The organism is Bacillus sp. REN3, from assembly GCF_017912555.1.
In the GTDB taxonomy this organism is placed as follows: domain Bacteria; phylum Bacillota; class Bacilli; order Bacillales; family Cytobacillaceae; genus Mesobacillus.
This window is the reverse complement of record NZ_JAERSD010000008.1, coordinates 57,672-151,845: the sequence shown is the minus strand read 5'-3', so window position 1 is coordinate 151,845 and position 94,174 is coordinate 57,672. Positions and strand designations below refer to the sequence as shown.

Annotated in this window: 96 protein-coding genes and 1 riboswitch; of the genes, 77 read left to right on the top strand and 19 right to left on the bottom strand. The window is 45.6% G+C overall.

The genetic code is table 11. From position 1 onward, the window contains the following. The 4 genes from JJQ88_RS09670 to JJQ88_RS09655 all read left to right on the top strand — a co-directional run. On the top strand, positions 1–334 hold a 334-nt coding region (locus JJQ88_RS09670), incomplete at its 5' end, for a hypothetical protein (protein ID WP_210365670.1). Further along, entirely contained in the window at positions 288–1,577 is a 1,290-nt protein-coding gene (locus JJQ88_RS09665; protein ID WP_210365669.1) for a DNA polymerase IV, read from the top strand. The genes JJQ88_RS09670 and JJQ88_RS09665, both read left to right, overlap by 47 nt. 142 nt (positions 1,578–1,719) lie before the next feature. Then, on the top strand, positions 1,720–3,129 hold the full coding sequence (gene gndA, locus JJQ88_RS09660) for an NADP-dependent phosphogluconate dehydrogenase (RefSeq protein ID WP_210365668.1): 1,410 nt from the start codon (positions 1,720–1,722) through the stop codon (positions 3,127–3,129). A 195-nt stretch (positions 3,130–3,324) separates the two neighbouring features. Further along, on the top strand, positions 3,325–12,438 hold the full coding sequence (locus JJQ88_RS09655; RefSeq protein WP_210365667.1) for a carboxypeptidase regulatory-like domain-containing protein: 9,114 nt from the start codon (positions 3,325–3,327) through the stop codon (positions 12,436–12,438). 119 nt (positions 12,439–12,557) lie between these two features. Here the strand turns inward: JJQ88_RS09655 and zwf are convergent, their stop codons facing one another. Continuing rightward, positions 12,558–14,057, bottom strand: a complete 1,500-nt coding sequence (gene zwf, locus JJQ88_RS09650) for a glucose-6-phosphate dehydrogenase (protein ID WP_210365666.1) — start codon at positions 14,055–14,057, stop codon at positions 12,558–12,560. A 237-nt stretch (positions 14,058–14,294) separates the two neighbouring features. Here zwf and rnz point away from each other — a divergent pair, with 237 nt between their 5' ends. The 3 genes from rnz to JJQ88_RS09635 all read left to right on the top strand — a co-directional run bounded on the left by rnz (position 14,295) and on the right by JJQ88_RS09635 (position 17,876). Next, entirely contained in the window at positions 14,295–15,218 is a 924-nt protein-coding gene (rnz, locus tag JJQ88_RS09645) for a ribonuclease Z (RefSeq protein WP_210365665.1), read from the top strand. A 155-nt stretch (positions 15,219–15,373) separates the two neighbouring features. Continuing rightward, the gene (locus JJQ88_RS09640) at positions 15,374–15,742 is read left to right on the top strand and encodes an ArsR/SmtB family transcription factor (RefSeq protein WP_210365664.1); all 369 of its coding nucleotides are present in this window, start codon (positions 15,374–15,376) and stop codon (positions 15,740–15,742) included. Continuing rightward, positions 15,735–17,876: a heavy metal translocating P-type ATPase gene (locus tag JJQ88_RS09635; protein WP_210365663.1), complete on the top strand. Its 2,142-nt coding sequence runs from the start codon at positions 15,735–15,737 to the stop codon at positions 17,874–17,876. The genes JJQ88_RS09640 and JJQ88_RS09635 overlap by 8 nt, the downstream gene beginning before the upstream one ends. Positions 17,877–18,979: 1,103 nt before the next feature. On the opposite strand, the gene namA is transcribed toward JJQ88_RS09635, so the two are convergent. Together namA and proC are read right to left on the bottom strand one after the other, a co-directional pair. Continuing rightward, positions 18,980–20,002, bottom strand: coding sequence for an NADPH dehydrogenase NamA (gene namA, locus JJQ88_RS09630; protein ID WP_210365662.1), 1,023 nt, complete (start codon positions 20,000–20,002; stop codon positions 18,980–18,982). Between the two features lie 131 nt (positions 20,003–20,133). After that, a complete protein-coding gene (gene proC / locus JJQ88_RS09625) occupies positions 20,134–20,979 on the bottom strand; it encodes a pyrroline-5-carboxylate reductase (protein WP_210365661.1) in 846 nt (281 codons plus the stop codon). A 598-nt stretch (positions 20,980–21,577) separates the two neighbouring features. Here proC and JJQ88_RS09620 point away from each other — a divergent pair. The 3 genes from JJQ88_RS09620 to JJQ88_RS09610 all read left to right on the top strand — a co-directional run bounded on the left by JJQ88_RS09620 (position 21,578) and on the right by JJQ88_RS09610 (position 23,936). Beyond that, positions 21,578–22,543: an MBL fold metallo-hydrolase gene (locus JJQ88_RS09620; RefSeq protein ID WP_210365660.1), complete on the top strand. Its 966-nt coding sequence runs from the start codon at positions 21,578–21,580 to the stop codon at positions 22,541–22,543. Between the two features lie 12 nt (positions 22,544–22,555). Beyond that, entirely contained in the window at positions 22,556–23,347 is a 792-nt protein-coding gene (locus tag JJQ88_RS09615; RefSeq protein WP_210365659.1) for an SDR family NAD(P)-dependent oxidoreductase, read from the top strand. A 379-nt stretch (positions 23,348–23,726) separates the two neighbouring features. After that, positions 23,727–23,936, top strand: a complete 210-nt coding sequence (locus tag JJQ88_RS09610) for a hypothetical protein (RefSeq protein ID WP_210365658.1) — start codon at positions 23,727–23,729, stop codon at positions 23,934–23,936. A 42-nt stretch (positions 23,937–23,978) separates the two neighbouring features. Here the strand turns inward: JJQ88_RS09610 and JJQ88_RS09605 are convergent, their stop codons facing one another. Next, on the bottom strand, positions 23,979–24,173 hold the full coding sequence (locus tag JJQ88_RS09605) for a YqzH family protein (RefSeq protein WP_210365657.1): 195 nt from the start codon (positions 24,171–24,173) through the stop codon (positions 23,979–23,981). Positions 24,174–24,514: 341 nt separating this feature from the next. Between JJQ88_RS09605 and JJQ88_RS09600 the strand changes: the two genes are divergently transcribed. Then, complete coding sequence (locus JJQ88_RS09600) at positions 24,515–25,774, top strand: Y-family DNA polymerase (RefSeq protein ID WP_210365656.1); 1,260 nt, start codon at positions 24,515–24,517, stop codon at positions 25,772–25,774. A 24-nt stretch (positions 25,775–25,798) separates the two neighbouring features. Next, the gene (locus JJQ88_RS09595) at positions 25,799–26,137 is read left to right on the top strand and encodes a YolD-like family protein (protein ID WP_210365655.1); all 339 of its coding nucleotides are present in this window, start codon (positions 25,799–25,801) and stop codon (positions 26,135–26,137) included. Positions 26,138–26,181: 44 nt separating this feature from the next. Here JJQ88_RS09595 and JJQ88_RS09590 read toward each other — a convergent pair whose 3' ends face one another. Next, entirely contained in the window at positions 26,182–26,397 is a 216-nt protein-coding gene (locus JJQ88_RS09590) for a CDGSH iron-sulfur domain-containing protein (RefSeq protein ID WP_210365653.1), read from the bottom strand. Positions 26,398–26,547: 150 nt separating this feature from the next. Here JJQ88_RS09590 and JJQ88_RS09585 point away from each other — a divergent pair, with 150 nt between their 5' ends. Together JJQ88_RS09585 and JJQ88_RS09580 are read left to right on the top strand one after the other, a co-directional pair. After that, positions 26,548–26,880: an iron-sulfur cluster biosynthesis family protein gene (locus tag JJQ88_RS09585; RefSeq protein ID WP_210365651.1), complete on the top strand. Its 333-nt coding sequence runs from the start codon at positions 26,548–26,550 to the stop codon at positions 26,878–26,880. An 84-nt stretch (positions 26,881–26,964) separates the two neighbouring features. Then, positions 26,965–27,510 carry a hypothetical protein gene (locus JJQ88_RS09580; protein ID WP_210365649.1) on the top strand — a complete coding sequence of 182 codons (546 nt, stop codon included), beginning with the start codon at positions 26,965–26,967 and terminating at the stop codon, positions 27,508–27,510. A 41-nt stretch (positions 27,511–27,551) separates the two neighbouring features. On the opposite strand, the gene JJQ88_RS09575 is transcribed toward JJQ88_RS09580, so the two are convergent. The 3 genes from JJQ88_RS09575 to JJQ88_RS09570 all read right to left on the bottom strand — a co-directional run bounded on the left by JJQ88_RS09575 (position 27,552) and on the right by JJQ88_RS09570 (position 29,673). Beyond that, a complete protein-coding gene (locus JJQ88_RS09575) occupies positions 27,552–28,487 on the bottom strand; it encodes an alpha/beta hydrolase (protein WP_210365647.1) in 936 nt (311 codons plus the stop codon). A 78-nt stretch (positions 28,488–28,565) separates the two neighbouring features. After that, on the bottom strand, positions 28,566–28,697 hold the full coding sequence (locus JJQ88_RS21500) for a hypothetical protein (protein ID WP_282597679.1): 132 nt from the start codon (positions 28,695–28,697) through the stop codon (positions 28,566–28,568). A 76-nt stretch (positions 28,698–28,773) separates the two neighbouring features. Further along, positions 28,774–29,673 (bottom strand): hydroxymethylglutaryl-CoA lyase, encoded by a 900-nt coding sequence (locus JJQ88_RS09570; protein WP_210365646.1) that lies wholly within the window; start codon positions 29,671–29,673, stop codon positions 28,774–28,776. Positions 29,674–29,823: 150 nt separating this feature from the next. Between JJQ88_RS09570 and JJQ88_RS09565 the strand changes: the two genes are divergently transcribed. From JJQ88_RS09565 to JJQ88_RS09540, 6 genes are all read left to right on the top strand, one after another. Next, positions 29,824–31,011: an acetyl-CoA C-acetyltransferase gene (locus JJQ88_RS09565; protein ID WP_210365684.1), complete on the top strand. Its 1,188-nt coding sequence runs from the start codon at positions 29,824–29,826 to the stop codon at positions 31,009–31,011. 33 nt (positions 31,012–31,044) lie between these two features. Then, positions 31,045–31,734: a CoA transferase subunit A gene (locus JJQ88_RS09560; RefSeq protein WP_210365645.1), complete on the top strand. Its 690-nt coding sequence runs from the start codon at positions 31,045–31,047 to the stop codon at positions 31,732–31,734. 29 nt (positions 31,735–31,763) lie between these two features. Next, on the top strand, positions 31,764–32,432 hold the full coding sequence (locus JJQ88_RS09555) for a CoA transferase subunit B (protein WP_210365644.1): 669 nt from the start codon (positions 31,764–31,766) through the stop codon (positions 32,430–32,432). Between the two features lie 509 nt (positions 32,433–32,941). Continuing rightward, on the top strand, positions 32,942–33,190 hold the full coding sequence (locus tag JJQ88_RS09550; protein ID WP_210365642.1) for a YqkE family protein: 249 nt from the start codon (positions 32,942–32,944) through the stop codon (positions 33,188–33,190). Continuing rightward, complete coding sequence (locus tag JJQ88_RS09545; protein WP_210365640.1) at positions 33,187–33,711, top strand: GrpB family protein; 525 nt, start codon at positions 33,187–33,189, stop codon at positions 33,709–33,711. The genes JJQ88_RS09550 and JJQ88_RS09545 overlap by 4 nt, the downstream gene beginning before the upstream one ends. Positions 33,712–33,774: 63 nt before the next feature. Continuing rightward, positions 33,775–34,509 (top strand): hypothetical protein, encoded by a 735-nt coding sequence (locus JJQ88_RS09540; protein WP_210365638.1) that lies wholly within the window; start codon positions 33,775–33,777, stop codon positions 34,507–34,509. Between the two features lie 211 nt (positions 34,510–34,720). Here the strand turns inward: JJQ88_RS09540 and JJQ88_RS09535 are convergent, their stop codons facing one another. Then, entirely contained in the window at positions 34,721–35,644 is a 924-nt protein-coding gene (locus tag JJQ88_RS09535; RefSeq protein ID WP_210365636.1) for an aldo/keto reductase, read from the bottom strand. A 60-nt stretch (positions 35,645–35,704) separates the two neighbouring features. Next, positions 35,705–35,851, bottom strand: a complete 147-nt coding sequence (gene mciZ / locus JJQ88_RS09530) for a Z-ring formation inhibitor MciZ (protein WP_210365634.1) — start codon at positions 35,849–35,851, stop codon at positions 35,705–35,707. Between the two features lie 75 nt (positions 35,852–35,926). Between mciZ and JJQ88_RS09525 the strand changes: the two genes are divergently transcribed. The 10 genes from JJQ88_RS09525 (at position 35,927) to JJQ88_RS09480 (ending at position 45,497) form a co-directional block, all read left to right on the top strand. After that, positions 35,927–36,478: an NUDIX domain-containing protein gene (locus JJQ88_RS09525; RefSeq protein ID WP_210365632.1), complete on the top strand. Its 552-nt coding sequence runs from the start codon at positions 35,927–35,929 to the stop codon at positions 36,476–36,478. Between the two features lies 1 nt (position 36,479). Beyond that, on the top strand, positions 36,480–37,646 hold the full coding sequence (locus tag JJQ88_RS09520) for an endonuclease Q family protein (RefSeq protein WP_210365630.1): 1,167 nt from the start codon (positions 36,480–36,482) through the stop codon (positions 37,644–37,646). Positions 37,647–37,755: 109 nt separating this feature from the next. Beyond that, a complete protein-coding gene (gene spoIIM, locus JJQ88_RS09515) occupies positions 37,756–38,397 on the top strand; it encodes a stage II sporulation protein M (RefSeq protein ID WP_210365628.1) in 642 nt (213 codons plus the stop codon). 116 nt (positions 38,398–38,513) lie between these two features. Next, positions 38,514–38,972: a ferric iron uptake transcriptional regulator gene (fur, locus tag JJQ88_RS09510; protein WP_210365626.1), complete on the top strand. Its 459-nt coding sequence runs from the start codon at positions 38,514–38,516 to the stop codon at positions 38,970–38,972. Between the two features lie 170 nt (positions 38,973–39,142). Next, on the top strand, positions 39,143–39,370 hold the full coding sequence (locus JJQ88_RS09505; RefSeq protein WP_210365623.1) for a YqzK family protein: 228 nt from the start codon (positions 39,143–39,145) through the stop codon (positions 39,368–39,370). A gap of 5 nt (positions 39,371–39,375) precedes the next feature. Then, positions 39,376–40,269 carry a site-specific tyrosine recombinase XerD gene (xerD, locus tag JJQ88_RS09500; protein WP_210365621.1) on the top strand — a complete coding sequence of 298 codons (894 nt, stop codon included), beginning with the start codon at positions 39,376–39,378 and terminating at the stop codon, positions 40,267–40,269. 198 nt (positions 40,270–40,467) lie between these two features. After that, positions 40,468–41,649, top strand: coding sequence for a phosphopentomutase (gene deoB / locus JJQ88_RS09495; protein ID WP_210365619.1), 1,182 nt, complete (start codon positions 40,468–40,470; stop codon positions 41,647–41,649). 12 nt (positions 41,650–41,661) lie between these two features. Beyond that, a complete protein-coding gene (locus JJQ88_RS09490; protein ID WP_210365617.1) occupies positions 41,662–42,486 on the top strand; it encodes a purine-nucleoside phosphorylase in 825 nt (274 codons plus the stop codon). A 41-nt stretch (positions 42,487–42,527) separates the two neighbouring features. Next, positions 42,528–43,832 (top strand): pyrimidine-nucleoside phosphorylase, encoded by a 1,305-nt coding sequence (locus tag JJQ88_RS09485; RefSeq protein ID WP_210365683.1) that lies wholly within the window; start codon positions 42,528–42,530, stop codon positions 43,830–43,832. A 486-nt stretch (positions 43,833–44,318) separates the two neighbouring features. Further along, positions 44,319–45,497 carry a D-alanyl-D-alanine carboxypeptidase family protein gene (locus JJQ88_RS09480; protein WP_210365615.1) on the top strand — a complete coding sequence of 393 codons (1,179 nt, stop codon included), beginning with the start codon at positions 44,319–44,321 and terminating at the stop codon, positions 45,495–45,497. A gap of 5 nt (positions 45,498–45,502) precedes the next feature. Here JJQ88_RS09480 and JJQ88_RS21495 read toward each other — a convergent pair whose 3' ends face one another. Then, a complete protein-coding gene (locus tag JJQ88_RS21495) occupies positions 45,503–45,628 on the bottom strand; it encodes a hypothetical protein (RefSeq protein ID WP_282597678.1) in 126 nt (41 codons plus the stop codon). A gap of 217 nt (positions 45,629–45,845) precedes the next feature. Between JJQ88_RS21495 and spoIIAA the strand changes: the two genes are divergently transcribed. From spoIIAA to JJQ88_RS09440, 8 genes are all read left to right on the top strand, one after another. Further along, the gene (gene spoIIAA, locus JJQ88_RS09475; RefSeq protein WP_210365613.1) at positions 45,846–46,196 is read left to right on the top strand and encodes an anti-sigma F factor antagonist; all 351 of its coding nucleotides are present in this window, start codon (positions 45,846–45,848) and stop codon (positions 46,194–46,196) included. Positions 46,197–46,199: 3 nt separating this feature from the next. Continuing rightward, complete coding sequence (gene spoIIAB, locus JJQ88_RS09470; RefSeq protein ID WP_210365611.1) at positions 46,200–46,640, top strand: anti-sigma F factor; 441 nt, start codon at positions 46,200–46,202, stop codon at positions 46,638–46,640. A 13-nt stretch (positions 46,641–46,653) separates the two neighbouring features. Continuing rightward, positions 46,654–47,412: an RNA polymerase sporulation sigma factor SigF gene (gene sigF, locus JJQ88_RS09465; protein ID WP_210365609.1), complete on the top strand. Its 759-nt coding sequence runs from the start codon at positions 46,654–46,656 to the stop codon at positions 47,410–47,412. Between the two features lie 251 nt (positions 47,413–47,663). Further along, on the top strand, positions 47,664–48,281 hold the full coding sequence (locus tag JJQ88_RS09460) for a stage V sporulation protein AA (RefSeq protein WP_210365607.1): 618 nt from the start codon (positions 47,664–47,666) through the stop codon (positions 48,279–48,281). Next, positions 48,271–48,693, top strand: a complete 423-nt coding sequence (locus JJQ88_RS09455; protein WP_210365682.1) for a stage V sporulation protein AB — start codon at positions 48,271–48,273, stop codon at positions 48,691–48,693. The genes JJQ88_RS09460 and JJQ88_RS09455 overlap by 11 nt, the downstream gene beginning before the upstream one ends. Positions 48,694–48,749: 56 nt before the next feature. Then, on the top strand, positions 48,750–50,228 hold the full coding sequence (locus JJQ88_RS09450) for a spore germination protein (protein ID WP_210365605.1): 1,479 nt from the start codon (positions 48,750–48,752) through the stop codon (positions 50,226–50,228). Positions 50,229–50,719: 491 nt separating this feature from the next. Next, positions 50,720–52,039 carry a diaminopimelate decarboxylase gene (lysA, locus tag JJQ88_RS09445; RefSeq protein WP_210365603.1) on the top strand — a complete coding sequence of 440 codons (1,320 nt, stop codon included), beginning with the start codon at positions 50,720–50,722 and terminating at the stop codon, positions 52,037–52,039. A 695-nt stretch (positions 52,040–52,734) separates the two neighbouring features. Then, positions 52,735–53,112 carry a GNAT family N-acetyltransferase gene (locus JJQ88_RS09440; protein WP_210365600.1) on the top strand — a complete coding sequence of 126 codons (378 nt, stop codon included), beginning with the start codon at positions 52,735–52,737 and terminating at the stop codon, positions 53,110–53,112. On the opposite strand, the gene JJQ88_RS09435 is transcribed toward JJQ88_RS09440, so the two are convergent. Both JJQ88_RS09435 and JJQ88_RS09430 read right to left on the bottom strand, forming a co-directional pair. After that, the gene (locus JJQ88_RS09435; protein ID WP_210365598.1) at positions 53,109–53,651 is read right to left on the bottom strand and encodes a DUF309 domain-containing protein; all 543 of its coding nucleotides are present in this window, start codon (positions 53,649–53,651) and stop codon (positions 53,109–53,111) included. The two genes, JJQ88_RS09440 and JJQ88_RS09435, sit on opposite strands and share 4 nt — an antisense overlap. Before the next feature lie 107 nt (positions 53,652–53,758). After that, on the bottom strand, positions 53,759–53,854 hold the full coding sequence (locus JJQ88_RS09430) for a YjcZ family sporulation protein (protein ID WP_210365596.1): 96 nt from the start codon (positions 53,852–53,854) through the stop codon (positions 53,759–53,761). Positions 53,855–54,050: 196 nt separating this feature from the next. On the opposite strand from JJQ88_RS09430, the gene JJQ88_RS09425 reads away from it, so the two are divergent. The 19 genes from JJQ88_RS09425 (at position 54,051) to JJQ88_RS09335 (ending at position 71,446) form a co-directional block, all read left to right on the top strand. Then, positions 54,051–54,794: a segregation/condensation protein A gene (locus tag JJQ88_RS09425; RefSeq protein ID WP_210365594.1), complete on the top strand. Its 744-nt coding sequence runs from the start codon at positions 54,051–54,053 to the stop codon at positions 54,792–54,794. A gap of 6 nt (positions 54,795–54,800) precedes the next feature. Continuing rightward, a complete protein-coding gene (gene scpB / locus JJQ88_RS09420) occupies positions 54,801–55,388 on the top strand; it encodes an SMC-Scp complex subunit ScpB (protein ID WP_210365592.1) in 588 nt (195 codons plus the stop codon). 124 nt (positions 55,389–55,512) lie between these two features. After that, the gene (locus JJQ88_RS09415; protein ID WP_210365590.1) at positions 55,513–55,932 is read left to right on the top strand and encodes a hypothetical protein; all 420 of its coding nucleotides are present in this window, start codon (positions 55,513–55,515) and stop codon (positions 55,930–55,932) included. A gap of 33 nt (positions 55,933–55,965) precedes the next feature. Further along, on the top strand, positions 55,966–56,454 hold the full coding sequence (locus JJQ88_RS09410) for a YpuI family protein (protein ID WP_210365589.1): 489 nt from the start codon (positions 55,966–55,968) through the stop codon (positions 56,452–56,454). A gap of 182 nt (positions 56,455–56,636) precedes the next feature. Further along, entirely contained in the window at positions 56,637–56,825 is a 189-nt protein-coding gene (locus tag JJQ88_RS09405) for a hypothetical protein (protein ID WP_210365588.1), read from the top strand. 261 nt (positions 56,826–57,086) lie between these two features. Then, positions 57,087–58,229 carry a D-alanyl-D-alanine carboxypeptidase family protein gene (locus tag JJQ88_RS09400; protein ID WP_246861024.1) on the top strand — a complete coding sequence of 381 codons (1,143 nt, stop codon included), beginning with the start codon at positions 57,087–57,089 and terminating at the stop codon, positions 58,227–58,229. Beyond that, on the top strand, positions 58,222–58,809 hold the full coding sequence (locus JJQ88_RS09395; RefSeq protein ID WP_210365586.1) for a nucleoside recognition domain-containing protein: 588 nt from the start codon (positions 58,222–58,224) through the stop codon (positions 58,807–58,809). Before JJQ88_RS09400 ends, JJQ88_RS09395 begins: the two co-directional genes overlap by 8 nt. A gap of 6 nt (positions 58,810–58,815) precedes the next feature. Next, complete coding sequence (locus JJQ88_RS09390; RefSeq protein ID WP_210365585.1) at positions 58,816–59,346, top strand: spore maturation protein; 531 nt, start codon at positions 58,816–58,818, stop codon at positions 59,344–59,346. Positions 59,347–59,496: 150 nt separating this feature from the next. Continuing rightward, the gene (gene rluB, locus JJQ88_RS09385; RefSeq protein ID WP_210365584.1) at positions 59,497–60,228 is read left to right on the top strand and encodes a 23S rRNA pseudouridine(2605) synthase RluB; all 732 of its coding nucleotides are present in this window, start codon (positions 59,497–59,499) and stop codon (positions 60,226–60,228) included. A gap of 60 nt (positions 60,229–60,288) precedes the next feature. Then, positions 60,289–60,813 (top strand): thiol-disulfide oxidoreductase ResA, encoded by a 525-nt coding sequence (gene resA, locus JJQ88_RS09380; RefSeq protein WP_210365583.1) that lies wholly within the window; start codon positions 60,289–60,291, stop codon positions 60,811–60,813. Between the two features lie 27 nt (positions 60,814–60,840). Then, entirely contained in the window at positions 60,841–62,478 is a 1,638-nt protein-coding gene (resB, locus tag JJQ88_RS09375) for a cytochrome c biogenesis protein ResB (RefSeq protein ID WP_210365582.1), read from the top strand. Continuing rightward, positions 62,479–63,663, top strand: coding sequence for a c-type cytochrome biogenesis protein CcsB (gene ccsB, locus JJQ88_RS09370; RefSeq protein WP_210365580.1), 1,185 nt, complete (start codon positions 62,479–62,481; stop codon positions 63,661–63,663). It abuts the gene before it with no gap. Positions 63,664–63,773: 110 nt separating this feature from the next. Continuing rightward, on the top strand, positions 63,774–64,490 hold the full coding sequence (locus tag JJQ88_RS09365) for a response regulator transcription factor (RefSeq protein ID WP_210365577.1): 717 nt from the start codon (positions 63,774–63,776) through the stop codon (positions 64,488–64,490). Continuing rightward, positions 64,487–66,274, top strand: coding sequence for an ATP-binding protein (locus JJQ88_RS09360; protein ID WP_210365575.1), 1,788 nt, complete (start codon positions 64,487–64,489; stop codon positions 66,272–66,274). Before JJQ88_RS09365 ends, JJQ88_RS09360 begins: the two co-directional genes overlap by 4 nt. Before the next feature lie 290 nt (positions 66,275–66,564). After that, the gene (gene sigX, locus JJQ88_RS09355) at positions 66,565–67,116 is read left to right on the top strand and encodes an RNA polymerase sigma factor SigX (RefSeq protein ID WP_210365573.1); all 552 of its coding nucleotides are present in this window, start codon (positions 66,565–66,567) and stop codon (positions 67,114–67,116) included. Beyond that, positions 67,091–68,335, top strand: coding sequence for a hypothetical protein (locus JJQ88_RS09350; RefSeq protein WP_210365572.1), 1,245 nt, complete (start codon positions 67,091–67,093; stop codon positions 68,333–68,335). Before sigX ends, JJQ88_RS09350 begins: the two co-directional genes overlap by 26 nt. Positions 68,336–68,510: 175 nt before the next feature. Continuing rightward, positions 68,511–69,419: a peptidoglycan DD-metalloendopeptidase family protein gene (locus JJQ88_RS09345; protein WP_210365571.1), complete on the top strand. Its 909-nt coding sequence runs from the start codon at positions 68,511–68,513 to the stop codon at positions 69,417–69,419. Between the two features lie 70 nt (positions 69,420–69,489). Beyond that, the gene (locus JJQ88_RS09340; protein ID WP_210365570.1) at positions 69,490–70,302 is read left to right on the top strand and encodes a histidinol-phosphatase; all 813 of its coding nucleotides are present in this window, start codon (positions 69,490–69,492) and stop codon (positions 70,300–70,302) included. Between the two features lie 266 nt (positions 70,303–70,568). After that, positions 70,569–70,701: riboswitch (FMN riboswitch) on the top strand. Between the two features lie 163 nt (positions 70,702–70,864). Then, entirely contained in the window at positions 70,865–71,446 is a 582-nt protein-coding gene (locus tag JJQ88_RS09335; RefSeq protein WP_210365569.1) for an ECF transporter S component, read from the top strand. Between the two features lie 295 nt (positions 71,447–71,741). Here the strand turns inward: JJQ88_RS09335 and JJQ88_RS09330 are convergent, their stop codons facing one another. Continuing rightward, the gene (locus JJQ88_RS09330; RefSeq protein ID WP_023627496.1) at positions 71,742–71,990 is read right to left on the bottom strand and encodes a ferredoxin; all 249 of its coding nucleotides are present in this window, start codon (positions 71,988–71,990) and stop codon (positions 71,742–71,744) included. A gap of 288 nt (positions 71,991–72,278) precedes the next feature. On the opposite strand from JJQ88_RS09330, the gene JJQ88_RS09325 reads away from it, so the two are divergent. The 5 genes from JJQ88_RS09325 (at position 72,279) to JJQ88_RS09305 (ending at position 77,024) form a co-directional block, all read left to right on the top strand. Then, positions 72,279–73,316, top strand: coding sequence for a YpbB family protein (locus tag JJQ88_RS09325; protein WP_349237118.1), 1,038 nt, complete (start codon positions 72,279–72,281; stop codon positions 73,314–73,316). Then, positions 73,307–74,797: a RecQ family ATP-dependent DNA helicase gene (locus JJQ88_RS09320; RefSeq protein WP_210365567.1), complete on the top strand. Its 1,491-nt coding sequence runs from the start codon at positions 73,307–73,309 to the stop codon at positions 74,795–74,797. Before JJQ88_RS09325 ends, JJQ88_RS09320 begins: the two co-directional genes overlap by 10 nt. A gap of 9 nt (positions 74,798–74,806) precedes the next feature. Continuing rightward, on the top strand, positions 74,807–75,409 hold the full coding sequence (locus tag JJQ88_RS09315; protein ID WP_210365681.1) for a CPBP family intramembrane glutamic endopeptidase: 603 nt from the start codon (positions 74,807–74,809) through the stop codon (positions 75,407–75,409). Further along, positions 75,402–76,139: a LysM peptidoglycan-binding domain-containing protein gene (locus JJQ88_RS21670; protein ID WP_210365565.1), complete on the top strand. Its 738-nt coding sequence runs from the start codon at positions 75,402–75,404 to the stop codon at positions 76,137–76,139. Before JJQ88_RS09315 ends, JJQ88_RS21670 begins: the two co-directional genes overlap by 8 nt. Positions 76,140–76,565: 426 nt before the next feature. Further along, entirely contained in the window at positions 76,566–77,024 is a 459-nt protein-coding gene (locus JJQ88_RS09305) for a YpbF family protein (protein WP_210365562.1), read from the top strand. A 32-nt stretch (positions 77,025–77,056) separates the two neighbouring features. Here the strand turns inward: JJQ88_RS09305 and JJQ88_RS09300 are convergent, their stop codons facing one another. Genes JJQ88_RS09300 through JJQ88_RS09290 form a run of 3 tightly spaced genes read right to left on the bottom strand, consistent with a single transcriptional unit; the run spans position 77,057 to position 78,138 of the window. Beyond that, the gene (locus JJQ88_RS09300; protein WP_210365560.1) at positions 77,057–77,626 is read right to left on the bottom strand and encodes a manganese catalase family protein; all 570 of its coding nucleotides are present in this window, start codon (positions 77,624–77,626) and stop codon (positions 77,057–77,059) included. A gap of 24 nt (positions 77,627–77,650) precedes the next feature. Beyond that, positions 77,651–77,911: a spore coat protein CotJB gene (locus tag JJQ88_RS09295; RefSeq protein WP_210365558.1), complete on the bottom strand. Its 261-nt coding sequence runs from the start codon at positions 77,909–77,911 to the stop codon at positions 77,651–77,653. Then, on the bottom strand, positions 77,908–78,138 hold the full coding sequence (locus JJQ88_RS09290) for a spore coat associated protein CotJA (protein ID WP_246861022.1): 231 nt from the start codon (positions 78,136–78,138) through the stop codon (positions 77,908–77,910). Before JJQ88_RS09290 ends, JJQ88_RS09295 begins: the two co-directional genes overlap by 4 nt. Before the next feature lie 148 nt (positions 78,139–78,286). On the opposite strand from JJQ88_RS09290, the gene JJQ88_RS09285 reads away from it, so the two are divergent. The 6 genes from JJQ88_RS09285 to JJQ88_RS09260 all read left to right on the top strand — a co-directional run bounded on the left by JJQ88_RS09285 (position 78,287) and on the right by JJQ88_RS09260 (position 84,400). Next, positions 78,287–78,919 carry a CBS domain-containing protein gene (locus JJQ88_RS09285; RefSeq protein ID WP_210365556.1) on the top strand — a complete coding sequence of 211 codons (633 nt, stop codon included), beginning with the start codon at positions 78,287–78,289 and terminating at the stop codon, positions 78,917–78,919. A gap of 473 nt (positions 78,920–79,392) precedes the next feature. Continuing rightward, positions 79,393–80,178, top strand: a complete 786-nt coding sequence (locus tag JJQ88_RS09280) for a metallophosphoesterase (RefSeq protein ID WP_210365554.1) — start codon at positions 79,393–79,395, stop codon at positions 80,176–80,178. Between the two features lie 366 nt (positions 80,179–80,544). Continuing rightward, entirely contained in the window at positions 80,545–80,700 is a 156-nt protein-coding gene (locus JJQ88_RS09275) for a hypothetical protein (RefSeq protein ID WP_210365552.1), read from the top strand. 505 nt (positions 80,701–81,205) lie between these two features. Further along, positions 81,206–81,784: a genetic competence negative regulator gene (locus JJQ88_RS09270; protein ID WP_210365550.1), complete on the top strand. Its 579-nt coding sequence runs from the start codon at positions 81,206–81,208 to the stop codon at positions 81,782–81,784. Between the two features lie 225 nt (positions 81,785–82,009). Continuing rightward, positions 82,010–83,287, top strand: a complete 1,278-nt coding sequence (locus tag JJQ88_RS09265; RefSeq protein WP_210365679.1) for a Glu/Leu/Phe/Val family dehydrogenase — start codon at positions 82,010–82,012, stop codon at positions 83,285–83,287. Positions 83,288–83,434: 147 nt separating this feature from the next. After that, entirely contained in the window at positions 83,435–84,400 is a 966-nt protein-coding gene (locus JJQ88_RS09260; protein WP_210365678.1) for a YpdA family putative bacillithiol disulfide reductase, read from the top strand. A 444-nt stretch (positions 84,401–84,844) separates the two neighbouring features. On the opposite strand, the gene JJQ88_RS09255 is transcribed toward JJQ88_RS09260, so the two are convergent. Further along, the gene (locus tag JJQ88_RS09255) at positions 84,845–85,816 is read right to left on the bottom strand and encodes an asparaginase (protein WP_210365548.1); all 972 of its coding nucleotides are present in this window, start codon (positions 85,814–85,816) and stop codon (positions 84,845–84,847) included. 101 nt (positions 85,817–85,917) lie between these two features. On the opposite strand from JJQ88_RS09255, the gene prsW reads away from it, so the two are divergent. From prsW to fni, 9 genes are all read left to right on the top strand, one after another. Next, positions 85,918–86,589 carry a glutamic-type intramembrane protease PrsW gene (prsW, locus tag JJQ88_RS09250; protein ID WP_210365547.1) on the top strand — a complete coding sequence of 224 codons (672 nt, stop codon included), beginning with the start codon at positions 85,918–85,920 and terminating at the stop codon, positions 86,587–86,589. A 160-nt stretch (positions 86,590–86,749) separates the two neighbouring features. Then, a complete protein-coding gene (gene sleB / locus JJQ88_RS09245; RefSeq protein WP_246861028.1) occupies positions 86,750–87,463 on the top strand; it encodes a spore cortex-lytic enzyme in 714 nt (237 codons plus the stop codon). A 12-nt stretch (positions 87,464–87,475) separates the two neighbouring features. Next, a complete protein-coding gene (gene ypeB / locus JJQ88_RS09240) occupies positions 87,476–88,825 on the top strand; it encodes a germination protein YpeB (protein ID WP_210365543.1) in 1,350 nt (449 codons plus the stop codon). Between the two features lie 392 nt (positions 88,826–89,217). After that, on the top strand, positions 89,218–89,877 hold the full coding sequence (locus JJQ88_RS09235; RefSeq protein WP_210365541.1) for a flagellar brake protein: 660 nt from the start codon (positions 89,218–89,220) through the stop codon (positions 89,875–89,877). A gap of 68 nt (positions 89,878–89,945) precedes the next feature. Beyond that, positions 89,946–90,128 (top strand): YpfB family protein, encoded by a 183-nt coding sequence (locus JJQ88_RS09230; RefSeq protein WP_210365539.1) that lies wholly within the window; start codon positions 89,946–89,948, stop codon positions 90,126–90,128. A gap of 125 nt (positions 90,129–90,253) precedes the next feature. Further along, on the top strand, positions 90,254–90,934 hold the full coding sequence (gene cmk / locus JJQ88_RS09225; RefSeq protein WP_210365537.1) for a (d)CMP kinase: 681 nt from the start codon (positions 90,254–90,256) through the stop codon (positions 90,932–90,934). Next, positions 90,931–91,512, top strand: coding sequence for a lysophospholipid acyltransferase family protein (locus JJQ88_RS09220; RefSeq protein ID WP_210365535.1), 582 nt, complete (start codon positions 90,931–90,933; stop codon positions 91,510–91,512). The genes cmk and JJQ88_RS09220 overlap by 4 nt, the downstream gene beginning before the upstream one ends. Positions 91,513–91,666: 154 nt before the next feature. Next, positions 91,667–92,806, top strand: a complete 1,140-nt coding sequence (rpsA, locus tag JJQ88_RS09215; RefSeq protein ID WP_210365533.1) for a 30S ribosomal protein S1 — start codon at positions 91,667–91,669, stop codon at positions 92,804–92,806. Between the two features lie 11 nt (positions 92,807–92,817). Beyond that, positions 92,818–93,879, top strand: a complete 1,062-nt coding sequence (fni, locus tag JJQ88_RS09210) for a type 2 isopentenyl-diphosphate Delta-isomerase (RefSeq protein ID WP_210365531.1) — start codon at positions 92,818–92,820, stop codon at positions 93,877–93,879. Between the two features lie 54 nt (positions 93,880–93,933). Here fni and JJQ88_RS09205 read toward each other — a convergent pair whose 3' ends face one another. Then, positions 93,934–94,077 carry a YpzI family protein gene (locus JJQ88_RS09205; protein ID WP_210365529.1) on the bottom strand — a complete coding sequence of 48 codons (144 nt, stop codon included), beginning with the start codon at positions 94,075–94,077 and terminating at the stop codon, positions 93,934–93,936. Positions 94,078–94,174 lie beyond the last annotated feature (97 nt).

The window sequence follows — 94,174 nt, the reverse complement described above, 5'->3', positions numbered from 1 at the left end:
AATCAACAGCCCTATTCCAGCACAAACCAAAAAAACTGTAGACAAGCTCGATTTCCATCGAGTTTGTCTACAGTCTGCAGGTCCCTTTAGGGGACCTTTATTTTTGCAGTTGACCTGTCTCTTGTTATCGATTCCAAACCTTCGCTTTCCGCTGAGGGAGCCGGGTGCTGCGGCAATCATCTGGTTAACAATAAATTGGATATTACTATTTTGGAACCCTTCTGTATGGGTATCCGCAGGATTTTTTGTTAAACTAAAGGAGAACGTATATTTGGGAAGTGTACAAGATGAATACAATGTATCCAAAAAAAGGCAGGGTCATCCTCCACGTTGATATGAATAGTTTTTATGCATCGGTTGAAATGGCGTATGATTCCGAATTAAAGGGCAAGCCGCTGGCAATTGCCGGGAATCCTGAAGAACGGAGGGGCATTATCGTCACTTGCAGCTATGAAGCGAGGAAATATGGCGTCAGGACAACGATGCCATTGTGGGAAGCGAAGAAGCTTTGCCCGGAGTTAATTGTCAAACGGCCAAACTTTGACCGCTACCGGACCGCTTCCGCCGCGATGTTCGATATCCTTCGTACGTTTACATCGCTTGTTGAGCCTGTCTCAATCGATGAAGGCTATATGGATATTACGGAATGCTATGCTATCGGTTCACCGCTTGAGATTGCCGAAAGCATCCAAAAACGGATTCTTGCGCAGCTTGATTTGCCTTGCAGCATTGGGGTCGCGCCTAACAAGTTTTTGGCAAAAACAGCATCCGATATGAAAAAGCCATTAGGGATTACAGTTTTGCGTAAAAGGGATATCCCCAATGTACTCTGGCCGCTTGAAGTTGGGGAAATGCATGGGATTGGAAACAAAACAGCTGGGAAATTAAAGAGTATTGGCATTGATACGATCGGCAGCCTCGCAAAAGCTAACGATATCCAGCTCAAGGGCCTCCTTGGAATCAATGGCCAAAGGCTTAAGCAAAGGTCCAACGGGATCGACAACCGCCCAGTGGATCCCGATTCGGTCTATGATTTTAAAAGCATCGGCAATTCCACCACTTTGCCGCGTGATATTTCGAACCAGCATGAACTTCTTAAGGTTCTCGATAAGCTTTCGGAACAGGTAGCCGCCAGGATGAAACGGAAAGAAGCTGTTGCGGCGAATATCGGTGTGACGATTCGCTTCAAGGACAGGAAGACAATCAGCCGAAGCCAGAAGCTGCCCAACCCGGTGTCAAGGAAGGAGGACATCGCTGCAGCAGCCAAAGCTCTTTTCCTGAAACATTGGAATGGGAATCCAGTCAGGCTCCTCGGCATCACAGGCACAGACTTGCTTGATGCCGGCGAGGCGGTGAAACAGCTTGACCTTTTTACTTTTGAGCAGGATGCGAGGAAGGAGCCGCTCTTGAATACGATGTCCTTCTTAAGGGAGAAGTATGGGAAGGCAATCATAGACCTGGCCGGATCCCAGGTTAAGAAACAACAGCCGGATGGAAGGCAAGGTCAAGATACTAGCTTTAATAAGGACTTCCTTCAGGAACGCAAGGAGGAAAAGGATAACGGGAATAATAATTAAAATGTGTTTAGAGTGATGGGGTTGAGCCAAAATAAATAGTGGCTGGACCCGATTATTTGCAAACAGCGATGCAACATTGCTAAATTAGTATGTATGGTTTTGTTTTATATCATAGCTTCACAAAGAAGGGAAGTTTGAAAATATGTCAAAACAGCAGATTGGCGTCATCGGCCTTGCAGTCATGGGGAAGAACCTTGCCCTGAATATTGAAAGCAGGGGATATTCTGTTTCGGTTTATAATCGTTCACGTGAAAAGACCGATGAAATGCTGGCTGAAACGAAAGGCAAGAAGATCGTAGGCACCTTTTCAATCGAAGAGTTCGTGCAATCCCTGGAAAAGCCCCGGAAAATCTTGCTGATGGTGAAAGCTGGAGCGGCAACGGATGCAATGATAGAACAGCTGAAGCCTTTCCTTGAAGAAGGGGACATCCTGATTGACGGCGGAAATACATATTTCGCTGATACGCAGCGCAGGAATAAAGAACTGAGTGAGCTCGGCCTCCATTTTATCGGCACCGGTGTCTCGGGCGGGGAGGAAGGGGCACTGAACGGTCCTTCCATCATGCCTGGCGGGCAAAAGGAAGCTTACGAGCTTGTAGCACCGATTTTCAAAGACATCGCCGCCAAAGTTAATGAAGAGGCTTGCACTACTTATATTGGTCCAGATGGAGCAGGCCACTATGTGAAAATGGTCCATAATGGAATCGAATATGGGGATATGCAGCTGATTTCCGAGTCGTATTTTATGCTAAAGCATTTACTCGGCCTTAACGCGGATGAACTTCATGAAGTATTTGCGGACTGGAACAGAGGTGAGCTTGACAGCTACTTGATTGAGATCACAGCAGATATTTTCACGAAGAGAGATGAAGAAACCGGTAAGCCGCTGGTCGATGTCATTTTAGATACGGCTGGCCAAAAAGGAACAGGAAAATGGACGAGCCAGAGTGCGCTCGATCTCGGGGTGCCGCTTCCAATCATTACCGAGTCCGTATTTGCACGGTTCATTTCCGCCATGAAACAGGAGAGGGTCGAAGCAAGCAAAATCCTAAGCGGCCCTGAAGTGAAACCATTCGAGGGGGATCGTGAAGGATTCATCGAATCGATCCGCAAAGCATTGTATTTAAGCAAAATCTGTTCTTATGCACAAGGGTTCGCGCAAATGAGGGCAGCATCGGACGAATATGATTGGGAGCTAAACTACGGGGAAATTGCGATGATTTTCCGCGGTGGCTGTATCATCAGAGCTCAATTCCTTCAGAAAATCAAGGAAGCATATGACCGTGACCCAGGCTTGAAAAACCTGCTTCTCGATCCATATTTCAAGCAAGTGGCCCAGGATTACCAGCAATCGCTGCGTGAAATCATTTCGGCAGCTGTCATGAACGGTGTCCCTATCCCAGGGTTTTCAGCTGCTCTTGCCTATTTTGACAGCTACAGGACCGAGACGCTTCCGGCAAACCTACTACAGGCACAGCGCGATTACTTTGGCGCACATACTTATCAGCGCATCGATAAAGAAGGCGCCTTCCACACAGAGTGGATGGATTAGAATCAAAAAACAGCGGACCAGGGGTTCGCTGTTTTTATTTCAGACACCCGTCTCTTTATTCCTATTAGCTGGCGAAAAAGTCGTACTTTGGATTCATTCTTGTCAGAAAAGTGAAAAAATTCAATAAAAAAGAAGGTTTTAACAAAATTTTGCAGTAATTCTTCGTTATGAAATGAATCAGGAGGTGCAAGGGAAATGAAATGGAAGACGAAGAAAACTGCGAGAAAGATTTCAGCTTTCATGCTGGCTTTGCTGCTTGTTTTTTCTTCCTTTATCACTCAACAGGCAGTTGCTGCAGGAGAAAAGCCAAAAAGCTTTTCTGAAGAAGAATTGAAACTGGAGAAACAGCGTGAGCAAGCATATGATTCAGGAAAAACAGAAGAAGCAGAAAAGACCTCAGCTGAAAGCGGAACGCTGACAAATTTGCTCGAGGGACTCGGCATTCAGCCCCCGCCTTTGAAGGGTGATTCAGAATCAGCAGCTGAAAAGGCGAAAAATGAAGAAGGGATCCTCCTTAAGGCATTTGAAAAGAAACAGGAAATTGATGTTATCATCAGGATGAAAGATACACCTGACCTCAACAATATTTATCCTCAAGTAAAAGCAACGAAAAACCGCACAGAAAAAATCATAACCATCCAGGACCACCTCAAAGAAAAAGCAAAAAACTCTCAAAAAGGAATCCATCAAGCATTGGATGCTCTTGAAAACAAAGGAAAAGCCAAAAAGAAAGATTCACTGTGGATCATTAACGGAATCACAGCTTCTGTCACCAGGGAAGCATTTGAAGAATTGAAAAAACGGGAAGATATTGCCGGGATCTCACTCGATGAGACACTAAGCCTGCCGGATGTAACAGTGGAAGAAAGTCCTCCGCGGCTCCCTCAGTGGGGTCTTGAAAAAATATATGCTCCAAAGGTATGGGGGCAATATGGTTTAAAGGGTGAAGGAATCATTGTCGGAATCATGGATTCCGGAGTTGATGGAAACCACGAAGCCCTTAAGCAAACCTATCGCGGCCGTAATGGCAGCCATCAATATTCATGGATTGATTTATCAGGTCAAAACTATGAAACCCCAAATGACGGGAATGGACACGGAACTCACGTGGCGGGAACAGCTGTTGGAGGGGGTCCGGGTGAACCAATCGGGGTGGCGCCGGAAGCAGAATGGATTGCTGCTAAAATTTTCAATGATGGGGGATCTACTACATTATCTGCGATCCACAAGGCGTTCCAATGGTTCATGGCGCCAGGAGATGATCCATCTAAAGCTCCGCATGTAGTCAACAACTCATGGGGAAATTCCAATACTTATAACCTCGAATTCTATGAAGATGTGAAAGCATGGGTCGCGGCGGGGATTTTCCCGTCTTTTGCGGCCGGGAACGATGGCCCCGGCTCACAGACAATCGGGTCCCCGGGGAGTTTTCCAGAGACATTTGCCGTGGGCGCAACCGATGCTTATGATCAAACAGCTTATTTCTCAAGCCGCGGACCTGTATTCTGGAAGGATGGAAATGGCCAGGAACAGAGAATCATCAAGCCGGATCTTTCGGCACCAGGCCATAAAATTTATTCAGCATGGCCAGCGAAACGGAAAGAAGGGAAATACAACACCATCAGCGGGACTTCCATGGCGACCCCGCATGTCACAGGTGCAGTGGCACTTTTGCTGCAGGCCAAACCGAACCTAACGATAGATCAAATAAAGGAAACACTTAAAAAGACTGCCAGAGTGGAATCGCATATGGGGACATTGCCAAATGACTCCTATGGAAGCGGAATCATCAATATTTACCAGGCAGTTACCGAAACCGCATTTGCCGGGGAACTCACCGGAAAACTTATAAATAAAGATGGCAAGGCTCTTTCAGGAAAGCTTGAAATAAAGGAAGAAGGGATTTCCTTCGACATTGGAAAAGGGGGAGAGTTCAGCTTTAAAATCAGGGAAGGAACCCATAAGGTCACTGTTTCCTCTTTTGGCTACAAGGATTTGGAAGCAGCCATAGAGCTGAAAAAAGGTGAAGCACTGACAGTGAATTGGGTATTGGACGATGCCCAGACCTTTTCTGTAAAAGGCAAAGTAGCAGACGGCTCAGGGAAGCCTGCAGCTTATGCATATGTAAGGGTAAAAGGAACTCCACTGCCGGTATACCGCACAGATGCAGCGGGTGCATTTGAAATCAAGAAACTGCCTGCGGGTAAATATATCTTCCAATTTTCAGGTGAAGGGATTAACGGGCTGGCAAAGGAAGTGGAAGTGGGAGAAGAAGTTTCGCTCGAGGTGAAAGTGAACAATAAGACTTCGCCATCGAATCGTCAATGGGAAATGGCAAACGGGAACATACACCGGAATGCTGTTTCAGCGAATGGGATTGACCTTGATGCGCTGGAAAAAGGGTGGAAATATGATGTTTCAGGCAAGGGGAAAATCTTATTTTCCACTCCAGCTGCCACTAAGGAAAAAGTAGTACTGGTCACTGACAGAGGATACGTCATCGCGCTTGATTCCCAAACTGGAAAAGAGCAATGGGCCGTGAAGGTCGGAAGCACAAACAGATCGTCACCTGCGATTGAAGGGAATACTGTCTATCTTTCAGGCGGAGAAGACGGAAAGATCTATGCCCTTGACTTAAAATCCGGCAGCATCATTTGGACAACGAATATCGGGGCAAAAGCGATTTACGAATCACCATTATTCATTGATGGTACTCTCTTTGTCTCATCAGACCTGACAAATGACGCAAAACTTATAGCATTGGACTCAGGAACTGGCGAAAAGAAATGGAGTGTCTCTCTCGGTGCGCCTACCTATTTTGGCCCAAGTGCCGGAGACGGGATGCTATTTATCGGCAGCTATGACAATCAAAAAATCAGAGCGCTGAGAATCGAAGATGGTTCCGAGGTATGGAGCAAAACACTTGTGAATGAAGGTGCTGCGTCCAGGCCGGTATACGATAATGGAACACTTTATCTTTCAGGAGTCAACTTTAATACTGAAGGAGGTACGCTTTACGCCCTGGATGCCAGGACAGGTAAAGAGAAGTGGAAGGCACCCGGTATTGGCGATACACAGGCTGCTTCTCCTATCGTCCATGAAAATATTGTTATCATCGGTTCTGCAGTACAGCCAGTCCTCCGGGCTTTCGACGCTGCCAATGGACAGGAGCTCTGGAATAACCGCTCTGTCGGGACCACTCTGAACAATGGTTCTGTTTCCGCTAACGGACTGTTATTCTTCGCAGGCACAAGCGGAAGCCTCTCTGTCATTGATGTGTATTCTGGTGAAAGGCTGAAGGATTTCAGCCTCCCTGTCTACAGTACGTCCGGGATCCCAATCCTGAATGGCCAGGTGATCGTCCCCTTCCAATCTGGAGTGCAAAGCTATGAATCACCGGGAAGCGTAAAAGGATCTTTAAAGGATGCTGGCGGAAATTCCGTTAAGGGTTCTGTCACCGTTATCGAAACGGGTGAAGATGCCAAAACAGATGAAAATGGGAGCTTTCTGCTTAAGCACACACCTGGTGATTATACAATCAGGATTTACTCCTATGGAAAAAAGCAAATCACTGAGAAACTAAAGCTTTCTTCAGGTTACCAATTTACAAAAAAATACAATCTTGAAGATGCTGACAAGGGTTCATTCTCCATCCTGGTAAAAGATAAACGGACAGGAAAGCCGGTGGAAGGAGCGGGAATCAAATTAAGGGATTCAACAGTGGATGGAAAGACAGACAGCAATGGATTGTTCGCTGCAGAAGAGGTGTATGAGGGGACGTATGTGGCAACGGTTTCCTTGAAGGGGTATAAGGAAGGCAGCGTTGAAATCATTGTCCATGGTGGCGGGGAATCAAAAATGACCTACGAATTGCAGCCAATCGATATTGCTGTCCTTGACGATTACAAGAGTGAAATAACCAGCCTATTGAACGCGAATGGCTATATCGCCGAAGAACGGGGTTGGGATGTGATAGAGGATGTTGGGCGTTATAAAGTAATCTACCTGAATGGCGGATATGGCTCGGATGGAATCAAACCGACTGAGGCGCAGTTTAAAGAATTGATTGAAAAGGCAAGGGAAAATGGCGTCAGCGTCATTTTTACCGACCAGTGGGGATCTAATTATGGATCCATCCACCATCTGAAAGATTTCTTCCAAAATCCCAATGAGCTAGGACACGATTATGATGGAGGGGAAGTAAGAATTCAGGTAGAGGCGGAGCATCCGATCTTCAAAGGGTATAAACCTGGGGACCGGATCAGCATTTTAGGAAATAACGCTGATTTTGCATGGTTTAACCAATATTCCGGGAGGACAATAGGGAAAATCGGGAACACGGAGCTGGGATTTGTAGGATCAGGTGTCGCTTATCAGGCAGTTTCAGAAGACAGTGCCCATCTATTATTGTCCAGCCATTCGACAGTACCTTGGGAATCATCGAAGGCCTGGCTGCGGGGGCAGCAGCAGATTCTCTTTAACAGCATGGATTACCTTTACAAAGCGGAATTTGGGAAAGTATCAGGCACAGTGACAAATGCAGCAGGGGAACCAGTAAAAGCAAGCATTGAAGTGGTGGATACAGGCGTGAAAGCGCAAACAGATGCCAATGGCAGCTTTACATTTTACCATGATGAGGGCACCTTTAAACTCGAAGTCCGTTCCAAGGGAGCAGGATCGATAACGGAAACCGTTACATTCGATAAAGATGCTCCTTCTACTGTGAAAATTAAGCTTGGGGAATCCGAAAAAGGTTTGCTGACAGGCATTGTCACCGATTCCATTTCAGGTATGGAACTTCAGGATGTCGATCTTGAAGTGAAAAATGAAGCTGGGGAAACAGTTGCCGGATCGCGGACGGCAGCGAATGGACGCTATGAAGTTCCTGGGTTAGGAGAAGAAGTATACACGCTTACATTCAGCAAGGAAGGATACATCGCCCATTCGCAAAACGTCGATGTCGCGCATCACCCGGGAGAGCTTGATATCAAGCTTCACCCTATGCCATCGGTAGGGGTTGTGGGAGACTATTATTCCTCTGATAAAAACTTCAAAGCTCTTTTTAAGGAGATTGGGGTGGATGTTTCAGATGTGCAGCCTGCCGATTTGGTTGGAAAAATGGCTGATTTTGACGTCGTTTTCTTTAATGATCCAAGCTCTCAAGTAATATCCGATAAAGTCATGGAAGCAGCAGACAAAGCCCAGACAAGCTTGATATTCGGTGACGCTGTCTGGGGTGGAGGCATCACGCAGCTCATGAAGTACAGGAACGATCCAAAGGAATGGGATACGGTAAGGAAAACAACTGAATCTGCGCAGTACAAGGTACTCGAGGAGCACCCCATCTTCAACGGAGCGAAAGCAGGAGATCTCATTGAAATCCTCACGCCGGCTGCCAGCTATGTCGGGTACTTTAAGGATTACAGCGGCTACTCGCTTGCTGAAATCAAACATGAAGGCTCAGAAAACACGCATGGTCTTGGTATCGCATATAAACCAAGATCAGCCGGCAGTGTTGAAATGCTTATGAGCGGGCATGGGTTTGCTTATTACCACGGAGCTAAAGATTATACAGAGGAAGGAAAACAACTGCTGATCAACTCCGTTCTCTGGGCAGCAAATGTCCGGTTCCCGGTTATCAGCGGCACAATCCTCGATGAACTTGGCAACCCATTGAAGGCGGATATCAAGGTCAAGGGTCAGCCAATCGAAACTCGCTCGAGCGATCAAGATGGAAGCTTTTCAATCCCGTTGCTTCCAGGGGAATACGAAATTGAAATCACTGCCTTTGGGTATGCCGACAAAACTGTGAAAGTAACGGCCGGAAAGGATGTTGAGCCACAGACAATTTCAATGGAAGTGGCTGAAAATGCAGGTTCCATATCTGGTACGGTCGAGAATCTAAAGGATGGTAATGCAATTGAGGGGGCAAAACTCACCATTTTAGGCCAGGCAAGAGAAGCTGTTACCAACCTCCAAGGACAATATAACCTTTCAAAAATAGACCCTGGAGACTACACGGTCAGGATTGAAAAGGAAGGCTATGTCCGCCAGGATGTTGCTGTGAGAATTGTTGACAATCAAAAAGCGTCACTGAACATAAAATTACGGCCATCGCCAACTGTGGGGATCATCGTGGACTTGACTGCTTCAGGCACTTCTTATAAGCAATACCTCGAGGAAAGAGGCTACAAGGTCATTCACATGGATTATAAGGATATAGATAAATTGGATGAAGTGGATGTTGTGTTTGCAAACTCTGATTATAAACCCGATGCGGTCCCATCGAAGGAAGTATTTTTGGCATTTGAGAAAGCACTGGATGAGAAAAGGAAATCTGTCATCTGGACTGGACAGGCTGGAGGGCGTGGTTCGATCCGCTACATGCAAGAATACTCGGACAATCCGAAGACGATTTTTGAACACCACAACAGGCCTGGGGCACAAGGAACAGTTTTGGGCAAACACCCTCTGACATCGGGTTTCAGTACTGGGGAAACCATTGAGATTCCAGTGAAATCGGGGTATTACTACGGGTTTGATGGCTACTCCGGAAAAACAATCATCGATTTTTCCCATTCTGAAACTGGCGAGAAGGGAAGCATGGTGGCATACAAAGGCCGGACAACTGACTCGATTGAAATCCTCTTGGCCAATATGACGATCAGCCATGTTTTCAAGCCCAATGATTCGTTTGATCCTGCCAGGGAACGGATTTTATCCAACGCGCTGAACTGGGCTATCGATGAGAAGGAGGCGCTTGTTGGCGAACTCCACGGTACGGTCCAAAATGAGAGCGGCCCGTTAAAGGCTGAAATCAAAGTAAAGGAAACAGGAAAAAGCTATCAAACGGATGACAAAGGCAAGTTCTTTGCCGCCTTCGAGGAAGGGACTTATTCCCTGACTGTGGAAGCATTCGGACACACAGCAAAAGAATTTACTGTCACAATAAAAAATGGTGAGGCAGTCTCCGAAAACTTCACAATCAAGTCCGTCGATTCCGGTGTCGCAGCTGGAAAAATTTTCGATGCAGCCACGAAGGATCCTGTTCCGGGGGCAAAAGTAGAGGTAATCGGCACTCCTGTCAAAGTCAAGACCAATGAAGAAGGAAAATATAAGGTGACCCTTCCGCAGGGCAGCTATGAATTGAAGATCATTGCATCAGGCTATAAGCCGGTTTACGAAAACGTGGAGATAGTTGCAGGACAACAGACAGAGCTAAACGTCTCTCTTGCTGTTTCGGAAAAAATAGCGGTCCTTGCAAATCCATATCATAAAGAAAAAATCATGCCGTTCCTGGAAAGCAACGGATATGACATTGACTTCCATCCTTATGCGGAATTTGAATCATTGATTGAGAATATATCAAACTACAAATTGATTATAGTGAATGACACTTCCTATTACATGAAGGAAGACCGCTTCAAGGAGATGGTCGAAAACGCAAATGAAAATGGTGTAAGCATGATATTTACTGCTTCGTATGGCGGAACAGTAGGGGATATGAAGGATGCCTACGGGGATCCGCAGAAATTTTCCTACAGTTTTGTCGACAAGGAAATCAATCTAAGGGTTGATGAGCATCATCCAATCTTAAAGGGATTCAATAAAGGCGATGAACTTCCATTGCTCATGAACCCGAAAGGCAGTGTACAGTATTCTGTTTATGATCACTATAGCGGCACAACCCTTGCGAGTCTATCAAATCCAGCGAAAGGAGAACTTGGCAGCTCAATCGGCTATAAGTTCAGTTCATCGAACAGCGTCCATGTCCTTTTATCCGCGCTGCAAATTAGTTCTTATGGAAGCCCGAATGATAGATGGACGGAAAACGCGAAGCAGATTTATCTCAATGCCATCGACTTCGCCTTGTCAGCAAGCCAGGGAGAGATAAAGGGAAAAGTGTTGGATAGCCAGGGAAAACCGATTGGAGGGGCCCTTGTCTCCATAAAAGGAACCGGCCACAAGACAACAACAAACGAAGCTGGCCAATATAAATTTGGCATCGGCGTTGGCGATTATGAATTGACTGTACAGGCAAGAGGCTACAGGGAGCAAACAAAACAGGCAAAGGTCGCTGAACTTGGAAGCAGTGTAGAGCTGGACTTTTCGCTCGAAGCCATTGATGGTTCTGGTTTAACCGGAGTGGTCACTGGCAAAAAAAGCAAAGAACCTGTGGCAGGAGCTTCCCTGACCCTGATTCCTAAGGATGAACCATCCTTTAAGCTGGAAGGGACCAGCAAGGAAGATGGTACTTTCCAATTCGAGAATTTGCTGTCTGGCGACTATACATTGAACGTTCTTGCAGAAGGTTATCTTCAGGAAACATTCGATGTTTCAATCGGGACAGAAGATAAAAAATTCAATCTTGAGTTACATGCATTCGAAGCAGCTGTGCTTGGGGATGTCAACGGCTCATTGACAGCCTTGCTTAATGAGCAGAAGCTTTATGCTGAACAAAAAGGCTGGGAGATCCTTGAAAAAGTCGGGAAATACGACGTCATTCTGATCAATTCGGGCAAAGGAACGAAAGAACAGTTCGAGCAGTTGATCAAAGAGAGTGATAAACACAGAACAAGCCTGGTCTTCACCGGAACATGGGGTGTCGGTGAAGGTTCCATCCAAAGGTTGAAAGAGGTCCAGGGCAGCCTGGAAATCGACCAGCAAGGATACAATGAAGGAGCAGTATATGTGGATGCTGCGGATGGACATCCGCTGTTCGCCGGCATCAATCCTGATGAAAACGGTAAAGTTAAAGTCCATGCCGCGAAGAGTCCATATTCGACCTTCAGGAATTACTCCGGAATCCCGATCTCCAGCCTATCTGTAGACGAGGATAGCAAAGGTGATTCCATTGCATACGAATTCAGGAGCAAGGAGCATATGCACCTGTTGATGTCTTCCTTTGCGGTAACGAATATCATTGGACCTGATTACGGGTGGACCAAAGATGGCCGACAATTGTTCGTCAATGCGCTTCGCTGGTCTAAGGATGCCCAGCAGGAAATTCCGGCAGCACCAACATGGAACAAAGAAGAATTAATGGTAAAAGGTGAACCGGCATTGATTGAAGGCAAAGCGGACCTTGGAACGACCGTCAATATTTATGAACAGCACGGCAATGAAGTATCTCTGGTCAAGTCAATTAAAACTAGTTTGGATGGAACATTTTCAATCGAATTAGACTTTGACAATGGGCACCATACATTTGTCGCCGAAGCGGAAAACTTCGCAGGCAAGACAAAAGCCTTGAAAGAAATGAAGTTGATTGTCACGGGCAAACCGGAGAAAAAGGATAAAGCAAGCTGAAAAATCTTTTACGATCATGGATGTTGGCTTTCCATTTTGGGAAGAAGAAGCATTTTCACCCCGGCAAATCGAAAAAAGAGAACCCGCATGGCATCCAGCCGGGCGGGTTCTCTTTTTTCTTAACAATTTTCAACATCGATTTCAGTGACCGGCCACCAGAAGAAGCCGTCTTTTTCAAGTAATCTGTCAGCTGCATCAGGTCCCATCGTTCCAGAAGGATAGTTCGGGAACAAATCCTCTTTTGTATGTTCCCAGGCATCGGAAATATTATCGACGAAGCTCCAGGACAGCGCCACTTCATCCCAGTGGGTGAAGTTAGTCGCATCGCCGCGCAATGAATCATAAAGAAGCTTCTCATAAGCTTCAGGGGTATTGAGTCCATCGATTCCTTTATTTGCGTAGTTGAGCTTCACAGGGGTTGCTTTCGTTCCCTGTCCGGATTTCTTGGCATTCAGGTGGAGCGTGATGCCTTCTTCCGGCTGGATATGGATGACGAGGAGGTTTGGATTCACAGTCTTTTCTGGCTGATAATACAAGTCCATTGGTATATCCTTGAACTGGATGACAATTTTTGTCGATTTTGCCTTCATCCTTTTTCCAGTACGGATGAAAAACGGAACGCCTGCCCAGCGGAAGTTGTCGATCATCAGCTTCCCTGCCACGAATGTTTCCGTCATGGATTCCGGATCGACCATGTCTTCCTGGCGGTATGCCGGGACTTTTTCGGCATTGATCAATCCCGTATCATACTGACCGCGGACAAAGTATTCATTGACCTTCTCGCCTTTTATCGGCCGGAGAGCACGGAATACCCTGACTTTTTCGGAACGGATTTCGTCTGTTGTCAGCTTGATAGGCGGTTCCATCGCCAGCAAGGAAACCATTTGGAGCATATGGTTTTGAACCATGTCACGCAATGCCCCGCTCTTTTCATAATAGCGTCCGCGTTCTTCCACTCCAAGCGTCTCGCTCGAGGTCACCTGGATATTGGAAATGTAGCGATTGTTCCACAAGGGTTCGAACATCGCGTTGGCAAAACGGATGACTTCGATGTTCTGGACCATTTCCTTGCCAAGATAATGGTCGATCCGGTAGATTTCATCTTCCGCGAATGCCTTCCGTATTTGTTTGTTGAGGATTTTCGCAGATTCCAGATCGTGTCCGAATGGCTTCTCAATGACAAGGCGTTTGAAGCCAGCGACATCTGTCAGCTTGTCCTTTTTCAAATGCTCAGCGATTGTTCCAAAGAATTCAGGCGCCATGGCTAAGTAGAAGATCCTATTTCCATTGAGGCCATAGTGGCTATCCATTTCCTCTGCAAGCTTTCCAAGTGCGATGTAGGAGCTTGAATCAGTCACATCATGGGAATGGTAGTAGAATTTCGAAACGAATTCATCGATTTCCACTGCTGAATCGTGGTGTTCCAGTACAGACTCCTTCACTCGCTGCTGGAATTCTTCATTTGCAAGTGAACGTCTGGCCACGCCTATCACAGCGAACTTGTCCAGTTTTCCTTTTATGAACAAATTGTAAAGGGAAGGGAACAGTTTGCGGTTCGCCAAGTCTCCAGTCGCTCCGAAAATCATGATCAATGCCGTTGGTTTTTCGGTTTGTGCCACAATGCAGAACCTCTCTTTATGTGAATTTGATCCTTATGTACTAAGAATGCTTTACAAGTATAAAATTTTATCGGTTTCGCAGAGAATAAGCAAACTTTTAGTCCAGGCTTCTTTGTCACCCTGCAGTTGGTCTTTGCAACAGTTGAAACTGGAGGGTGCCCGTGTGGTATATTGGAAAGAACAAAGAATTGTCTGCCCGTATAGTGCAGGGCTTTTTGCACGAAAGGATGTATGGATATGGATGTGTTTTTTCTTGGGACGGGTGCTGGCGTTCCGGCTAAACTGAGAAATGTGACTTCAATCGCCCTCAAGCTGCTCGAGGAGCGGGGCGCGGTATGGCTTTTTGATTGTGGTGAAGCCACACAGCACCAGATTTTGCATACAAGCATAAAACCGCGAAGGATTGAAAAGATTTTTATCACGCATTTGCATGGAGACCATATATACGGCCTTCCAGGGCTGTTGTCGAGCAGGTCATTCCAGGGGGGGGAATCCCTCGTTACGCTGTATGGCCCTCCAGGAATCAAAGATTTCATCGAAGTATCATTCAAAATTAGCAAAACCTACTTGAAGTATCCGCTTGAAGTCATCGAAATCGAAGAAGGAACGATTTTCGAGGATGGCCAGTTCCTAGTCGAAGCCAGGCTCCTTGAACATGGAATCCCTTCATTCGGCTATCGGGTCAGCGAAAAAGACAGACCTGGGATCCTTCTGGCCGACAAGCTGGCAGCAGCAGGAGTGAAACCAGGCCCTGCCTATAAAAAAATCAAGAACGGAGAACCGGTCACTCTTGAGGATGGCAGGATCATTGAGCCGGATGATTTCGTCGGGCCAGCCCAAAAAGGGCGGACCGTGACGATCCTGGGAGATACTAGAGCTTGCGAGAATGCGATTTTGCTTGGCAAGGATGCAGATTTGCTTATCCATGAAGCGACCTTTTCCGCAGGAGAAGAAGCGCTTGCCCGTGAATATTATCATTCAACAACCGTACAGGCGGCCCAAGCGGCTATTAGATCAGGGGCGAAGAAACTTTGCCTGACCCATATAAGCTCACGCTATGACCGGAATGATTGGAGACAGCTTCAAGAGGAGGCGGCCTCCCTGTTTCCAGAAGCGATAGTCGCCGAAGATTTCATGGAAATCCCTATTCCGCTAAAATAAGGGATCTGGCCAGGATACATCCTGGCCTTTTTGTGCGGGAAGGAAACGACATATGAATAACATTCAAATAGTCATTTGAATGAAAATATTGACATTCAAGCAGACTTTTGAATAAACTATATTCAAAAGCTCGTTTGAATGATGAGGTGTTTTTCTTGAAGGAACAGGATGTTTGCCAGGTGAACTGTATCGATAGTGAAAAAGTCGGCAGGGTAGCCGGAAAGCTAAAAGAGAATGACCCACTTTCGGTAGCAAAAATTTTTAAGGCACTATCAGATGAAACAAGAGTCAAAATCGCCTTCGCGCTCTATCTTGAAAAGGAGCTATGCGTCTGTGATGTCGCTTCGATCGTCAACTCTTCGACTGCGACAGCTTCCCATCATCTGCGGCTGTTAAGGAATCTCGGGCTTGCAAAGTACCGCAAAGAAGGCAAGCTTGTTTTTTATTCTTTGGTCGATGACCATGTGAAGCAATTGATCCATATTGCGTTTGAACATCAGAAGGAGGCGGGCAGCCATGAATGAAGCAGCAGGAGCATCAGCAGAGAAAAATGTCTACAGAGTACAGGGTTTTACCTGAGCAAGCTGTGCCGGAAAGTTCGAACAGAACGTAAAACACCTGGATGGTGTTTTTGATGCAAAAGTTAATTTCGGTGCGTCGAAACTGACAGTTTATGGCCATGCCTCCATTGAAGAACTGGAGCAGGCCGGCGCTTTCGAGAACCTGAAAATCTATCCTGACAAGGCAGAGGTCGTCCCAGAACCGAAAAAGCCTTTCTGGAAGGAGAACTTCAGGTTATTGATCAGCCTTATGTTTGTCATCATCGGTTACTTTTTTCAGTGGAACAATGGAGAAGAGAGCCTTCCGGCTATTGTGTCTTTTTTAGGTGCCATCGCAATCGGCGGTTACTCCCTGTTCAAGAATGGCATCCAGAACCTTCTGCGCCTGGACTTCGACATGAGGGCATTGATGACAATCGCTATTATCGGCGCTGCGATCATCGGGGAATGGAGTGAGGGGGCGGTCGTTGTCATCCTCTTTGCCATCAGTGAAGTATTGGAAAGATATTCGATGGATAAGGCGAGAGCATCGATCCGCTCCTTGATGGACATCGCCCCGAAGGAAGCGCTCATCCGCCGCGGCGGCAGAGAGTATACACTCAATGTCAATGAAATTCAGGTCGGAGATATCATGATTGTGAAACCCGGGCAAAAAATTGCTATGGACGGGAAAGTGATCGCGGGAGCTTCAGCTGTTAATCAGGCAGCCATCACTGGCGAATCCGTACCTGCAGAAAAGAATGCCGGCGATGAGGTTTTTGCCGGTACTTTGAATGGTGAGGGCCATCTTGAGGTGAAAATCACCAAGCTCGTGGATGACACTACGATAGCGAAAATCATCCATCTTGTCGAAGAAGCACAGGAAGAAAAAGCGCCGTCCCAGGCATTTGTCGATCGTTTTGCCAAGTATTATACCCCGATCATTATCCTGGTTGCTGCTCTCGTTGCCATCCTTCCGCCAGTCATCTTTGGGGCGGATTGGGGCGAATGGATCTATCAGGGGCTAGCCGTGCTTGTTGTCGGCTGCCCTTGTGCGCTTGTCATTTCGACTCCTGTTTCGATTGTCACTGCCATCGGAAATGCTGCCCGAAATGGCGTCCTCGTCAAGGGCGGTGTCCATCTTGAGGAAATGGGCGCGCTTAAGGCGGTTGCTTTTGATAAAACTGGTACACTGACAAAAGGGATACCGGTCGTTACCGACTATGAAGCATTGCAAGAAAACTACGATCCGACAGAATTATTTGCGGTGATTGCAGCTCTTGAGGACAAATCGCAGCACCCACTGGCTGCCGCGATCGTGCGTAAGGCCGAGCAGGATGGGGTTCCGTTTGCCGAATTGGCAGTCGAGGACTTTGCGTCGGTTACCGGAAAAGGAATCAGAGGGCTGGCAGGAGGCACAACTTATTATATCGGCAGTCCCAAGTATGTGGGCGGGATTGTTGCAGGCGGCATTTCGCCTTCAGCCAGGGACCGCGTGTCCTCGCTTCAGGCTGAAGGCAAAACAGTCATGGCGGTTGGGACCGAAGCAGCCATTCTTGCGCTTATCGCTGTTGCGGATGAGGTTAGGGAAACAAGCAAGGATGTCATTTCACACCTCCATGAACTTGGCATCGAAAAGACAATTATGCTTACGGGCGATAATAATGGCACTGCAAAGGCAATTGGTCGCCTTGCCGGTGTCTCCGAAATTGAATCTGACCTTTTGCCTGAGGATAAGCTTGCCTTCATCAGGAACCTGCAGAATGTCCATGGGAATGTCGCGATGGTTGGTGACGGCATCAATGATGCACCAGCGCTTGCTGCTGCTACGGTAGGAGTCGCCATGGGAGGTGCGGGAACGGATACCGCGCTCGAAACGGCAGACATTGCCCTCATGGCCGACGATTTGAATAAGCTGCCGTTCATCATCAGGCTCAGCCGCAAAACCCTGGCGATCATCAAGCAGAATATCGCTTTTTCCATTGGCGTCAAATTGCTGGCGCTGCTGCTTGTCATCCCTGGCTGGCTGACGCTTTGGATCGCGATTTTCGCTGATATGGGAGCGACCCTGATCGTGACACTTAACGGGTTGAGGCTGTTGAAGGTGAAGGATGATTAAGTCTGTAATGGCTGGGTGGCCTGCATGAATAATACATGGAACAGGTTAATTTATAAATGCGCTTCTCCGATTTATGACCATTTTTTATACAGGTCTCTTCGCGAAGGCACGGATTGCATTATTCGAGGGCAAGAGTTTGCCGCAAAGGTGGCAAACCCTTGATCTTTGACAAGTTTGCCGATCGAAAAAGGGCTTGCTTTTTCAAAGAAGCTGTGCGGCCTGTCATCCAGGTAATGGGATTGCGTTCGAGGCAATTTATATGCCAAACTCATCAGGTCTGTCTGTTGTCAAAGATGAGGGAGTCATGTTTGGAAAGATGCACCGGAAAATAGAGATTGACAAGGTAAATGAATAAAGAACCCGGCTGAAAGTGAATCAGCCGGGTTTTTTATGATTGGATTTAAAGGAAGATGGCTGCAATTTTCCATCCAAACCGATAATCTCCCGATCTATTGCCGTATTCTCCCGATCAGGGCTCATAATCTCCCAATGGCAGCCCTTAATCTCCCATTTGGGCACCATAATCTCCTAATCAGCATGCATAATCTCCCGTTTCCCCAATATTTTACAATAATCCCCGTTCGAAAGTGAATCAGCCGGGGTTTTTAATGATTGAATCTAAAGGAGATGGCTGCAATTTTCCATCCAAACCGATAATCTCCTGATCTATTGCCGTATTCTCCCGATCAGGGCTCATAATCTCCCAATGGCAGCCCTTAATCTCCCGTTTGGGGACGATAATCTCCTAATCAGCATGCATAATCTCCGTTTCCCCAATATTTTACAATACTCCCCGTTCGAAAGTGAATCAGCCGGGGTTTTTAATGATTGAATCTAAAGGAGATGGCTGCAATTTTCCATCCAAACCGATAATCTCCTGATCTATTGCCGTATTCTCCCGATCAGGGCTCATAATCTCCCAATGGCAGCCCTTAATCTCCCGATTGGGGACGATAATCTCCTAATCAGCATGCATAATCTCCCGTTTCCCCAATATTTTACAATAACCCCCCGTTTGAAAGTGAATCAGCCGGGTTCTTTTATGATTGGATCCAAACTACAAAAAAGGAGCCGGCATAAAGAATGCCGACCCCACACATTTATTAAAATACCCAGCCGCGGCTGTATTGCTTCGGGGGTTCGATGCTTGTGCCGAGTTCTTTGGCGGCAGTCCGCGGCCAATATGGGTCACGGAGCAGTTCGCGGGCAATGAAGATCAGATCGGCGCGGCCGTTCTGGAGAATCTCTTCAGCCTGGATGCCGGATGTGATCAAACCGACGGCTCCAGTTGCTATTTCCGCACCATGCTTGATCTTTTCGGCGAATTTCACCTGATAGCCAGGATACACTGGAATCCTCGCAGGGACGACAGCCCCGGAACTGACATCGATCAAGTCAACGCCAAGCTCCTTAAGCCAGGCTGCCATAGTTGCATAATCATCCACAGTCAGGCCTTCTTCATTGTAATCACAGGCTGATACCCTGACGAACAGCGGTCCGTCCCAGACAGATTTAACTGCTTCTGTGACTTCGCGGAGAAAGCGGAACCTATTCTCTGCTGTACCGCCGTATTCATCCTTACGCTTGTTCGTCAGCGGAGAAAGGAACTGGTTGATCAGGTAGCCATGGGCCGCATGGATTTCGATGACATCAAATCCGGCCTTTTTTGCTCTTTCTGCCGCCTGCCTGAAGGCTTCGACCGTTTCTTTGATTTCCTCTCCAGTCATTGCTTTAGGCTCTTTGTAACGCTCATTGAATGCCAGGGCGGAAGGGGCGACGATTTCTTCTCTTATCTCCGCTTTCCTTCCGGCATGGGCGATCTGGATGCCGGCCGCAGCGCCATTCAACTTGATTTGTTCAACCAATCTTGCAAGTCCCGGGATATGGTCATCACTCCAAATACCCAGGTCCTGTGGAGAGATCCGCCCCTGCGGCGTCACGGCAGTCGCTTCCAGGATGATCAAGCCTACCTGTCCGACTGCCCTGCTCGTATAGTGGGCAATATGCCAATCGGTTGCGATCCCATCTTCTTTTTCACAGGAATACATGCACATCGGCGCCATGACAACGCGGTTCTTAAGTGTCAGCCCTTTGATTTCAAATGGTGAAAATAACTTTGTTTCCAATGCAGAAGCCTCCTTCTTTCGTAGACCAAAATATATTTTTAGTATAACAGGGCTTCCGGCTTAAAGAAAAAATTTGGTCTTTACCTCAAATTGAAACCTTGAGTATACATAACATTTCTCCAGTAAACGACCTAAAAGCGCCGGCTAGCACCAGCCAGCTCGCTGCCAAGCAAACGTCCGAGCTTCCTTGATTGCGCAGTCGCTTCCTTGATACAGGAAATGAAGGCATCCTGGACGCCATGCTGTTCAAGGATACTGATTCCGGCTTCTGTTGTCCCGCCAGGACTTGTGACCTCGAAACGAAGCTGGCCAGGCTCTTTTTCCGATTTTGCCAGCATTTCGGCGGCGCCGAGTATGGTCTGGATGATCAGCTGTTTGGCTGTGTGTTTTTCGAGCCCGATTTCCGTGGCGCTTTTTTCCATAGCCTCGACAAGATAATAGATATAGGCTGGACCGCTCCCGGACAGTCCGGTGACCGCATCCAGCTGGTATTCTTCGACAATCGCTGTCGAGCCGATTGTGTTGAAAAGCTCCTTGACAAGCATTTTTTGCAACAAGCTGACATGTCCATTCACAGCAAATGCAGTGGCCGATTTTCCGATTGCAGCTGAAGTGTTCGGCATCGCCCGAACCACTGCGAGCGATTTTCCGGCAGCAGCCTCGATGGCGGCGATCGATACACCAGCGAGGACTGATATGACAAGCATGCCTTCCTCAAGATAAGGCTGGATTTCTCCAAGTGCCGCGGCAGCATCCTTCGGTTTCATCGCCAGTACAACGGCATCGGCGTCGAAGAACAATTGAGCATGGTCATATGTCGCTTTTATGCCATACTTTTGTTCAAGTTTCCTAAGCCTCCCGTTATCCTGCTTATTTGTGATCCATATTCGCTCTCCCGGAAGAAGCCCGCTTGCCTCTATACCGGAAATCATCGCTTCTGCCATCGAACCTGCGCCAACAAAAACAAGCTTCTTCATCCAGATCGCCTCCATGTGTTTTTAAAAATAAGTATGTGTTACGGGAACTTTCTTTGGAACAAGAACCTTCGCCTAAAAAAACTGAATCCCTTTCATTCAGGCATTAGCAAAAATTAAAATAAAAAGGCCTTTCATCCTTAAAAGGACGAAAGGCCATGCTTCCGTGGTACCACCTTCATTCACCTCCGGCCGAAGCCAGGAAAGTGCAGCTCAAGATCCGTTAACGCCGGTGTACGCCCAGGTTTGCCTGGAAGCTTGCAAGGTAGGGTTCAACATGAAGAGGGTGGCGGTGCCTTCCAGCCGCTGGGCTCCGCTCTCTTGCACCATTCCTGTCTACTCGTCTTGCTCAAGTGCTTTTTTATTTCATTAAGTTTTAATAGTGATTATGCAAGATGGACAAGCGGTTTGTCAAGGGAAATTATTAGTTTTTTCTGAAAATATTTCGGCAAATGAATGACATTTATCGCCTTTAAAGGTAAACTTATTTTTATATATTGGAAAAATGGTTGCAGGCATGCCTGATGCAGGAAAAATTGGGGAGCAGGAAAATAAGCGCTGTTTTTATCTATGTAAATATAATGTTTGAGGTGCAGAAAAAATGACAGAATGGAAAGATGGAATTGCTAAGCTTACCTTGCCGACGCCTTTTCCGGTCGGCGATGTGAATGCTTATTTGATAAAAGGGGACCGGCTCACGCTTGTGGATGCGGGTACGAAGACAGACGAGGCGTGGGAGTCCTTTAAGGATCAGCTGGCTGAGTTGAAGCTGAAACCTGAAGATATCGAGCAGGTCATCCTGACTCATCACCATCCAGATCACGTGGGGCTCTTGGATTATCTGCGGCCGGACCTTGAAGTGTATGGCCATCCGCTTAATGAAAGGTACATCAAAAAGAATGCCGGGTTTGAAAGCGAGCATCAAGCATTCTTTGAAAAGATTTTTCCGCAATTCGGCATTCCCGAGCATTATTTCAGCCCGTCAGTTAAAATAATGAAGAAAACAATGGTATTTTCGTGTGACCGTTCATTGTCCGGGACGATTTTGGAAACGGATGAGCCGCCTGCCCTTCCTGGATGGAGGGTCATTGAGACGCCGGGCCATGCCCAAAGCCACATTGTCCTTTCCAGGGAAAAAGATGGAGCGATGATTGCGGGGGATACGATCTTGGCTGGGATCTCACCGAATCCATTGCTCGAACCGCCACTTCCAGGAAAAGTGGAGCGTCCGCGTCCGCTCGTCCAGTACAATGCCTCGCTGGAGAAATTACTAGGTATTCCGGCCGGCCAGGTATACACGGGGCACGGCACGGAAATCTCCGGGCTTCACAGTTTGATCGAAAAGCGCTTGTCACGCCAGCATGACAGGGCAATGCAGGTCAGGAAAATGCTTGAAGGCAAATCGCTTACGGTTTTTGAAATCTGCCGTCTATTATTCCCGGCTGTCTTTGAACGGGAACTGAACCTGACGATTTCCGAAACCGTCGGGCAGCTGGATTATTTGCAGGCGATGGACGCGGTTGAAGTCCGGGAAGAAGGGCCAACCTTCATGTATACAGCAAAATGAGGTGAAATCGAATTGCAGTCATTAACAGGGAAAAACATCATCATTACCGGGGCATCAGGAGGGATCGGAGCCGAGATCGCCAGGCTGTGCGCCGAAAGGGGTGCGAACCTTGTCCTCCTGGCCAGGGGGATTGATAAGTTGCAGGCGCTCAAGGGAGAACTTGAGTCCATGCATAGTGTAAAAGTGGATGTCCATCAGCTGGACGTTTCCGATACGGACGCAATCAAAGCCATGTTTGGCATGGTCCTTTCAGAAATCGGCCATGCGGACATTCTCGTTAATAACGCGGGCTTCGGAATCTTCGATCTGGCCCACGAGGCAAAAATCGAAGAAATCAAGTCGATGTTTGCTGTGAATGTCATTGGCCTGATGGCGTGCACCTCGATGGTGCTGCCGGGCATGAAACAGCGGAGAAGCGGGCATATCATCAATATTGCTTCACAGGCTGGAAAGATCGCCACACCGAAGTCGAGCGTGTACTCGGCAACGAAACATGCGGTGCTTGGCTATACGAACAGCCTGCGGATGGAGCTCGCAGAAGACAATGTATTTGTCACCTCCGTCAATCCCGGCCCAATCGCCACGAATTTCTTCAATATAGCCGATAAGCAGGGTACATACGTCAAGAATGTCGAACGGTTCATGCTCCAGCCTGAATATGTTGCAAGGCAGGTTGTCGACAGGATGATGACAAAGACGAGAGAAATCAACCTCCCGCGCTGGATGAACGCCGGCAGCATTTTTTACAGCCTATTCCCCCGGGCATTCGAACGGCTTGGCAAGAAAGCATTCAATCAAAAATAACCAGGATTTGAACCGCCAAACTTTTTTGGCGGTTTTTTTAAAACAGAAAACTTTTTTGCGTCTTCGATGTCTAGTATATAGATACAGAGTCAAGGGGAAGGAACGTTGGAGCTTGAAGAGCTGGCCTTCAAGGCCAAAAGGGTGACGATGCTGCGTTCTATGAACTTATGCAGCTTCACAAAACCCGTCTGTACCGGATTGCTTTGAGTTATTTAAGGAATGCAGACGATGACTCGCTGCGTGCGCTTGACAAAGACCAGCTTGAAGTAGCGGTAGACCCTGAAAAGCTCAAAATCCTGAAGGCTCCGCATGACGGGCGTCTTGATAGAGTCAGCCGCGAAGGGAACGATCTAAATTCACCTTCAAGCAGGACGCCGAAATGGAAGGGATCACCCCTTTTTATGATGCGGTGGATGCCAAGGGGAAGATCGTCAATAGCGGGCATTCCACAACGTGGAGAAGCGACATCGGCATAAAGGAAATATTCATTCCATATTTTAATGAAGGAGCCGCTCCCGGCCCAATCACCCTGAAAATCACCGATTATCCAACGAGGATTAAAGGTGAAGCAAATATCAGGCTGAAGTGATTTTTGGATAAAAAGCGTGAATCCCGGTTCACGCTTTTATTTTTATGTAACCAAGAACTCATAAACGACATCATTGATGATCTCATGCAGTTCTGCTTCAGGCTCCCGCTCTTTCAAATCGATAATCTTCCCGTGAATTTCCTCGAAGTCCCGCTCGCTGAATGGAAGCGCATCATCATCATGCCTGTATTGCACGAGGCATTTCTGGACCATTTTCCGAATCAGTTTCTTATCCATTTTATCAGCACCTCATCCCCGATTATACTTGTTTTTTCGGCTTTTAACAGCCTTCTGCAAAATCGTCCATTTCTGGAACGGCCCCCCATCTAAACCGTAATTAAGGAATCCCGCCGTAAAATTTCCATTGAAACCGAACGCATATTCGCTTAATATTATGGGTATAATGGAATAGAACAAATGTTCCTGTTGAGGCTATTTTGAAAAAACAGCACTTTTCCGGAACAAATTGATAGTCTCCGGAAAATCAGGCAATTACCAGAAAGACACCGGTTCCGCTAAAAAATTTCAGATGATGCAATACAGTTTGATAAAAGCAGTTTTTGAAAGGAGAAAGGTGCATGGTCGATTACAGTGAAATGCCGCACAATAAAATCCTATGTGTGGATATGAAAAGCTTCTATGCCAGCTGTTCTGCGGTCATGCGAGGCCTTGACCCCCTTGATTGCCATCTGGCTGTCGTAGGCAACCTCGACCGCCCGGGAAGCGTCGTCCTCGCAGCTTCACCCCGACTTAAAAAAGATTTCGGGATTAAAACCGGTTCAAGGATGTTTGAGATTCCGAAGGACCCGCGGATTATCATCGTTGATCCGCAAATGTCAACGTATCTGCGAATTTCCACTGAAATTTCCCGTGTGTTCAATCGTTATGTCCCGAAGGAAGCGATTCACACCTACAGTGTCGATGAAAGCTTCATCAAGGTTGATGGCGCATCGAAGCTGTGGGGTGATGCTATCTCGATCGCCAGGAAAATCAAGGATGATATCGAGCGTGAATTCCAGCTGCCGTGCGCGATCGGAATCGGTCCGAATATGTTGATGTCGAAGCTGTGCCTTGACCTCGAGGCGAAGAAAGAAGGAATAGCCGAATGGACGTATGATGATGTACAGACAAAGCTATGGAACGTCTCGCCGCTCAGGGAAATGTGGGGGATTGGCCGGCGCGTCGAGAAAACGCTGAACAGCATGGGGATTTTCACTGTAGGCCAGCTTGCCCGCTATGATCTTGAAAAACTCGAGAAAAAGTTTGGCATCATGGGCAACCAGCTTTACTGGCATGCGTGGGGAATCGATTTATCGGAAATCGGCGCTCCAATCATGGAAGGACAGATCAGCTTCGGGAAGAGCCAGATTTTGCTTCGTGATTATAAGGAGGAAGAGGAAATCAAGCATGTCATTCTCGAAATGTGCGAGGAGGTGGCAAGAAGGGCGAGGAGCCATGGGAAGGCGGGCCGGACAATCAGCTTTGGAGTCGGCTATAGCCAGGACGAATTTGGCGGAGGTTTCCATCGTTCCAGGACGGTTGAAGAACCGACGAACATCACGATGGATTTGTATCGGGTCTGTCTTGAGCTTTTTGCTGAAAACTACACCGGAAAAACGGTCCGCAGTATTTCGATTTCCCTTGGCAACCTTGTCGGGGACAGCCAATTCCAGTTGGATCTGTTCAATGTGAATGGCTGGAAAAAGAAGGAGCTTGGCTATGTCATGGACCGCATTCGCGGCCGCTATGGCCCCGGAGCGCTGCTGCGGGCCGTATCGTATACAGCAGCAGGGACAGCAAGGCAGCGCGCGCGCCTTGTCGGCGGGCATAAAGGCTGAGGCCTGGCAGAAGGAGGAGATTGAATGATTCGTGACCGCGGAAGAATCAAATGGACTTCCATGATGCTTCCTGAACATGTGAAGCTGCTGCGTGACTGGGCGCAGGAAGACCAATACGAAAAAGAGAAGCAGCTTGATGAACAGCAACTTGAGCAGCTGAATGACACCATCCTTGAAGCGATGGAGTTCAATCGCCCTGTCAGCATCGCTTACTATCGGCGGCGGAAATATGAGCTTGTGATCGGGAAAATTCATTATTGGGACGAACTCGGGCAGAAATTGCATGTCGTCGACCGGTTTGAAGAAGTCCATCGCATCGAAATAGCAGCGATTGCCGATGTCAGGCATGCAGAAGAATGGTGAACAGACAAAAAAGCGATGGGAAAACCCAGCGCCAGGAAATGATTTTATTCTGTTTCTTCCGATTGTGGAGCGCGTACAGCCGATTCGAATTTCCCTTTGTGGGAAGCATCGCAGAATGGCATGTTCTTGCTCATTCCACAGCGGCAAAGCGAGAAGACAGGCTTTGTTACGAATTTGTTCCCGGCACCGTCCAATAATTCCACATCTCCTGAAACCTTGAATGAACCGTTATCGTTTACTTTGATTTGCACTTTTGACATAAAAAACACTCCTTCACAACTTTGTCACAATTTATCTTTGATAGTAAAAGCTGAAGCGGAAAATTGCAAGTCAATTTTGAGACTGTTTTGCATCCAATCTTACCAGAAAGGTATGGTAAAATAAGAAAATCAGGGAAGGAGTGCAGGAAAATGAAAATAAAAGTAACAGCAGCCGCGGAGAAAAAGCTGAAGGAGAAAATGGCAGGGAAGCCAGGATTCCTGAAGCTGAAATACGATATAGACGGCTGCGGCTGCGCGGTCAATGGTGTGGCTGCCCTCTGGCTTGAGGACGAACGGGAGAGGAATGAAACGGAAATCAGGACTGACAGCTTCCCGATCTATATCGAGGCATCAAGGGAAGTTTTTTTCGACGATGAAATGACCATTGATTATAGTGCGGCAACAGGCTGTTATCAGTTGAAAAGCCCTAACGAATACTTGAATCCGCGTATGAGCTACTTAGATAAAACAAAAGGAAAATAGTTTACAATAATTTAAAAAATGGATTAAATAAAAATAGGAATCGATATCCATAGAATTGGTTTGCAAATGGGCAGGAGGAGAGTTATGGGGAAGATGCGGAGGGCAGCCATGTTCATCATGTGCATGCTTCTGCTCGCTGGCTGCAAGTATGAGACAGTAGAGGAAGCAATCCGGAAAGACATACCGTTCAATATCAAACAGATCATACACAAGGAAAAAACGAAGGACGGCTGGGTCGTCTTTTACACAACTGAGCAAAAGGATGGCAGAAAGCAATTCGAAGCGCTGGCCGTTGCCTATATCAAAGGCGGGAAAAAGGATGGCTGGGAAAACGCGGGGCACAACCACTGGACTTATTATGAAAATGATTTCATGATTTTATATGCCGATGCTTTCCATATTTATCGCAAGAACGGCAAACTGGAAGAGAGGATTCCCGTGATTTTTGGGAAAATTGCCAACCCTGGCGTCAAAACAATTGAAGCAGCAGGCACTGACGGGAAATTCAAGAAAATTGAAATCATCCAGAAAGGAAAAGACCGCTATTATTATGCAATAGGGGATTATAAACAAGTCAGGGCTCTTGGCGCGGATGGAAAGGAACTTAACCGCCAGGGTAAAAAGCAATGACAGGGACAGGGGCGGCCCGACTGGGCTTGCCCCTGTTTGCGTCATGAAACAGGCTCAGCCACGCCATTCCTCGTGAAAACATATTCCTTAAGGAACTCATCCAGCACCTTTTCATATTCCTCGCGATTTTCACTGTAAGATTGGGCGTGAAGGCCGTTTTCGGCCATGAACAGTTTCTTTGGTCCTTTCTTTTGCTCGAACAATGCTTCTGTCATCGAGGGCAAAATGAAATCGTCCTTGCGGCTGTGAATGAACAGGACAGGATTCTTGATGTTTTCTATAACAGTGATTGGCGACACATCGCGGAGCGAATATTTATCCCGGATGCGCAGGAACAAGCTGGCGACCGGCAGCAGGAGCCGGGGAGGCACTTTGACCTCTTCCTTGATCCGGTAGGCTAGCTGCTCGCTGAAGTCGGAAAACGGGCAATCGGCAACATAGAAATCCGCTCCGTCCTCAAGCATCCCTGCATACAGGAGCAAGGTCGCCGCCCCCATTGACTCCCCATGGATCCCAAGGAAAATATCACGTCCTTTTTCTGCTTTCAGCCAGTCGACGACCGATTTCAGGTCGAATTTTTCATAAAAACCATAGCTGGTCGTCTTCCCGCCTGATTCTCCGTGGCGGCGGTGATCATAAATGACTGCATTGAAACCCCTATTAAGGAACAGGTTCATATATTTGACTGAATTTGTTTTGTTTTGGGTCACTCCATGGGCAATGATAATGTACCTGTTGGAATCATGCGGTTCAACGAGCACTGCCTTCAGCGGATAACCAAAGGAAGACTGGATTGTGACTTCCCGCTTTGGCAGAGCATCGTAATCATCGGGATGGAGATGGCCAGCCTCTTTTTCACGGATGAAGATTTCCTCATCATCCTTCTTTTTCAAAAACATCACCCTGTTCGAAAGATAAACCCCGAGAGAGGCCAATACGAACAAAAACGAAAGCAGGAAGCGGAACACCTTTCTCAATCTAAACCCTCCGAATGCATTTTTCTTTATTTTACCATAAAACATAGAAAGGCCGCGAAATTGCGGCCTTTTGGGTTGCTATTGCGGTGTATTCTGCCGTTTTGTCGGCCGGACCGCTTTTTCCAGGTCTTCAGCGGCGATTGTTTGTTTGATATTGTCAGCATCCGGCTTGCCCTGCTGGCTGTTTCCTTTGTCACGCTTTTGGCTCATAGTGTCTGTTCCGCTCCCTTCCTGAAGATGTCTTCACCTATAAGATGTATGGAAGAGCGGTCGTTTATGCATCGAACTAGGCTAGCGAATTCAACCGGAAATAAGTGCTATCGATGGGCCCTGATACATGCGGCTTGATGATTTCTATTGCCTGGACAAGCTTATCCAGGTCGATTCCTGTTTCGATGCCCATCCTGTGCAGCATATAGACAACCTCTTCAGTAGCGGCATTCCCGGAAGCGCCTGGCGCGAACGGGCAGCCGCCCAGCCCGCCGGCAGATGTATCAAAACGAGAGATGCCCGCCTGGAGAGCGGCAAGGATATTGGCAAGCGCCAGCTTTCTCGTATCATGGAAATGGGCGGTCAGCAGAAGATTCGGGAATGCTGTTTTAAATTTGGAGAACAGCGAATAAGACTCATTCGGAGCAGCCATCCCAATCGTATCGGCGACACTCAGTTCATCGACACCGGCATCGGCAAATTGCTTGCAGAGGGAAAGCACGGCATCCTCTTCGATTTTACCTTCATACGGACAATAGAAAGCAGTCGAGATGCAGGCGCGGACAAAGTAGTCTTTTTCCTTGAGCTCAGTGACCAGTGGCAGCACTTCGGCAAGGCTTTCGGCTGTCGTTTTATTGATGTTTTTTTTGTTGAATGTGTCACTGACGCCCACAAACACGGCCACTGCTTTGCAATCGGTCGAATAAACCCGTTCTATTCCTTTTCTGTTCGGAACAAGAACGATATTCCTTGTCACGCTGTCAAGGCATTCAGCGACGATTTCCGGCGCGTCGCCCATTTGCGGCACCCATTTCGGAGATACGAATGAAGTGAGTTCCATCTCCTTCAGGCCAGCCTTTTTCAAAGCATTGATGAATGCTATTTTTACATCAGTAGGGACAAAGCTTTTATCATTTTGCAGCCCGTCGCGCGGGCCAACCTCGATAATTTCAACCTTTCCAGGAAGCTGCAGCATGAAAGATCCTCCTCTCGTCACATATTTCCATTGTAAATAGAATATTTTTAAAAATGCAAGAATAATAAAAATTTTGATAAAATAAAAGGGATTTGATTGAAAGCAATCGAAGTAAATATCAGTGCAAGACCAAGAGAAAGGGTGAGTGATTTGGGGAAAAGCGAAGCGGTAATCGTTGCGGCTGTAAGGACAGCCATTGGAAGCTTCAATGGAAGCCTGAAAGATATTCCCGCGCAAGAGCTGGGAGCAACGGTCATCAAGGAAGCTATTAAACAGGCTGGAGTGAAGCCTGAACAAGTGGATGAAGTGATCATGGGAAATGTCCTGCAGGCGGGGCTTGGACAAAATCCCGCACGTCAGGCAGCGATCAAGGCGGGGCTCCCTGAAAGCGCTTCCTCGATGACGATCAACAAAGTATGCGGATCAGGACTGAAGGCGGTCCACTTGGCTGCCCAGGCCATCATTGCAGGGGATGCAGAAATTGTCGTCGCAGGCGGCATGGAAAACATGAGCCAGGCGCCTTATTTATTGAAAAATGCGCGCAATGGCTTCAAGATGGGGGACCAGAAGCTGCTGGACAGCATGATTTCGGATGGTCTTTGGTGCGCATTCAATGATTACCATATGGGAGTAACAGCGGAGAATCTCTGCTCAAAGTATGAAATTAGCCGGACGGAACAGGACGAATTTGCGGCTGCAAGCCAGGAAAAGGCAGCGAAAGCAATCAAGGAAGGCAGATTCAAGGATGAAATTGTTCCAATTGAGATTCCGCAGCGCAAAGGGGATCCAATCATCTTTGATTCAGATGAATATCCGAAGAAAGGGACAACAGCGGAAAAACTTGGAGGCCTGCGTCCCGCATTCAAGAGGGACGGAAGCGTCACAGCCGGGAATGCTTCCGGAATCAATGATGGAGCAGCCGCTCTTGTCGTCATGAGCAAGGATAAGGCCGAGGAGCTGGGATTGAATCCGCTTGTCGTCATCAAGGCAAACGCAAGCGCGGGTGTCGATCCGAGCATCATGGGAATCGGTCCGGTCCCAGCAGTCAAAAAAGCACTAGAAAAGTCTGGGATGACCCTCGAAGACATGGAGCTGATCGAGGCGAACGAGGCATTTGCCGCCCAGTCACTGGCAGTCGACCGGGAGCTTCATTTCAATAAAGAGATATTGAACGTCAATGGCGGGGCGATTGCTCTCGGCCATCCAATTGGAGCCAGCGGGGCAAGGATCCTTGTGACCCTCATCCATGAAATGAAACGGAGAAACGCCAAAAAAGGGCTTGCCACTCTTTGTATCGGCGGCGGCCAGGGCGTAGCGACTGTGGTAGAACTTGCTTAAGAAGCTGACAATTTAAAAACTGGAGGAGCAGCGATGAAAAAAGTATGTACTTCTTTTCAAGAAGCAGTAGCGGATATCCATGATGGCGCGACCTTGATGGTTGGCGGATTCGGTCTGTGCGGGATTCCCGAAAATACAATCCTAGCGCTCGTGGAAAAAGGGGTGAAGGATCTTACCGTCATTTCGAATAACTGCGGTGTCGATGACTGGGGCCTTGGACTGTTGCTAAAGAACAAACAGATAAAAAAAATGGTTGGCTCCTATGTTGGAGAAAACAAGGAGTTTGAAAGACAAGTATTGTCAGGGGAAATTGAAGTCGAGCTCTTGCCCCAGGGTACACTTGCAGAAAAAATCAGGGCAGGCGGAGCGGGGATTCCTGCCTTTTATACACCGGCAGGAGTAGGGACTCCGATTGCCGAAGGAAAGGAAACAAGGATGTTCAACGGCAAGGAATACCTCCTGGAAGAAGCGCTGACCGCAGACTTCAGCCTTGTAAGAGCATGGAAAGGTGACAGGATGGGAAATCTTGTCTACCGCAAAACCGCGAGGAATTTCAACCCGATGATTGCGGCAGCTGGAAGGGTGACGATTGCGGAGATTGAAACTATCTATGAGATTGGTGAACTGGACCCAAACACAATCCATACTCCGAGCATTTATGTCCAGTCAATTATCCAGGGCACCCAGGAAAAGAGGATTGAAAGGCTGACTGTGAGCAGTTAACTTTAGCTGACTATGAAAGGAGAAGGCAGATGATAAAGAACAAAGCAAATGTCAGGGAGAAAATCGCGCGCCGGGCTGAGAAAGAAATCGAGGACGGCTTTTATGTGAATTTGGGGATCGGGATGCCGACACTTGTTGCCAACTTCATTTCCAATGACAAGCAGGTCGTCCTCCAATCAGAGAATGGCCTTTTAGGAATTGGCCCATACCCGGCCGAAGACCGTGTCGATCCCGATTTGATCAATGCAGGAAAAGAAACTGTCACGGCGATTCCTGGCGCTGCCTATTTCGATTCAGCGGAGTCATTCGCGATGATCCGCGGCGGACATGTTAACATCGCTATCCTCGGCGGCATGGAAGTATCGGAAACAGGAGACCTGGCAAACTGGATGATCCCTGGAAAAATGATCAAAGGGATGGGCGGGGCGATGGACCTGGTGCATGGTGCCAGGAAAATCATTGTCATCATGGAGCATGTCAACAAGAATGGGGAGCCGAAGATTTTGAAAAATTGCAGCCTGCCGCTGACAGGAAAAGAAGTAGTCAACAGGATCATCACTGATATGGCAGTAATCGATGTGACCCCTGCAGGACTGAAGCTTGTCGAAGTGGCATCCGGCTATACCGCTGAGGATGTCATCAAGTCAACAGAGCCGGAGCTCCTGGTTGATGATTCGGTCAAAATGGACGCCTATTGATTGAAACAGGAATCCCTCTTCCACTAGGGGGTTCCTGTTTTCATTTTTGGCGATGCTGCAACTGTTGAGGAAGGGATGCCGCATAGGATGAGACAGCCTTTAGGAATCCCGCTGACCCTGGTTCACTCTTGCTTTTGAGCATAAATGATTTCTTTAATTCAATAAGCAGTACAGATTTGCTGATTGCAGCGGAACTCTTTGAAATGCTGCCCCATTTCCTTCGTGCAGGCCGGACGCAAAGAAGCTAATCCCCAATGTACAGCGGGAGAGGGGATGCCTAGCAGGCGCGAGCCCGACACCCGCCAAGCGGAATGCGTATCCTGCGAGGCAATCTGAGAATTTTTCGAGTCAATGAATGATAACTGCATTTTTGGAAAAGACAGAGTATAATCTTTTATACAAACAAGGCTATGTTAAAGAGCAGTACGGTTTTTGATTAGCTATTGGTTTGAGCGGAAATGAACAGTCAAATTTAATATGGCCAATAACAAAAAGCAGAGGGATCGATAATGAAGAAAAAGCATCACCGCAAGGAGCCTGCAAAAAAGCAGGAAAAGCCAGCGACACTTGGAGACCTCCTGAATCAGGATGTCATGGAGAAGCTTAAGGCGCAAAAGCAGCAGCTAGAGGAGGAGGAAGAGAAGAAACAGCAGGAGGAAGCGCTGCGGAAAAAGGAAGCGGCCCGTCTGAGGGAGAAGAACAAATCATTCGAAGAATTGCTTTCAGAAAGCGACATGGATTGGAAAAATTTCAAATGAATCGGCGACGGGTCGATGTAGTGAAATACAGGGCAGAATGGGCAGACCTGTTCATCAAGGAAAAGTTGCTGCTAGAGTCAATCTTCAAACCGGTTGAAGTGGAGATCCACCATATTGGCAGCACAGCCGTTCCAGGTCTCAGCGCGAAGCCGATCATCGATATCCTTCTTGCCGCTGACAGGCTTGAACAAGTAGAAAAGGCGTCTCCGGAATTAGAGGCTGCCGGTTATAAGGCGAAGGGAGAGAATGGTCTTCAAGGACGCCGCTATTTTCAAAAAAATGATGGTGCCGGGGTCAGGAAGGTACATTTGCATTCGTATGAAAAGGGGAATAAGGAAGTGTACCGGCATCTCGTTTTCCGCGATTACCTGAGAAATCACCCCAATGATGCGGAGCGGTATACGAAGTTGAAAGAAATGGCAGCGGTAAAGTTTGTATACGATATCGAGTCCTATATGGATGAAAAGTCTCCGCTTGTAAAGGAAATCGAACAAAAAGCGTTACAATGGCGGCCAGAGTAAGCTTTATGTTTTACTCCGTTTCTTAATGGGCATATGTTAAGAAACAAAAAAGGAGTTAAGGCAATGTTCCAGTTGTTTACATTTATATTGGCCATAGGCTTTGTCGCCATCCATTTATACTCGAGGCACCTTCCATTTTTGGACAGGACCCCGAGGAGCTGGCTGCTTTCTGCAGCAGGAGGGATTTCCGTTGCTTATGTATTCATCCATCTGCTTCCCGAATTGAATCGGCATAATAAGGTGCTGGATAAGAGTATTCATTCAGAAGCACTGGTGTTTTTCGAGAATCATACTTATATAGTGGCCATGCTTGGCTTGGCCATTTTTTATGGTTTGGATCGAATGGTCAAGGCTTCAAAGAAGAAGCAGGAAGAAACGCAAAACAATCGGCCATCAATAGGTGTATTCTGGATTCATCTATCTGTGTTCTTCCTTTATAATAGTCTGATTGGTTATCTGCTCCTTCACGGTGGAAAGAAGGATATGACCGAACTGCTATTTTATTTTTTCGGGCTGGCTTTTCATTTCCTCACAAGCGACCACAGTTTGCGTAGTGCCCATAAGGAGGTCTATGACAGATTGGGCAGATGGGCCCTGGCAGCAGCCATTTTGATTGGATGGGGTGTGGGCATGTCAGTCGATGTTGACGAAAGAGTGATCGCTGTTTTATTCGCCGTGCTGGCAGGCGGCGTCATTTTGAATGTGATGAAAGAAGAACTTCCGGAAGAAAAGGAGAGCAACTTTTGGGCATTTGCCTCGGGGATGGCATCCTATACGGTATTGCTCTTGCTCCTTTGAGCAATTGAGGAGGGAACGAATTCGCCCTGCAATTGGCTAAAACATCGCGCATTTTGGCAAGGCCGGCTGCAGCCCTAATAGGTAGGCCCTTGATGAAAAGCTGTCCTGATGCCTTTTAAAGAAAAGGGTAGGGTTTGTGATGGTGATTTCTAAATACCTGATATAAATTAAAACAAGAAGACCGCCTGGACAAGTTCACCAGGCGGCTTTTTTATCTATGCTGATCATACTGGCTTGATTTTGTCAGCGATCGGATCAAGGCAATTTCTTCTGCAGACAACGGATGGCCGCTAGCAGCCAATGCATTTTCCCGGATTTGGGCAGGGGAGCTTGCGCCCGCTACCACGGAAGCTACAGCAGGGCTCGCCAGGTTGTACTGGATTGCGACTTCTGCCAAAGACCGATCAGACGCCAGTTTCTCCTTCAATGCTGGCAAAATTTCCTGGAGTTCCTTGAAGGTGTAGTCAAGATAGCCGTTTTTCCTTACAGTTTCAGAGGCTTTATCCAGCATGTGGTCACTGAGCAATCCTTTGGCGACTGTCCCTCTTGTTACAACACTGATACGATTATCGCGTAACAAAGGCAAGGCTTCTTCTTCTGGTCGGCGGTCGAGGATGCTGTATTGCATCATCACGGAAACAATATCCGATTTTTGGGCATATTCTCTGATGACATTCGGGCGGATTGAGGAAATTCCATAGTGCTTGATCAATCCTTCTGCTTTCAGCTCTTCGAAAGCTTCAATCGTTTCATCAATCGGGTCATCGATGGTGCCGCCGTGGAGCTGATAAAGGTCGATATAGTCTGTGCCAAGTCTTTTGAGGCTCTTTTTTACAGCTTCCTTGATATGGGACTTGGAAGGATCCCAGGTCCAGCTGTCTTTCGCATCCGTCCAGCGATTCCCAGCCTTTGTCGCAAGCACGACTTGATCACGGACATTTTTGAGCGCGCGCCCGACAATTTCTTCATTCGTGCCGAAATCATACAAGTCTGCGGTATCGAAATAGTTGATGCCTTCTTCCAGCGCAGCGGCAATAATGGCTTCGGCCTTTGCTCCATTCGTGCCAAGTGACATGCAGCCAAGCCCAATTTCGCTTACGAACAAATCGGAACTGCCAAGTTGCCTTTTTTGCATTCCATCACTCCGTTCTTTCGTGATGATTACATTCTAACGAAGAACACGGAGTGCATTCAACTAATCCGAACGGCTTCCGGCCTTTGCAGGATGCTTGATCCAATCCTTCACATAGCAATGCTGTTTCCCATACTCTTTTAATTTTTGCTTTATTTCCCATGCTTTCCCGGCCAGTACCACGCCTTTTTCATGAATGTATATCTTCATCCACCTGCTCCCTTCAAGTAAGTATGGTAAAATGTATGAGCATTGGATATCGGATTAGAACAGGAGTGAGAAGCAATGGGACCGCTGGAAGAAAGAACATTAAAAACGGAGCAAGTTTTTTCCGGGAAAGTGATCAGTCTGCAAATTGATGAAGTGGAACTCCCGAATGGGAATACGTCGAAAAGGGAGATAGTGAAACATCCAGGGGCTGTCGCTGTTATCCCTGTCACGGAAGATAATAAGATTGTAATGGTTGAACAATACAGGAAAGCGCTGGAAAAGACCATCATTGAAATTCCGGCAGGCAAGCTGGAGCCAGGCGAGCAGCCGGAAATTTGCGCTGCGCGGGAACTGGAAGAGGAAACCGGATATGGCTGTACAGAGATGGAATATCTTATCTCATTTTACACATCCCCAGGTTTTGCTGATGAAATCATCCATATTTATAAGGCGGCTGGATTGGAGAAAAAAGAAAATGCCGCTGCTGCGGATGAAGACGAATTTGTCAATCTTATGGAAGTATCACTTGAAGAAGCGGTACAGCTCACAAAGGATCAAAAAATCCATGATGCGAAAACAATCTATGCAGTTCAATATCTACAGCTGCAAAAGGCGCTGGGAAAGTAAAATGGGTGCATATTTCGCAGATCTCCATATCCATATCGGCAGGACCAAATCCGGAAGGGCCGTCAAGATTACCGGAGCCAAGACACTGACATTCAGCCGAATCATCGATCATGCCAGGGACCATAAAGGACTTGACATGATTGGCATCATTGACAGCCATTCACCGGAAGTGCTCGAAGAAATGGAAATGCTGATGGAGGCTGGAGAGCTTCAAGAGCATCGGGAAGGCGGGTTGATGTATGGCGGAATGAATATCATCCTTGGTTCAGAATTGGAAATCAATGATGAAAATACCAATGGCCCTATACATGTTCTCTGTTTTTTTTCATATTTTCAAACGATGAAGGAATTTTCGCGATGGCTTTCCCGCCATTTGAAGAATATTCATTTAAGTTCACAAAGAATTTATGTATCTGGAAAGGAATTGCAGCAGAAGGTCAAGTCACTTGGTGGGTTGTTCATACCAGCCCATGTATTCACTCCTTTCAAAAGTTTATACGGAAAAGGAGTCAGGCAAAGTTTGACGGAGGTTTTTGATCCAAACCTGATTGATGGCATCGAACTTGGATTGAGTGCGGATACGGTGATGGCTGACCAGTTGTCAGAACTGCACGGTTATTCCTTCCTTTCAAACTCGGATGCGCACTCCTTGGGTAAAATCGCTAGAGAATACCAGAAAATAGAGATGGAAGAGGCGTCTTTTCGCGAGCTTGAGCTGGCGCTAAAGCAAGAAGGGGGCAGGCGGATCCTGGCGAATTATGGTCTCGATCCCAAGCTTGGAAAGTATCACCAGACTGTGTGCGCTGAATGTTTCATCTACAGCGGCCCGGAGTCAGGAATTTGCCTGCATTGCGGGTCTTCTAAAAAGATAAAGGGAGTTGCAGACCGGATTTCGGAACTTAAAACTGCAGCGGCAGGAACAGGCAGCAGGCCACCTTATGTCCATCAGGTACCTTTGGAATTCATACCTGGCTTAGGGCCGAAAATGCTGGAGAAGCTGCTCGACAATTTTGGGACGGAAATGGCTGTTCTCCACTCTGTTCCGTTTGAATCAATCAAAAAAGTTATCCCTGAGAGGATTGCCATAATCATTGATAAAGCACGGCAGGGCAGTCTTGACTTCCATGCCGGAGGAGGAGGGAAATACGGAAAAGTCGCTGATAGCTAAATCCGGCCGTAAATGGCTGGATTTTTTTCCTGGTCAAATAATGCACCAAGTCATAGAATTCTTGTCCTGGCATATAAATGTAGTAACCAATATGCAGGAGGAAGAATAAATGAAGAAAAGAAAGTACCAGGACATCGCAGCAATCCATTTTCGAGAGTATTCCTCAATCTACTTATTTGTCATTGTCTTATTTTTGATGGGTGTCATTTTTGGCGCTGTGATTGTTAATAGCCTCAGCTTCACCCAGAAGGAAGATTTGTTCTATTACCTGTCACAATTTTTTGGACAGGCAGCTACGGGAAAAGTGGCAGCGGGCCGTGACCTTTTCCTGCAAAGTTTTATGCATAATGGGAAATTCATCGGATTGATCTGGATATTGGGCGTGTCAATCATCGGCCTTCCGGTCATCCTGGTTCTATTGTTCCTGAAAGGGATGGTTGTCGGCTTTACAGTCGGCTTCCTGGTAAACCAGATGGGATGGGATGGATTTTTGCTTTCTTTCGTATCCATCTTGCCGCAGAACTTCCTTATTATTCCTGTCTTTATTATTACAGCTGCAATGGCGGTCACTTTCTCGCTGAAGATGATCCGCAATCAATTCGTGAAAAAGATCAGCCAGCCAATCATGCCGCAATTTCTCAGATACATGGCCACTTTTGCCTCTGCGATTATGATTCTTGCAGTCGCTGCAGCAGTTGAAGCCTACCTTTCCCCTGTATTGCTGAAGGCAGTTATCAATTCGGTTAAGTGAAAAATGATTATTATTTAAGAACAAGTATCGTTTCTAGTTTGTAATAATTTTATTTTGATTCTCAATCCCTACCCTGTTATAATATAAGAACAGTGGCAGGGGAGTGAGATATCGAAATGGAAACAAGGATCGAGAGAATCAAGAAACAGCTGCATTCGTCCAGCTATAAGTTGACACCGCAGCGCGAGGCTACTGTTCGTGTGTTGCTTGAACATGAAGAAGATCACTTAAGTGCAGAGGACGTATATTTGCTTGTAAAAGAAAAATCTCCTGAAATAGGATTGGCGACCGTTTATCGGACACTGGAATTGCTGACGGAATTGAAAATCGTCGATAAAATTAATTTTGGGGACGGTGTGTCCCGCTATGATCTCCGCCAGGAAGGGGCAGCCCATTTCCATCACCATCTTGTTTGCATTGAATGCGGGGCTGTTGATGAAATTCAGGATGACCTGCTTGAAGATGTCGAGGAGATCGTTGAAAGAGACTGGAAGTTTAAAATAAAAGACCATCGCCTCACTTTCCATGGTATCTGCCATCGATGCCAGGAAAAAGAAGCGGTTGTATCCGAATGATAACAAAACCTTTTCCCGCCGGGAAAAGGTTTTTCTTTTGGCTGCGATTCTTTGATTCAAACAAAAGTCAAGATAGTCTTGCCATCGGAAAAAGCCCGGTGAAGCAGGTATATTTATTGTCCAAGCTGGCATACCCTGTTAGTAACAGATTAGGGACGGAGGCAGGGAATATGAGGACATGGCTTGGACTTGTTTTACATACTTTGAAGGTTTTTATCTTATTCACCGGATGCACAATCTTATTTTATTATGGTATCATGTGGATTAATGAAGAATATGAGAGTTATCATAAATATGACCCACCAGAAGGGGCGGCCATCAAGGTTTCAGGCGATGCTGCCGGTGAAGAAGGGAGTATGCTTGACAGGCTGCTGCTGTTTTATTTGAATGGAGAGTAATGAATATGGAATACAGGCTTGAAGACTTTATTCACTTTTTAATTGTTGAAAAAGGACTTTCCAAAAATACGATTGTTTCATACAGACGAGATTTGAATAGCTATATTTCCTATTTGAAAACGGTTGAAAAGCTCGATAGCCTGAATATGGTTCAGCGCCCTCACATTATCCATTTTTTGGGTCAATTGAAGGATGGAGGGAAATCATCCAAAACAATCGCAAGGCATATTGCTTCGATTCGTGCCTTCCACCATTTCCTGCTCAGGGAAAAGGCGGTTGACCATGACCCGACTGTCCATATTGAAAGTCCGCAGCATGAACGGTCCCTGCCAAAAGTGCTGAGCATGGAAGAGGTGGAGACGCTGCTCGAGACCCCAAAGCTGACTGACCATTTCGGATATCGGGATAAAGCGATGCTCGAGATGCTTTACGCAACAGGAATCAGGGTAAGCGAATTAATCAGCCTGAAGCTATCAGATGTCCATTTGACGATGGGATTTATCCGCTGCATGGGAAAAGGAAGCAAGGAACGAATCATCCCGATAGGGAAAACAGCCTCCGATGCGATTGAGAAGTATCTTGAGAAGGGCAGGCCGAAGCTCGTTTCGAAAAAGCATCGCGATGAGTCCTTGTTTTTGAACCACCATGGAAAAGGTTTGACAAGGCAGGGATTCTGGAAGATTTTAAAGAGGCTGGCAATGGAGGCGGGGATCCATAAGGAATTGACACCTCACACACTCAGGCACTCCTTTGCGACCCATTTGCTGGAAAACGGGGCCGATTTACGGGCAGTCCAGGAAATGCTGGGTCATGCCGACATCTCCACCACGCAAATATATACACATGTAACAAAGACTCGTTTAAAGGATGTCTATACAAAATTTCATCCACGAGCGTGATTGTTTCATAGAATTGTCAAAAAGCTGGTCCAAATGTCCAGCTTTTTTTCTTGTGTTTTTATTTTAATTTAGTAAAATAAAGATGTCAGACTTCTGACATATAAGAAGTTTAGAGATTAGCGTAGAACAAAAAGGGTAACATACAATTGATATTGCAGTTGCAAACGCATTCATTTAATTGGTGAGGAGGAAAATCGTATGTCAACTACATACAACAGGGTATTTTTGGTCGTAATGGATTCGGTAGGGATTGGGGAAGCACCGGATGCAGAACGATTTGGCGATAAAGGTGCAAATACACTTGGGCATATTGCCGAGAAAATGAATGGCCTGAAGATGCCGAACATGGGCAAGCTTGGGCTGAGCAACATCGAAGGAATCAAAGGAATCGATCCTGTCAAGAAACCGCTGGCGTACTATACGAAAATGGAAGAAGCCTCAAACGGGAAGGATACGATGACAGGACATTGGGAAATCATGGGTTTGAATATCCAGACGCCATTTCAGGTCTTTCCAGAAGGATTCCCTGCGGAATTGATTTCCGAACTTGAACAGCGCACAGGAAGGAAAGTAATCGGGAACAAGCCGGCAAGCGGAACAGAAATTCTTGTGGAACTTGGCGAAGAACATATGAAAACGGGTGCTTTGATTGTTTATACTTCTGCAGATTCCGTTTTGCAGATTGCTGCACATGAAGAAATCATCCCTATCGATGAATTATATAATATCTGCAAGATTGCCCGTGAACTGACTCTTGATGAAAAGTATATGGTTGGAAGAGTCATCGCGAGACCATTCATCGGTCAGCCAGGGAACTTCAAACGTACATCCAACCGTCATGATTACGCACTTAAGCCTTTTGGCAGGACAGTCATGAACGAAATGAAGGATGCAGGGCTGGATGTATTGGCGATTGGGAAAATTTCCGATATATATGATGGAGAAGGTGTGACAGACTCACTGCGAACCATTTCCAATATGGACGGCATGGATAAATTGATCCAGACGCTCGACCAGGATTTCAAAGGATTGAGCTTTTTGAATCTTGTTGATTTCGATGCATTGTTCGGACACCGCCGGGATCCCGAAGGCTATGGAAAAGCGCTTGAAGAATATGATGCGCGCCTGCCTGAAGTCTTCTCGAAGATGCGTGAGGATGACCTTTTAATCATCACCGCTGACCATGGGAACGATCCAGTCCATCACGGAACTGACCATACCCGTGAATATGTGCCGCTTCTTGTATATTCCAAGCGGATGGCAGAAGGCAAAGAACTGCCGGTTAGAAAGACATTTGCTGATATTGGCGCTACCATTGCAGAGAACTTCAGCGTGAAAATGCCTGATTATGGCACCAGCTTCCTGAAGGAATTGAAATAAGGGGTGAAATTCATGGATTACAATCAAATTGAAACAGCGGCATCTTTCATAAAAAATAAAATCAAGGGGCAGCCGGCAATAGGCTTGATCCTTGGCTCCGGCCTCGGCGTGCTTGCCGATGACATCGAAAATCCAGTCAAGATTCCTTACAACGAAATCCCTGGTTTTCCTGTTTCGACGGTGGAAGGCCACGCAGGACAGCTTGTCAGTGGCCGCCTGAGCGGAGTCGAAGTTATCGCGATGCAAGGCAGGTTCCACTTTTATGAAGGCTACAGCATGGAAAAGGTTACATTCCCAGTCCGGGTAATGAAGGAGCTTGGCATCGGAAAGCTGATAGTGACAAATGCTGCAGGCGGAGTGAACGAAAGCTTTGAGCCGGGAGATTTAATGATCATTACTGACCATATCAATAATATGGGAACAAACCCTCTGATTGGTCCGAATGATTCACGTTTTGGCGTACGCTTCCCTGATATGAGCGAAGCATATTCAAAGAAGCTGAGGGAAATGGCTAAAACCGTTGCCGTGAAACAGAACATCACCGTACGTGAAGGAGTTTACTTCGGAAATCCCGGACCGGTTTATGAAACTCCGGCAGAAGTGAGGATGATCCGGACAATGGGCGGCGATGCAGTCGGAATGTCGACGGTGCCGGAAGTCATTGTTGCAAAACACTCTGGCATCGAGGTTCTTGGCATCTCCTGCATTTCGAACATGGCAGCCGGGATTCTTGATCAGCCGTTGAGCCATGACGAAGTGATTGAAACGACTGAAAAAGTGAAATCCAGCTTCTTGCTGCTGGTGAATGAAATTGTGAAGTCCATTGGGGAAGAGTAAAAGATAGCTGCCCCGCCAAATATGAAAAAGTGGTGATAATGATGCGAATGGTTGACATTATTGAAAAAAAACGTGATGGACATGAATTGACAACAGAAGAGATCAAATTTTTCATCGATGGCTATACTGCAGGGACAATTCCGGATTATCAGGTCAGCGCCTTGACAATGGCGATCTTTTTCCAGGGGATGTCCGAAAACGAACGGGCAGACTTGACGATGGCGATGGTCGAATCCGGTGATCAAATCGACCTTTCAAAAATCGAAGGCGTCAAAGTCGATAAGCACTCAACTGGCGGCGTAGGCGATACAACGACATTAGTACTTGGGCCGCTTGTCGCTGCTGTAGGTGTCCCGGTCGCAAAGATGTCTGGCCGCGGCCTTGGACACACAGGCGGAACAATCGACAAGCTGGAATCGGTAGAAGGCTTCCATGTTGAAATAGACAATGAAGAGTTCATAAACCTTGTCAATAAAAATAAAATCGCTGTCATTGGACAAAGCGGAAACCTTACCCCGGCAGATAAAAAACTTTATTCACTTCGGGATGTCACTGCGACAGTTGATAGCATTCCTTTGATCGCGAGTTCAATCATGAGCAAGAAAATCGCTGCAGGTGCTGATGCAATCGTTCTCGATGTGAAGACTGGCGCTGGCGCTTTCATGAAGACGCTTGAAGATTCCCGTGAACTTGCAAAGGCGATGGTACGCATCGGAAATAACGTCGGACGAAGGACAATGGCAGTCATTTCAGACATGAGCCAGCCGCTGGGATACGCAATTGGCAACGCGCTTGAAGTCAAGGAAGCAATCGATACCTTGAAAGGGGAAGGTCCAGAGGATTTGACAGAACTGTGCCTGACACTAGGCAGCCATATGGTTTTCCTTGCCGGAAAAGCTGGCTCCCTAGATGAAGCACGCAAAATGCTTGAAGAAGTCATCAAGAATGGCACTGCCCTTGAGACTTTCAAAGTGTTTCTAAGTTCACAAGGCGGCGATGCTTCCGTGGTAGATGACCCAACAAGACTGCCACAGGCAAAATACACTTTCGAGCTTGAAGCGAAGGAAGCTGGATACGTATCGGAAATCATTGCTGATGAAGTCGGTACTGCGGCCATGCTGCTTGGTGCCGGAAGAGCGACAAAGGAATCGGAAATCGACCTTGCTGTCGGTCTAATGCTTCGGAAGAAGATTGGTGACAAAGTTGAAAAGGGAGAATCCCTGCTGACGATTTACAGTAATTTTGAAGATGTGAACGAAGTGAAAGAGAAGCTTTACGAGAATATCAAAGTTACTGGTGAGCACGTCGAAGCACCAATCCTCGTACACGGAGAAATAACAGAATAACTTTTCGGATTGAAGGAGCGAGCACAGTCTCGCTCCTTTTTTGATATTTGTAATAAGGAAAGCTTGAAAGTTCCTAAATAACTCCAAAAAAGGAACCGGAGAAAGGAGAATAGGAACTTACATGATGAGTAGAGTCCGAAGGATTCCTGGACACGAACGAGGTCGGATAGAGCCCAAAAGGTATCCCGGAAAGACAAATAAGGGTCGTCTCGCTCCCAAAGGGCTTCTAGGAAGAGAGAAAAGGTACCGCAAAGGGTCGTCTCGCTCCCAAAAGGGGTCCCAGGAGGAGCAAAAGGGTACGAAAAAAAGTCTGTTTGCTGGCATCTATCCCTTAGAGTGAATGCAATAAATTTATTGAAGCAATGGGAAGGGAGTGACTGCATTTTCTGCCCCCTGGAGGAATCCAGTGGGCTTTTTGTTATTAGCCTGTATAAAAATGGATTTGTTGGAAAAAATGATCCCTATAAAGATAGGAGGGTTATGTCCATGAATCTCAAAAAAATCGGATCACTCATGCTTGTTTTTTTCATATGCTTCACATTCGGGATTCCTGCAGGCTATGCAAAAGAAGGCAAACCAAACCTTGCGGACGAATCCAGGTCTGCCATCCTGATTGAACGCGATACAGGCAAGGTTTTATTCGAAAAAAACAGCAATGAAAAATTGCCGCCAGCAAGCATGACAAAAATCATGACCATGCTACTTATTATGGAAGCACTCGATGAAGGCAGGCTGAAAATGGACGAAAAGGTCCGGACGAGTGAATATGCCGCCTCAATGGGAGGATCACAGATTTTCCTTGCGGCAGGAGAAGAAATGACTGTCGAACAAATGCTGAAGGGCATTGCAATTGGATCGGGCAATGATGCGTCCGTAGCGATGGCTGAGCAGATTGGCGGATCGGAAGAAGCATTTGTCAAGATGATGAATGACAAAGCGAAAGAATTGGGCTTGAGAAACACTGTTTTTAAAAATACAACAGGACTTCCAGTCAAAGGTCATTACAGTACTGCCTACGATATGGCAATAATGGCGAAAGAACTGCTGAAATATGAAAAAATAACGAAGTTCACTGGGACATATGAGGATTATCTCCGGGAAGATTCAGACAAGAAGTTCTGGCTAGTGAATACAAATAAGCTGGTCCGTTTCTATCCAGGGGTCGATGGATTAAAAACAGGATTCACGACTGAGGCAAAATATTGTTTGACAGCCACCGCCCAGAAAGATGGAATGCGGGCAATCGCGGTTGTTTTCGGTGCGCCTACTTCGAAAGCAAGAAACGCGCAAGTAACAAAAATGCTTGATTTCGCATTCAGCCAATACCAATCCCACCCTATGTTCAAGAAAGGGCATCCTCTTGGAAAGGCCGTGATCAGCAAGGGTGAAAAGCGTACCATCAATGCTGTGACATCTGAAAGCGTATCTCTTCTGACAAGGAAAGGAGAGAATGTCCAGGATGTGAAGCAGAAGATCATTTTGAGCAAAAGCTTAAAGGCACCAGTTGAGAAAGGGGACAAAGTTGGGACCCTGAAGCTCGTGAAGGACGGAAAAACACTTGCTGAAACACAGCTAGTCGCTGACCAATCCATCAAGAAAGCGGGCTGGTGGACCCTTTACAAACGCTCATTTGGAATGTTTACCCGCGCGGGAAGCAAAAATTAAAGGCTCTATTTAAGCTTGGAGTACTTGTCTATACCGGCGCCGACAGGCTGGTTTAAAGACTCTGCATGTCCTTTTTCGCGTGTCACGATTAAGGCAGCTTGGTCCGCGAACAGTGTTAAGATGTAGATCAATTGAAGGGACCGCTCCCTGCTCATGTAGTCGTCGTTGAAAGCATCATGATGTATATTCTCTCAACTGTCTGCCAATAAACAGAGCCATTTCCAGAATGTCGAATGTTCGAATTTCACTGCTAGTTTTAGCGAATATTCACTAGTTTTGCTTGCGAGAAGGATTTGCATCCAATAATGGAGAATTGACTCACTATACCAGATAAGGAGGCTTTGGATAGTGAGTCTTAACATTGATATGGAAGTGAAGCATGATGTCCTTTGCATTCGGCTTGACGGTGAATTGGACCATCATACAGCAGACCAGCTTCGCGAGCAGGCAGCAAAAGCCCTGGAGGATGGAAGTGTCCGCCACATTGTCTTGAATCTTGAGCACCTTACTTTTATGGATAGTTCGGGTCTCGGAGTAGTTTTAGGAAGATACAAGCAGATAAAGCAGCTGCATGGTGAAATGGTTGTATGTGCAATCTCGCCGCCAATCAAAAGGCTATTTGATATGTCCGGATTATTCAAGATCATCCGTCTTGAACTGACAGAGGAATATGCCTTAGAGAGATTGGGGGTCGCATGATACATGAAAAATGAAATGAATCTTCAATTCAGTGCATTAAGCCAAAATGAATCTTTTGCCCGAGTGACAGTGGCAGCATTCATTGCACAGCTGGATCCGACTCTGGATGAATTGACGGAAATCAAAACTGTTGTTTCGGAAGCGGTGACCAATGCGATTATCCATGGTTATGAAAGCAATCCGAATGGAGTTGTGTTCATTTCGGTCCTCCTCGAGGAAGGAACCGTCGAGATGCTGATCAGGGATGAAGGAGTCGGCATTTCTGACCTTGAAGAGGCAATGATGCCTCTGTATACATCTAAGCCAGAGCTTGAGCGGTCGGGAATGGGTTTTACGATCATGGAAAATTTCATGGATGAAGTAAAAGTGAGATCAGAGCCCGGCTTTGGGACAGAGATTCGTTTGAAAAAGCATCTGTCGAAGAGCAAAGCGCTTTGCAATTAAGGGAGTACTGCCTATGGATGTGGAGGTAAGAAACGGTAAAAGTCAAACGTACCTTAAGGATCATGAAGTAAAGGAATTGATACTGAGGAGCCAGCAGGGAGACCAGGAAGCCAGAGATCTGATCGTCCAGAAAAATATGCGTCTTGTATGGTCTGTCGTCCAGCGTTTCCTTAATAGAGGCTACGAGCCGGATGACCTTTTCCAGATTGGCAGTATCGGCTTGCTGAAATCGGTTGATAAATTCGATCTCAGTTACGATGTCAAGTTTTCGACGTATGCTGTACCGATGATTATTGGTGAAATCCAGCGTTTTATCAGGGATGATGGAACCGTGAAAGTCAGCAGGTCACTGAAGGAAACAGGGAATAAGATCAGGAAGGCGAAAGACGAGCTATCCAAGAATCTCGGCAGGGTGCCGACTGTCAATGAACTAGCGGAATTCTTGCAGCTTTCTCCCGAGGAAGTCGTGATGGCACAGGAAGCAAGCCGCACACCTGCTTCAATCCATGAAACCGTCTATGAGAATGATGGCGATCCGATCACCCTGCTCGATCAGATCGATAATGGGGAGGAAGGACGCTGGTTCGATAAAATCGCTTTGAAGGAAGCGATCAATGGACTTGATGAACGGGAAAAATTGATTGTATACCTGCGATATTATAAGGACCAAACGCAATCAGAGGTCGCCCAGCGTCTTGGAATATCGCAAGTACAGGTTTCGCGGCTCGAAAAGAAAATATTGATGCAAATGAAAGGCCATATGGATATATAATCCATATGGCTTTTATTTTGGATTTGAATATACCGAATGGCCAAAAGCCAGTCCGCACGAACTGGAGAGTGGGCTTAACTTAGACACCTGTTTTGCATAGATGGCCTGTCCATTGGCGGATGCTGTTTTATGGCACATCCTCTATTAGGAATTCATGCAATTTCTTCCTAACCAATTATTGGACTTCATGAAAAAACAGGACGAATACATACTAATTATACAAGGAAAACAATGTGTTGGAAGTGAATCTGATGGAAAAAACGATTTATATCCGAATGCGTAATCGAGTCCAGGTCAACCCGGAGGAAGCACTTGTGCTGGCAGACATTGCCCAAATCATTGCTGGCGAAGAAATTGATAAGAAGCTGGCAATGCTGCCAGTTCAGAAAGTTAAGCCAAAGGACCATATCCTTATCATCGATGTCATGAAAGTAATCAAACTGATCACAGCTGTTTTTCCTGATTATGAAGTCCAGACATTGGGACCGCCGCAGACAATCATTGAAGTCATTTTCCGTAAAAAAACGTTGCCTATCCCTTTTTTCATCCTTGTATGGTTGTTGCTATTCTTCGGAGCAGCACTTACAATCATGAATTTCCATGAAGATGTCAGCATGCAAAGTGTCCAGGAACGGATTTATACGATGATTACAGGACGCAAAGAGGAAAAGCCGCTTTTGTTCCAGATTCCGTATTCAATAGGGATTGGGCTTGGGATGATTTTGTTTTTCAATCATGTCTTTAAAAAGCGGATCAATGAGGAGCCCAGCCCGCTTGAAGTGGAAATGTTCAATTACCAGCAGTCACTTGACCAATATGTCGTCTTGCACGAGAACAAGGAAAGTGTGAAACACCTTGATGGCCATTAATGTCGTATTTATCATCCTCGTCGGATGTGCAAGCGGGCTGGCGGTTGGTGCCGGATTTGTGGCATTCCTGACGGTTCTCGGAGTGATTCCGAGGCTGACGCAATTGACAAAAACAATGAATTTGATTTCCTGGTATGAATGGGCAGTTGTACTTGGTGCTGTGATAGGGACAATCGGCAGCCTCAGGAATCCAGTATTGGGTTTTTCTCCTTATGTCACTGTCCCGCTCGGACTTGCTGGGGGGATATTTGTCGGGATGCTTGCTGCCGCCCTGACCGAAGTCCTTAATGTCATTCCAATTTTGGCGAAGAGAGTGCGGGCCGACGATAAGCTGGAGATTTTATTGATGGCCATCGTTCTTGGGAAAATATTTGGCTCGTTGTTTCATTGGATTTATTTTGCCGAGAAATAGCGGTCCTCGCCCGTTGAAAAAACGCATGGCGATCATCCTTGAAAGGAGTGGGTTCTATGGCAAACGGAGGAACTATGAAGCCAATTCCTGAATCATTGAACGAAATAGAACGATACATGAAGAATAAGGTTGGGCTTGGTGATAGTTTTGACCTCGGCGTCAGGAAACTCAAGATCTTAAAAAAAGAAGTGCAATTTTATTATGTCAATGGCCTATGCGATACCCAGGTGATCGTCCAGATCATTGAGGAATTAGTCGGGATCAATGACCATGAAAAGCTGACATCGCATTTGCGGATGATAGTGGAGAATAGGATTACCCATCAGTCTATTGAAACCATCAAGACGATGGATGAGTTAGTGGACCGTGTTTTAGCCGGGTTGATTGTTATTCTTGTAGAAGGCGAGAAAACCGGGATCGCTGTCGATGTCAGGGACTATCCGGGCCGCCAGCCGCAGGAACCTGATACCGAAAAGGTAGTCCGGGGCTCGAGGGATGGGTTTGTCGAAAATATCATCGTCAATACTGCCCTTACCAGAAGGCGGATCAGGGACGAGTCACTGCGGTTTGATATGATGAAGGTTGGGGAAAGGTCAAAAACCGATGTTGCGATCGCGTATATTAAAGACATTGCCGATCCCTCCTTGATTGAAGTCATAAGGAAGGAATTGAACGCGATCGAAGTAGATGGGATTACAATGGCTGACAAAACGATTGAGGAGTTCATTGTCAAGCAAGGATATAATCCCTATCCGCTTGTAAGATATACGGAACGCGCCGATGTTGCCGCTACCCATTTGCTTGAGGGACATGTATTGATCTTTGTTGATACGTCCCCCAGTGTCATTATCACTCCGACCACCTATTTCCATCATCTGCAGCATGCTGAGGAATACAGACAGTCGCCTGCGGTGGGAACGATGGTCAGGTGGGTGCGGTTCCTCGGAGTGATTGCCAGCCTGCTTTTATTGCCTCTATGGTATTTGTTCGTCAAGGATCCTCATCTCCTGCCAGAAAAGGTGAGCTTCATCGGTCCGAATAAGGACTCGAATGTGCCTGTATTCCTGCAGATCATGCTTGCTGATGGGGGAATCGAATTCCTGAGGATGGCAGCGATCCATACACCAACACCTTTATCCACCGCGATGGGTTTGATTGCGGCCGTGATGATCGGCCAAATCGCGATCGATGTCGGCCTTTTCGTTCCGGAGGTCATTTTGTATGTTTCTGTAGCAGCGATCGGAACATATGCAACACCAAGCTATGAGCTGAGCATCGCCAACAAGTTCGGCAGGATCCTTCTGCTGATTGTGACTGCAGTTTTCCACATTCCTGGTTTTATTCTTGGAACGACCATTTGGCTCTTGCTCCTTGCGAGCATAAAATCTTTGAATACGCCATATCTCTGGCCGTTCATGCCATTCCATCCAGCGGCATTCATGCAGATTTTGATCAGGAGGGCGGTGCCTGGTTCCAAGATTCGGCCGAGCATCGTGCATGCCAGGAATCGCATCAAGCAGCCTGCCAAATCGTGACATTTACCGATTGCGTGTTTCCCCGAATTATGGTAAAGTGTTTTTAATTTACTAAAGACCTAAAGCGAAGGCTCTGCTGCGTTTCATTTTAGGACTCTGTTAAAGACCATTATTGACTTTTGAAATATTGTTGATCTCGAGCGGAAGAGGTCGGGCTTTTGAAGATGAATCGCAATCCCGCTTATGTTTTTGATTGCAAGAAATGCTTCTCAAGTCAGGAGGGAACAGTGGTCAAAAGGACCTTCCATTGTTCCTGGAGGTGAGTTGTCCTAAGTGGCAAATCAATCAACAGTCAGTTTGAACTAAGCTGGTATTTAAAATGGAACAGGGGCACATCTGGAGAGCGGAGGAAGGGTAATCGTTCCGCAGCAATGCAGAAATTAAGACTTTTCATGGCCGAAAGAAATCAGCAGAGCCAAAACGAAAAATAAATAGACAGTCATCTATGGGCTGTCTATTTGTTTATATCATGCAAGGGATGAGGGGACAGCATGGAATTTCATGGAACTGCAAAGGTCAATCGACTTGGACATTTGGAAATCGGTGGTGTCGATACAATCCAGTTGGCTGAAAAATACGGCACTCCCTTATATGTCTATGATGTAGCATTAATACGCGAACGGGCAAGAAACTTCAAGAAAACATTCGAGAAAGCAGGGATTACAGCCCAGGTTGCCTATGCCAGCAAGGCATTTTCGGCTGTTGCAATGGTCCAGTTGGCGCATGAGGAAAATCTTTCTCTCGATGTAGTCTCGGCTGGCGAATTGTATACCGCCATTACTGCTGGATTCCCTGCGGAAAAAATCCATTTCCACGGAAACAACAAGAGCTATAAAGAATTGGGAATGGCAATTGATTGTAATATTGGCTGTATCGTGGTTGATAATTTTCATGAATTGGAGATGCTAGGCAGGCTATGCAAGAAAAAAAACAGAAGGATGAAAGTGCTGCTCCGTGTTACTCCAGGGATTGAAGCCCACACGCATGACTATATTTTGACTGGCCAGGAAGATTCGAAGTTTGGTTTTGATTTGCAGAATGGACAGGCCGATGTAGCTATGAAGCATGCTTTGGCGGACACAAATTTGAGTGTACTTGGTCTCCACTGCCATATCGGCTCGCAAATCTTTGAGACAACGGGCTTTATATTGGCTGCAAAGAAGATTTTTCAAAAACTGGATCAATGGAAAAGAGAGCTTTCGTTTGAATCCAAAGTCCTGAATCTTGGTGGCGGATTCGGCATCCGCTACACAGATGAAGATGACCCAATTCCAGCTTCGCAATATGTTGAGGAAATCATTGCGGAGGTCAAGAACCAGGCTTCCTTTTATTCAATGGAAATGCCGGAAATCTGGATTGAACCAGGCCGTTCTCTTGTAGGTGATGCTGGTACCACACTGTATACCATCGGATCACGCAAGGATGTCCCGAATATCCGCCAATATGTAGCTGTTGACGGCGGAATGAACGACAATATCCGCCCTGCGCTTTATCAGGCGAAGTATGAAGCTGTACTCGCAAACAGGGTTTTGGATAAGCCGGAAGAGGTTGTTTCCATTGCGGGAAAATGCTGTGAATCCGGAGATATGCTGATTTGGGATTTGCCTCTGCCAAAAGCAAGCAACCTGGATCTTCTTGCAGTCTTCTGCACAGGAGCATACGGCTACTCAATGGCGAACAATTATAACCGTCTGCCAAGGCCAGCTGTCGTTTTCCTTGAGAACGGGAAAGATACGCTTGTCGTAAGGCGTGAAACATTAGAGGACATGGTGAAACTGGATCTGCCATTCAAGGAGAAAATCAGGAATTAAAGCTGCGGCCGCAGCTTTTTTCTGTACTCCCCGCCTTCGTCCAGGGCGGATGTTTGGATATATTTGATCTTCCTGCTCCCTTGGCTGCATGGAAATCCGTTTGATTGTTGTAAGAACAAACTCTTTTTCGCAAGCAGCGGCTTTTGCGAGAACAGGATTGCGCGGCCACTATTCCTGGCTGCCTTCAGGAATGTATCTCCTTATCAGGCTGATACATGAAAGCGGATACGGCACAGCCGCTAATTACTGGAATGAGGGAAAGGACGAAAGCCTTTCCTTGGAACCATATGGAGATAAATGCTTCAGAATTTGCTGCGCCCCCATCCATCTACCCCCGGGCTCGCTGCTTGGCAAGCTCCTTATTATGATTGGCTTATCCTTTAAAGTTGTTGTAGAATAACAGATTGGGGGGATGGAAGGTATGAAAAATAATAAGTGGATGTTATTTCTGTTATTGTTATTGATGGGAATTGCCTGGGGAATCTATTACTGGATGTTTATCGTGCCAAGCCAATAGGCAATTTATTTCATTGAAGAATCCGGGACAATTATGTATGATAATATCAATTGCAACTTGATACGAACGTATGCCGACTAGAAGCATAGTATATTCTAGGGTTTAATGTTGAATGAAAATGGAAAGACTGGTTTTATTATCATTCTTAATTACCGTCACATCATAATGAGGGGTATTTATGTTAATTCGTTATAAGAAGGCATTTGAAAAGATCGCAATGGGATTACTGTCTTTCATGCCGAATGAAAAAGATTTAAAAAAACTTCAACAAACAATGAAGAATTACGAAGCGGATGAGAATTGGCAGCTATTCTTGTGGAAAGATGGAGAGGATATCATCGGCCTCATCGGGGTTAGCTTTCATGGGGATCAACAAATGCTGATTCAGCACGTTTCAGTGAATCCATCTCATCGGCATCAAGGGATTGGAAAAAGGATGGTTCATGCCTTGAAAGAGATGTTCCCAGATTGGAATGCAACGGCAACAGAAGAAACAGAAGCATTCTTTGAGAAATGTAACGATGGACAAAATAAACCAGAAGGCAGTGGATGTTAATCTTCACTGCCTTCTTTCTTTTTGCGCCTTTCCTCAAGAGCGATCTTCCTGCCAAGGATGATATCAGTGCGGTCTCTCAAGGAATGCTTGTGGATCAAGTCCAGGTTATTCGGATTACTGATGGCACCCCATTCGAAGCTTTTTTCTTTGCATTCAGCCAGGCTCAGCTGGATCAGCCTGCAATCAGCAAGCGGCAGGTTGAAGCTTGTATAAGGCAGGTTTCCCTGAAGCTGGCTTTCCCTGACTGCCAAACTCTTGATCAGGGCCTCATCGTCTATTCCTAGCCTTTTTACATGGTTTTTGTTATCGGCAAAAATTTCGTATGCCTTCCTCAAAGTCCTTTTGGCTCCTGAAAAGTTATTGCGGCGGTAATGATAATTCGAAACGGCTAGCTGGATGAAGGCAACCCAAATCGATTTCTTATTGCCGGTGTCTGTAGCTTTCCAGTATTCCTCCAGGATTTCGTGGCACTCAAAATAATCCCTGTCACCATGGAAGTGGGCTAAATATTGTATATAGGATAATGGATATTCACGCATTTCATTCCCTCCGTAAGTATCCATAGCTTAGCATAATTATCAGGTCCATTAAAGTGGAAAAGCAATGCCCGGCAACAAGCGGGCATTGCTTTTCATTCATGCGCGTTTCAGAACCAGGATGCACCAATGATGATGAGCAGGATGAAAAGCACAACGATTAAAGCGAAACCGGTTCCGTAGCCATGTCCTTTGTGATCTGACATTCACTTCCCCTCCTGATTAGTGAAATAGCCTACTTTACAATTTCAGCATATGTCGCAAGTCAAATAATGTTCTGGGCGATGGCACTATATCGGGGAAGAAAGGGAATTTTATTCAAATAATTATTGGATAACAGGATATGAATCCACTATACTTAAATAATGATGAAGTTCAATATAGGAATTTTGGTGGAAAACAATGCAGTATAATGTGAAAATCGAGGCTTTCGAAGGCCCGTTGGATTTACTTTTGCACTTGATCAACCGATTGGAAATTGATATATATGATATTCCGGTAGCAGAGATTACTGAACAATACCTGGTGTATATCCATGCTATGAAGGAATTGCAGCTTGATGTTGCAAGCGAGTACCTAGTCATGGCAGCGACACTGCTGGCAATCAAGAGCAAGATGCTGCTCCCGAAACATGAGGAAGAGCTTGATGAGGGATTCGAATATGAACTGGAAGAAGATCCCAGGAATGAGCTGGTAGAGCGGCTGATTGAGTACAAAAAATTCAAAGAGGCAGCTAATGACCTCAAATTGCTTGAACAGGAACGCGGCTTGATGTACACAAAACCGCCAAGCGACCTTTCTGAGTACACAAAAGAAGTTCATACGGAAAATACAGATTTGGATATATCGATATATGATATGCTGGGAGCGTTCCAAAAGCTGATGAGGAGGAAAAGGCTTCAAAAGCCAATGTCAACAAAGATCACACGCCAGGAGATATCCATTGAAAAGAGGATGGAAGAGATTGTCGGCTTCCTGAAGACAAGCGGCAAGAGAAGACGTTTCAACGAACTATTTCCAGAATCAGATAAAACTCACATCGTCGTCACTTTCTTGGCCATCCTGGAACTGATCAAGAGAAAAGAAATCAATGTGGAACAGGAGCAGAACTTTGCTGAAATCTACATGACTGCAAGGAAGGGGTAGACTAACGTGGGGATCGTAAAATGGAAAGGGATTTTGGAAAGCCTTTTATTTGCAGCTGGAGATGAAGGATTGAGCCTGAAGCAAATCGCTTCCGTCCTTGAAGTCGAGGAAGCAAAAGCAGATGAGATTGTCGACGAACTGCGCCAGGAATATGAAAAAGATGAAAACAGGGGCATTGCCATTATCCAACTGGCAGATGTCTATCAGCTCGCTACGAAGAAGGATCATGCCGTTTACTTGAAAAGACTTGTCGAGTCGCCCGGCACCGCCCATCTGTCCCAGGCTGCCCTTGAGACGCTGGCCATCATTGCGTATAAACAGCCGATCACGAGAGCGGAGATTGAAGAGATCCGCGGGGTCAAAACGGAAAGGCCGCTGCATACTTTGGCTTCGCGAGCCTTGATCAAAGAGGTTGGAAGGGCAGAAGGGACTGGCAGGGCATACCTGTACGGCACGACGAAGGAATTCCTTGACTATTTTGGTTTAAAAAACATCAAGGAGCTTCCGCCATTGCCGGAAAAAATAGATGAAGATGACCTTGAGGATGATGCGGACTTATTCTTTGAAAAATTCCAGGAAACAATGGATATTTAGGTTATACCCACAAATTCTCTGATATGTGATAATATTTATTTATTGATAGACGGAATGCTTTTGCCTGGCAAAGGCATTTTCAATATACAAATTTAAAGTATGAAGAATCGGCAGGTGGAATAACATGATTATTAAGCAATGCGATGGTTATGAGCTTGAAAAAGAAAAATCGAATACCTCTGAAGATTTTTTCAACCGGAGTGAGGTGACCTTTGTAGAGGATGGGAAAGAAAAGAAGCTGCATGTCTTGTATGTCAGGTACTTCGATGAATTGATTTCCACATTCACACCTTATGAAGCTGACCCGGTGTTCAAGGCTGGTGAAAGGGAAGTTTATTTCAGGGATCTTGTCGCACTTGCATGTTTGTTGACCAATCCGGGATACCGCCACCGCAAAAGGGTATACATCAATATTGAAGAAGAATTTGCGGAGATTTTCAAAATGCTTGAGTTTAGCAAACTACCAGCAGTTTTCGAAGGGCTTGAGCAAAAGAACCAATTTGAAATCCGTTCACCGTTAGATTATATTGTTCAGCCTGTCTAGCAAAAAAACAAAGAATCCTTCGGGGGTGTCATTTTGGGAAATATGATCGTCAAAACGCAGCTTGAGGATGTAAGGGAGTTCCTGAAAGGCAGTGGATCAGAGATTGAAGCGTTCTTGAATGCAGTCACACTTGACTCGCTCAAAGAAGGCCAGCAGGCAGATGATTATTATTATAAGGCCATCCTCTCCAGTATCCGCAAATTGGCTGTTTACTGCGAAGAAGGACTTGAAGCATGTACTGTCATCCTCAAGGCACAGACGTTTTCCAAGCCAGCTGCGGAAAAAACGCTTTTCAGGATTTATTGCCATTGCATAGAGGAATTCTTCTCTCCCAAAAGTGATGTGTGGTACGAGGACAGCCGTTCAGCATACACCGGAAAAAACGCAATTAAATTCAGACAACCTGTAACTCCTTCACTAAGCGATCTGTTTGTCAGACTTGAAGGAGGCTTCCAGAGAATCAGGGAAGAACTTGAATATTACGAGACGGATTATCGGACAAAAATAATCCAATCAAAATAATCACTGCTAGAAGCGCTGTCGTGAAAACGATTTAAATGCGCGTGTCATGCGTTTGGCCAACGGGGGCAAGTTCCGTATTCGCAGGACCGTTGTGGCCAACGCAAGGATTTCACCAGTAACATCTAACCAAATGTTTTCTTTTTTCAAATAGTATAGGTTGAGCGCGATTAAGGTGTTTAATGATGCCGCAAAGCAAGCAAAATGATTTGCAGGAGAAAATGGGAGCCATGGACTTAGAGAAATCCTTTGATAAGATGAAGGACGATCGTTTAATGCAGGTTCCCTGTAAAAAAGCTGCAGCAGCTTATTTTACAGAATATGGATTAATCCTGGAAAGGAATAACCATGGAATAGCATGTAGTCCAAGCTAGCGTAAAGCTCTTGAAACCCTTGATGGCAGCCTGAGGGTTTATAGCCAATCCTTCCGTTATGAAACCTTTCGTCTTTTTAATGAAAAACTTCCTATCCAGAACGGTGCATAAAGCGGTGAGTTACTCACCCTCCTGTCCAATGAATCATCCCTATCACGGCTTGAAGATAACCTTGCATCCCTCCAGTCCTTTTTTATGTCATATCAACCCTTGTCCTGCATAAACTTGTACAAACTGGCAAAAGGAGACGAGGGTCTGTCAATGAATACAAATTGGATAAAAATCTTGCTGATCGCCATAATGATATGTTCCACCTTTCCCTTCAAGGCTGCGGCCACCATTTCTGTGAGTGCCCGCAGCGCGATTTTGATCGAGCAGGAATCTGGCAGGGTGCTTTTTGAAAAAGACGCCCACAGAGTCAGCCGGATTGCGAGCATCACGAAAATCATGACAGCAATCCTGGCGATAGAGTCCGGAAAGCTTGATCAAATGGTGAAAGTAAGCGACAGGGCAGTCCGGACGGAAGGATCGTCCATCTTCTTGAAACCAGGAGAAAAAATTAAGCTCGAGGACCTTGTCTATGGCTTAATGCTCCGTTCAGGCAATGATGCGGCTGTCGCGATTGCGGAAGCTGTTGGAGGGAGCATTGAAGGATTCGTCTTCATGATGAATGAAAAAGCCGAACAAATAGGCATGAAGAATACCCACTTTTCTAATCCCCATGGCCTTGATGACCACGAGAACCATTTATCGACCGCGTATGACATGGCTATGCTGACAAGGTATGCGATGGGAAATGACACATACCGGAAAATTGCCGGGACAAAGGTACACAGGTCACCGGACCCCGGTGAGTCATGGGATCGGGTCTGGAGAAATAAAAATAGGCTCCTGACAGAATTATATAAATATTGCACAGGAGGAAAAACCGGGTATACGAAACGTGCAAAAAGAACGCTCGTGTCAACAGCCGGAAAAGATGACTTTGAATTGATTGCGGTCACACTCAATGCCCCTGATGACTGGAATGATCATATCCAAATGTTCGAGACGGCCTTTAGCGAGTATGATATAGCTGAAATATTGCCAAAAGGCCCGGTCAAAAGCATAAAAGAACCGAAGAAATATAAAGGCAAGCTTTACCTGGAACGTTCTTTCGATTATCCCCTCACAACCGAGGAGGAAGGGCTGGTCAGAGTAAAATACATGCTGTCGAAAAACCAGCCGGAAGAAAATGGAGGAAGGGACCACTTGATTGCCGGCAGGGCAGAAATTTACCTGGATCGCGTTAAAATTGGCAGTCTTCCTGTTTACTATAAAAGCAGTGAAAAAGAAAAAGAATCTTTCTTTCATCAGTTTAAGAGATTGTTCACCTCCATAATAGGAATTGACTATTATGGTTAATATTATTTGGGTAGTCATGACGCTGATAGGCATTGGCTTTGCCATGGTGAATGGTACGATCCCGGAAGTGAATGAAGCAGTCTTCAAAGGAGCAAAGGAAGCAGTCACCCTCTGCATTGGTTTGATCAGCATCCTTGTTTTTTGGCTGGGAATGATGCGGATAGCAGAGGATGCAGGCTTACTGGCAAAGCTTTCAAACCTGTTCAAGCCGCTCGTGTCAAAACTCTTCCCCGAGGTTCCTTCCAGCCATCCGGCGATGGGGTATATATTGTCAAATATGATCGCCAATATGTTCGGGCTTGGGAATGCAGCGACCCCGCTTGGGATCAAGGCAATGGAGGAACTGAAGGAACTGAATGGCGGAAAGAAGGAAGCAAGCCGATCAATGATCACTTTCCTTGCCATCAATACCTCAAGTATTACCCTTATCCCGACTACCGTGATCGCGATCAGGATGAACTATGATTCTGCCAATCCAACCGATATTGTCGGGCCCACCCTTATTGCAACAGCTGTCTCTGCGGTTGGGGCGATTTTGATAGATCGGTATTTTTATTATAGAAGAAGCAAAAAGGGGTAAAAGGCTATGGAGATCATTTCACTCGTATCACTTTGGTTCATCCCGGTCCTAATTGCGTTCATATTGATTTACGGGACCTATAAGAAAGTACCGACTTACGAAAGCTTTGTAGAAGGCGGGAAAGAAGGAATCAACATGGCGTTCTCAATCATTCCTTTTCTGGTTGGCATGATGGTGGCAATCTCTGTATTCAGGGCTTCAGGCGCTCTTGATGTGATGATTGACTGGATGAGACCGGGACTTGAGAGAATCGGGATACCCGCCGAAATTGTGCCGCTTGCGATCATCAGGCCGATTTCGGGTACAGCGGCACTGGGAATCACCAGCGACTTGATCGCGGTCCATGGAGCTGACTCCTTCATCGGGAGGCTTGCGGCTACCTTGCAGGGGAGCACAGACACGACCTTCTATGTCCTGACCGTATATTTCGGTGCAGTCGGAATAAAAAAAATGGGCGATGCCGTGAAAGTTGGACTGCTTGCAGATGCAGTCGCCATTGGAACGGCGATTGTTGTTGTTACCCTCATGTTTGGATAGAAAGATGCCTCAGATGGGGGCATCTTTATTTAATTTCCTTTTTTCGGGCATTGCTTACTTTGAAAAAATCAAGAGTTATGTCATAATTCAAAAGGATGGCTAGATATTAAGATAGTTTTTCGCGAATTGATATAACTGGGAGTGACCTTCATGGAAAGACTGCAAAAAGTGATCGCCCGCGCAGGGATCGCATCAAGGAGAAAAGCAGAGGAATTGATCCTGCAAGGAAGAGTCAAGGTAAATGGACAAGTTGTCAATGAACTGGGCAGGAAGGTGACTGCATCAGACCAAGTTGAAGTGGATGATATCAAGATTGAAGGAGAAGAACCGGTATATTTCTTGTTTTACAAGCCGCGCGGAGTCATCTCCAGCGTGCAGGATGATAAAGGGCGAAAAGTCGTCACGGATTTCTTCGAGGAAATAGAGCAAAGGATTTACCCGGTTGGAAGGCTTGATTATGATACTTCTGGATTGCTCCTTCTCACAAATGATGGTGAATTCGCAAATTTGCTGATGCATCCGAGTAATGAAATCGATAAGGTGTATGTGGCCAAAGTAAAAGGGATTCCGCCAAAAGAAAAGCTGACGAAGCTTGCCAGGGGCGTCACCCTAGAGGATGTGAAGACTGCTCCCGCAAAGACGAAATTATTATCACTGGATAAAAAGAAGGATACTGCGATTGTTGAATTAACGATTCATGAAGGGCGAAACAGACAGGTCAGGAGAATGTTCGATGCGATTGGCTACCCGGTCGTGAAACTGAAAAGGGAAAGGTATGGCTTCCTGACACTAGATGGACTGAGGCCGGGGGAAATCCGGGAGCTTACCCATCATGAAGTAAAACATCTGCGGGTCCTTGCAATGCAACATCAAAAGAAATAGTTTTCAACACTGAGACTGTTGAAATGCTATAATAGTTGTTATACGGTAGGAGGTTTAGTAATGAAGAAAAAGCGTCTGCTTACTCGAACGATCATCCTTGTTATCCTGCTGGCGGCAGTAGGCTACACACTATACGCCAATATGACCAAGGATGAAAACAAGAAAATCGAGATTGGCAAACCAGCTCCTGACTTTGTCCTTGTTGATTTGGAGGGCAAGAAACACAGGCTTTCAGACTATAAGGGACAGGGAGTTTTCCTGAACTTTTGGGGAACCTACTGCGAGCCATGTGAACGGGAAATGCCTTATATCGATAACCAATACAAGCAATTCAAGGATCAAGGAGTCCAAGTGCTCGCTGTCGATGTAAGCGAACCTAAGCTTGTCGTCAAGAAGTTCGTCCAGCGACACGGCCTTTCGTTTCCTGTCGTAATCGATGAAGATGGTCAGGTGCAGGCTGCATATGGAATCAATCCACTGCCAATCACGTTCCTGATCGATAAGGAAGGGAAGGTTGTCAAAAGTCACACTGGCGAATTGACAGAAGAAACAGTCCGTGAGTTCATGGAACAGATCAAACCTTAAATGTAAGGGGAACAGGGAGTTTTTGCTATGAACGATGTGAAATGTGAATGCGGCCATGTCAATCCTCATGGTACGATTCTTTGTGAATCCTGCGGGAGAGTGCTTGAAGAAAAGGAAAAAGAAAAGCAGCTCCTCGATATGCGCTATGAAGGAAGCGCGCGCCGTTCACAAACATATAACAAGACAATCATCGATAAAATCTGGAATTTCTTTTCATCCGTGAAAGTGGGAGTATGGCTGATCGTCATCACCTTGATCGCATCGGCGCTCGGAACGATTTTCCCTCAGGAGATGTACATACCCCCAACCATGCCTGCCTCCCAGTACTATGAGGAACAATACGGCTGGCTTGGCAAGCTGTACTATGACCTCGGATTCCACAATCTATATAGTTCATGGTGGTATTTGATTCTGATCGCTTCCATTGGGATCTCGCTTGTAATCTGCAGCCTTGACCGCGTCATCCCGCTTTACAGGGCTTTGGCCAAGCAAAGGGTTTCAAGGCACGAGGGTTATTTGAAGCGCCAGCGGATGTTCAGTGTGACAGACACAGAAGTCGGCGAAACAGAAGTCGCCAAAATCAAGGAGAAGCTGTCAGGAAAACGATACACGATCCGCGAAGAAAACGGCGATATCCTGGCTGAAAAAAACCGTTTTTCAAGATGGGGACCGTATGTAAACCATGTCGGCCTGATCATCTTCCTGATTGGAGGCATGCTTCGTTTCGTTCCTGGCATGTACGTCGATGAAATCCTTTGGTTAAGGGAAGGGGAAACGAGAGCGATTCCAGGAACTAATGGAGAATATTATCTGAAGAACAATGCTTTCATCTTTGAAGTCTATGATGAGGAAAAAGATGATAAGATCTTTAAGGAAGCCATCAACAAAGCTGGTACAGTCGTGAAAAACTATCAGACAAACGCGACTCTTTATAAGAAACAGGGAGCGACAGTGCCAGGGGAAAAGCCTGAGCTTGAAAAGGTCCGTGACCAGTCTATCCAAGTCAACAAACCTTTGAAAGTAGATGGATTCGCTCTGTATCAGGTAGATTACAAGCTTGATGAAATGAATAATATGGCTTTCAAGCTAGAAAACAAAAAAACGGGTAAACAGTTCGGAGACCTCAAGATAGATTTATATAATCCAAAGGATGAATATGATCTTGGGGATGGATACAAAGTGGAAGTCATGAGTTATTTCCCTGACTTCGAGTTCAATGATAAAGGAGAGCCAGCTACGAAGTCACGTATCCCTAACAATCCGGCATTCATTTTCAAGATGATTACACCAGATAAGCCAAAAGGGGAAATCAGCTTCGTTGCAATCCGCCAGACTATCGAGCCAATGGGGGATAATGAATACAAAATGGCTTTCAACGGAATTGAAACGAAGAATGTCACTGCCCTTACGGTAAGAAAAGACATGACCTTGTGGATCATTGCGCTTGGAGGACTCATCTTCATGATCGGGGTTGTCCAGGGAGCCTATTGGAACCATCGACGTTTGTGGATCAGGCGTGTCGATGGCCAGATTTGGACAGCTGCACATACTAACAAGAATTGGCATGGTTTGAAAAGAGAGCTTGAAGCTGTATTTGCCGATACAGGACTCGATGCTCCAAAAGACCAGCTGGAAGCGGAAAAAGAGAATAAGGAGGGGAAATAGATGGTTGAATTAAGTTCGAATTTCCTGTTCGCAGCATTTATCCTGTATTTAGTCGGAACCCTGTTCTTTGGAGGATCCATCAGGGATAAAAGACATACGGATAGAGATGTCCCGAATAAATGGGCAAAAGTCGGGATGGCTGTAACAATTGCGGGCTTCATATCCCAGTTTACATTTTTTGTTTTAAGGTGGGTTGCATCTGGACACGCCCCAGTCAGCAACTTGTTTGAGTTCACGACATTCTTTGGAATGGCACTGGTCGGCGCGTTCATCGTCCTGTATTACATGTATAAGACTCCTCTGCTTGGGCTGTTCACATTGCCTGTAGCCGCGTTGATCATCGCTTATGGAAGCATGTTCCCACGGGAGGTCACCCCATTGATCCCGGCGCTGCAAAGCTACTGGCTGCACATCCATGTGACGACAACTGCGATTGGACAAGCAATCCTGGCCATCAGCTTCGTTGCTGGACTGATTTATTTGGTCAAAACGGTTGACCAGACCAAGAGAACAAAAGGCAACAGATGGCTCGAAGCAGTCTTGTTTGGATTGGTTTGTACGCTTGGATTTGTATTTGTTTCGACCTACTTTTCTTTAACAGATTATGAGGCGAAATTCAACTATATCAATAAGGATGGTCAGCCGGCTACGGAAGAATATACCGTACCAGCCCTTGTTGGCCCGCACGAATTCGAAGCTGCTGATAAAGACAGGATGCAGCCGATATTCGAAACACCGGCAATTATCAATGCGAAAAAGCTAAATACGGTTATATGGTCATTGATGGCAGGCGTCTTATTATATGGGCTTTTCAGGCTGATTCTCCGTAAACCGATCGGAGCCGCACTCCAGCCTTGGACCAAGAACATCAACCTTGATCTGGTCGATGAAATCGGATATCGTTCCGTGCTGATTGGATTTCCGGTATTCACCCTTGGAGGATTGATTTTCGCTATGATCTGGGCGCAGATCGCCTGGACACGATTCTGGGGATGGGATCCAAAAGAAGTGTGGGCGCTCATCACATGGCTATTCTACGCCGCATTCCTGCACTTGCGTTTATCGAAAGGCTGGCATGGGCAAAAATCCGCATGGCTGGCTGTCATAGGATTCATCATCATCCTGTTCAATCTTGTGGCTGTCAACCTCGTCATTGCTGGGTTACACTCATATGCAGGTTCTTAATTGTGACAAAAATATTAAGCCTTCACCGTATGTTGTGAAGGCCTTTCTTAAAAAAACATAGCAAGAAACCGTATGTTTATGTAAAATATTCGCAGGGAGGGATCTATCCAATGGAAAAAGACGTGAAGATTTTAGTGGTGGATGATGAAGAAAGAATAAGGCGTTTATTGAAGATGTACCTTGAAAGAGAGAACTATATAATCGAAGAAGCCGAGGACGGGAATGAAGCATTGGCGAAATCGCTTGCCAATGATTATGATGTCATCCTTCTTGATTTAATGATGCCTGGAAAAGACGGTATTGAAGTTTGCCGCGAATTGCGCGAAAAGAAATCGACTCCTGTCATCATGCTTACCGCAAAAGGGGAAGAAGTGAACAGGGTCCAGGGCTTTGAGGTCGGAACAGATGACTATATCGTTAAGCCCTTCAGCCCAAGGGAAGTCGTCTTGCGGGTAAAAGCCATGCTGCGCCGCTCTTCAAGCACAAGCTATCTGCAAACTGAAACAACAGCGAAAGATGTAATCGTTTTCCCTCATCTAACGATCGACAACGATGCTCACAGGGTATCTGCTGATGGAAAAGAAGTGAGCTTGACACCAAAAGAATACGAACTTTTATACTTCCTGGCAAAATCTCCGGACAAAGTGTTCGATCGCGAACAGCTGTTGAAAGAGGTTTGGCATTACGAGTTTTTTGGGGATTTGCGGACAGTGGATACCCATGTCAAGAGGCTTCGTGAAAAACTGAACAAAGTTTCTGAACAGGCTGCGAAAATGATTGTGACTGTCTGGGGGGTTGGCTACAAGTTCGAGGTAGTCAATGAATGATGTTTTGGCGCAGTGTAGTAGGTAAACTCTGGGTTACCATTCTTCTGCTCGTTTCTTTTGTTTTATTCATCCTTACAGTTATGCTCCTTGAGTTTTTTGAAAACTATCACATCAATGAAAGAAGAAACGGGCTGACGAATACTGCTGAGAAAATCGCCCGTGTCCTTGAGGATCATCCAGGCAAGGAGAGGGAACTTGGCCTAGAGATAGCATGGGAGATGGTGGATGACGATTCCAGGGTGACTGTCATCCTCGACAATGATACGTATTTTTATTCGCCTGGGACTGAAGAAGCCATCAACATTCCCATTTCCTACTTCCGATCTAGCAAGGAATTGGAGGATGTTTTCACAAAAAGGAAAGAGGTAAGTGCCATTTCATCCCTCCCAGAGTTTGCTGGTGCAGGCGATGATGCCCGCTACCTGATGATTGGTGTGCCGCTTCAGCAATATAATAAAGAGAACGGCGCCGTCTTCATCTATCAATCATTGGAAGTAATGGAGAAAACAACAAGGCTGACAACGAAATTCATCTTGCTTGCGGCAGGAGTAGCCATCGTATTGACAACGATTTTCGCTTTCTTCCTGTCGACAAGGATTACGGCACCGTTACGGAAAATGCGGGAAGCTGCCTTTGAAGTGGCGAGAGGAAAGTTCGACACGAAAGTGCCAATCCTTACCAATGATGAGATCGGTGAATTGGCAACTGCCTTCAATCAAATGGGCCGCCAGTTAAAGTTCAATATGAATGCCCTCAGCCAGGAAAAGGAGCAGCTGACAAGCATCTTGAGCAGCATGGCTGACGGCGTTATTACCTTCAGCAGGGATGGGACGATCCTGATCACGAATCCGCCTGCGGAGCTTTTCCTTCGGTACTGGTTTTATGAACAGGGCCTTGGCAATGACAATACGGATGCCGTACCTTCGGAAGTGATGGAATTGTTCCAGCTTGCCGTCAATACAGAAAAAGAGCAAATCGGTGAGATTTCTGCCCAGGGCAGGACCTGGGTCATCATTGTGAGTCCGCTTTACAACAAACGATTCATCCGGGGAGCTGTCGCCGTAGTCAGGGATATGACGGAAGAACGCAAAATGGATAAATTGAGGGAAGACTTCATTGCGAATGTCTCCCATGAATTAAGGACCCCGATTTCCATGATGCAGGGATATAGTGAAGCCATAGTGGATGACATTGCCCAGACGGATGATGAGAAGAAAGAAATGGCAAAGGTCATCTATGATGAATCTCTTAGGATGGGCAGGCTTGTAAATGAACTGCTCGATTTAGCCCGGATGGAAGCAGGGCATATTTTATTGTCTGTAGAGTCAGTTGAATTGGAGCCATATTTGAACAGGGTCATCCGAAAGTTCCAAGGTCTGGCAAAAGAGAAGGAAATTGAGCTATCGGTGAACCTTGACACAGAGGAACAGTTTTTCCGCTTTGATCCTGACAGGATTGAACAGGTACTGACGAACCTTGTTGATAACGCCATGAGGCATGTTCCGGAATCTGCATCCATTTTGATAACAGCAAGGACGGATGAGCGCGGGTTGCACATTGAGGTGAGTGACCAGGGACCAGGCATCCCAGAAGAGGATTTACCATTCTTGTTCGAGAGATTTTATAAAGCTGATAAATCAAGGACAAGGGGCCGCTCGGGGACAGGCCTTGGCCTTGCCATCGCCAAGAATATCATTGATGCCCATCGGGGGAACATATCCGTTAAGAGCAAGCTTGGACAAGGTACGACATTTTCCTTCTTCATCCCTCGAAATAATGAGTAAATTAGAATAGTGTGCCGACTATTCTTGATTCACAAGAAACATTTTGAGGATATTGAAAATTTTTGGCCCGCCTTCCAGAAGGATGGGCTTTTTTTCTGGGCAAGAAAGGTTTTTCGCAAGAACATATGTCAACCTCAAATGCCTTTTCAGTTTCTCTCTACCTGAAGTTTTAAAACAGCAATTCATGGAAAATAACCCTTCCCTTTCCACGAGGGAAATACTATAGTTAGTATGAAACTTTCTATACATACTTTACGACTAATCTTATGATTGCGGAGGGGATGCAACTGATGGACTCCGTTTTTGATGACTTATATACTAAATATCATCATGACGTTTTTCAGTTTTTGTTTTATATGGTAAAAAACAAAGAACAGGCTGAAGACCTTGTACAGGAAGTATATATCCGTGTACTTAAGGCATACGGGCGTTTTGAAGGGAAAAGCAGTGAAAAGACATGGTTGTTCTCCATTGCGAAGAATGTGGCCATTGATCACTTCCGCAAGCAAAAAGGCTGGAAACAGCGTCTTTTGGAATCGTTTGACCTTTCCGCAAGGCAGGTAATGGATGAAAGTCCGATTCCCGAAGAAATAGCAATGCAGAGAGAAGAAATACAGATGATGTATAAATGCCTTGACAAGTGTACGGTCGACCAGCGACTGGTTATTATCATGCGTTACATCCACGAACTCTCTATCGCGGAAACAGCGGAGGCTTTATCATGGACAGAAAGCAAGGTAAAGACCACGCAGCATCGCGCATTAAAGACGTTAAAGAAACATATGGAGGAAATGATCGAAAAGGAAGGGATGGCCAGTGAAAAAGTCACAGTTAAGCGATAAGCAGCTTGAAGAACTCCTTCGTGATATGCCAAAGGTAAAAGACCATCGCGATCCTCGTGACATTTACCTAAATATCGCCCATCGATCCGAAAAGAGAAGATTACCGGCATGGCTGTATCCGGCCATAACAGCGGTTGCAGTGATTCTGCTTGCTTTCATCCTTACACCAGGCATGCTGGATTTAAATCAGCCCGAAAACCAAAGCATGGACAGTGAATCCATCGAACACCAAGAAGCGAAGGTAGGGCAGACGGGGGATGAAAAAGCGGCTTTCGATAAAGTCTCGATAAAGAGTGACAATGATGAGAGTGAAAATGACAGCCTTGAGTTAATGGATGAGAAAGAAAAAGAGACCGAAAGGTTCATGGCGGAGGAAGACATAGCTGATCCCTATGCGGATCTGACAGCACTGTACCCAGGGGAGACAGAGGGAAAAAGAGTAATTACTTATGCGATTCCTGATGCGAATGTCCAGACGCTTGTTCCCGTGACAGTGGCGATGCCTTCTGTAGAATCAAAAACGTGGATTGATACTTTCATGGATACGATGGGGCTGTTGAAGGAGAAAGAATGGGGCCTGAGCGAATTTTACCCAATTGATGCAGAAATCACATATGATCAGGCTTCGCTTGTAATGAAGGTGGACTTCAAGCAAAGCCACCCGTATAAAAACGGTTCTGTTTCAAGCGACATGTTACTTAGGGGGATGGAACAAAGCCTTGCCGGGCAGGGGGTTGCTAAACTGACCTTCACAACAGAAGGCAAACCAGGCGTGGATTTAGGGAACTTTGGCAATATAGAGGAACATAAGATTCCTCAGCAAAAGCGAGGGCGGGCCTTTTTATTCCTTTATCCGAAAGGTGCCGATCAGCCATATCTGGTGCCGACCAAAGAAGCTTTCAATTCAATTGAACCTGCGTTCGAACAAATGACAAAAAGTGTCGCTTCCCTGAATTTACGCCCTTCACTTCCTCAAAACTTCGAACCGGCGAAAATCGAGGCTGACCAGGAAAACAAGGTCATTAAAATCAATTTGAACGACGGGATGGAAGTGAACGATGGGTTCAAGCCGGCCTTGGAAGCCATCCTGCTGACAGCGAAAGAGTTTGGATTTCAAGAAGTTAAAATCGATGGTGCAAATACAAAGCAAGTCGGGCCTTTCAACCTGGATGAAACAATCCCGGTTCCTGTCGCGCCTAATAAAAAGAATATAGAATAAGGGAGAGTCATAAGGCTTTCCCTTATTTTTTGTTCTTCTCTCCTGCATAAAAAAGCCATTTATCAGAAAACATAACGAATGTGCTTTTAACTGCAACCCCATATCCCAGAAAGGTTCTAAGCTAGTACATGCTGTCATAGGGATGGAATGGGAGCAAAAAGTTAGGAGGAAGAAAATGCACGATTTTATAAAGCGTTTACTCATTGCTGGACTGATGGCCTTATGCATCAGCTTGCTTTTTCTTGGCGGAAAGCACTCACAGGCAGAAATGCTTGATATTGAAGAATTAACATCAAAATGGGTTTGGCCTGCAGAAGGTGTGGTTACGGATCTATATGGAACCCGTAACGGCGAACATAAAGGAATCGATATCGCGTCAACTGCCCTCACCCCTATTCATACGGTCGATAAAGGGATTGTCACAAAATCCTATTACTCCAATTCATATGGACATGTCATTTTTATCAAGCATGATAACAATCTCGAAACGGTTTATGCACATTTGAACAAACGGCTTGTGAAGGAAGGGGCAATCGTACAGCGAGGGGAGATCATCGGTGAAATGGGCAATACCGGGGATTCTTCCGGAGTCCACCTTCATTTTGAAATTCACCAAAACGAATGGACATTTGAAAAAGAAAATGCCATCAATCCAGAAAAAGCGCTGGGTCATGCTTTGATTGGACAGCCTGTCTTTGTGCGAGTGAATCAAGATGCTAATGAATCGGTCGAAACAATCGCAAAACTGTCTGTAAATGATGGAACGGAAGATCGATCGCTCAGTATGAAGAATGGTCAAAGCAAGAAAAACCCTACTGAAGAAAAAGAGGAAAGAGTGCAATCCAGCGCACAAAATCAGCAGACCCATTCTCAATCGCACTTAAGAACAAATAAAGACAATCAACTTTTAGACCGCCCGAAACTGGCAAGCGAAGGAAACGCAAACAACAAATATACTGTCTCTACTGGTGATACTCTTTATTCAATTGCAAAAAAAACGAACACATCCGTTGATGCATTGAAACAGCTCAACCGCTTGACATCAGATGTTATCAAGCCGCAGCAAATATTGATCACACAGTAGCAAATCCTTGTCCCGACCGCTTTGCAAAAAGTATAATAGGAGAAACGAAGTCAGGGGGCAATGAATAAAGATGTTGACGGATTACCATAATCATTTGGAAAGAGGAACTTTGACACTTGAGTATTTGAAGCAGTTCACTGATGCTGCCGCTGAAAAGGGAATTGAGCATTTTGGGATTTCGGAGCATGCCTACCATTTCTATCAAACGGCTGACATTCTCCGTAATAGCTGGGTGGATGAACGAAGGTTTTATGATATGGATGATTATGTAAAGCTTTTTGAGGACGCGTGGAAACAAGGTATTGATGTCAAAATGTCGATTGAAATGGATTACACTCCTGGAAAGCATGCAGAAATGGAACGTTTTATCAGCAGCTATGATTTTGATTATGTCATTGGATCCATCCATTGGGTCGGCGATTTTGGTATAGATCTCGCAGAGTACAGAGATGAATGGGATAAAAGGGACGTCCGGGAGGTTTACCGCCAGTATTTCGACCAAGTGGTGACGCTGGCAGAGTCAAACCTTTTCGATATCATCGGCCATCTTGATTTAGTGAAGATTTTTAATTACATACCCGCTGAGGAAGAGTTCTTGCTTGAACAATACGAACGTGCTGCAAATGCTCTGGCTAATTCGAAGACATGTGTGGAAATCAGTACTGCCGGATTAAGGAAGCCGACACAAAGCCTTTATCCGGATAAGAGGCTTTTGAAAATGTGCCATGCTAAAAAAATACCAATAGTCCTTTCATCGGACGCCCACATACCTGATCATGTCGGTGCGGATTATGACCAGGCCCTTCAGCTGGCAAAAGAAGTGGGATATGAAAAGGTTATGACTTTCTCAAAAGGAGAGAGAAAGGAATTTCCACTCGGCTGATTTGGGAGAGGAGCAAGAAAGAAAACCAGGCCATCAGGTGAATGGCCTGGTTTTCCTGTTTCAGCAGCCAGTCATCTTATAAGTATGCCCGCAAATACGCTCTCCTTCAATAAGTCCGGCATGTACATAAGCCTCTTGTAATCAATGGATGCTTTCATCCAACAAACATTTCGTTTTATTTTTTCGGAAATCAAAAATTTGCCACAAGCAAACATCTTCACAAAAATTCTTTTTTTCAGTATAATAATCTTGTAAAATCAAATATGGTCTATCTTCGGGGCAGGGTGAAATTCCCGACCGGCGGTGATGAGGCATGAACTCTAAGCCCGCGAGCCTTTTTAGGCAGGATTTGGTGCGATTCCAAAGCCGACAGTATAGTCTGGATGGGAGAAGGTGGAGGTTCTGCGGACGTTCAAAAAATGCAGGTTTTGAACGTTTATTAAGCATGCCTTAGCGATTTCTCCCTCAAGAGCTTTCTTGAGGGAATTTGTATTTCTGGGCGCATGCCGATGCTGAACCTTTCTTCTTAGGTGAGATGGATCTCTAAAAGGAGAGAGGATTTATGAAGAATACTAGTGTCAAAGCAATGGTATCGATTGCGATGTTGAGCAGCATTTCCTATGTGCTGATGCTGCTGAACTTTCCGCTGCCGCCATTTCCAAAATTCCTGATGGTCGATTTCAGCGATGTTCCTGCATTGATTGCTGCATTGATCTTTGGGCCAGCAGCCGGAATTTTGGTAGAGTTGATCAAGAATATGCTTGATTATTTCATGACCGGAAGTGAGACTGGTGTCCCAGTCGGCCATGCCGCCAACTTTGCAGCAGGTGTGCTATTCATCCTTCCGACCTATTATATATACATGAAGCTTAAAACGACAAAAGGGATGACCTTCGCCTTGGTTGTTGGTTCGATCAGCATGGCGATATTGATGAGTATCCTGAATTATTATGTGTTCCTTCCAGCATATACCATGTTCTTGAATATGCCAGCAATGTCCGGGCCTGAAGCAAGGGCATACATCGTTTCGGGTATTCTGCCATTCAACATTGCAAAAGGAATCCTGATGTCCATCGTCTTTATGCTGATGTTCACGAGACTGAAAACTTGGATTGAAAGACAGCACTCTTTAAAAAATGCATAAGGCATTTTTGGATGACTATTAAAAAGCAACGGCCTGCACCGTTGCTTTTCTTGTTCCGACCGGAGATATAATCTTTGTATGTTTTAGGCTGCTCTTGTTATTGGTGCCCCTGTTTGCCCAATGGCTGTTTTATTTGCTTTCCAAGGCGGATGTTGTGAAGCCTCGCTGCAAGAGTCGCAGTTCCCCGCTCTTATCTTAATAACCACAGCTTTATGTTTCCCACTAACTTTGGAAGCTCATCACTATGATGCCTTAGATAACAAAATTCCCGCCTGATGGCGGGAACTATGTATTTTTATTCGAATTTTGTTGCGTCTCCGTTAAATGGTTCATCTGCAACTTTGATTGAATCTGTTGGACAGCCTTCGAATGCGTCCATCATATCGTCGATCAGGACATCTGGAATTTCAACGATTCCTTCATTTTCGTCAAGCGTTACGAATGCGATGCCTTCATCATCGTAATCGTAGATATCCGGAGCAGCAGCACCACAAGCTCCGCAAGCAATACATGTTTCTTTGTCAACAATTGTGTACTTAGCCATGATATAATTCCTCCCAAGTGTTTAACAGTAGTATGCCGTCTTCAAAAAGTGAAAACGTATTCCTCGTTTCTATTGTAAAACTGTCTCGTCAACATTTCAATATAAAAAGTATTGAGAATGCTTATCAGATAAGGAGTTTCCCGCAATTTGTACCTAAAATAAAACAAAACAGCGCCACTTTCATGGTAAAATGAATATAAATAATTTCCTGTATTGGAATGTTCAGCAATTAGTGCCTGCAAAATGGATAGCTTGGGTGATAATATGGAAGCTACATATTTGGAAACAGTGGTTATGCATAACCTGAATAAAATAGATGGAGAGAGAACGATTTATTCAATCTTTCATTTGTTCCAGGGCAAGAGGTCTTCGCAAACAATCCAGGATGCCCACTTGTACCAGTTAACGCCCTTTTTCCAGGCGTTCACGCCCATCACAAGGACGTGGCTCGAGAAAACGGTCATCGGGTTGATTGATAAGGGACTAACTGAAGAGATATCAGAAGGAAAGGTGATCCTTACAAAAAACGGACTTTCCGTATTGGATAGGCAGATGGAAGTTACCCCCTTCCCTCGTTATCTGAACGGATGGAAGTATCATCAGGCAACAAACCCCTTTTGGGAAAAACTGACGCTGCTGGTACAGGTATGTTCGAACTTGGTTTACAGAAAGAAAGGATATGTGCCGGTAAGGAATAGAAGAGAAGTCCTGGCATGGATCAAGCATTATCTAAGAATGCATGGAGAGGACCGATACAGTCTTTCCCAGCGGCTTTATGAAGAATTGATCTCAGCCTTGGACAACCCCTTCTCGAAACCCGAGTATGTCGTGATGAGACTGACTGGTGCAAAGGAGATTGGACTGACTCCCCTTCAGGCAGCAGAGACAGCGGGGGTCGAATTTTCAAGGTACCATTTCGAATTCCTGAATTCCCTCCACGGAATGTTTGATAAAATCACGGATGACACCGGACGTTATCCGCTATTATATGGCTTGATGGATCAATCTGCCAATGAATCTCCGCTGACATTATCAACTGAAAAGACTTACAGATACTTGGAAAAAGGTTATTCCGCGGAGGAAATCGCAGCAGCAAGGAACTTGAAAGAAAGCACAATCGAAGACCATATTGTCGAGATTGCCCTTTCAATCGGAGAATTCAATATAGACCGGTACTTGCATCCTGAAAAGCAGCAAAGAATATTGTATGCGGCAAAGAAAACGGCGGCAAAAAAACTGAAGGAAATAAAGGAACGGGTCGGCGATGCATCCTATTTTGAGATCCGGCTCGTCCTCGCAAAATATGGTGATGCCAAGTGGAATTAACGAAAACCATGCAAAAGTATTTCCATTTCCAGGATTTCCGGCCTGGCCAGTATGAAACAATCCAATCCATCCTTGACAGAAGGCATACGCTTGCTATGCTTCCGACTGGGACCGGGAAGTCACTTTGCTATCAGCTGCCCGGCTATCTGTCTGACGGGACTGTTTTAATCGTTTCGCCTCTTTTATCGTTGATGCAGGACCAGGTGGAACAAATGATGGCAAGAGGGGAAAAACGAGTGATCGCCTTAAATTCTTTTTTGACTCCGCCGCAAAGGAATGAGGCGCTTACTGCTTTGGAAGCTTATAAATTTATCTTTATTTCTCCTGAAATGCTGGGTTCTGAAACTGTTGTAAATAGACTCAGGACGCTTCGAATTTCATTGTTTGCAGTTGATGAAGCCCATTGTATCTCACAGTGGGGATATGATTTCCGGCCAGATTATCTGAATCTGGGTAAGGTGAGGCAGCTTCTCGGGAATCCTTTGACCCTGGCTCTGACAGCGACAGCAAATTATGACGTGCGGCGTGATATTGGCGAAAAGCTGCTATTGCACGATTGGAATGAAGTTGTTTTTTCTGTGGACCGGCCGTCGATCTCAATTTCCGTCGAACAAGCTTCAGGCTTCCAGGAAAAGCTTGAGAGGCTAAAAGAATTAGCCGCCTACCTTAATGGGCCAGGCATCATTTACTTCTCCAGCAAAAAGATGGCTGAACAAACTGCTGCGTATTTAAGGGAACATGGAATCAGGAAAGTAATGGCTTACCATGGCGGTCTCGACCCAGAAAGCAGGGTTCTCATCCAGCAGCAGTTCATCAATGGCCAGTTGGACATTATTTGTGCAACAAGTGCATTTGGAATGGGAATCAATAAAGAAAACGTCAGGTATGTCATCCACTTCCATATGCCAATGCAAATCGAATCTTATTTGCAGGAAATTGGCAGGGCTGCAAGAGATGGAAGGGAAGCAGTTGCAATCCTGTTGTATACACCGGGGGATGAACAGCTGCAGTTCCAGCTAGCTGAGGCGGAGCTGCCAAATGGATTGCAAATCGACAGGCTGTTCACATACTTGTCTGAAAAAAAACTGCATTACAGGGATGTGAAGCTGGAGGAAGAGCTAATTTCTGTTTTTTGCGGATTTACGGAAATACAATGGCGTATTGTTGAAGACTATCTCTCAAACTTGAAAACAATGAACATGGAGCAAGATCAAGCAATGTTAAAAGGAATGCTCGAAGAAAGACTGAAGATCAAAAACGGCAAAATCCTGAAAATGCTTGAATGGGTCCTATCCAACGAATGCAAGAGGGCAGGGATCCTTGCTGCATTCGATGAAGAGCTTCCATCCGGAAGGAAGAATTGCTGCAGCCATTGCGGGTTGGTGATGAATCATTTTAAGAAGGAAGCAACGACCGAAGCTGAACATTCCCATGACCGTGAATGGAAACAAGTTCTCGCTTCAATTTTATTGAATAAGTGAGCGGATATGATGAAGGACAGATACAAGGAAACAATTGATGGATTGACAGATAAAGAGCTGCTGTTTCATTTGTTTGCCACACAAATTTTATTGTTGGCGATTTCGATTATTTTAAGCTGGTTTCTTTTTGATCGTTTTGCGGAACTAAAAAACATCTTCACCTGGCCAGATTTCCAGATTCTTACAGTTGGGGTTGTGGCTGGAGCAGCTGTGGTCCTAGCGGATGTTGTGATGATGAAATTCTTGCCTTCCTCCTATTATGATGATGGCGGCCTTAATGAAAGAATATTCCAGGGTAGAACAATCCCGCAAATCGCAATCATCGCAGCTGTTGTGGCATTTAGTGAAGAACTCCTTTTCAGGGGGATCATCCAGACAACGTTCGGATTGATCATTTCAAGCATCATTTTTGCAATTGTACATTATCGTTACTTATTTAACTGGTTTTTATTTTTAAATATTGTTCTGTTAAGTTTCTTAATCGGGTTTATTTATATGCAGACAAACAATCTTTTGGTGACAATCACGATGCATTTTGTTATAGACTTCCTGCTTGGACTAATCATAAAGTCCAGAACAGGATCAGCAAATGGAGGTGCTAACGGTGAATAAGGAAAAACCTATCAGAGACCAGGCTGAACGCTTAAGGAAAAGGGTTGAAAGAAAGGCTGAAGCAGCGACTGACAAAAGAGATGCGCTTCCACCCAGAAGTGAGCTTCACAGAAAGAAGCAGAAGAAAACAAATGTGAAGATCAAGTATCCCGTGATCAGGCTGATGGCATTACTCTTTATTTTACTGCCGGTTACCTTTTTCATTATCATCTCCAATCTTGAAGGGGGAGGTTCAGGTGAAGATGCCTTGAATCGGGCAGGCATTGAATTCATCGATGTGAAAGGAAAGAGCGATAAAGCAAGCCAGAGCAAGGAAGAAAAAGATGTTCCCGCTATGAAAGAAATCGAGGATGATGATCAATTGGACGTGGCTGCCCCTGCATCTTCCGGAGAAGGGGCAAGCATCGAAGGAAAAGAAGGATCGTCTGATTCCCCTGACAAGGATGGGGAAAAGGCAACTGATAGCACTGCCGGGAAGGAGAAACCAGCAGAATCCAATCCTGCTGAGAACAGGACTGATGCGGGGCAGGTATCAAAGCCTGCAGAAGACCAGTCTGCTGCAGAGGAGACAATCATTTACCATACAGTCCAGCCTAAGGAAACTTTGTTCAGGGTGGCCATGAAATATTACAATTCTCAGGAAGGTATTGCTATTATCAGGAAAGCCAACAATTTGCAAGGCAATGACATCCAAGCTGGACAAGTATTGAAAATCCCATTGAAGAAATAAAATTGGTATAGATGTAAACAATTATAAGATTTCGTGCAAAACAGTAACCTTCCAGGGACTAACTATATCAGTTAGTCCTCTTTTCATTAACTTGTGAATTTAGACTAAAAAACGGGCACTTTAAATTGGACACTTGAGCCATCCTTTGGGCACTAACTGATGCGGATTGTTCCCATTCTCTTTCGTAGGAAGAGCAAATGGGCACAATCAACCGAAGAATGTTCCCCTCTATCCTTTTCCTAGGCAGCTTTGGCGACTATGTGCTGAAGAACGTTCCCATGCCCATTGCTGGATGGGCTTTCGGGAACAATCTCCCCTGGTCGCTTTTTCGGCCGCAGAAAAGCATGTTCAGCTTTCTTATTGCCCTCCACCTATCATAACTGTCCGGACAGGCTCATAAATATTAGTAAAAAGGAGGGGGAGTGAATGGAACAGGAAATAGTGGCACTTGATAATAGGACGGATGAAGCAACGAAGATACTGCTTCAAAATGTCGTGGACCGCAAACGGAAATTCGATCGCTATAAATCCCAACATCTGTTGTCAGTCTGGATAACGATCGGACTCAGTTCGATTCATCTTTACTTTCTTTATCTTCATGTCCTCAAACCTTATTCCTATTCTTTTGCAGAAGTTTTTTCTATGTATGTCCAAAACCCGGCGAATCTTTATTTCCTGATTTTTACTGTCGGGGCATATGGTCTGATGATCTTGCTGAAGGAGAAGCGGGAGAAGGCAGAAAAGGAGTATCATGCATTGCGATGTGAGATTGTTGATCGTAGCAAGGATCTTTGGAAGAAGGAAGAGGAATGGAAGAACAGGCATATCATTTTTCAAATGATGAAAAAGAAGTATGACATTAATTTATACCATGAAAGCAAGTAGGAAGCATCCAGTCCTGGATGCTTCACATACTCTTAAAATATTCTTTTCTTCCCCTGTTCATCCTTCAGAATTTCGACTGCCTCCCGGAAACGCTGCGAATGGATGATTTCCCGTTCGCGCAGGAATCGGAGCCCATCGTTCAAATCAGGGTCATCACTCATGTTGATGATCCATTGATATGTCGCCCTTGCCTTCTCCTCTGCCGCAATATCCTCATAAAGATCTGCAATCGGATCGCCCTTTGCCTGGATATAGGTGGCAGTCCATGGGTCTCCGGCAGCATTATTGTAAAAAAGCGCGCTATCATGGTTTGCGTAATGCGCATCAAGACCGGCTTGTTTCAATTGTTCAGGTGTCGCATCTTTCGTTAGTTTGTAAATCATTGTGGCAATCATTTCAAGATGGGCAAATTCCTCTGTCCCGATGTCTGTCAGCAAGCCAATGACCTTATCAGGGATTGTATATCTCTGGTTCAAATAGCGCAAGGCGGCAGCCAGTTCCCCATCAGCACCGCCATATTGCTCTACCAGGAATTTTGCAAGCCGCGGATTGCAGGTGCTCACCTTGACCGGGTACTGCAATTTTTTTTCGTAAACCCACATCCCTTTAACCCCTCCTCGTTTGAATTAGAGCTGCCATGGCCAGGGGGCATCATCCCAATTCCACGGATACCCAGAATAGCTGTTGCCGAATTGCATCAAAGGGCCATACGTGCCTTCGATTATCTTTTTCAGGCGTTTTCGTTCCCTGGCAAACTGGTTGAACTGGTTGATTGCTTCATAATCATCCGGATGGGTGTCCAAATATAGTGTCAGGTCAACAAGGACGAAATCAACTGCCTGAAGCTGTTCCATGGTGTCATAAAACTCTTTTGGCAGCTGTTTCATGTTGGATCTCCCTCCCTAGGAGTTTCATAGGGTGAATACCATGGGTCATAAAATACCTTCCAGAGAGTACCTGTCCTCAGTGCTTGCATAGGTGTGAACTGAGGGAGATTCGGAGGCTGATAACCAAGGAACAGGTTAGGGGGAACAGAGTACATCTTTGCCTTGATAGGCGGGCAAGGATCGAAGGGACTATAATATGGATAATAAACTCTTCTATATGCTGACAAATTAAGCCCTCCTCAATATATACTTCAATTCAGTTTATGACGGCGTTTGATTTTCATGTTAAAATTTCTCTTCTAAGAAGGGATTTTAGTGTTTCTGCCGAAATAATATATAAGCAATAGCTGTACAATAATCCAGGGGTGAGCAAAGATGTTTGTAAAAAGTGTCATGATTCCTAAATTCAAATGTATAACCGCACAGGTCAATGAGCCATTGGCCGAAGTAATGAAGAGGCTGGATGAACATCATATAGATGGTCTCCCGGTTCTCGAAGGAGAAAAATATCAAGGAGTTGTGACAAGGCATCGGATCTACGAGGGTTTTTTTAATTCGGGGGCCACAAAGGAAGAGTATTTGGGGAATACAACGGCAAATGACATTGCGACATTCCGTGACCACTATTTGCACAGCGATGAAATCTTCGAATCTACTTTATTAAAGCTTAAAGATTTCCCTATGCTTGCCGTTGTTGATGATCAAGGGAATTTCCTTGGCGGGGTAAGCCGCTATGACGTCATCGAACAATTCCAAAGCGCTTTTGGCTTCCGTCGGCCTGGTGTTCGAATTGCCTTCACCTCTGTGGAAACGGAAGGAAGGATTGCCAGGCTGGCAGAAATCGCCCATCAATTCCATGAGCATATTATTTCCTTGGTGACTTTTGATGAGACGGATAAACTGGTCCGCAGGATTGTCATGAAGGTGGAAAAGAAGGATAATATCGATAAGTTCATCCAAAAATTGGAAGATTCCGGTTTCCGAGTGCTTGACATTCATGAAGATTAAGGTTTTATGGAAGAAAAAGGAGCAAGGACCTTTCATACATTAAGTATGGGGGGTTTTTTTATGGGGTTGAAACTGTTCAGGTTTTTGTTTGGACTGTTTTGCGGGTATCTGGTTATTAACTGGATTCCATTAACAATGCCGTTCCAACCGGAAAGTTTTTTGTGGATATCATCCTTCAGCCGGTTGATTTCCTTGTTGGTACTGTGGCATTGTTTTTGGGCATGTTTTCAATTGGAGGAAGGCTCCGAGATGGGTTGATTGCATTGTCTTCAACCTTCCAGGAAAAAAGGGCAATGTTCCTTATATCATTTTTGCACCATGCAGCTTAAGTTGTTTTTTTCCTGATCATAATGTTGAATATATGGCAGGGATCACTGTTTTTCTGTTTTTGCCTATTTTATGTTATGATTCCTCTTGTTCCTTTCCGCTGGGAAGGTTCGGGATGAATAATGGGTTTTACCAGGAGGTTTTTTATGGAAATCACTTATTTCCTGTTTATTATCCTGCTTTTCGGCGGTTCCCTGCTTTACTATATGTATCGTCTCGCTTTTAGCGACAGATTGGTGGAGAGTGTTCTCCGGTTTAAAGATTTCCCGGCTGGGTTCGGAGCAGTCAGGATTTTTTTTATTTCGGATATCCATAAACGGAGCATTTCCGATTCCATCATTTCGGCAGCGAAAGGAAGAGCAGATATTGTCATTATAGGCGGGGATCTTGCCGAAAAGGGAGTTCCACTTGAACGTATATCCGCTAATATTGAAAAGTTAAAAACGATTGCGCCTGTTTTTTTCGTCTGGGGAAATAATGATTATGAATTCGATTCTCATCAACTCGATTCATTGCTATTTCATTCGGGAGTCAAGATGCTAGACAATACAGCAGTAAAATTTGAAGCTGGTGATGGGAGCACAATGGTTGTTATGGGAGTAGACGATTTCGGCTTGAATAGGAGCCGGCTCGATCTTGCCCTACAGGATGCAGGAGAATCGGACTTTGAGATCCTTGTGAGCCATAATCCCGCCATTGCGGGAGCTTTGATGCCCGGCCATAGGATAAAGCTTGTCTTAAGCGGCCATACACATGGCGGCCAGATAAGAATCTTTGGTTTCGGTCCGTATGAAAAAGGCGGCGTAAAAATAGTCAATGGGGCAACGGTGTTTACAAGTAACGGATATGGCACGACAGGAGTTCCCTTAAGGCTAGGGGTGAAGCCGGAAACACATCTGATTACGGTGTGCGGGGAGGAACGGGCAGACTGAGGTTTTACAGGAAGGGAAGAGCGTGGGTATAATCGGTATTGCAGAGGTACATTGGAGGAATAATGAAAGGGAAATTCGAAAGGGAAAATTTTGTCAAAATGCTATTCAACATGCTTTCAATCCGGCCAGGGATTTAAAGGTACCGGGAACGGAGTTATCATATCCTCGATTCTGTCAGGAATTGCATCCGGACACCGGCGATATACCATACCTTTTAGCTTCTGGAGAACCTAGCCTGGCTGATTTCTAAGGTGGTCAATCAGGGATTCACCATCAGTCAGGCGATTTCCTCTTGATGGAAATTTCCTTCTTAGAACTGCATTAAACCGGAGAATCACCTGATCAAGATTCACTGGGGCAGTATGAATGGATTTTAATGAGGCCGTTTCGGATGCACTATACAAATATGTAATCAGTTTATTTACAGATGACAATATTGTCATCGAGCATTTAGGTCTTGTAGTGGTTAAAGGGGGTTATTTATGGGAAGAGGGAAATATAACAACCGCTATGAGCATTTAGCTCCTTCCCTCCTGTCAAGGATAGAGGGATTGTCCAATTCCTTTGTCCCCCTTTCTCCCCTAAGGAAGTGGCTGTATGATGTTTCGGCGAAAGACATGATCTCGGATTGCTGATCTTCACGTTCTAATTGAGGCTAAAGAGGTATGATGCTATCTATCTTGGTACAAGCAATATTGAGAATGATATCGAGATTTTCCTGAACAAGGTCAGACCCGAAGTTTTTGTTTTTTCTTGCACACTTGATCAAAATCCATCAGCTGTATTGAAAACGGCCGATAAGCTTAACTTCAAATTTCCCGGTTTTGCAAAAAGGCCATGGAGGCACTTTGATTGATTCATTGCCTGCCAGGATGATGGACCGCCGCAAACAGAGCGTTGCGGGAATGACGCCAACCGAATGTGGGAAGTGGCTGAAAAAGCGTATCGAAAGGGTGAAATGACTCACCAACCTGCAGGAAATTCATAAACTAAAACAAGAGCTTTGTCGATGGCAGGGGGCATGATTATGCGCTTGGAACGATTAACAAACAATAAAATTAAAATTTTTCTTACTATTGATGACCTCTCAGACAGAGGGTTGACGAAAGAGGATATTTGGAAAGACTCCTTAAAATGGCATCAGCTTTTCCATGATATGCTTGCTGAGGCAAGCGAGGAATTCGATTTAGAGATTATTGGTTCGGTTGCTGTGGAGATCTTCTCCCTCCATGCCCAGGGGATGGTCATGATTGTTACGATGGCTGAACAGGATGCGGATGAGGAGCAGTTTGACGATGGAGTCATCGAAATGCAGGTCACTGTTGATGGAAGTGAAGATATCCTGTTTGAATTCAGTGACATCGAGGACGTCATCGATCTTGCCAAGCGATTGTTCTATGCCGGCCTGCAGGGAGGGAGCCTCCATTTCATGGAAGGAAGTTACTATATGCTAATGAACGGTATCTCGCCGACGGACGCCGAGAAGGCAGTATCGCTGATGGCTGAATATGGCGTCTCGTCCATCATGAGCATACACAGGCTGCTGGAGTATGGCAATGAGATTCTTGAAGAAGATGCAGTCGGAACGCTTGTCCACTATTTTTAAAGGGTGGGCCTGGTTCCGGCTTTTTGAACTTCCGTTCAGAAAGTCCCACAATTCTGTAAATTGTGCACCAAGTCAGTATTAATCAACACCTTGATGACAGCGTTTACAGTAAATAATCAAAAAATGCGGAAAACTGTTTTTTTCTTCTTGCATAAAAAAAACAAAGGTGTATACTATGTCATGAAAGCAGACAACATCCGCAATAGTGATTTAGGAGGTTTATCAATGGTAGCCGCTAACGGTAATGAAAATCCAAATTCAGAAGACAAACATGACGTCTTACGTTCCACTCAAACTGTCATTCATAAAGCTTTGGAAAAGCTTGGATATCCAGATGAAGTGTATGAGCTTTTAAAGGAACCGCTTAGATTGATGACAGTCAAAATTCCTGTCCGTATGGATGACGGTTCTGTTAAAGTCTTTACTGGCTACCGGGCGCAGCACAATGATGCAGTGGGTCCAACAAAGGGAGGAATACGTTTCCATCCAAACGTAACGGAGAAGGAAGTCAAAGCCTTGTCGATCTGGATGAGTCTTAAATGTGGCATCGTCGACCTGCCTTATGGTGGAGGAAAAGGCGGGATCATTTGTGATCCGCGCGATATGTCATTCAGGGAGTTGGAAAGGCTGAGTCGGGGATATGTAAGGGCAATCAGCCAGATTGTAGGACCGACAAAAGATATTCCTGCTCCAGATGTGTTCACAAACTCACAGATTATGGCTTGGATGATGGATGAATACAGCCGTATTGATGAATTTAACTCTCCTGGATTCATTACAGGCAAGCCGCTTGTTCTCGGTGGTTCACACGGTCGTGAATCAGCAACAGCAAAAGGGGTAACGATTTGTATTCGCGAAGCTTCAAAAAAGAAAGGAATCGAGCTTGAAGGAGCAAGGGTTGTTGTCCAGGGATTCGGGAATGCGGGAAGCTACCTGTCGAAATTCATGCATGATGCTGGTGCGAAAGTCATCGGTATTTCTGATGCATACGGAGCTCTCTACGACCCAGATGGACTGGATATCGATTATTTGCTGGATCGCCGCGATAGCTTTGGTACAGTAACGAAACTTTTCAATAATACGATTACAAATAAAGAGTTGCTGGAACTTGATTGTGACATCCTTGTTCCGGCCGCAATAGAAAATCAGATCACGGAAGAAAATGCCTATAACATCCGTGCCAGTATAGTGGTTGAAGCAGCCAACGGCCCGACGACTCTTGAAGCGACGGAAATCCTTACTGAACGAGGCATCCTCCTCGTTCCTGACGTCCTTGCTTCGGCAGGCGGGGTAACCGTTTCTTACTTTGAATGGGTGCAAAACAACCAGGGATATTATTGGTCGGAAGAAGAAGTGGAAGAAAAACTCGAAAAGGTCATGGTGAAATCTTTCGAAAACATATATGAAACCGCGCAGTCACGCAGGGTGAACATGCGCCTCGCAGCATACATGGTCGGTGTAAGAAAGATGGCAGAAGCAGCCCGCTTCAGAGGATGGATTTAACCGGGGCAATCTGCATTATCTTTGCGAAACGATGCTAATCATTGAATCTTATGATGAAATCTCCTATCATTTAAAGGTAGGAGATTTTTTATTGAAATTTGAGAATGCACTGTTATAGATAGAACGCAAGGAGAGATGATGTTCAAGATGAGCAGGGAAGAAGTGATTATTGTCGGCGGAGGCCCATGCGGCCTTGCGGCAGCCATAGCATTGAAAAAAAAAGGAATAGAGTCTTTAATCATTGAAAAAGGCAATATTGTGAATGCCATATACAAATATCCAACCCATCAGACTTTTTTCAGCAGCAGTGAAAAGCTCGCGATCGGGGATGTGCCATTCATAACTGAAAATCATAAACCGAAACGGAACCAAGCACTTGTCTATTATCGGGAAGTAGTGAAACGGGAGAAATTAAGGATCCATAAATTCGAAAAAGTATCTTCAGTTGAAAGGCTGGGTGATGGCGGTTTTGAAGTCAAGACAGATAAGGCTGTCTATCAAGCTAACCAGGTAGTGATTGCCACGGGCTACTACGACAATCCAAATTACATGGGTATTCCGGGCGAAGGTCTGGAAAAAGTATCCCATTATTTTAAGGAAGCCCATCCGTATTTTGATATGGATGTCGCAGTGATCGGCGGAAAGAATTCAAGCATTGACGCAGCGATCGAACTTGTGAAAGCTGGAGCAAGGGTAACCGTCCTTTACCGCGGCAAAGAATATTCTCCAAGTATCAAGCCCTGGGTGCTTCCGGAATTCGAGTCGCTCGTCAAAAACAGCATGGTCAATATGGTCTTCAACGCCGATATAAAAGAGATAGCAGAAGACTTGGTCATTTATGAACAAGAAGGAAGTTTGACGAAGCTAAAGAACGACTATGTATTCGCAATGACTGGTTATCATCCGGATCATGATTTTTTGAAAAACATGGGAGTAGCGATTGAAGAAGAAACGGGGCGACCGCACTTCGACCCAGATACAATGGAGACGAATGTAAAAGGAATCTTCATCGCCGGGGTCATTGCTGCGGGGAATAATGCGAATGAGATTTTCATCGAAAACGGCCGCTTCCATGGAGGCCAGATTGCCGATGCGATAGCATCGCGAAAATAAGAATGATAAGAGGCTTTCCCAAAAGTATGATCTTTTGGGGAAAACCTCTTTTTTTCTTGTAAAACAACTCGTTGTCTTGCGCTCCAGGTACTACGACGGACAGGAAGTCCTAGTGCCGGCTTTGCAACAGGGCGCGCTCCCGCAGGACACTGAATGGGCATCCACGAGTTTGCACATGCACGAAGGAAATGCGTTAGCATTTTCGAGGTGTATCCGTGACTTCCGCTCCAATCAACGAAGTGTGCTTTTCCTATTCGGTGAATAAGTGAAAAAAAGACTCGCCCTCTTTTGGAATAATCTAGTCACCATAACCCCAATACCAAGGGAGCGATTCTCTTATGAAACATGATCATATTTTCTTCATCGTTTATACAGTGGATCAATTAATCCTGCCACTTGACCTCGAAGTCCTCATCACCGAAAACCACCTTAGACGAATTATTGCTAGAGCTCGAACATATGCCTTATTTCTTCCATGCTCCCGGAATTTGATAAAGCGACTAGCAGTTTGATGCGGGCCTTTTGTCCATTCAATCCATTTGAAAAAATCACCCCTAATTTCTTCAAATGTTGGCCTCCCCCTTCATAACCGTATGTATCCTGGACAATCCCATTGAAACTTCTTGATACAATCACGACAGGTATATTGTTTGCAATCAGGTCGGCTACGCCTGGAATGGAAGCTGGCGGAAGATTCCCCTGCCCAAGGGCCTCAATTACCACTCCGTCCACCGAAAGATGCAGGATAGCCTCCAGCAATGAAGAATCCATCCCTGCATGGGCTTTTACCAGTACAACTTTTTTTGAAATATCCGATACAGGATAATTTTCATGTTTGGTTGGTGTATGGTGGAACAGTACCCCCCTTTTGGTTACGATCCCAATTGGCCCATATTGTGGGCTTTGGAACGTTGAAAGGTTGCTGGTATGGGTTTTCGTGACGTTGACTGCAGTATGGATCTCATCATTTAGGACAACTAGCACACCCTGTCCCCGGGCTTCGTTGCTTGAAGCTACCCTTATGGATGAGATTAGATTATACAGTCCGTCCGAACCGATTTCATTGCTTGAACGCATGGCTCCCGTTACAACAATCGGGATGTCCGCCTGGACAGTCAAATCCAGGAAGTAGGCTGTTTCTTCAAGTGTATCTGTTCCATGCGTGATGACAACTCCGTCAATCTCTCCTCTGTTATTGTATCGCTCAATGATGCGTTTTAATTCCATCATTTCTTTCGGCGTGACATGTGGGGATGGAAGGTTGAATGGTTCTTCCACTGTGAGATTAGCCAGTTTTGCCAACAGGTCTGTTCTTTCCCGCAAAGGATTGTATGTCCCGGGCTTGACTGATCCGCTTGTATCTTCACTCATTGAAATCGTTCCACCAGTATGTATAATTAAAATATTTTTTTTCAAGAATAGCCACCTCCAACTAGACAATATAGAAATAATCCACCATTTTCTTTCTCCTTATATCATGATACGATTAAAAAAACAAATTGAAAAGAGGACAGTGCATGCTGGCAATCGTTGCAGCCGGGGTCGCACCAGGCCTGGCTCTTTTAAGTTATTTCTATTTGAAGGATCAATACGATTCCGAACCCATTTCGCTAGTATTCAAGACATTTGTCTTTGGTGCATTGCTTGTGTTCCCGCTGATGTTCTTCCAATATGTGCTGGCAGCCGAAGGGCTGTTCCAGGGGGATTTCACAAAAGCCTTCGGTACCGTTGGTTTATTGGAGGAATTCTTTAAATGGTTCATCCTTTATTATACAGTCTTCCAGCACGTTTCCTTCGATGAACCTTATGATGGCATCGTCTACGGAGCTTCAGTTTCATTGGGCTTTGCCTCTGCTGAAAATATCCTGTACTTGATTGCGAATGGGCTGCAGGATGCATTCGGCAGAGCGTTGCTGCCGGTATCGAGCCATGCGCTGTTTGGGGTCATCATGGGCTATTATATTGGCAAGGCGAAGTTTTCGGCCGGATCGAGGACTAGGAGGATTGCGTATTCGCTATTCATCCCGGTTGCACTCCACGGAGTGTACGATTTCATTCTCATGTCGATGGAAGACTGGGTGATTTTCATTTTCCCCTTCATGGTTTTCTTATGGTGGCTCGGATTGCGGAAAGTCAAGATGGCAAGGCTGTTGACAGTCAAGCAGCTGGAAAAAGAATATCCAATATAAAAAACTCTTCATTTGAGCAAAAATGGAGAGTTTTTTCTTTTGCAGGAATAAAAGTCAATCCTTTACAAAAAATAGACTTACTATCTTTAAGTTCACTTCTTGGGGGTTGCATGCAATGAAGAATTACCGGTTAATCTTGAAATGGATAGCCATCATTGTAATGAGTATGTCTATTGTTCAATTCAGCGGATCTAACGAAAAGGCTGATGCATTCACGAATCAGGTTTTGCAGCAGGGAGCTGTTGGGGCAGATGTCATCGAGCTTCAATCCCGACTAAAGTATATCGGGTTTTACAACGGCAAAATCGACGGGGTTTTCGGCTGGGGAACCTACTGGGCCCTAAGGAACTTCCAATATGAATTCGGCCTGCCGATTGATGGAATTGCCGGATGGCAGACAAAACTGAAACTCGCGAAAGCATCCAAAGGTGTGAAAATCAATTGGAGTGGCGAACAGGCAGCGAAACCAAAAAGCAAAACGACTGTTAAACCTGCTGCTGCCAATACGCCGAATGGCTTTTCCCAGAACGATATCCAGCTGATGGCCAACGCCGTCTATGGAGAAGCGAGAGGAGAACCTTATACAGGACAGGTTGCAGTGGCAGCGGTCATTCTCAACAGGCTTGAGAGTGCCACATTCCCGAATACTGTTTCGGGTGTCATTTTTGAGCCGCGTGCCTTCACGGCAGTAGCAGATGGCCAGATTTGGCTGACTCCGAACGAAACCGCAAGGAAGGCGGTACTGGATGCAATCAATGGATGGGATCCATCTGGAAATGCATTATATTACTTCAATCCTGCGACTGCCACGAGTAAATGGATTTGGTCAAGACCGCAAATCAAACGTATCGGGAAACATATTTTTTGTGAATAGAGGTGAGCTGAATTGATAAGAGGAATCCTTATAGCTGTACTGGTTATTGGCATCGCTGGAACAGCCTATTGGGGCTACCAGGAGCACAGGGAAAAGACAGCTGTTCTCATCAATGCGGAAAATAATTATCAACGGGCCTTCCATGATTTGACGTACCAGATTGACTTGTTGAATGACAAGATCGGTACTTCGCTTGCGATGAATTCCCGGAAGTCTTTATCGCCACAGCTGGCAGAGGTCTGGAAAATCACTTCCCAGGCACATAATGATGTGGGGCAACTGCCATTGACGCTTCTCCCATTCAATAAAACAGAAGAATTTTTAGCGAACATAGGGAACTTTACCTACAAGACCGCGATTCGGGATCTTGATAAAGAGCCATTGACAGACAAAGAATATGCCACCTTGAAATCGCTTTATAAGCAATCCGGGGAAATCCAGCAGGACTTACGGCAAGTACAGCATATGGTCCTGAAAAATAACCTGAGATGGATGGATGTGGAGCTTGCGCTGGCGACGGAAAAAGGGAAAACGGATAATACAATCATCGATGGATTCAAGACTGTGGAAAAAACGGTGGAAGGTTATAGCGAAACCGAATTCGGCCCAGCCCAGATTAATCTGCAAAAAAGGGATGAAAATTTCAAAAAGTTAACTGGAAGGAAAATCAGCCCGGAAGAGGCAGTAAAGATTGCCAAGAAATATGCCCCCCTGAGAGGGACAGCCGAGGTGAAGGTCACCGAAAATGGCAAAGGCTCCGACTTTGGGTTTTACAGCGTTTCGATCCTAGATAAACAGGCTAAACAAGAAGCAAGCATGGACATTACAAAAAAGGGTGGATATCCAATCTGGTTCATACTTGCCAGGGACGTCAATAAGCAGGCTATCAGCCTGAATGAGGCTTCAAACAAGGCGATTGCGTTCCTGAAGGAAAATGATTTCCGGGACCTCAGCCTGTTTGAAAGCTCACAGTATGACAACATAGGAGTTTTTACTTTTATCGGGAACCAGGATGGAGTAAGGATTTTTCCGGATGCTATTAAAATGAAGGTTGCACTGGATAACGGGAAGGTAATCGGCTTTTCCGCAGAAGATTATTTAAAATCACATAAATCAAGAGTAATTCCTAAGCCTTCTATTACGGCTGAAGAAGCAAGAGCCAAAATAAATCCTAAGCTTAAAATCATGGACGAAAGCAAAGCGGTTATCTTGAATGATCTGAATGCCGAAGTGCTCTGCTACGAGTTTCTGGGTGTTCTCGGAGATGATACATTCAGGGTTTTTATCAATGCCGAGGACGGAACGGAAGAAAAAGTTGAAAAGCTGCATAATGCAGAACCAGTTTACGAAGATGTTGTCTAAGGGAAAAGCAGATGCTTTTCCCTTTTTTATCCCAGAAAGCACTAATTATTATCCAGGGTCCAGCCAAACTCCTGACTCCTTTTGCACGAAGCCATTGGCCAACTCGGCCAAATGGCTAGAGGGGTATCCTGTACATTCATTCTAACGGCATCCCCTTCGGCTCTCCTGTTTTGGTTCTTCCGCTTCTTTCTGGTAAAATTGTTGACAAGAAAGCATATTCTTTTGCATCCTTACCCAGGCACCATGAATCCAGGGCAGTCAGTGTGTCTAGTGAGAAAACTTGCACACAAGTATAAAGTTCCATTGTTTATAAGGACTATTGCACTATTCGTTCCAATCGTGCCATAATAATGTCAGGCAAATTCAGGAATTAATGCGAGGAAGTGGGCGGCGTGATCAAAATTGGGGATAATATCATCCTTGAAGAGAAATATTCTGACCATTCAGATCAATATAAGTGCAAGCTTGTCGAAAGAAGAGGGAATGACCTGTACATAGATTATCCTATCAATACCAGCACAGGGAAAACTGCTTTCCTATTGGAAGGGACGCCGTTAAAAGCGATTTTCAAAACAGTCTCAGGCTCCCATTATGTGTTTGAAACCGTGGTGAAGGGCCGGGTCAAGCTGAAGATTCCGATGGTTGTCCTATCCTTCCCCGGCAATGAAAGCCTGATTAAAATCCAGCGCAGGCAGTATGTCCGGATAGATACGTCTGTTGATGTGGCGGTTCATCCTGTCAACGGAACATTCAAGCCGTTTACAGCAGTTACCGATGATATCAGCGCAGGCGGTGCTGCACTGATCGTGCCCACGGGCAGAGGTCTGAAGCCGGGGATGAAAATCGATTGCTGGTTTGTATTGCCGATGCAGAGTGAGGGTTATGAATACAGGAAGTTCCGGTGTAAAGTTGTCAGAATCATACAAGGGGACAGAGGTATGGAAAAGGTTTCCATTCAATTTGCCGAACCGTCAGGTGCTGATAAACGGCTGCTGATCAGGTTTTGTTTTGAACAACAGCTGGCTATGAAGAAAAAGGGACTGCCGGTTTAACTCCGAATAAATAAAGCAGGATGCTCCCATAATAGTAACTATACTTTTATGACTGGCGGGAGCGATCCATGAAAACATTTGAAAGAATACTATTGAAGGTCATTATTGTCCAATTTGTTTTTTTGCTAGCTGCACAGGTATTTTTTCACGAATTCAATTCTTTTCCTGAACTCAAGCAAATAACAGAATACGAAGGTGTCACTGACAATAATCATTCTGAAGTCCTTGAGACACTTGGGATCAGGGAATAAGCGGGCATTGCCTGCTTTCTTTTTTGTCATTTATAATAAATATCTTTTCTAACAGAGGATCCATCCGATTTTGTGTTAAAATAAGAAGAAAAATAGGGAATAACAAGGAGAGTATCAGAGGAATTATGAGTAAACGCATTTCTATTGCTATAGATGGACCTGCAGCGGCAGGAAAGAGTACAGTGGCAAAGATTGTCGCTGAAAGGCTTTCATACATATATATCGACACAGGTGCAATGTATCGTTCCCTTACATATAAAGCTTTGAAGGAAAGCGCAGATCTCCATGATGAGAATGTGATGGTCGAATTGCTGGGCAGAACCAAGATCGATCTGCTTCCGGGAGAGGCAGGCCAAAAGGTTTTCCTTGATGGCGTGGAAGTGACTGCCGAAATCAGGACAGCGGAAGTTACCAATCAAGTTTCTTTTGCCTCTGTACATGAGCAAGTAAGGAAAGAAATGGTGAGGCGCCAGCAGCTTTTTGCCGCAGACGGTGGAGTGGTAATGGATGGAAGGGACATCGGGACACATGTACTTCCAAACGCCGAAGTGAAAATCTTCCTGCTTGCCAGTGTGGAAGAAAGGGCCCAACGCAGGCATAGGGAGAATATCCAAAAAGGTTACTCATCTGATCTGGAGAGACTGAAGGAAGAGATTGCCGCAAGGGATAAAATTGATTCGGAACGTGAGGTCGCTCCTTTGAAGAAAGCGGAAGACGCGGTTGTCATCGATACAACTTCATTGTCAATTGAAGATGTCGCAGAAAGAATCATGGAATTGGCCTTGGAAAGGATTGGGTTGAAATGACGTTCTATTCGTTTGCAAAATCTCTTGTCAAAATCGCTTTGACACCAATCTATCGAATGGAAGTGATTGGAGTAGAGAATATCCCTTCCGAGGGCGGTGTCCTGCTCTGCGCCAATCATATCGATAACCTTGATCCCCCAATAGTCGGAATCACCTCTCCACGCCCGGTTCACTTCATGGCAAAGGATGAATTGTTTTCTGTGCCAGTGCTTGGCAAAATCGTTAGCCATCTCAATGCTTTCCCTGTCAAAAGGGGGATGAGTGACAGGGAAGCTTTAAGGAAAGGGATTGCCATTTTAAATGAAGGAAAGGTTTTAGGACTGTTTCCTGAGGGAACTAGAAGTAAGACAGGAGAAGTCGGGAAAGGTCTCGCAGGCGCAGGTTTTTTTGCCCTCAGATCCGAAGCGCAGGTGGTCCCTTGTGCCATCATTGGCCCATATAAAGCATTCGGGAGGCTTAAAGTTGTTTACGGAGAGCCAATTGATATGGGGCTGGCAAAGAAAAACAAGCTGAATGCCGAGCAGACAACCGATATGATCATGAAGGAAATCCAGAAGCTAATTTCCCAATATAAGTAATGTTTCCTGCTTGACAAAAAAGCGTGTTTATAAGAAGTTATTAAGAAGAGATATTTTTAGAATTTTCACTTAGTATCTGGGTTATGTTACCAATGTGGTGCAGGCACCGCAAAGATATAATCTTGCAGCAGTCACGGATTAAGGAGGAGTACATATGTCAGAAGATATGAATCAAATCGAAGTAAGGAACTTTGAAGCGGGCGACCGTGTAAAAGGCCAGGTAACAAAAGTTGAAGAAAAGCAAGTTCTGGTCAACGTTGAAGGAAGCAAACTGGATGGAATCATTCCGATCAGCGAACTATCAAGCCTGCATATTGAAAAGGCTGAAGATGCAGTGTCGGTTGATGACGAACTGGAACTTGAAGTTCTGAAGGTAGAAGAAGAAGCTTTGATTCTATCAAAAAGGAAAGTAGATGCAGAAAAAGCCTGGGATGAACTGAAAGCCAAGTTCGAAAGCGGCGAAGTGTTCGAAGCAGAAGTGAAAGATGTTGTAAAGGGCGGCCTTGTCGTTGATTTAGGCGTCCGCGGTTTTGTACCTGCATCCCTTGTCGAATCGCATTTCGTTGAAGATTTCTCCGATTACAAAGGGAAAACACTCACTTTTAAAATCGTTGAGCTAGAACAGGAAAAAAACCGGCTCATCCTATCCCATCGTGCGGTCGTCGAAGAAGAGCAGGGCAAGAAAAAACAAGACATGCTGGATTCACTGCAGGCCGGTCAAGTAATTGAAGGAACAGTACAAAGAATCACTGATTTCGGTGCTTTCGTTGATATTGGCGGTGTTGATGGATTGGTCCATATTTCCCAGCTTTCGCATGAGCATGTGGAAAAACCTTCGGACGTTGTTGAAGAGGGGCAGAAGGTACAGGTCAAGGTTCTGAGCGTGGACCGCGACAATGAACGGATTTCTCTGTCAATCAAGGAGACCTTGCCTGGACCATGGGCTGATATTGAGGAGAAAGCACCTAAAGGTAGTACTCTTGAAGGGACTGTGAGACGCCTTGTATCCTACGGCGCATTCGTTGAAGTGTTCCCGGGCGTTGAAGGGCTTGTCCATATCTCGCAAATTTCACACAAGCATATTGGTACACCGCATGAAGTCCTGAACGAAGGGCAGAATGTTAAAGTGAAGGTGCTCGATGTGAATAAGGCTGATCAGAGACTGTCTCTGAGCATGAAAGATTTTGAAGAGCGGGAAACGAATGAAGCAACCGACTATGAACTTCCCGAAGAATCAAAAGGTTTCAGCCTAGGGGATATGATTGGAGATAAATTGAAGAATCTGAAACAGTAACGGTGATAGTGGTGGAGAGATCAAAACGGAAATGGGATCATATTGAATATGCCCTTGAAACTGGCCAGAAACGGCTTACCGGTTTTGATGATATTAAATTTGTCCACCAAAGCCTGCCTGATACAAATCTTGGTTCAATAGGATTGCGAACAAAAATTGGCGAACTTTCTTTAAGTTCGCCAATTTTTATCAATGCGATGACAGGCGGCGGTGGGGAAAAGACATATCGGATCAATCGGGAACTAGCAGTTGCAGCAAGGGAGACAGATTGTGCCATTGCTGTTGGATCACAAATGTCTGCGCTAAAAGACCCGGCGGAACGGCGGACATATGAAGTGGTAAGGAAAGAGCACCCTAACGGAATCATCCTCGCTAATTTAGGCAGTGAAGCGACGGTGAAGCAGGCTGAGGACGCAGTTGAAATGATTGAGGCGGATGGCATCCAAATCCACCTGAATGTGATCCAGGAATTGACCATGCCTGAAGGTGACCGAAACTTCCATGGAGCTTTGGAACGAATCACCGAAATCAACCAGCTTTTAAACATTCCGGTAATTGTAAAGGAAGTAGGGTTTGGCTTGGGTTCGGAAACAGCTGTCTTGCTTGCCGCTAATGGTATCCGCCATATCGATATCGGCGGATTTGGCGGAACGAATTTTGCAGCCATCGAAAATAAAAGAAGGAGCCGGACAATGGATTTCTTTAATGACTGGGGAATCCCGACTGCTGCATCTCTCGTAGAAGTGAAATCGGCGTCCGACGCCCTCTCTGTCATTGCATCAGGGGGAGTTCAAACGAGTCTTGATATCCTTAAAGCTCTTTCATTGGGTGCTGAAGCAGCAGGATTGGCAGGATTTTTATTGAAGATTCTTCTCGAACAAGGAACGGGAAAACTAATCGACGAAATCTTGTTGATCAAAGAAGAAATGTCCATCATGATGACTGCCCTAGGAGCAGGCAGTATAAGGGACCTTAATCGTGTTCCGCTTGTCATTTCAGGTGAAACTTATCATTGGCTGGAACAAAGAGGAATCAATACGAAAAAGTTCAGCCAGCGCCATTCTGAAAAATGAAAGCCCCTGCAATCCACACCTGCAAGGGCTTTCTTTTTTTATGGAAAAAATATATCAGCTTTGTTTGCCATCATTCATCAATCTCGCTTCTTTGGGGCTTTGAAGCCTTGTGGCACCAGAGAAATGCAATGCCTGGTCACGATCCGATTCTACTCTGCCGCTCATTTTCATTTTTTTTTCTTGTCTGTCCTTCCCCATCTTCCCACCTCCTTTTTATCTATTGTAAAAACCTGTATTTCACATCGGCCCTTCCATTCCTGCATTCTTATCATGGAACATGATAAAAAGTTTATGC

Coding starts and splice junctions, on each gene's coding strand:
- JJQ88_RS09665 (WP_210365669.1), top strand. CDS start 288: ATGAATACAATGTATCCAAAAAAAGGCAGGGTCATCCTCCACGTTGAT.
- gndA (WP_210365668.1), top strand. CDS start 1,720: ATGTCAAAACAGCAGATTGGCGTCATCGGCCTTGCAGTCATGGGGAAG.
- JJQ88_RS09655 (WP_210365667.1), top strand. CDS start 3,325: ATGAAATGGAAGACGAAGAAAACTGCGAGAAAGATTTCAGCTTTCATG.
- rnz (WP_210365665.1), top strand. CDS start 14,295: ATGGATGTGTTTTTTCTTGGGACGGGTGCTGGCGTTCCGGCTAAACTG.
- proC (WP_210365661.1), bottom strand. CDS start 20,979: ATGAAGAAGCTTGTTTTTGTTGGCGCAGGTTCGATGGCAGAAGCGATG.
- JJQ88_RS09620 (WP_210365660.1), top strand. CDS start 21,578: ATGACAGAATGGAAAGATGGAATTGCTAAGCTTACCTTGCCGACGCCT.
- JJQ88_RS09610 (WP_210365658.1), top strand. CDS start 23,727: ATGGAAGGGATCACCCCTTTTTATGATGCGGTGGATGCCAAGGGGAAG.
- JJQ88_RS09605 (WP_210365657.1), bottom strand. CDS start 24,173: ATGGATAAGAAACTGATTCGGAAAATGGTCCAGAAATGCCTCGTGCAA.
- JJQ88_RS09600 (WP_210365656.1), top strand. CDS start 24,515: ATGGTCGATTACAGTGAAATGCCGCACAATAAAATCCTATGTGTGGAT.
- JJQ88_RS09595 (WP_210365655.1), top strand. CDS start 25,799: ATGATTCGTGACCGCGGAAGAATCAAATGGACTTCCATGATGCTTCCT.
- JJQ88_RS09590 (WP_210365653.1), bottom strand. CDS start 26,397: ATGTCAAAAGTGCAAATCAAAGTAAACGATAACGGTTCATTCAAGGTT.
- JJQ88_RS09585 (WP_210365651.1), top strand. CDS start 26,548: ATGAAAATAAAAGTAACAGCAGCCGCGGAGAAAAAGCTGAAGGAGAAA.
- JJQ88_RS09580 (WP_210365649.1), top strand. CDS start 26,965: ATGGGGAAGATGCGGAGGGCAGCCATGTTCATCATGTGCATGCTTCTG.
- JJQ88_RS21500 (WP_282597679.1), bottom strand. CDS start 28,697: ATGAGCCAAAAGCGTGACAAAGGAAACAGCCAGCAGGGCAAGCCGGAT.
- JJQ88_RS09570 (WP_210365646.1), bottom strand. CDS start 29,673: ATGCTGCAGCTTCCTGGAAAGGTTGAAATTATCGAGGTTGGCCCGCGC.
- JJQ88_RS09560 (WP_210365645.1), top strand. CDS start 31,045: ATGAAAAAAGTATGTACTTCTTTTCAAGAAGCAGTAGCGGATATCCAT.
- JJQ88_RS09555 (WP_210365644.1), top strand. CDS start 31,764: ATGATAAAGAACAAAGCAAATGTCAGGGAGAAAATCGCGCGCCGGGCT.
- JJQ88_RS09550 (WP_210365642.1), top strand. CDS start 32,942: ATGAAGAAAAAGCATCACCGCAAGGAGCCTGCAAAAAAGCAGGAAAAG.
- JJQ88_RS09545 (WP_210365640.1), top strand. CDS start 33,187: ATGAATCGGCGACGGGTCGATGTAGTGAAATACAGGGCAGAATGGGCA.
- JJQ88_RS09540 (WP_210365638.1), top strand. CDS start 33,775: ATGTTCCAGTTGTTTACATTTATATTGGCCATAGGCTTTGTCGCCATC.
- JJQ88_RS09535 (WP_210365636.1), bottom strand. CDS start 35,644: ATGCAAAAAAGGCAACTTGGCAGTTCCGATTTGTTCGTAAGCGAAATT.
- mciZ (WP_210365634.1), bottom strand. CDS start 35,851: ATGAAGATATACATTCATGAAAAAGGCGTGGTACTGGCCGGGAAAGCA.
- JJQ88_RS09525 (WP_210365632.1), top strand. CDS start 35,927: ATGGGACCGCTGGAAGAAAGAACATTAAAAACGGAGCAAGTTTTTTCC.
- JJQ88_RS09520 (WP_210365630.1), top strand. CDS start 36,480: ATGGGTGCATATTTCGCAGATCTCCATATCCATATCGGCAGGACCAAA.
- spoIIM (WP_210365628.1), top strand. CDS start 37,756: ATGAAGAAAAGAAAGTACCAGGACATCGCAGCAATCCATTTTCGAGAG.
- fur (WP_210365626.1), top strand. CDS start 38,514: ATGGAAACAAGGATCGAGAGAATCAAGAAACAGCTGCATTCGTCCAGC.
- JJQ88_RS09505 (WP_210365623.1), top strand. CDS start 39,143: ATGAGGACATGGCTTGGACTTGTTTTACATACTTTGAAGGTTTTTATC.
- xerD (WP_210365621.1), top strand. CDS start 39,376: ATGGAATACAGGCTTGAAGACTTTATTCACTTTTTAATTGTTGAAAAA.
- deoB (WP_210365619.1), top strand. CDS start 40,468: ATGTCAACTACATACAACAGGGTATTTTTGGTCGTAATGGATTCGGTA.
- JJQ88_RS09490 (WP_210365617.1), top strand. CDS start 41,662: ATGGATTACAATCAAATTGAAACAGCGGCATCTTTCATAAAAAATAAA.
- JJQ88_RS09485 (WP_210365683.1), top strand. CDS start 42,528: ATGCGAATGGTTGACATTATTGAAAAAAAACGTGATGGACATGAATTG.
- JJQ88_RS09480 (WP_210365615.1), top strand. CDS start 44,319: ATGAATCTCAAAAAAATCGGATCACTCATGCTTGTTTTTTTCATATGC.
- spoIIAB (WP_210365611.1), top strand. CDS start 46,200: ATGAAAAATGAAATGAATCTTCAATTCAGTGCATTAAGCCAAAATGAA.
- sigF (WP_210365609.1), top strand. CDS start 46,654: ATGGATGTGGAGGTAAGAAACGGTAAAAGTCAAACGTACCTTAAGGAT.
- JJQ88_RS09460 (WP_210365607.1), top strand. CDS start 47,664: ATGGAAAAAACGATTTATATCCGAATGCGTAATCGAGTCCAGGTCAAC.
- JJQ88_RS09455 (WP_210365682.1), top strand. CDS start 48,271: ATGGCCATTAATGTCGTATTTATCATCCTCGTCGGATGTGCAAGCGGG.
- JJQ88_RS09450 (WP_210365605.1), top strand. CDS start 48,750: ATGGCAAACGGAGGAACTATGAAGCCAATTCCTGAATCATTGAACGAA.
- lysA (WP_210365603.1), top strand. CDS start 50,720: ATGGAATTTCATGGAACTGCAAAGGTCAATCGACTTGGACATTTGGAA.
- JJQ88_RS09440 (WP_210365600.1), top strand. CDS start 52,735: ATGTTAATTCGTTATAAGAAGGCATTTGAAAAGATCGCAATGGGATTA.
- JJQ88_RS09435 (WP_210365598.1), bottom strand. CDS start 53,651: ATGCGTGAATATCCATTATCCTATATACAATATTTAGCCCACTTCCAT.
- JJQ88_RS09430 (WP_210365596.1), bottom strand. CDS start 53,854: ATGTCAGATCACAAAGGACATGGCTACGGAACCGGTTTCGCTTTAATC.
- JJQ88_RS09425 (WP_210365594.1), top strand. CDS start 54,051: ATGCAGTATAATGTGAAAATCGAGGCTTTCGAAGGCCCGTTGGATTTA.
- JJQ88_RS09415 (WP_210365590.1), top strand. CDS start 55,513: ATGATTATTAAGCAATGCGATGGTTATGAGCTTGAAAAAGAAAAATCG.
- JJQ88_RS09405 (WP_210365588.1), top strand. CDS start 56,637: ATGCCGCAAAGCAAGCAAAATGATTTGCAGGAGAAAATGGGAGCCATG.
- JJQ88_RS09400 (WP_246861024.1), top strand. CDS start 57,087: ATGAATACAAATTGGATAAAAATCTTGCTGATCGCCATAATGATATGT.
- JJQ88_RS09395 (WP_210365586.1), top strand. CDS start 58,222: ATGGTTAATATTATTTGGGTAGTCATGACGCTGATAGGCATTGGCTTT.
- JJQ88_RS09390 (WP_210365585.1), top strand. CDS start 58,816: ATGGAGATCATTTCACTCGTATCACTTTGGTTCATCCCGGTCCTAATT.
- rluB (WP_210365584.1), top strand. CDS start 59,497: ATGGAAAGACTGCAAAAAGTGATCGCCCGCGCAGGGATCGCATCAAGG.
- resA (WP_210365583.1), top strand. CDS start 60,289: ATGAAGAAAAAGCGTCTGCTTACTCGAACGATCATCCTTGTTATCCTG.
- resB (WP_210365582.1), top strand. CDS start 60,841: ATGAACGATGTGAAATGTGAATGCGGCCATGTCAATCCTCATGGTACG.
- ccsB (WP_210365580.1), top strand. CDS start 62,479: ATGGTTGAATTAAGTTCGAATTTCCTGTTCGCAGCATTTATCCTGTAT.
- JJQ88_RS09365 (WP_210365577.1), top strand. CDS start 63,774: ATGGAAAAAGACGTGAAGATTTTAGTGGTGGATGATGAAGAAAGAATA.
- JJQ88_RS09360 (WP_210365575.1), top strand. CDS start 64,487: ATGATGTTTTGGCGCAGTGTAGTAGGTAAACTCTGGGTTACCATTCTT.
- sigX (WP_210365573.1), top strand. CDS start 66,565: ATGGACTCCGTTTTTGATGACTTATATACTAAATATCATCATGACGTT.
- JJQ88_RS09345 (WP_210365571.1), top strand. CDS start 68,511: ATGCACGATTTTATAAAGCGTTTACTCATTGCTGGACTGATGGCCTTA.
- JJQ88_RS09340 (WP_210365570.1), top strand. CDS start 69,490: ATGTTGACGGATTACCATAATCATTTGGAAAGAGGAACTTTGACACTT.
- JJQ88_RS09335 (WP_210365569.1), top strand. CDS start 70,865: ATGAAGAATACTAGTGTCAAAGCAATGGTATCGATTGCGATGTTGAGC.
- JJQ88_RS09330 (WP_023627496.1), bottom strand. CDS start 71,990: ATGGCTAAGTACACAATTGTTGACAAAGAAACATGTATTGCTTGCGGA.
- JJQ88_RS09315 (WP_210365681.1), top strand. CDS start 74,807: ATGAAGGACAGATACAAGGAAACAATTGATGGATTGACAGATAAAGAG.
- JJQ88_RS09305 (WP_210365562.1), top strand. CDS start 76,566: ATGGAACAGGAAATAGTGGCACTTGATAATAGGACGGATGAAGCAACG.
- JJQ88_RS09300 (WP_210365560.1), bottom strand. CDS start 77,626: ATGTGGGTTTACGAAAAAAAATTGCAGTACCCGGTCAAGGTGAGCACC.
- JJQ88_RS09295 (WP_210365558.1), bottom strand. CDS start 77,911: ATGAAACAGCTGCCAAAAGAGTTTTATGACACCATGGAACAGCTTCAG.
- JJQ88_RS09285 (WP_210365556.1), top strand. CDS start 78,287: ATGTTTGTAAAAAGTGTCATGATTCCTAAATTCAAATGTATAACCGCA.
- JJQ88_RS09280 (WP_210365554.1), top strand. CDS start 79,393: ATGGAAATCACTTATTTCCTGTTTATTATCCTGCTTTTCGGCGGTTCC.
- JJQ88_RS09275 (WP_210365552.1), top strand. CDS start 80,545: ATGGATTTTAATGAGGCCGTTTCGGATGCACTATACAAATATGTAATC.
- JJQ88_RS09270 (WP_210365550.1), top strand. CDS start 81,206: ATGCGCTTGGAACGATTAACAAACAATAAAATTAAAATTTTTCTTACT.
- JJQ88_RS09265 (WP_210365679.1), top strand. CDS start 82,010: ATGGTAGCCGCTAACGGTAATGAAAATCCAAATTCAGAAGACAAACAT.
- JJQ88_RS09260 (WP_210365678.1), top strand. CDS start 83,435: ATGAGCAGGGAAGAAGTGATTATTGTCGGCGGAGGCCCATGCGGCCTT.
- prsW (WP_210365547.1), top strand. CDS start 85,918: ATGCTGGCAATCGTTGCAGCCGGGGTCGCACCAGGCCTGGCTCTTTTA.
- sleB (WP_246861028.1), top strand. CDS start 86,750: ATGAGTATGTCTATTGTTCAATTCAGCGGATCTAACGAAAAGGCTGAT.
- JJQ88_RS09230 (WP_210365539.1), top strand. CDS start 89,946: ATGAAAACATTTGAAAGAATACTATTGAAGGTCATTATTGTCCAATTT.
- cmk (WP_210365537.1), top strand. CDS start 90,254: ATGAGTAAACGCATTTCTATTGCTATAGATGGACCTGCAGCGGCAGGA.
- JJQ88_RS09220 (WP_210365535.1), top strand. CDS start 90,931: ATGACGTTCTATTCGTTTGCAAAATCTCTTGTCAAAATCGCTTTGACA.
- rpsA (WP_210365533.1), top strand. CDS start 91,667: ATGTCAGAAGATATGAATCAAATCGAAGTAAGGAACTTTGAAGCGGGC.
- JJQ88_RS09205 (WP_210365529.1), bottom strand. CDS start 94,077: ATGGGGAAGGACAGACAAGAAAAAAAAATGAAAATGAGCGGCAGAGTA.